The 115,343-nt window shown below is 35.8% G+C and carries 114 protein-coding genes, 2 tRNA genes, 1 other RNA gene, 3 pseudogenes and 1 other annotated feature (2 of these 121 only partly in view); of the genes and pseudogenes, 90 read left to right on the top strand and 30 right to left on the bottom strand.

Annotated elements, in window-relative coordinates; all coding sequences use genetic code 11:
* Positions 1–604: the 3' portion of an IS4-like element ISTeha5 family transposase gene (locus C7K42_RS10560; protein WP_014123848.1), read on the top strand. The gene continues 503 nt to the left of window position 1, outside the view; 604 of the gene's 1,107 nt are visible here — the last part of the coding sequence; its start codon lies beyond the left edge, outside the window; it ends in the stop codon at positions 602–604.
* A 151-nt stretch (positions 605–755) separates the two neighbouring features.
* Here the strand turns inward: C7K42_RS10560 and nrdD are convergent, their stop codons facing one another.
* A complete protein-coding gene (nrdD, locus tag C7K42_RS10555; protein WP_103099861.1) occupies positions 756–2,951 on the bottom strand; it encodes an anaerobic ribonucleoside-triphosphate reductase in 2,196 nt (731 codons plus the stop codon).
* Positions 2,952–3,227: 276 nt separating this feature from the next.
* Here nrdD and lplA point away from each other — a divergent pair, with 276 nt between their 5' ends.
* The gene (lplA, locus tag C7K42_RS10550; protein ID WP_014124111.1) at positions 3,228–4,241 is read left to right on the top strand and encodes a lipoate--protein ligase; all 1,014 of its coding nucleotides are present in this window, start codon (positions 3,228–3,230) and stop codon (positions 4,239–4,241) included.
* Between the two features lie 43 nt (positions 4,242–4,284).
* Complete coding sequence (locus C7K42_RS10545) at positions 4,285–5,133, top strand: aldo/keto reductase (protein ID WP_061840403.1); 849 nt, start codon at positions 4,285–4,287, stop codon at positions 5,131–5,133.
* Between the two features lie 75 nt (positions 5,134–5,208).
* Here the strand turns inward: C7K42_RS10545 and proS are convergent, their stop codons facing one another.
* Positions 5,209–6,645, bottom strand: coding sequence for a proline--tRNA ligase (proS, locus tag C7K42_RS10540; protein WP_103099862.1), 1,437 nt, complete (start codon positions 6,643–6,645; stop codon positions 5,209–5,211).
* Positions 6,646–6,983: 338 nt separating this feature from the next.
* Here proS and C7K42_RS10535 point away from each other — a divergent pair, with 338 nt between their 5' ends.
* From C7K42_RS10535 to recN, 27 genes are all read left to right on the top strand, one after another.
* Positions 6,984–7,667 (top strand): O-methyltransferase, encoded by a 684-nt coding sequence (locus C7K42_RS10535; protein WP_103099863.1) that lies wholly within the window; start codon positions 6,984–6,986, stop codon positions 7,665–7,667.
* Between the two features lie 136 nt (positions 7,668–7,803).
* The gene (locus C7K42_RS10530) at positions 7,804–9,162 is read left to right on the top strand and encodes an IS4 family transposase (protein ID WP_124175431.1); all 1,359 of its coding nucleotides are present in this window, start codon (positions 7,804–7,806) and stop codon (positions 9,160–9,162) included.
* Positions 9,163–9,323: 161 nt separating this feature from the next.
* Positions 9,324–9,397: transfer RNA gene (locus C7K42_RS10525), tRNA-Arg, on the top strand.
* A gap of 137 nt (positions 9,398–9,534) precedes the next feature.
* Positions 9,535–10,152, top strand: a complete 618-nt coding sequence (locus C7K42_RS10520; protein ID WP_050989748.1) for a GNAT family N-acetyltransferase — start codon at positions 9,535–9,537, stop codon at positions 10,150–10,152.
* 152 nt (positions 10,153–10,304) lie between these two features.
* Positions 10,305–10,378: a sequence feature (ribosomal protein L21 leader region), on the top strand.
* A gap of 19 nt (positions 10,379–10,397) precedes the next feature.
* On the top strand, positions 10,398–10,706 hold the full coding sequence (gene rplU / locus C7K42_RS10515; RefSeq protein ID WP_014124117.1) for a 50S ribosomal protein L21: 309 nt from the start codon (positions 10,398–10,400) through the stop codon (positions 10,704–10,706).
* 24 nt (positions 10,707–10,730) lie between these two features.
* On the top strand, positions 10,731–11,066 hold the full coding sequence (locus tag C7K42_RS10510) for a ribosomal-processing cysteine protease Prp (RefSeq protein ID WP_014124118.1): 336 nt from the start codon (positions 10,731–10,733) through the stop codon (positions 11,064–11,066).
* Positions 11,067–11,086: 20 nt separating this feature from the next.
* Entirely contained in the window at positions 11,087–11,380 is a 294-nt protein-coding gene (gene rpmA / locus C7K42_RS10505; RefSeq protein ID WP_061840401.1) for a 50S ribosomal protein L27, read from the top strand.
* Positions 11,381–11,463: 83 nt separating this feature from the next.
* Positions 11,464–12,015 carry a GNAT family N-acetyltransferase gene (locus C7K42_RS10500; protein ID WP_103099691.1) on the top strand — a complete coding sequence of 184 codons (552 nt, stop codon included), beginning with the start codon at positions 11,464–11,466 and terminating at the stop codon, positions 12,013–12,015.
* 189 nt (positions 12,016–12,204) lie between these two features.
* Positions 12,205–15,018 (top strand): sigma-54-dependent transcriptional regulator, encoded by a 2,814-nt coding sequence (locus tag C7K42_RS10495; RefSeq protein WP_234976206.1) that lies wholly within the window; start codon positions 12,205–12,207, stop codon positions 15,016–15,018.
* Positions 15,019–15,203: 185 nt separating this feature from the next.
* Positions 15,204–15,701: a mannose/fructose/sorbose PTS transporter subunit IIB gene (locus C7K42_RS10490; protein ID WP_014124122.1), complete on the top strand. Its 498-nt coding sequence runs from the start codon at positions 15,204–15,206 to the stop codon at positions 15,699–15,701.
* Between the two features lie 26 nt (positions 15,702–15,727).
* Positions 15,728–16,732 carry a mannose/fructose/sorbose PTS transporter subunit IIA gene (locus C7K42_RS10485; protein WP_014124123.1) on the top strand — a complete coding sequence of 335 codons (1,005 nt, stop codon included), beginning with the start codon at positions 15,728–15,730 and terminating at the stop codon, positions 16,730–16,732.
* 26 nt (positions 16,733–16,758) lie between these two features.
* Positions 16,759–17,574 (top strand): PTS mannose/fructose/sorbose transporter subunit IIC, encoded by an 816-nt coding sequence (locus tag C7K42_RS10480; protein ID WP_014124124.1) that lies wholly within the window; start codon positions 16,759–16,761, stop codon positions 17,572–17,574.
* A 25-nt stretch (positions 17,575–17,599) separates the two neighbouring features.
* Complete coding sequence (locus tag C7K42_RS10475; protein WP_103099690.1) at positions 17,600–18,517, top strand: PTS system mannose/fructose/sorbose family transporter subunit IID; 918 nt, start codon at positions 17,600–17,602, stop codon at positions 18,515–18,517.
* Positions 18,518–18,648: 131 nt separating this feature from the next.
* Positions 18,649–19,035: a DUF956 family protein gene (locus C7K42_RS10470; RefSeq protein ID WP_103083536.1), complete on the top strand. Its 387-nt coding sequence runs from the start codon at positions 18,649–18,651 to the stop codon at positions 19,033–19,035.
* Between the two features lie 260 nt (positions 19,036–19,295).
* On the top strand, positions 19,296–19,922 hold the full coding sequence (locus tag C7K42_RS10465) for an NfeD family protein (protein ID WP_103083535.1): 627 nt from the start codon (positions 19,296–19,298) through the stop codon (positions 19,920–19,922).
* 4 nt (positions 19,923–19,926) lie between these two features.
* Entirely contained in the window at positions 19,927–20,904 is a 978-nt protein-coding gene (gene floA, locus C7K42_RS10460) for a flotillin-like protein FloA (protein WP_014124128.1), read from the top strand.
* Positions 20,897–21,439 carry a hypothetical protein gene (locus C7K42_RS10455; protein WP_061840395.1) on the top strand — a complete coding sequence of 181 codons (543 nt, stop codon included), beginning with the start codon at positions 20,897–20,899 and terminating at the stop codon, positions 21,437–21,439. Before floA ends, C7K42_RS10455 begins: the two co-directional genes overlap by 8 nt.
* A 194-nt stretch (positions 21,440–21,633) precedes the next feature.
* Positions 21,634–22,698, top strand: a complete 1,065-nt coding sequence (locus C7K42_RS10450; RefSeq protein ID WP_103083534.1) for a M24 family metallopeptidase — start codon at positions 21,634–21,636, stop codon at positions 22,696–22,698.
* Between the two features lie 100 nt (positions 22,699–22,798).
* Positions 22,799–23,224, top strand: a complete 426-nt coding sequence (locus C7K42_RS10445) for an Asp23/Gls24 family envelope stress response protein (RefSeq protein ID WP_103083533.1) — start codon at positions 22,799–22,801, stop codon at positions 23,222–23,224.
* Positions 23,217–23,666 carry a transcription antitermination factor NusB gene (gene nusB, locus C7K42_RS10440; RefSeq protein ID WP_103083532.1) on the top strand — a complete coding sequence of 150 codons (450 nt, stop codon included), beginning with the start codon at positions 23,217–23,219 and terminating at the stop codon, positions 23,664–23,666. The genes C7K42_RS10445 and nusB overlap by 8 nt, the downstream gene beginning before the upstream one ends.
* Before the next feature lie 70 nt (positions 23,667–23,736).
* Positions 23,737–24,588: a bifunctional methylenetetrahydrofolate dehydrogenase/methenyltetrahydrofolate cyclohydrolase gene (locus C7K42_RS10435; RefSeq protein WP_103083531.1), complete on the top strand. Its 852-nt coding sequence runs from the start codon at positions 23,737–23,739 to the stop codon at positions 24,586–24,588.
* Between the two features lie 3 nt (positions 24,589–24,591).
* Complete coding sequence (xseA, locus tag C7K42_RS10430) at positions 24,592–25,938, top strand: exodeoxyribonuclease VII large subunit (RefSeq protein ID WP_103083530.1); 1,347 nt, start codon at positions 24,592–24,594, stop codon at positions 25,936–25,938.
* On the top strand, positions 25,919–26,140 hold the full coding sequence (locus tag C7K42_RS10425) for an exodeoxyribonuclease VII small subunit (protein ID WP_103083529.1): 222 nt from the start codon (positions 25,919–25,921) through the stop codon (positions 26,138–26,140). Before xseA ends, C7K42_RS10425 begins: the two co-directional genes overlap by 20 nt.
* Entirely contained in the window at positions 26,137–27,033 is an 897-nt protein-coding gene (locus C7K42_RS10420; RefSeq protein WP_103083528.1) for a polyprenyl synthetase family protein, read from the top strand. The genes C7K42_RS10425 and C7K42_RS10420 overlap by 4 nt, the downstream gene beginning before the upstream one ends.
* Positions 27,030–27,845 carry a TlyA family RNA methyltransferase gene (locus C7K42_RS10415; RefSeq protein ID WP_103097039.1) on the top strand — a complete coding sequence of 272 codons (816 nt, stop codon included), beginning with the start codon at positions 27,030–27,032 and terminating at the stop codon, positions 27,843–27,845. Before C7K42_RS10420 ends, C7K42_RS10415 begins: the two co-directional genes overlap by 4 nt.
* A gap of 160 nt (positions 27,846–28,005) precedes the next feature.
* Complete coding sequence (locus C7K42_RS10410) at positions 28,006–28,458, top strand: arginine repressor (protein ID WP_103097041.1); 453 nt, start codon at positions 28,006–28,008, stop codon at positions 28,456–28,458.
* Between the two features lie 13 nt (positions 28,459–28,471).
* Complete coding sequence (recN, locus tag C7K42_RS10405) at positions 28,472–30,154, top strand: DNA repair protein RecN (RefSeq protein WP_103099689.1); 1,683 nt, start codon at positions 28,472–28,474, stop codon at positions 30,152–30,154.
* Between the two features lie 52 nt (positions 30,155–30,206).
* Here the strand turns inward: recN and C7K42_RS10400 are convergent, their stop codons facing one another.
* Both C7K42_RS10400 and C7K42_RS10395 read right to left on the bottom strand, forming a co-directional pair.
* Positions 30,207–30,323 (bottom strand): DUF4044 domain-containing protein, encoded by a 117-nt coding sequence (locus tag C7K42_RS10400; protein ID WP_103097044.1) that lies wholly within the window; start codon positions 30,321–30,323, stop codon positions 30,207–30,209.
* Between the two features lie 76 nt (positions 30,324–30,399).
* Positions 30,400–31,356, bottom strand: coding sequence for a magnesium transporter CorA family protein (locus tag C7K42_RS10395; protein ID WP_103097046.1), 957 nt, complete (start codon positions 31,354–31,356; stop codon positions 30,400–30,402).
* Between the two features lie 114 nt (positions 31,357–31,470).
* On the opposite strand from C7K42_RS10395, the gene C7K42_RS10390 reads away from it, so the two are divergent.
* The 17 genes from C7K42_RS10390 (at position 31,471) to ileS (ending at position 49,608) form a co-directional block, all read left to right on the top strand.
* Positions 31,471–31,839 (top strand): DUF3397 domain-containing protein, encoded by a 369-nt coding sequence (locus C7K42_RS10390; RefSeq protein ID WP_061840393.1) that lies wholly within the window; start codon positions 31,471–31,473, stop codon positions 31,837–31,839.
* Positions 31,840–32,009: 170 nt separating this feature from the next.
* Complete coding sequence (gene mraZ, locus C7K42_RS10385) at positions 32,010–32,441, top strand: division/cell wall cluster transcriptional repressor MraZ (protein WP_014124143.1); 432 nt, start codon at positions 32,010–32,012, stop codon at positions 32,439–32,441.
* Positions 32,442–32,454: 13 nt separating this feature from the next.
* On the top strand, positions 32,455–33,408 hold the full coding sequence (gene rsmH / locus C7K42_RS10380) for a 16S rRNA (cytosine(1402)-N(4))-methyltransferase RsmH (protein ID WP_041591773.1): 954 nt from the start codon (positions 32,455–32,457) through the stop codon (positions 33,406–33,408).
* 5 nt (positions 33,409–33,413) lie between these two features.
* The gene (gene ftsL, locus C7K42_RS10375) at positions 33,414–33,821 is read left to right on the top strand and encodes a cell division protein FtsL (protein ID WP_014124145.1); all 408 of its coding nucleotides are present in this window, start codon (positions 33,414–33,416) and stop codon (positions 33,819–33,821) included.
* A complete protein-coding gene (locus C7K42_RS10370) occupies positions 33,822–36,032 on the top strand; it encodes a penicillin-binding transpeptidase domain-containing protein (protein ID WP_014124146.1) in 2,211 nt (736 codons plus the stop codon).
* Between the two features lie 49 nt (positions 36,033–36,081).
* Positions 36,082–37,047 (top strand): phospho-N-acetylmuramoyl-pentapeptide-transferase, encoded by a 966-nt coding sequence (gene mraY, locus C7K42_RS10365; protein ID WP_014124147.1) that lies wholly within the window; start codon positions 36,082–36,084, stop codon positions 37,045–37,047.
* Between the two features lie 38 nt (positions 37,048–37,085).
* Positions 37,086–38,465, top strand: a complete 1,380-nt coding sequence (gene murD / locus C7K42_RS10360; RefSeq protein WP_014124148.1) for a UDP-N-acetylmuramoyl-L-alanine--D-glutamate ligase — start codon at positions 37,086–37,088, stop codon at positions 38,463–38,465.
* Entirely contained in the window at positions 38,462–39,553 is a 1,092-nt protein-coding gene (gene murG / locus C7K42_RS10355; RefSeq protein WP_014124149.1) for an undecaprenyldiphospho-muramoylpentapeptide beta-N-acetylglucosaminyltransferase, read from the top strand. The genes murD and murG overlap by 4 nt, the downstream gene beginning before the upstream one ends.
* Before the next feature lie 117 nt (positions 39,554–39,670).
* Positions 39,671–40,588: a cell division protein FtsQ/DivIB gene (locus C7K42_RS10350; protein WP_014124150.1), complete on the top strand. Its 918-nt coding sequence runs from the start codon at positions 39,671–39,673 to the stop codon at positions 40,586–40,588.
* Positions 40,589–40,758: 170 nt separating this feature from the next.
* Positions 40,759–42,087, top strand: coding sequence for a cell division protein FtsA (gene ftsA / locus C7K42_RS10345; protein WP_103099688.1), 1,329 nt, complete (start codon positions 40,759–40,761; stop codon positions 42,085–42,087).
* Positions 42,088–42,110: 23 nt separating this feature from the next.
* Positions 42,111–43,346, top strand: coding sequence for a cell division protein FtsZ (gene ftsZ, locus C7K42_RS10340; protein WP_103091927.1), 1,236 nt, complete (start codon positions 42,111–42,113; stop codon positions 43,344–43,346).
* Between the two features lie 14 nt (positions 43,347–43,360).
* A complete protein-coding gene (locus C7K42_RS10335; protein ID WP_014124153.1) occupies positions 43,361–44,035 on the top strand; it encodes a YggS family pyridoxal phosphate-dependent enzyme in 675 nt (224 codons plus the stop codon).
* 14 nt (positions 44,036–44,049) lie between these two features.
* Complete coding sequence (locus tag C7K42_RS10330; protein ID WP_014124154.1) at positions 44,050–44,676, top strand: cell division protein SepF; 627 nt, start codon at positions 44,050–44,052, stop codon at positions 44,674–44,676.
* 18 nt (positions 44,677–44,694) lie between these two features.
* Positions 44,695–44,964, top strand: a complete 270-nt coding sequence (locus C7K42_RS10325) for a YggT family protein (protein ID WP_282957121.1) — start codon at positions 44,695–44,697, stop codon at positions 44,962–44,964.
* Between the two features lie 15 nt (positions 44,965–44,979).
* Positions 44,980–45,762: a YlmH family RNA-binding protein gene (locus tag C7K42_RS10320; protein ID WP_014124156.1), complete on the top strand. Its 783-nt coding sequence runs from the start codon at positions 44,980–44,982 to the stop codon at positions 45,760–45,762.
* Positions 45,763–45,781: 19 nt separating this feature from the next.
* Positions 45,782–46,543 carry a DivIVA domain-containing protein gene (locus tag C7K42_RS10315; protein ID WP_061840385.1) on the top strand — a complete coding sequence of 254 codons (762 nt, stop codon included), beginning with the start codon at positions 45,782–45,784 and terminating at the stop codon, positions 46,541–46,543.
* Positions 46,544–46,815: 272 nt separating this feature from the next.
* Positions 46,816–49,608 carry an isoleucine--tRNA ligase gene (gene ileS, locus C7K42_RS10310; RefSeq protein ID WP_103099687.1) on the top strand — a complete coding sequence of 931 codons (2,793 nt, stop codon included), beginning with the start codon at positions 46,816–46,818 and terminating at the stop codon, positions 49,606–49,608.
* Between the two features lie 77 nt (positions 49,609–49,685).
* Here the strand turns inward: ileS and zwf are convergent, their stop codons facing one another.
* The 3 genes from zwf to C7K42_RS10295 form a co-directional block, all read right to left on the bottom strand.
* Positions 49,686–51,206 carry a glucose-6-phosphate dehydrogenase gene (zwf, locus tag C7K42_RS10305; protein WP_041591774.1) on the bottom strand — a complete coding sequence of 507 codons (1,521 nt, stop codon included), beginning with the start codon at positions 51,204–51,206 and terminating at the stop codon, positions 49,686–49,688.
* Between the two features lie 39 nt (positions 51,207–51,245).
* Complete coding sequence (gene efaR / locus C7K42_RS10300) at positions 51,246–51,893, bottom strand: transcriptional regulator EfaR (protein WP_014124160.1); 648 nt, start codon at positions 51,891–51,893, stop codon at positions 51,246–51,248.
* 142 nt (positions 51,894–52,035) lie between these two features.
* Positions 52,036–53,271, bottom strand: a complete 1,236-nt coding sequence (locus C7K42_RS10295; protein WP_103083526.1) for an aminopeptidase — start codon at positions 53,269–53,271, stop codon at positions 52,036–52,038.
* 218 nt (positions 53,272–53,489) lie between these two features.
* On the opposite strand from C7K42_RS10295, the gene C7K42_RS10290 reads away from it, so the two are divergent.
* Entirely contained in the window at positions 53,490–54,080 is a 591-nt protein-coding gene (locus C7K42_RS10290; RefSeq protein WP_103099686.1) for a TetR/AcrR family transcriptional regulator, read from the top strand.
* A 44-nt stretch (positions 54,081–54,124) separates the two neighbouring features.
* Here the strand turns inward: C7K42_RS10290 and C7K42_RS10285 are convergent, their stop codons facing one another.
* Positions 54,125–54,577 (bottom strand): flavodoxin, encoded by a 453-nt coding sequence (locus C7K42_RS10285; RefSeq protein ID WP_014124163.1) that lies wholly within the window; start codon positions 54,575–54,577, stop codon positions 54,125–54,127.
* 179 nt (positions 54,578–54,756) lie between these two features.
* On the opposite strand from C7K42_RS10285, the gene map reads away from it, so the two are divergent.
* The 11 genes and pseudogenes from map to C7K42_RS10230 all read left to right on the top strand — a co-directional run bounded on the left by map (position 54,757) and on the right by C7K42_RS10230 (position 64,612).
* Positions 54,757–55,521 carry a type I methionyl aminopeptidase gene (map, locus tag C7K42_RS10280; RefSeq protein ID WP_103099685.1) on the top strand — a complete coding sequence of 255 codons (765 nt, stop codon included), beginning with the start codon at positions 54,757–54,759 and terminating at the stop codon, positions 55,519–55,521.
* 12 nt (positions 55,522–55,533) lie between these two features.
* Complete coding sequence (locus C7K42_RS10275) at positions 55,534–56,403, top strand: YihY/virulence factor BrkB family protein (RefSeq protein WP_061841352.1); 870 nt, start codon at positions 55,534–55,536, stop codon at positions 56,401–56,403.
* Between the two features lie 33 nt (positions 56,404–56,436).
* Entirely contained in the window at positions 56,437–57,573 is a 1,137-nt protein-coding gene (locus tag C7K42_RS10270; RefSeq protein ID WP_103099684.1) for a glycosyltransferase family 4 protein, read from the top strand.
* A 121-nt stretch (positions 57,574–57,694) separates the two neighbouring features.
* Entirely contained in the window at positions 57,695–58,129 is a 435-nt protein-coding gene (locus tag C7K42_RS10265; protein WP_014124167.1) for a CopY/TcrY family copper transport repressor, read from the top strand.
* A 21-nt stretch (positions 58,130–58,150) separates the two neighbouring features.
* The gene (gene copZ, locus C7K42_RS10260) at positions 58,151–58,360 is read left to right on the top strand and encodes a copper chaperone CopZ (RefSeq protein WP_014124168.1); all 210 of its coding nucleotides are present in this window, start codon (positions 58,151–58,153) and stop codon (positions 58,358–58,360) included.
* Between the two features lie 113 nt (positions 58,361–58,473).
* Complete coding sequence (locus C7K42_RS10255; protein WP_014124170.1) at positions 58,474–59,001, top strand: prevent-host-death protein; 528 nt, start codon at positions 58,474–58,476, stop codon at positions 58,999–59,001.
* A gap of 164 nt (positions 59,002–59,165) precedes the next feature.
* On the top strand, positions 59,166–60,344 hold the full coding sequence (locus C7K42_RS10250) for a pyridoxal phosphate-dependent aminotransferase (RefSeq protein WP_041591775.1): 1,179 nt from the start codon (positions 59,166–59,168) through the stop codon (positions 60,342–60,344).
* A gap of 278 nt (positions 60,345–60,622) precedes the next feature.
* Positions 60,623–60,961 (top strand): putative DNA-binding protein, encoded by a 339-nt coding sequence (locus tag C7K42_RS10245; protein WP_014124172.1) that lies wholly within the window; start codon positions 60,623–60,625, stop codon positions 60,959–60,961.
* A gap of 15 nt (positions 60,962–60,976) precedes the next feature.
* Positions 60,977–62,403 (top strand): annotated as a pseudogene (ffh, locus tag C7K42_RS10240) (signal recognition particle protein).
* Between the two features lie 95 nt (positions 62,404–62,498).
* Positions 62,499–62,720 carry a CsbD family protein gene (locus C7K42_RS10235; protein ID WP_014124174.1) on the top strand — a complete coding sequence of 74 codons (222 nt, stop codon included), beginning with the start codon at positions 62,499–62,501 and terminating at the stop codon, positions 62,718–62,720.
* A gap of 185 nt (positions 62,721–62,905) precedes the next feature.
* A complete protein-coding gene (locus tag C7K42_RS10230; protein ID WP_103099683.1) occupies positions 62,906–64,612 on the top strand; it encodes an ABC-ATPase domain-containing protein in 1,707 nt (568 codons plus the stop codon).
* A 104-nt stretch (positions 64,613–64,716) separates the two neighbouring features.
* On the opposite strand, the gene C7K42_RS10225 is transcribed toward C7K42_RS10230, so the two are convergent.
* Positions 64,717–65,313, bottom strand: a complete 597-nt coding sequence (locus tag C7K42_RS10225) for a flavodoxin family protein (protein ID WP_014124176.1) — start codon at positions 65,311–65,313, stop codon at positions 64,717–64,719.
* Between the two features lie 260 nt (positions 65,314–65,573).
* On the opposite strand from C7K42_RS10225, the gene rpsP reads away from it, so the two are divergent.
* The 3 genes from rpsP (at position 65,574) to C7K42_RS10210 (ending at position 66,622) form a co-directional block, all read left to right on the top strand.
* Positions 65,574–65,849 (top strand): 30S ribosomal protein S16, encoded by a 276-nt coding sequence (rpsP, locus tag C7K42_RS10220; RefSeq protein ID WP_014124177.1) that lies wholly within the window; start codon positions 65,574–65,576, stop codon positions 65,847–65,849.
* A gap of 11 nt (positions 65,850–65,860) precedes the next feature.
* Complete coding sequence (locus tag C7K42_RS10215; protein WP_061841346.1) at positions 65,861–66,109, top strand: KH domain-containing protein; 249 nt, start codon at positions 65,861–65,863, stop codon at positions 66,107–66,109.
* Between the two features lie 258 nt (positions 66,110–66,367).
* Positions 66,368–66,622: a hypothetical protein gene (locus tag C7K42_RS10210; RefSeq protein ID WP_014124179.1), complete on the top strand. Its 255-nt coding sequence runs from the start codon at positions 66,368–66,370 to the stop codon at positions 66,620–66,622.
* Between the two features lie 102 nt (positions 66,623–66,724).
* Here C7K42_RS10210 and C7K42_RS10205 read toward each other — a convergent pair whose 3' ends face one another.
* From C7K42_RS10205 to C7K42_RS10190, 4 genes are read right to left on the bottom strand one after another with little or no spacing between them, the layout of a single operon-like run.
* Positions 66,725–67,855: a sodium ion-translocating decarboxylase subunit beta gene (locus C7K42_RS10205; RefSeq protein ID WP_014124180.1), complete on the bottom strand. Its 1,131-nt coding sequence runs from the start codon at positions 67,853–67,855 to the stop codon at positions 66,725–66,727.
* A 22-nt stretch (positions 67,856–67,877) separates the two neighbouring features.
* Positions 67,878–68,255, bottom strand: coding sequence for a biotin/lipoyl-containing protein (locus C7K42_RS13320; protein WP_061841345.1), 378 nt, complete (start codon positions 68,253–68,255; stop codon positions 67,878–67,880).
* Positions 68,256–68,284: 29 nt separating this feature from the next.
* Positions 68,285–68,566, bottom strand: a complete 282-nt coding sequence (locus tag C7K42_RS10195; protein WP_014124182.1) for an OadG family protein — start codon at positions 68,564–68,566, stop codon at positions 68,285–68,287.
* A gap of 18 nt (positions 68,567–68,584) precedes the next feature.
* A complete protein-coding gene (locus C7K42_RS10190; RefSeq protein WP_014124183.1) occupies positions 68,585–69,988 on the bottom strand; it encodes an oxaloacetate decarboxylase subunit alpha in 1,404 nt (467 codons plus the stop codon).
* Positions 69,989–70,308: 320 nt separating this feature from the next.
* Between C7K42_RS10190 and C7K42_RS10185 the strand changes: the two genes are divergently transcribed.
* The 3 genes from C7K42_RS10185 (at position 70,309) to C7K42_RS10175 (ending at position 74,031) form a co-directional block, all read left to right on the top strand.
* Positions 70,309–71,610 (top strand): 2-hydroxycarboxylate transporter family protein, encoded by a 1,302-nt coding sequence (locus C7K42_RS10185; RefSeq protein WP_014124184.1) that lies wholly within the window; start codon positions 70,309–70,311, stop codon positions 71,608–71,610.
* Between the two features lie 226 nt (positions 71,611–71,836).
* Positions 71,837–72,292: an IS200/IS605 family transposase gene (tnpA, locus tag C7K42_RS10180; RefSeq protein WP_014124664.1), complete on the top strand. Its 456-nt coding sequence runs from the start codon at positions 71,837–71,839 to the stop codon at positions 72,290–72,292.
* A 437-nt stretch (positions 72,293–72,729) separates the two neighbouring features.
* Entirely contained in the window at positions 72,730–74,031 is a 1,302-nt protein-coding gene (locus C7K42_RS10175) for a 2-hydroxycarboxylate transporter family protein (protein ID WP_014124185.1), read from the top strand.
* A 53-nt stretch (positions 74,032–74,084) separates the two neighbouring features.
* On the opposite strand, the gene citG is transcribed toward C7K42_RS10175, so the two are convergent.
* A complete protein-coding gene (gene citG / locus C7K42_RS10170) occupies positions 74,085–74,948 on the bottom strand; it encodes a triphosphoribosyl-dephospho-CoA synthase CitG (RefSeq protein WP_014124186.1) in 864 nt (287 codons plus the stop codon).
* Positions 74,941–75,636 carry a GntR family transcriptional regulator gene (locus tag C7K42_RS10165; protein WP_014124187.1) on the bottom strand — a complete coding sequence of 232 codons (696 nt, stop codon included), beginning with the start codon at positions 75,634–75,636 and terminating at the stop codon, positions 74,941–74,943. Before C7K42_RS10165 ends, citG begins: the two co-directional genes overlap by 8 nt.
* A 476-nt stretch (positions 75,637–76,112) precedes the next feature.
* Between C7K42_RS10165 and citC the strand changes: the two genes are divergently transcribed.
* From citC to citX, 5 genes are read left to right on the top strand one after another with little or no spacing between them, the layout of a single operon-like run.
* A complete protein-coding gene (citC, locus tag C7K42_RS10160; protein WP_103097215.1) occupies positions 76,113–77,114 on the top strand; it encodes a [citrate (pro-3S)-lyase] ligase in 1,002 nt (333 codons plus the stop codon).
* A gap of 10 nt (positions 77,115–77,124) precedes the next feature.
* Positions 77,125–77,433 (top strand): citrate lyase acyl carrier protein, encoded by a 309-nt coding sequence (citD, locus tag C7K42_RS10155; protein ID WP_103097216.1) that lies wholly within the window; start codon positions 77,125–77,127, stop codon positions 77,431–77,433.
* Positions 77,421–78,308: an aldolase/citrate lyase family protein gene (locus tag C7K42_RS10150; protein ID WP_103097218.1), complete on the top strand. Its 888-nt coding sequence runs from the start codon at positions 77,421–77,423 to the stop codon at positions 78,306–78,308. The genes citD and C7K42_RS10150 overlap by 13 nt, the downstream gene beginning before the upstream one ends.
* Positions 78,309–78,310: 2 nt before the next feature.
* The gene (gene citF, locus C7K42_RS10145) at positions 78,311–79,843 is read left to right on the top strand and encodes a citrate lyase subunit alpha (protein ID WP_103097219.1); all 1,533 of its coding nucleotides are present in this window, start codon (positions 78,311–78,313) and stop codon (positions 79,841–79,843) included.
* Complete coding sequence (citX, locus tag C7K42_RS10140; protein WP_103097221.1) at positions 79,836–80,369, top strand: citrate lyase holo-[acyl-carrier protein] synthase; 534 nt, start codon at positions 79,836–79,838, stop codon at positions 80,367–80,369. The genes citF and citX overlap by 8 nt, the downstream gene beginning before the upstream one ends.
* Positions 80,370–80,663: 294 nt before the next feature.
* Here citX and C7K42_RS10135 read toward each other — a convergent pair whose 3' ends face one another.
* The 4 genes from C7K42_RS10135 to rimM form a co-directional block, all read right to left on the bottom strand.
* Positions 80,664–81,764, bottom strand: coding sequence for an SLC13 family permease (locus C7K42_RS10135; RefSeq protein ID WP_103097222.1), 1,101 nt, complete (start codon positions 81,762–81,764; stop codon positions 80,664–80,666).
* A 310-nt stretch (positions 81,765–82,074) separates the two neighbouring features.
* Positions 82,075–83,121, bottom strand: a complete 1,047-nt coding sequence (locus tag C7K42_RS10130; RefSeq protein WP_159459071.1) for an AbrB family transcriptional regulator — start codon at positions 83,119–83,121, stop codon at positions 82,075–82,077.
* A 43-nt stretch (positions 83,122–83,164) separates the two neighbouring features.
* Positions 83,165–83,902: a tRNA (guanosine(37)-N1)-methyltransferase TrmD gene (gene trmD / locus C7K42_RS10125; protein ID WP_103097467.1), complete on the bottom strand. Its 738-nt coding sequence runs from the start codon at positions 83,900–83,902 to the stop codon at positions 83,165–83,167.
* Complete coding sequence (gene rimM, locus C7K42_RS10120) at positions 83,892–84,416, bottom strand: ribosome maturation factor RimM (protein ID WP_103097464.1); 525 nt, start codon at positions 84,414–84,416, stop codon at positions 83,892–83,894. Before rimM ends, trmD begins: the two co-directional genes overlap by 11 nt.
* A gap of 139 nt (positions 84,417–84,555) precedes the next feature.
* On the opposite strand from rimM, the gene C7K42_RS10115 reads away from it, so the two are divergent.
* From C7K42_RS10115 to C7K42_RS10080, 8 genes are all read left to right on the top strand, one after another.
* Positions 84,556–84,990: a universal stress protein gene (locus C7K42_RS10115; RefSeq protein ID WP_103097463.1), complete on the top strand. Its 435-nt coding sequence runs from the start codon at positions 84,556–84,558 to the stop codon at positions 84,988–84,990.
* A gap of 162 nt (positions 84,991–85,152) precedes the next feature.
* Positions 85,153–85,422: an ACT domain-containing protein gene (locus C7K42_RS10110; RefSeq protein ID WP_103083818.1), complete on the top strand. Its 270-nt coding sequence runs from the start codon at positions 85,153–85,155 to the stop codon at positions 85,420–85,422.
* Positions 85,423–85,432: 10 nt separating this feature from the next.
* On the top strand, positions 85,433–86,782 hold the full coding sequence (locus C7K42_RS10105; RefSeq protein ID WP_103099657.1) for a PFL family protein: 1,350 nt from the start codon (positions 85,433–85,435) through the stop codon (positions 86,780–86,782).
* A gap of 17 nt (positions 86,783–86,799) precedes the next feature.
* The gene (locus C7K42_RS10100; protein ID WP_103091884.1) at positions 86,800–87,267 is read left to right on the top strand and encodes a GAF domain-containing protein; all 468 of its coding nucleotides are present in this window, start codon (positions 86,800–86,802) and stop codon (positions 87,265–87,267) included.
* A 303-nt stretch (positions 87,268–87,570) separates the two neighbouring features.
* Positions 87,571–87,936, top strand: a transfer-messenger RNA (tmRNA) gene (gene ssrA / locus C7K42_RS10095).
* A 144-nt stretch (positions 87,937–88,080) separates the two neighbouring features.
* On the top strand, positions 88,081–88,446 hold the full coding sequence (locus C7K42_RS10090) for a TIGR02328 family protein (RefSeq protein ID WP_014124201.1): 366 nt from the start codon (positions 88,081–88,083) through the stop codon (positions 88,444–88,446).
* A 323-nt stretch (positions 88,447–88,769) separates the two neighbouring features.
* Positions 88,770–89,492: a response regulator transcription factor gene (locus tag C7K42_RS10085; RefSeq protein WP_014124202.1), complete on the top strand. Its 723-nt coding sequence runs from the start codon at positions 88,770–88,772 to the stop codon at positions 89,490–89,492.
* Complete coding sequence (locus C7K42_RS10080) at positions 89,492–90,937, top strand: sensor histidine kinase (RefSeq protein WP_014124203.1); 1,446 nt, start codon at positions 89,492–89,494, stop codon at positions 90,935–90,937. The genes C7K42_RS10085 and C7K42_RS10080 overlap by 1 nt, the downstream gene beginning before the upstream one ends.
* 129 nt (positions 90,938–91,066) lie before the next feature.
* Here the strand turns inward: C7K42_RS10080 and C7K42_RS10075 are convergent, their stop codons facing one another.
* From C7K42_RS10075 to C7K42_RS10065, 3 genes are all read right to left on the bottom strand, one after another.
* Positions 91,067–91,555, bottom strand: a complete 489-nt coding sequence (locus C7K42_RS10075) for a hypothetical protein (RefSeq protein ID WP_014124204.1) — start codon at positions 91,553–91,555, stop codon at positions 91,067–91,069.
* On the bottom strand, positions 91,539–92,288 hold the full coding sequence (locus C7K42_RS10070; protein ID WP_061840079.1) for a hypothetical protein: 750 nt from the start codon (positions 92,286–92,288) through the stop codon (positions 91,539–91,541). The genes C7K42_RS10075 and C7K42_RS10070 overlap by 17 nt, the downstream gene beginning before the upstream one ends.
* A 153-nt stretch (positions 92,289–92,441) precedes the next feature.
* Complete coding sequence (locus C7K42_RS10065) at positions 92,442–94,553, bottom strand: LTA synthase family protein (RefSeq protein ID WP_041591777.1); 2,112 nt, start codon at positions 94,551–94,553, stop codon at positions 92,442–92,444.
* Positions 94,554–94,770: 217 nt separating this feature from the next.
* On the opposite strand from C7K42_RS10065, the gene C7K42_RS10060 reads away from it, so the two are divergent.
* From C7K42_RS10060 to C7K42_RS10040, 5 genes are all read left to right on the top strand, one after another.
* Positions 94,771–95,940, top strand: a complete 1,170-nt coding sequence (locus tag C7K42_RS10060; RefSeq protein WP_103099656.1) for a class I SAM-dependent rRNA methyltransferase — start codon at positions 94,771–94,773, stop codon at positions 95,938–95,940.
* 19 nt (positions 95,941–95,959) lie between these two features.
* Complete coding sequence (gene aroD, locus C7K42_RS10055; protein WP_103099658.1) at positions 95,960–96,757, top strand: type I 3-dehydroquinate dehydratase; 798 nt, start codon at positions 95,960–95,962, stop codon at positions 96,755–96,757.
* Positions 96,754–97,239 carry a Cys-tRNA(Pro) deacylase gene (ybaK, locus tag C7K42_RS10050; RefSeq protein WP_014124209.1) on the top strand — a complete coding sequence of 162 codons (486 nt, stop codon included), beginning with the start codon at positions 96,754–96,756 and terminating at the stop codon, positions 97,237–97,239. Before aroD ends, ybaK begins: the two co-directional genes overlap by 4 nt.
* A gap of 229 nt (positions 97,240–97,468) precedes the next feature.
* Positions 97,469–98,818, top strand: coding sequence for an NADP-specific glutamate dehydrogenase (gene gdhA, locus C7K42_RS10045; RefSeq protein WP_014124210.1), 1,350 nt, complete (start codon positions 97,469–97,471; stop codon positions 98,816–98,818).
* Between the two features lie 86 nt (positions 98,819–98,904).
* The gene (locus tag C7K42_RS10040; RefSeq protein WP_014124211.1) at positions 98,905–100,251 is read left to right on the top strand and encodes a glucose-6-phosphate isomerase; all 1,347 of its coding nucleotides are present in this window, start codon (positions 98,905–98,907) and stop codon (positions 100,249–100,251) included.
* A 150-nt stretch (positions 100,252–100,401) separates the two neighbouring features.
* Here the strand turns inward: C7K42_RS10040 and C7K42_RS12905 are convergent, their stop codons facing one another.
* From C7K42_RS12905 to C7K42_RS10015, 5 genes and pseudogenes are all read right to left on the bottom strand, one after another.
* Positions 100,402–100,560, bottom strand: coding sequence for a hypothetical protein (locus tag C7K42_RS12905; RefSeq protein WP_014124212.1), 159 nt, complete (start codon positions 100,558–100,560; stop codon positions 100,402–100,404).
* A 112-nt stretch (positions 100,561–100,672) separates the two neighbouring features.
* A pseudogene (locus tag C7K42_RS10035) lies at positions 100,673–101,188 on the bottom strand (TVP38/TMEM64 family protein); the annotation flags it as partial.
* A 159-nt stretch (positions 101,189–101,347) separates the two neighbouring features.
* The gene (locus C7K42_RS10030) at positions 101,348–102,454 is read right to left on the bottom strand and encodes an IS4-like element ISTeha5 family transposase (protein ID WP_014123848.1); all 1,107 of its coding nucleotides are present in this window, start codon (positions 102,452–102,454) and stop codon (positions 101,348–101,350) included.
* Between the two features lie 311 nt (positions 102,455–102,765).
* Positions 102,766–103,209 carry a threonine/serine exporter family protein gene (locus C7K42_RS10020; protein ID WP_014124214.1) on the bottom strand — a complete coding sequence of 148 codons (444 nt, stop codon included), beginning with the start codon at positions 103,207–103,209 and terminating at the stop codon, positions 102,766–102,768.
* Positions 103,206–103,967 (bottom strand): threonine/serine exporter family protein, encoded by a 762-nt coding sequence (locus C7K42_RS10015; RefSeq protein WP_014124215.1) that lies wholly within the window; start codon positions 103,965–103,967, stop codon positions 103,206–103,208. The genes C7K42_RS10020 and C7K42_RS10015 overlap by 4 nt, the downstream gene beginning before the upstream one ends.
* Before the next feature lie 322 nt (positions 103,968–104,289).
* On the opposite strand from C7K42_RS10015, the gene C7K42_RS10010 reads away from it, so the two are divergent.
* Complete coding sequence (locus C7K42_RS10010) at positions 104,290–104,871, top strand: TetR/AcrR family transcriptional regulator (protein WP_014124216.1); 582 nt, start codon at positions 104,290–104,292, stop codon at positions 104,869–104,871.
* A gap of 191 nt (positions 104,872–105,062) precedes the next feature.
* Here the strand turns inward: C7K42_RS10010 and C7K42_RS10005 are convergent.
* Both C7K42_RS10005 and C7K42_RS10000 read right to left on the bottom strand, forming a co-directional pair.
* Positions 105,063–105,150: transfer RNA gene (locus C7K42_RS10005), tRNA-Ser, on the bottom strand.
* A gap of 169 nt (positions 105,151–105,319) precedes the next feature.
* Positions 105,320–106,123: pseudogene (locus C7K42_RS10000) on the bottom strand (Cof-type HAD-IIB family hydrolase).
* A 254-nt stretch (positions 106,124–106,377) separates the two neighbouring features.
* Here C7K42_RS10000 and C7K42_RS09995 point away from each other — a divergent pair.
* Positions 106,378–107,814, top strand: a complete 1,437-nt coding sequence (locus tag C7K42_RS09995) for an NCS2 family permease (protein WP_014124284.1) — start codon at positions 106,378–106,380, stop codon at positions 107,812–107,814.
* Between the two features lie 131 nt (positions 107,815–107,945).
* Here C7K42_RS09995 and C7K42_RS09990 read toward each other — a convergent pair whose 3' ends face one another.
* A complete protein-coding gene (locus tag C7K42_RS09990) occupies positions 107,946–108,128 on the bottom strand; it encodes a YjzD family protein (protein ID WP_014124285.1) in 183 nt (60 codons plus the stop codon).
* A gap of 115 nt (positions 108,129–108,243) precedes the next feature.
* On the opposite strand from C7K42_RS09990, the gene dnaE reads away from it, so the two are divergent.
* The 5 genes from dnaE to rpmF form a co-directional block, all read left to right on the top strand.
* Complete coding sequence (gene dnaE / locus C7K42_RS09985; RefSeq protein WP_103083450.1) at positions 108,244–111,570, top strand: DNA polymerase III subunit alpha; 3,327 nt, start codon at positions 108,244–108,246, stop codon at positions 111,568–111,570.
* A 162-nt stretch (positions 111,571–111,732) separates the two neighbouring features.
* Entirely contained in the window at positions 111,733–112,695 is a 963-nt protein-coding gene (gene pfkA / locus C7K42_RS09980; RefSeq protein WP_014124287.1) for a 6-phosphofructokinase, read from the top strand.
* 62 nt (positions 112,696–112,757) lie between these two features.
* Entirely contained in the window at positions 112,758–114,524 is a 1,767-nt protein-coding gene (gene pyk, locus C7K42_RS09975) for a pyruvate kinase (RefSeq protein ID WP_014124288.1), read from the top strand.
* Between the two features lie 154 nt (positions 114,525–114,678).
* Positions 114,679–115,248: a YceD family protein gene (locus tag C7K42_RS09970; protein ID WP_014124289.1), complete on the top strand. Its 570-nt coding sequence runs from the start codon at positions 114,679–114,681 to the stop codon at positions 115,246–115,248.
* Between the two features lie 53 nt (positions 115,249–115,301).
* Positions 115,302–115,343, top strand: the 5' portion of a protein-coding gene (rpmF, locus tag C7K42_RS09965; protein WP_014124290.1) for a 50S ribosomal protein L32. Its footprint extends 141 nt past the window's final position; 42 of the gene's 183 nt are visible here — the first part of the coding sequence; its start codon is at positions 115,302–115,304; its stop codon lies beyond the right edge, outside the window.

Genomic DNA, 115,343 nt, shown 5'->3' with positions numbered 1-115,343 from the left:
AGTCACGAATGCGGTTGAACATGATGACAATCACTTAGAAGTTTTTGTCAATCAACCGGAAGCGACCTATATCTTTGACCGTGGTTATATTGATTACGAGCGACTGGATGAAATGGAAGCCGATGGCTATTTTTTCGTCACAAGAGTGAAGAAAAACACCAAAATCCATGTCAGAGAAACTTATGATACTTCTCAGAGTAAAAACATTTTGCGTGACCAAATGGTGGTGTTAGGTACGCAGGTTTATTTAACCTCCCCGTTTCGCTTAGTGACGATTCAGGATGAAAAGGGAAAACAATTACGTTTTGTCACTAACCGTTTTGATGTGACCGCCCAAGAAGTGGCCGACATGTACAAAGCTCGTTGGCAAATTGAACTATTTTTTAAGCACATCAAGCAACATATGACGATAAAAAAGCTATTTTCCCACAGTGAAAAAGGGGTAAGCAATCAAATCATTCTCGCCATGATTGCCAGTCTACTGACGTATTTACTCAAAGTGGAGACAGGAAGTAAGAAATCTCCTTTTCAAATCAAGCGTCTATTGAAACACTTGCTTTTTCAACCTTTTGAAGAATTATGGGTGTTGCTCGTTCCTACGTGACGAAATAGCATTTGTCGTTGTTGCAATAGTATTCAGATAAATAATGAAAATTTTTTTCTGGAAAAGTCATCCTTTGCGCAAGCATTTGATTTTTTTGTCATTTTTTAGAAAAAAGTTAAAATCTGAATATTCTGATCATATTAATGCACCACTAGTGATTTCCCATATGCTTTACACGAGAAGCGATTTCTTTATGACGTCCATGAACCATAGGACGAGCTTGTGGGTTGCCTAGATATCCGCATGTCCTTTTAACAACATCACAAGTTTTAGGATCATGATTTCCACATTGCGGGCATTCAAACCCTTTTTCTGTTGCTTTAAAATCACCTTCAAAACCACATTCATAACAATGATCGATAGGTGTATTAGTTCCTAAATAGCCAACACGATCGTAAGAATAATCCCAGACAGCCTCGAGTGCTTTTGGATTTTGCTGTAAAACAGGGTATTCGCAGTAATGAATAAAACCACCTGAGCAGTATTTTGGATAATCCTTTTCAAAATCTAATTTTTCAAATGGCGTAGGATCCTTACGAATATCATAATGAAAGCTGTTAGTATAATACTCTTTGTCTGTGATGTTTTTTACTGTGCCAAACTTTTCGGTATCTAAACGGCAAAAACGATCAGTTAAGCTCTCACTCGGTGTGCAATAGACGCTAAAGTGATACCCATATTCGTCTCCCCATTGGTCGGTATTATTTTTAAGCTTTTTGACAATGTCTAAGGTAAAGTTTTTAGCTTTTTCATTACTTTCCCAGTTTTGTCCATAAAAAGCTGATGCTACTTCATATAAACCGATATAACCAAGTGAAACAGTTGCACGTTTATTTTTGAATAGTTCATTTACCGATTCTTCGCGCCCTAGACGTTTACCAAAAGCGCCATACATATACAAAATAGGAGCATTTGCAGGATTTGCTTGTTTACAACGCTCTACCCGATAAACTAAAGCGTCCTTTGCAATACTTAAACGTTCATCTAAAATTTTCCAAAAATTTTCTATATCGCCTTCTGCTTGCATGGCTATACGCGGTAAGTTTATCGTAACTACGCCTAAATTCATACGTCCAACATTGACCTCTTCGCCTTGCTCATTTTCCCATCCCTGTAGGAAGGAACGACATCCCATAGGAACTTTAAAACTACCTGTTAATTTAACGATTTTGTCATAATTTAAAATATCTGGATACATTCTTTTCGTAGCACATTCTAAAGCTAGTTGTTTTATGTCATAATTAGGATCTTCAGGATTTAGGTTGGTCCCACTTTTGATACTAAAAATCAATTTAGGAAAGATCGCTGTGCGCTGCTCGCTACCTAAACCGTTGATTCTATTTTGCAAGATCGCCCGTTGGATTTCTCTAGCAAACCAATCTGTGCCCAAACCAAAGCCAACAGAAGTAAAAGGTGTTTGGCCATTTGAAGTAAATAAGGTATTGATTTCATATTCTAGACTTTGCATGGCGTCAAATATATCTTTTTTTGTTTTTTTCATGGCGAATTCTTTTTGTCGTGTCGGATCTTCAATCCAAATTTTTGCTTCCTTCAAATGTTTCTGATAATTCAATTTAGCAAAAGGGGCTAAAGTTTCATCTAAGCGATCGGCAGAACAACCACCGTATTGACTGGAAGCGACATTTGCAATAATTTGTGAAATTTGCGCTGTTGCCGTTTGAATAGACTTTGGTGGCTCAACTTCAGCATTTCCAATTTTAAAGCCATTGTTTAACATGCCTTTAAAGTCAATCAAACAGCAATTTGTCATCGGAGCATAAGGTTGATAATCTAGATCATGATAATGAATGTCCCCTTTTTGATGAGCATTTGCTACATGTGGAGGTAACATTTTAAGGCCGATTGATTTTCCAACAATACCAGCAGTTAGGTCTCTTTGTGTATTGAATACATCGCTATCTTTATTGGCATTTTCGTTGACTACCGTTTTTTCTTTGCCCATTAACTGATCAATACTAAAGTTGATATCAGTTGCTTGGCTACGTTTAAAATCTCTTTGCGTTCGATAGTTGATATATTCTTGAGCTAGTTCATATTCGTGGTTTTCTAAAAGTGTATGTTCAACGATATTTTGGATCTCGTAAATTTTAACATTTTGTTGAAAACGATAATTGATTTCACTAATTACTTGTTCTACGATTCGATTGATATGTTCATAATCGAGTGGAGATAAGTTACCTTCTAGGTGCTTTTTAGCTTTTAGCAATGCATCATAAATTTTTTGTGCGTTAAAATTAACTAAACGACCATCACGTTTGATTACTTTCATATCTGAAAGTTGAGAAGATAAAGAGATACTTTGCTCACTATTTCTTTTTGTCGTCATCAAATGGACCAACTCCTTTTTTGTATTCAACTATTATCATAATTTATTTATAAGAGAAAATCAACAATATATTGTATTTAAACAGTTGATAATAAATCATATGCACTATATATTGTATATGTAATTTGTGAAAGATCATTAAATAATAGCTTCGTGCTAGTACTTATGCTGACGTTTGAAAAATCACAAAGTAAATCAATTTGTAAAGTTATTTGTTCGTTGATAAACTAAAAACATGTTACAATAAGTAAGTGTATAAAAAGGAGGAAAAAGAAAATGATCTATGTGCCAAATGAAAACAACGACCCGCGAGTTAACTTAGCTATTGAAAATTACTTACTTGATAAAATGAAAACGGATGAGCCGATTCTTTTATTTTATATCAATGAACCCTCAATTATTATAGGTCGTAACCAAAACACTTTTGAAGAGATCAACCAGGACTATGTCGATGAACATGGGATTCATGTGGTAAGACGTCTTAGTGGAGGCGGTGCTGTTTACCATGATTTAGGTAATTTAAATTATAGTTTTATTACACCAGACGATGGCAACTCTTTTAGAAATTTTGCAAGATTTACTGAACCTGTAGTAAATGCACTTCATGATATGGGTGTTGAAGGGGCTCGTCTTAAAGGTCGTAATGATTTAGTGATTGATGATATGAAGTTTTCCGGTAATGCGATGTATTCAACTAATGGCAGAATGTACGCACATGGTACTTTAATGCTTGATAGTGATAAAAACGAAGTAACTAATGCTTTAAAGGTTCGTAAAGATAAAATTGAATCAAAAGGGATTAAGTCCATTCGATCACGAGTAACTAATATTAAGCCTTTCTTGCCTGAGGAAAATCAAGATATGACGACTGAAGAATTCAGAAACGAAATTTTATTGAAAATCTTTGGCGTAGACTCTGTGGATGAAGTGAATACTTATGAGCTGACAGAAGATGATTGGAAGAATATTAAAGAATATACCAACAAATATTATGGAAACTGGGACTGGAACTATGGACACTCACCTGAGTTTAACGTTGAACGTTACGAACGTTTTTCTATTGGTTCAATTGATATACGTTTAAATGTTAAAGAAGGTAAAATTGCAAATGCTAAGATCTATGGTGATTTCTTTGGACTAGGTGATATTAAGGATGTAGAAGAACAGCTGATTGGTACTAGATATGAAAGAGAAGATTTGAAAAAAGTAGTGGACACCATTGACGTTAAGAAATACTTTGGTGATATGGAAAATGAAGACTTATTTAATCTAATCTATTCAATTAAATAAGTTATAAACAACTGTGCGGCTTTAATGGAAAGGCGGAATGTAAATGTCTACTGTTAAGATCAATCAACAAGAACTTTTTCCCATCGGTCTAGGTACATGGCATATGGGAGAAGACCCAGCAAAAAAAGGGCAAGAGTTAGAAGCTTTAAAAACTGGCATAGAACATGGCGCTGTTGTCCTTGATACTGCAGAAATGTATGGAGATGGTGGCTCTGAACTTTTAGTAGGAGAAGCACTTCAATCTTTTAACCGCAAAGATCTATTTTTGATTTCAAAAGTGTATCCTTGGAACGCTTCTAAAAAACAATTGCCTGTCAGTTTAGATAACAGCTTAAAAAGATTGGGCACGGATTATTTGGATCTTTATTTACTTCATTGGACAGGAAATGTTCCTATTGAAGAAACAATTGAGGCACTGGAAGAAGCAAAAAAGGCAGGAAAAATCAAGGCCTGGGGCGTTTCTAATTTTGATGTAAAAGATCTAGAAAAAATGTATCAAAAGGAAAATAGTCAAAACTGCCAGGTAAACCAAGTCCTTTATAATTTGGGTGAAAGAGGAATCGAGTTTGATTTATTGCCTTTTATGCAAGAAAAGCAACTTCCTTTAATTGCCTATGCGCCCATGGCTGAAGGTGATCAATTAGGAGGGCAATTGACTTCTAATGCCAAGCTAAAAGAAATTGCGCAAAACCATCAAGCAACGGTTTTTCAAATGCTACTGGCTTGGAGTATAAGAAAAGGTCAAACACTAGCCATTCCGCAATCTAGTAATCCAGAACATGTTATCGAAAATATTGAAGCAGCCCAAATTCAGTTGACAGATGAAGAAATGAAACAATTGGATAAAGAATTTCCTAAACCAACTTCTAAGCAGATTTTGTCTATTATTTAAAAGGAGTCAAACAAAACAACATTAAAAAAGCGGAGTTCAGGCAATTTAGCTAGACTCCGCTTTTTGTATACAAAATTAGTATGCTCGAGCAATCCAAACAGTATGTTTTGCAGGTTTCCCACTCACAATGTCCTTCTCTTTTTTAACAGGCGCTTCAAAAGGAATGTTACGAGTCGTAAAGCCGGTCGCTTCTTTGATTGCTTCTTCTGTTTCTTCAGTACCATCCCAACCGACTAACACAAACCCGGCAGGCTTTCCTTCTTTTTGACAATTATCAATATGAATTTTTAACTCTTCTAAGGTATCAACATTGTAATATTCATTTTCTTTTATACGTTCTTGTGCTTTTTTCAATAAGCGTGGCGTCATAGCAGCAAGTTCTTCAGCTATAAAATTATTGATTTGTTCAAATGGAACTTTTTGTTTGTCCGCTACATCACGACTTTTGACCATTACATGGCTATTTTCAATGTCACGAGGTCCACATTCAATGCGGATACAAGCCCCCTTTAATTCCCATTCATTAAATTTATAGCCTGGTGTATTGTCACTATCATCCATACGTACACGATAGCCCGCTTCTTTTAGATCGCTGAAAATTTCATCTAGTTTTTCCATAACGCTAGGATTTTTCTTCCAAGGTCCTACTGGCATTAGAACAACTTGATTAGGTGCGACAGTAGGTGGCAAAACAAGCCCATTTTGATCGCCATGAGTCATAATCAAAGCACCAATAAGGCGTGTAGAAGCGCCCCAAGAAGTCGTATGAGCATAGACGTGTTGGTTTTCTTTATTTAAATAAGTGATATCAAAAGCCTCAGCGAAATTGGTTCCCATATAATGCGATGTACCGGCCTGCACAGCTTTGCCATCTTGCATCATCGCTTCGACAGAATAGGTATCAACAGCACCGGCAAAACGCTCAGAATCCGTTTTTTGCCCCTTATAAACTGGAATAGCTAAAAATTCTTCGCAAAGTCGAGCATATTCATCTAAGACATTCATCGTACGCTTATGGGCTTCTTCTTTGGTTGCATGTGCGGTGTGTCCCTCTTGCCATAAAAATTCGGACGTACGTAAAAATGGCAATGTTTTCTTTTCCCAACGAAAAACATTTGCCCATTGGTTAATTTCATAAGGAAGATCGCGATAGGAATTAATCCAATCAGAAAATGCGTTACCAATCGTTGTTTCTGAAGTTGGGCGTAGGCCTAAAGGTTCTTCTAATTTTTCATCACCTACTTCAGTGACCCATGGAATTTCAGGAGCAAAGCCTTCCACATGATCTGCTTCTTTCATAAAAAAGTTTTGTGGAATCAACATGGGGAAATAAGCGTTACGAATCCCTTCTTTTTTCAAAAATTTGTTGAATTCTTCTTGAATATGTTCCCATAGCTCATATCCATCAGGACGAAAAATGATAGAGCCTCTAACTGCGGAATAAGCCATCAGCTCAGATTGTTGTACTGTTTGTAAATACCATTCTGTAAAGTCGTTTGTTTGTTCTGCCATTGTTTTCCTCCTTGTAAAATAAAAAAACATCTCATCCTATAAAAAGGACGAAATGTGTGCATCTCGCGGTACCACCTTTATTGATCACTTTACGCGATCCAGCTTCAAAAGGATAAGGGCTTTAACCCATCTGTTCTTGGTAGGGTTCATAAAGACAGGGGCACCAAAGTTTCAGCCGAGCTTTGATTCTCTAAAAGCGTGCCTTTTATTACTAATCCAATTTCTGATTTAAGATTAATAGGAAACAAAGAAAAAAGCAAGGGAAAATTGAGAAAAGATTGCAGGTTTTTAAGGAAATACGTATAATAAAAAAATGAAAAATGCGAGGAGAGACAAATATGCAAAATGAAATGATGCATCGGCCGGTAGTTAAAACGGAACTAGTGGATTATATGCGCAGCCAGCAAAAATCATTAACAGGAAAATTAAATATAATAGAAAAAGATGCTAACAAGCGAGGCGTTCCTATTATTCCACATGAGACAGTCGTTTTTATGGAATTTTTATTAGGACAAATCAAACCACAGCAAGTTTTAGAAATTGGAACAGCGATCGGATTTTCAGCGAGTTTAATGGCCCAATATGTGGGAGGTAAAGGTCATGTTACGACAATTGACCGTTTTGATAAGATGATTGCAGAAGCCAAAGAAACTTTCCGCTTTTTAGAATTGGAAGATAAGATCACTTTACTTGAAGGACAAGCAGCCGATATTTTACCCACGCTAAAAGGAAGCTATGACTTTATTTTTATGGATAGTGCCAAATCTAAATATATCGAATTTTTACCTGACTGTCTCCGTTTGTTAAAAAAAGAGGGTGTTTTAATGGTCGATGATGTTTTTCAAGGAGGGACTATTCTACAATCTGAAAAAGAAATTCCCCGTGGTAAACGAGGAATCCATAAGAAATTAAATCAGTTTTTAGATACTGTGAACCAGCATCCAGATTTGGCCTCTTCTTTATTACCATTAGGCGATGGGGTGATGTTAATTACTAACTCAAGTTTCGCATACCCAAAATGATGATGTCCCTTTGATAGAACAACGCTGATAGTAAAATAATGGTTCGCTTGACTTTTGTTCAAAGGATACAAAAAGAACTCCTTTTGTTTTATAATGGATTTAACGACAAATCTAAAAACAAGGAGTTCTTGCTCTTATGATACACTTAAAAAACATCAAAAATCAATTACCAAATGAAATGAACGCAATTTTTTCTGAACTGAACGTCCTGAAATTTTTACGACAAACCTCTATTTGTAAGCAAAAAGGCTATTCTCCCGTCATTATTTTTACTTTTCTTTTCAGTTTAGTGTTTAAGGGCAAGACCTTGAACCAAGTCCTCAGCGGACGTGAAGCAGATCAATATATGAAGAAAGATACCGTTTACCGTTTGATGAACGATCCGCACAATAATTGGCGTAGCTTTCTGCTTCGTTTTAGTGCTTCTGTGATCGAAAAGATCCATCGATTAACAGATCCAAGTACCCATCTACGTACGCTTGTTTTGGATGACTCAACGTTCTATCGAAATCGAAGTCAGAAAGTGCCTGGTTTGGCGCGCCTTTGGGATCATGCTTTACAAAAGGGTTATAAAGGCTATCGCATGCTAACTTTAGGCTTTTCTGATGGGTACTCTTTTATTCCTATTGATTTTGGATTGCTTTCAGGTAAAAACCAAGTCAATCAAAAACAAGCGGAAAGTGATCAAAGAACGAGTGGGGCAAAACGCTTCAAAGAAGCCCAACGATCTATGCCTGATGTGGCCATTGAGATGGTGCAAAGAGCCCTTGATCAAGGCGTTTACGCCAGTCATGTGTTAATGGATAAATGGTTTACCTCTCCTAAAATGATCGATCGTTTGCATGATTTAGGCATCCATACCCTAGGTATGGCAAAAAATGGCAAAACCCAATATTTTTATCAAAGACGTTTATATAAATTAAGCGAACTCTACCAAAAGTCAATAAAGGAATACTGTCAAGAAGCCATCATTTCCTCTATTATTGTTCAGCCAAGCAGCGGGAAGACCCCCGTCAAAATCGTTTTTGTCAAAAATCGGAATAACCAAAGTGCTTGGTTAGCCCTTATGACAGATGACCTGACTTTGTCATCCCAAGAAATCGTGAAGACGTACTCGGTTCGCTGGGACATAGAAACGTTCTTTAAAGTTTCCAAATCTCTCCTTCATTTGTCACAAGAAACCCAAACGCGCAATTATCAAGCCTTGATTTGTCATACCACCATTGTGTTCACGCGCTACATCTTATTAAGTTGGCAACAACGCTGTGCCAATGACGAGCGGACCTTAGGCGGCTTATTTTATGAACTTGCTGACCAAATAAAAGAACTTGACTGGTCGGTGGCTTTATTAGAACTAATGGACATTTTGCAAGCAGTCAGTGAAAAAGCGAGTCATAAACTACAAGACTTCATTGAAAGTCAACTGCAGCTCTGGATCGATACGCTGCCCAATTATATCAAGGCTTATCTACCGAATTTGGTGTGCGAAACTTGAGTTACTAAGAAAGCAGATGAAGTGGTTCTTTAACTAAAACAATTTGAAAAATAAGTGGCGTTGCTATTTCGAAAAATATGCAAAAGAATTTGGAAAACATTAAAAAGTAATTGACATTAATAAAAGCTTTTCCTATAATTATCTTTGTTGTCAAAACCATTGTCACAGTAGCTCAGTAGGATAGAGCATTCGCCTTCTAAGCGAACGGTCGGGGGTTCGAATCCCTCCTGTGACGTTATTAATAAGCGGTAAGCCTTGATTTATAGGTGCTTATCGCTTTTTTTGTATCAAAAATGTGCCAAATTTTCTATAAATAATATTTATAATCAATGTGTTTTATGAGAAACTGAAGGAATCAAGGCAGGTGTGAAATTGGAAGACAATAATATCTTTATGTTATGTAAAAAATTTAATAAGTCAGCTTTTAAAGAACTGGATAAAAAGTATATTGTTAGAAATTTAAAGGAATCGGAAATAGAAATATGGAAAACAATTCACTTTGATACCTATGCAGATAAAAAAGATTATCGTTATATAGTAGATGAATATTATAATAATTATTTCTCTGACAGAAAAGATGAATTTTTAAATGCTTGTAAAGTTATCTGTGATGTAAATAATAATATCTTAGGAACTTGTTTTTTATGGAAAATTAGTGCAGGACTATGGTCAATTCAATGGTTTAAAGTGATTAACCAATATGCCAACAAAGGAGTTGGAAGGCAATTACTGTCTTATGTTTTAACTGAAGTTAAACTGGACTTTCCTATAATTTTACATACACATGCAGCTAGTTTTTCTGCTATAAAGTTATATGGTGACTTTGGTTTTGAATTTTTAACCGATAATTATATTGGTTCTAGAAAAAACGGTTTAAATGACTCGTTCGACTTAATAAGAAAGAATATAAAATTAAAAGAATTTCATTTTACTTCTCTTTCTGATTCAGAAAGAGAAGTGTTAGCTTCTTTTGATAGTGAAGACTTTTAAAGTATTTAGTATATAGTTAATAAAAGAAATACTAATATGTTTTATAGACAATACTAAGCTTTTTCAACTCGCGTTAGCCGTCTTTTTTCAACTTTTCATTGACGAATTCTTTGCTTTTTGATAAAGTAAGCATGTTGTAATTGTGGGCTTTCCTACAGCTACAACCGCTCTGAGCAAGTTTTAAGTGCTATGATAGCCGCTTGGGATGGCGAGTCTAAGTTTATTATTCAAGGAGGTGCACAGGTATGTACGCGATTATTAAAACAGGTGGAAAACAATATAAAGTTGAAGAAAACCAACCGATCTACATCGAAAAATTAGATGCTGAGGCTGGGGAAAAGGTGACCTTTGATGAAGTTGTTTTAGTTGGTGGCGATACGACAAAAGTTGGTAGTCCACTAGTTGAAGGAGCAAGTGTTGAAGGTACAGTTGATAAGCATGGCAAGCAAAAGAAAGTTGTCACTTATAAATACAAACCTAAGAAAAGTTCACACCGTAAACAAGGCCATCGTCAACCTTATACTAAGGTAACGATCAATGTAATCAATGCATAATTTAAGTATAAGCAGGAGCTTACAATGATTAAAGGTACTTTCAAGCGTGACAGTTCTGGAAGGATTACTTCCTATGAGATAACAGGTCATGCAAATGCAGGTGAATACGGATATGATATTGTGTGTGCAGCGGTTTCTGTTTTAGCAATTAGCACAGTTAATGGTATTGATTCATTAGCTGGTATTGAGCCGACTGTTCAGTCAGAGGAAGAAAATGGCGGTTATTTATACGTCGAAGTTCCTTCAGACAATACACAAGAACAATCCAACATTGTGCAGATATTATTAGAAAACTTATTGCTTGGTATGCAATCTGTTCAAGAGCAATATAATGACTATGTTCAATTAGAAACAACTTAATAATTTGGGAGGTGCATCGTATGTTGATGACAATGAATTTACAATTATTCGCACACAAAAAAGGTGGCGGTTCAACAGCTAACGGACGTGACTCTGAATCAAAACGTTTGGGTGCTAAACGTGCTGACGGTCAAACTGTTACTGGCGGATCAATCCTTTATCGCCAACGCGGAACAAGAATTTATCCAGGCGTTAACGTGGGTAAAGGCGGAGACGATACTTTGTTTGCAAAAATTGATGGTACTGTACGTTTTGAACGTTTAGGCCGCGAAAAAAAACGAGTTTCTGTTTATCCAGTTGCTCAAGAAGCGTAAATAAGGACAAAACAGCTTGATTTCTAAAAATGAAATCAGGCTGTTTTATTTTTTAGAGGATTTTATTATTAGGAGGTTTTATAATGAGGGATGATGTAATAACAATTAGAAAAGCGACAGCTGAGGATGCTAGTGAAATTCTAGCGATTTATGCACCTTATGTAGCAGAAACTACGATTTCATTTGAGCAGCAAGTTCTAGAAGTTGCAGAATTTGCTACACGTATTACTAAGACTTTGCCTGATTATCCTTATTATGTTGCTCAAGATAATAAACAAAATATTTTAGGTTATGCTTATGCGGATGCTTATAATTCACGTGTTTGTTATAATTTAACAGCAGAAATTAGTATATATGTAAAAAAAGATGTTGCACATAGAGGTGTGGGGACAACTTTATATGAAGTGTTGGAAGAACAATTAAAAAGGCAACATGTGGTTAATCTGTTATCAATTATTGCCGTGGGTAATCAACAAAGTGAGCAATTTCATATCAAACAAGGTTTTGAACAAGTTGGTTATTTTCCTCATGTAGGGTATAAATTTGACCGCTGGCTAGATGTGATTTGGATGCAAAAAACACTTCAGACAAATTTATGTTACCCAGGAGACTTTATCCCGTTTTCTGAATTTTAAGAGACAATTTGTTAAGTGTATAATAGGAAAAAAGCTTTTAAAGTAAAAATTAGTTATCTTTGTTTTTCAATTAATTTAGTAGCGAGGGATATATTTATTTACACTAATTGGTAATGATGAACAAAAGAAGGTATAATAAAAAAAGATGATGTGGAATTATTGTTTGGGTTTTGAAACGAGGTGAAAATCGTGAATAAAAGAATGGAAAAAATTTACCAATACATAGCACAAAAAAATAATTCTGGCACGAAAAGTGAGCCAACGGCAGTAACTACAAGTGAAATTGCTCAAGCATTGGCTATTCAAAGAAGCAATGCTAGTAAAGATTTAAATCAGTTGGTACGTGATGAGAAAATAATTAAAACAGACAGTCGGCCAGTTAAATATTTTTTAAATCAAGATATGTCTGAAGAAAAATATGTAAAAAGCTATAAACAAGAACGGGAACCTCGAAAAAAGCAACAACCACAACATGTTCAGTCATCATTTGTTTCAAGAGAGGATATTTTCTCCAATATTATTGGAATCAACGGTAGTATGAAAAATGCTGGTGAACAAGCAAAAGCAGCGATTTTATATCCTCCTAGAGGGTTGAATTGTTTGATTACAGGTCCAACAGGCTCGGGGAAAACCTACTTTGCTCATGCGATGTTTCAATTTGCTAAAGCTAATAATGTTATTGCTAGAAATAAAGAACTCATTGTTTTTAATTGTGCCGATTATGCCAATAATCCAGAACTTTTGATGAGCCATTTGTTTGGTTATGCCAAAGGCGCTTTTACGGGTGCAGATGAAGAGAAAACTGGCGTTATTGACCAGGCTGATCAAAGTATGCTTTTTCTAGATGAAATCCACCGTTTGCCGCCTGAAGGTCAAGAGATGATTTTCTATTTTATGGATCATGGAACTTATAGTCGTTTAGGTGAAACAGGCAAACATCATTCTGCTGAAGTTCGAATTATTGGTGCGACGACCGAAGATCCTAATTCTACGCTTTTGGATACCTTTGTTCGCCGAATACCGATAAACATTCAACTACCTTCTTTTGTATCACGTCCTGCTTTTGAAAAAGTTGATTTAGTCAAGGTAATGGTTTCTCATGAAGCACATCGTATTCAACGTATGATTTCATTAACTGAAGATGTGGTTAAAGCATTAATTGGTAGTGTTAGTTATGGGAATATCGGACAATTAAAATCAAATGTTCAACTTGTTTGTGCAAGAGGATTTTTGAATCATATGCATGAAGAACAAATTGATATTACTATTGAAGATGTGCCAGAAGGGATCCGTTCAGGGTTAATTTTGTTAGCTGATAATCGAGGGACATCGACGGAGCTTTCGCAAAACCTTGAATCAAAATTAGTTATCCAGCCCAATGAAGATAGTTTGAATATTCAAGCAGATTCTTATGAATTACCTTATAATTTATATGATATTATCGGAGATAAAGCAGAGTTATTAAAATCAGATGGCATCGATCAAGAAACCATTAATCATTTTATTTCAACCGATATCAATGTTCATTTAAAATCATTTTACAAAGACCACGGTTTTTCATTTTACGCAGATAATAAGTTAAGCGAGTTTGTTGATCGTAAAATTATTGAATTAACCAACCGGATTTATACGATGGTAACCGATCGTTTGGGAAATGATTTTCAATCTAATTTCGTTTACGCAATGAGCTTACATATCAGTTCTTTTCTTAAAAAACTGCAATTAGGTGAAAAGCGAGAAGTTAATGACAATATTAGAGAAATGGTTACTGCTTATCCGCAAGAGCTAGAACTAGCTCAAGAGATCCAACAATATATTGGGGAATGGTTTAATATTTTAATTCCTGAAAGCGAGATTTACTACTTGGCTGTTTTGCTGGTTTCTTTAAGAAGTGCTTCTCAAGTGGGAAGAATAGGTGTTGTTGTAGGAGCTCATGGGAATAGTGCAGCAACGAGTATGGTGGATGTGGTTAAACAATTATTAGATATTGAACAAGTAGCGGCAGTGGATATGCCCTTGGATATGCCCCCTAAGATTGCTTTAGAAAAACTAAAGCAAGCGGTGCTCTCTGTTCATGAAGGCAGTGGTGTCTTGTTATTGGTAGATATGGGCTCTTTAGTGACCTTTAATGAAAAAATTCAAAGAGACACAGGGGTGTTTGTTCGAACAATTGATATGGTAACAACACCGCTTGTATTAGAATCTGCTCGTAAAGCTTCTGTTTTTGGCACCAGTCTAGACGACCTTTATGAATCGTTAAAAAACTTTCACGGTTACAGTTTAGATTTGCTACCTACAACTTTAACAGAAAACCATCTACCTAAAGCAATCCTTGCCATTTGTGCTTCTGGCGAGGGGACGGCTGTTCATATAAAGAAAATGATTCAAGCAACGCTTAATAAAAAACAAATGACAGATATTGAGGTCCTTACTATTTCAGCTGTGGATTTAAATCAACAATTATCTAAAATTCAACAGCAGTATCAGGTGATTGCAACCACTGGAGTAGTCGATCCGCAATTGGCAGCTCCTTTTATTACATTGGAGAACTTTATTACACAAAATACCGATGAATTGATTGATAAATTATTGTTAAATAATCAGAAGCTAATTTCTGAAGAGCCGCTATCTTTTAACGAAGTGGAGACTAAAGATGTTTGCCTGAATTATTTAGAAAAAAACTTCACTTTTTTAAATCCGCAGAAATTAATCGCACCTTTATTGCAATTTACTGAAGAAATTATGGATAATTGGCAAATCCCTAGAAAAGAACAAGGTTTTTGTATTAATTTTCTTTTACATGCAGCGGGGATGGTCGAACGAGTAGTGCTACAACAACCTTTGACAGTATCTGAAGATGAGAAAGTGGGATTGCAAAATAATTCAGAATATGAAGCACTACATCTTCAAGTAACCTCATTGAGCAGAGTTTTAAATTTAAATTTCCCTGTGTCCGAAGAGTTTTACTTATTGGAGCTAATCAAACGGCAAGAAAAAGAGTAAATATGCTGAAAATACACTAAGAGATACACTAACGACACTGTATCTCTTAGTGTATTTTTTAATTTGTTTTAAAATCCTGTTATGTAAGTAGTGTATCTTTATTTTTTGGCACATAAATTGCTTCTAAATGAATGAAGGAGGTGTGGTAACTGATAAATCAATGAAATTAAGGAGGCGGTCAAAATTTGGATATCCGTTTAGCGCGTATAGACGACCGGTTAATTCATGGACAGGTCACTACATCATGGACTAAACGAACCGATATTAATCGTATTATCGTGGTCAGTGATACTGTTGCGTTTGACCATCTGAGCAAATTCCTTTTGCAACAAGCTGCACCACCGGGAATTAATGCTAACGTTGTTACTATAGCAAAAATGTTAGAGACATATAACAGCGAGTTGTTTCAGTCGCAAAAGGTTATGCTATTATTCACCAATCCGCAAGATGTAGAAAGATTAGTGCGCGGAGGAATCGTATTGAAATCATTAAATATCGGTGGGATGCGTTTTGAAAATGGGAAGCAGATGGTGACAAATTTTGTTTCGGTAGATGAAAAGGACCAAGCTTCTTTTCATTATCTGGCTAAACAAGGAATTGAATTGGAAGTTCGCAAAGTTCCAACTGATCGCAAAATTAATTTAGTTGATTTGTTGGATAAAAAAGAAAGAACAAAACAATAAAAAATTGTAAATTAGGGGGTAAAAAAATGGTAGGAATCATCCTAGCAAGTCACGGGGACTTCGCCGATGGTATTTTGGAGTCAGCGACCATGATTTTTGGCGAACAAGAAAATGTTGCTTCTTGTGTGTTAAAGCCAAGTGAAGGCCCAGATGATATAAAGAAAAAAATGGAAGACGCTATTCACTCATTTGATGATCAAGAAGAAATTCTTTTTTTGATTGATTTATGGGGCGGTACGCCATTTAACCAAGCGAATAGTTTGTTTGAAGAACACAAAGATAAATGGACGATCGTGGCAGGCATGAATTTACCGATGGTGATCGAAGCTTTTGCTTCTCGTCTTTCTATGGACTCTGCCCAACAAATTGCAACGGCTATCATCCCTAGCGCAACCGATGGGGTCAAAATAAAACCAGAAGAACTGGCACCAGCTGGAGGTAATGATCAAGCAGCGGACGATACGGGCGCACCAGAAGAACCTAAAGGCTCCTTACCTGAAGGAACAGTTGTTGGCGATGGTAAAATAGAATATGTATTAGCGCGTATTGACTCTCGTTTATTACATGGGCAAGTTGCGACAAACTGGGCCAAGGCAACAAATCCCAACCGGATTATTGTTGTTAGTGATGCTGTTGCGCAAGATAGCTTGCGTAAAAGTTTAATCGAACAAGCAGCGCCACCAGGAGTAAAAGCAAATGTTATTCCGATCGATAAAATGATCGAAGTAGATAAAGATCCACGCTTTGGTAAAACAAGAGCTTTATTGCTTTTTGAAAATCCTGAAGATATGCTAAGAACAATTGAAGGTGGTATGGATGTTCATGAGGTTAATATCGGTTCTATGGCTCACTCCAAAGGAAAAGTTGTCGTTAATAATGTTATTTCAATGGATGAAACAGACATTGAATCCTATGAACGTATGGAAGAATTGGGCGTGCAATTTGATGTACGTAAAGTACCAAGTGATTCAAGCGGGCGCCTGAATGATTTGCTTAAAAAAGCAAAAGCTGGCTTACAAAATGCCAAATAAAAAAGTAAAGAATTAGGAGGTTTATTATGTCAGATTTAAATGCAATTCAGATGTTATTGGTCGTAATTGTTGCATTTTTTGCTGGAATGGATGGGATTTTGGACCAATTTCAATTTCACCAACCATTAGTTGCATGTACCTTGATCGGACTTGTAACCGGTAATTTAGAAATTTGTGTTATGTTGGGCGGTTCGTTGCAAATGATTGCTTTAGGATGGGCAAACGTTGGTGCGGCTATAGCTCCGGATGCTGCATTGGCGTCAGTAGCTTCTGCTATTATCTTAGTTTTAGGTGGACAACAACAAGGTGGTATCTCAACTTCAATCGCTGTTGCCATTCCTTTAGCTGTAGCGGGTCTATTTTTGACAATGATCGTTCGTACACTTGCAGTTCCAGTTGTTCATGGGATGGACAAGGCAGCCGAATCAGGAAGTTATCGTAAAATTGAATGGCTGCATATATTAGCAGTTTGTATGCAAGGACTACGTATTGCAATTCCAGCAGGTGCTTTACTATTTATTCCTGCAACCACTGTTCGTCAATTTTTGGAATCAATGCCTGACTGGTTGACTGATGGTATGGAAATCGGCGGTGGCATGGTTGTAGCTGTTGGTTATGCAATGGTTATCAATATGATGTCTAGTCGTGAAGTATGGCCATTCTTCATCTTAGGTTTTGCCATTGCGGCTGTCACTGATTTAACCTTGATCGCAATTGGTGCCATTGGTATTGCTTTAGCACTTATTTATATCTCGCTTTCAAAACAAGGCGGATCTTCTGAAGGCGGCGGTGGAAACGGCGGCTCCGGCGATCCTCTTGGCGATATACTCAATGACTATTAAGACTGGTAAAAGGAGGAGATAACTCATGGCGGAAGAAAAAATTAAATTATCAAAAAGAGATCGATTAAACGTTGCATGGCGTAATACCTTTGCCCAAGGTTCATGGAACTATGAACGGATGCAAAATGGTGGCTTTGTTTATGCGATGATCCCGGCAATTAAGAAATTATATTCAAATAAAGAAGATCGTAAATTAGCGTTACAACGTCACTTGGAATTTTATAATACGCACCCATATTTAACTGCACCGGTACTTGGTGTAACTTTAGCGATGGAAGAAGAACGCGCTGGTGGCGCACCTATTGATGATGTTGCGATTCAAGGTGTGAAAGTCGGAATGATGGGGCCTTTAGCAGGGGTTGGAGATCCAGTATTTTGGTTTACTGTTCGACCAATGTTAGGTGCTTTAGGTGCTTCATTAGCAATTGGCGGTAATATTATGGGACCAATCATTTTTTTCGTAGCTTGGAACGTTATTCGTTGGGCTTTCTTATGGTACACACAAGAATTTGGTTATAAAGCAGGTTCAGCGATTACAGATGACTTGTCAGGTGGATTGCTACAAGATGTTACAAGAGGTGCTTCAATGTTAGGGATGTTTGTGTTGGCTTCGCTGGTAGAAAGATGGGTAAACATTGACTTTCAGCCAGTAGTTTCTCGGACACCTCTGCAAGAAGGAGCTTACGCTGACTGGGACAGTATCTCGATGTCCCCAGAAGGCTTACAGTCTGCTTTCCAACAAGTAGAAGAAGAAGGAAGAGCTTTATCGAGTACTGAAGTAACGACATTACAAGACAACTTAGACGAATTGATTCCTGGTCTAGCGGGTCTATTGTTGACTTTCTTGTGTATGTGGTTATTACGTAAAAATGTTTCACCAATTATCATCATTTTAGGACTCTTTGTTTTTGGTGTTGTTGGTCACGTAATTGGCTTGCTATAATATTTTATAAAAAAAGGGGGACAAAAACAGCATTCCAAAAGTTTTTGTTTTTGGGACAGTTCTGTTTTTGCCCTATCTTTTTGTACATAAAAATAATCCATGCTAAAATTACAAGTGAGGTGGAACTGTACATGGTACAATCATTAAACACAAAAATAGATTTAACAATGGACGCGACATCTTTTGTAGGGTTAGCTAAATATGGCCAAGTTTTAATCGGAGACAAGGCGTTTGAGTTTTATAATACAAAAAATGCACAGGATTACATTCAAATTCCCTGGGAAGAGGTGGACTATGTGGTCGCCAGTGTCTTATTTAAAGGGAAATGGATTCCGCGTTATGCTATAGAAACAAAAAAAGATGGGACATTTAATTTTGCTTCAAAAGACACCAAAAAAGTTTTACGCGCTATGCGACCTTATGTTGCTTATGATCATATGGTACAAGCCAACAGTTTTTTCAAAGTAATTAAAAGAGGATTGCTTTCTTTCCGAAAGAAAAAAAAGCGTTCAAAATGAATGAGAGTATTTTTTATTAGCTCATAAGGGAAATTTATTTTTCTTATGGGCTTTTTTTCTTAATAGTTAAAATAGTTCTCTGGAATTATTGATCAATACGATTTTACTATAAATAGTCTCAGCGTAAATATGGGAAAAAAACCGCGGCTCTTATTTAAACTTCTGGCAAAAATAGCAATACATCTTTGAAAAAACATGATATGATAAATATGTGAGTAGTTGTAGGAAATATGTAGATAAAGATAAAGGAGGCAAGAGTTATGGAAAGTTTGTTGCTCACGATCGGGTTTATTGGTTTAGCGTTAGCTGTATTAACACCGCTTACTAAAATTGCCTCTCTTGTGACACTTGCTAGTTTTACTGTTTACTTTTACGCTATCGGGGTAGAAAATTGGATTCCTCTTGTGTTATTTATTTTCGGATTACTTTTAATTGTTTTCGAGATTTTCATACCAGAATTTGGAATAACGGGCGTATTAGGTGCTATTTTACTAATAGCTGGTTTGTATTGGACAGTTGGCGATTTAATGCAGACGATTCGAGATTTGAGTATGGCCGTTATTATCACAACTGCTTTGGTAGTATATCTGGCAAAAAGAGGCTACTCCTTGACGAATGTGAATAAACTGGTCTTACAAACAGATTTGCCTGCTGGTAGTAAAACTAAGACAGGTGATCAGTCACCCAACCTTTATCCAGGCCTAACTGGAACAGCAAAAACACCATTAAGGCCTTCGGGAAAAGCAACGTTTGGTGAAGAGAATGGACCTTTGTTTGATGTTTTAAGTGCAGAAGAGTTTATTTCGATTGGAACGCCTATTGTTATTGAAAAAATTCAAGGGACAAAGATTTTAGTAAGAAGTCAAAAAATGAAGGATGGAGGATAAATTTATGAATGATTTACAATTTGGGGGCGGCTTTATCGGGATAGTGATTGCTGCTATTGTTATTGTTATTTTGCTGATCATTTTCTTGCGGTTTGTACCTGTTGGATTATGGGTTACAGCATACTTTTCAGGTGTGAAGGTTGGTATCGGTACTTTGATTGGCATGCGGTTGCGTCGGGTCAACCCGCATCGGATCATTCGTCCACTAATCAAAGCCACAAAAGCCGGATTGTCACTTTCAACGAATCAACTAGAAGCGCACTATTTAGCTGGTGGGAATGTAGACAGAGTGATCGATGCATTGATCGCTTCACAACGAGCAGAGATCGATCTGGAATTTGAAAAAGCGGCGGCGATTGATTTAGCAGGACGGGATGTTTTTGAAGCAGTTCAAGTTTCTGTAAATCCTAAAGTAATTGAAACACCTAAAGTGTCAGCTGTAGCTCAAAACGGGATTGAACTTATCGTAAAAGCTAAAGTAACCGTTCGTGCAAACATTGAACGTTTAGTTGGTGGTGCTGGCGAAGATACAATTATTGCTCGTGTGGGTGAAGGAATTGTTACTACTGTTGGTTCTTCTGAAAAGCACGAAGAGGTATTAGAAAATCCAGATTCTATGTCACAAACGGTCTTGAAAAAGGGGCTTGATTCAGGAACTGCTTTTGAAATCTTATCTATTGATATTGCAGATGTAGATGTAGGCCGTAATATTGGTGCGCAATTACAAACGGATCAATCTGAAGCCGATAAGAACATCGCGCAAGCAAAAGCTGAAGAACGTCGTTCCATGGCAATTGCTCAAGAACAAGAAATGCGTGCAGAAGTGGTACAAGCTGAATCCAAAGTTCCATTAGCGATGGCCGAAGCTTTACGTCAAGGAAATTTAGGTGTTATGGATTATTACAAACTGCAAAATGTCGAATCAGATACTGAAATGAGAAAGTCTATTTCAGGTCAAGCAGATCAGTCAGAAAATGAGTGATTCTATGTTTAATTTTTTGGATTCAATGATTCAGTTTCTCTTAGATAATCTTGGGTTAATTATTGTTTTGCTTTTGTTTGTGGTGAATCTGGGAAGGAAGCGAAATTCGAAAAAACAAAGAAAGCAAAATCATAGTGATAAAAAGGCTTCTTCTTCACAAGACGGTTCTAACAAAAGCAATAGGAAAGGAGCCACAAGTCAAATGAACAAAGAGTCACAACAAGCAAAACAAAAGAGGAATGCCAATAGACAGCGTAATCGGCAAACAGAAACTGTTAATCAAAAAAATGTAGCTAAAACGACACAACAAAAACCAGAACGAATTAGACAACAACGAGCAAATGTTGCACAAACTAGCCGTGATTCTTTGAATAAACGACAAACGATAAAATCAGCCAATCAGCTTAGTTCAAAAAAGCCTAGCACAAAGAAACAGTCAAAAAAGGCTTATCTTGGGAAAAAGAATTTAGTAAATGCTATGATCTACAAGGAAATATTAGATAAACCGCTAAGTTTACGAGATGAAAATAAATAAAAATAACCGAACTATGTTTGATGAGATTTATTGTCGAAAAATTACGACAAGCTTCTACTGGAGTGTTTAAATATCTCTATTCATAGTTCGGTTATTTCGTCTGTTTATCATTTATGGATAAATTTAACTCGTTTAACTTATTAGTGAAGTTTGCTATAATAAAAAAGAACTCACACGGAAAGAAGGAAATAAATATGTCACGGTTAGCTCGTTTGAAAGAAAAGATGAGTCAAGAAGAAATAGACGGCTTTTTAATTACTAGCCCGTATAATTTACGCTATTTTACAAACTTTACAGGAACTACAGGCTTAGCGCTTGTAACCAAAGAGCAAGCTTTTTTTGTTACAGATTTTAGATATACACAACAAGCTGCTAAACAAGCTCAAGGATTTGAGATCGTAAAAAATAGTGGTAATATTTTTGCTAAAGTAGCCGAACTTGTCGAAAAAAATGCAGTGCACACGCTTGCTTTTGAAGAAGATTATATCAGTTTTTCTGAATATAGCTTGTTAGAAGAGTTAATAACTGAAAGTTCATTAGTGCCCATTTCAGGACTTCTGGAAAGCTTAAGAGAAGTTAAAGACGACCAGGAAATTGCAAGGATTAAACAAGCCTGCAGTATTGCCGATCAAGCATTTGATCATATATTGAAAATGGTTCAACCGGGAATGACTGAAATTGAAATCGCGAATCAATTAGACTTTTTCATGCGCTCATTAGGTGCTAGCGGCGTTTCATTTGAAACGATCGTAGCTTCTGGAGTACGCTCTGCTATGCCTCACGGTGTGGCAAGTAATAAGACAATTGAACAAAGCGATATTATTACACTAGACTTTGGTTGTTATTATGAAGGCTATGTTTCTGATATGACCCGGACTTTTGCTATTGGTGATCCGGGAGAACAGTTAAAAGAAATTTATCAAATTGTATTAGACGCCCAATTGAAAGTAATTGAAGCAGCTAAGCCTGGTATAAGTGGTATCGAATTAGATGCTGTTGCTCGTGATTACATCGCCTCATTTGGTTATGGCGAAGCGTTTGGTCATTCAACAGGCCATGGTATTGGTTTAGATATTCATGAAGGCCCCAATGTTTCAATGCGAGCTGATAAAACATTTGTGCCTGGAAATGTTATTACCGATGAACCTGGTATTTATTTGCCAGATATTGGTGGCGTCAGAATTGAAGATGATTTATTAATTACTTCTACTGGAAATGAAATATTAACGCAATCGCCCAAAGAACTGATTATTTTATAAATTTTTCAAGTTTTGGCGTTTGAAAAGTTTTAGCATAGCTTATCTAGTAATTAAATGATAAACTAAAAATGAAAAGCAATCCTAAAATGGAGGAATCTAAATGGCTGATGAAAAGAATTTTGTTTTAGATGCAAATCAAGAACTAGGAGAAATTGTGATTGCTCCTGAGGTGATCGAAGTGGTCATCGGTATTGCTGCTTCAAAAGTTGAAGGCGTCTATCGTATGCAAGGCAATTTTGCTAATAATGTTACTGAATTCTTAGGACGATCTACTTATGGTAAAGGCGTCTATTTAACAATGGACGAAACTGGAATTAAAGTTGATATCTATACCTACATGAAATATGGTGTTTCTGTTCCTAAAGTAGCAATGGATATACAAAACCGAGTAAAACAACAAGTCTTGTTTATGACAGATGTAGAGCTTGCTGAAGTAAATATTCATATTGTTGCAGTTATTCCAGAAAAAACGGAACAGTTGGATTTAGACGATTTTTTTGAAAATGATGAGGAAGAAAATGAGTAAAGAACTATCAAGACATGAGATAAGGAAAAAAGCAGTGCAAGCTTTATTTCCATTAGATATAAATCAATCGTTAGCTAAAAAAGACGCAATTGATGCAGCACTAGAATTAGAAAACAGTGAAATCGTTGATAAAGCGCAAGAAAATTTTGTTCCGCCATATTTAGATCTTTTAGTTACAGGGGTTTGTGAAAAAAAAGCGGAACTTGATGAAAGAATAAAAAATCACTTACGTAAAGGATGGCGTCTTGAAAGGCTATCTAAAATGGATTTAGTCGTTTTACGCATTGCTTTATTTGAAATGTTGTATGTAGATGATACCCCTAATAGAGTAGCATTGAATGAAGCAATCGAATTAGCAAAAACTTTCAGTGATGAAAATTCGCACAAATTTGTCAACGGTATTTTATCGGCAGTAAATACGGAAATTGAGGCTAGCTTGTGATGCTAGCTTCTTTTATTTAAAAGTAAAGTTATGCTAGAATAAAAAAGATGATTTGAGGGAGTGAACGATAATGGCAACATTGATAAATGGTCGACAATTAGCAGATAGTATGCAAGAACAAATGCGTTTAGAAGTTGAAAAGTTAGGAAAACAAAATGCGTTTCCTGCTTTGGTTGTTTTTTTAGTTGGGGATGATCCTGCAAGTAAGACCTATATAAAAAATAAAGAAATTGCTGCGCAAAAGATCGGTATTCATACAAAACTGGAACATTACCCCTCAGATATCAGCGAAGAAAAATTATTGATTGAAATCAAAAAATATAATGATAACCCGCATTATCATGGAATCTTAGTACAACTACCCTTACCAGAACATATTGACGAGGAGAAAGTATTACTTAATATAGATCCTAAAAAAGATGTGGATGGTTTCCATCCTATAAATATGGGAAAGCTTCTATCTGGCAAAGCAGAAGCGATTCCTTGTACGCCTTATGGTATTATGAAGATGTTTGAATCATATGAAATCAAATTATCCGAGAAAAACGCTATTGTGATTGGACGTAGTAATATTGTTGGCAAACCAATGGCGCAATTACTTTTAGCTAAAAATGCGACGGTAACCATGGCACATTCTTATACTAAGAACTTAGCAGCATTAGCCAAGCAAGCAGATATCATTGTTTCGGCCGTGGGAAAAGGAAACTTTGTCACAAAAGAATTCGTTAGAAAAGGAGCCGTAGTCATTGATGTAGGCATGAATCGCGATGAAAATGGCAAGTTGATCGGTGATGTCAAATTTGACGAAGTCGAACCTATAGCTAGTTATATCACGCCAGTGCCTAAAGGTGTCGGTCCTATGACGATTACTATGTTAATGCAGCAAACAATTCAAGCTTGTAAACGTCAGGAGTTAAGTTAGATAATGGAGTATTTGACAGTCAGTGCACTTACTAAATATTTAAAAAGAAAATTTGATGCTGATCCATACTTGGAAAAGGTATTTTTGACAGGGGAAATCTCTAATTTTCGTTTACGTCCGAATCATCAATATTTTAGTATAAAAGATGATAAAGCGAAAATTTCGGCTGTGATGTTTAAAAATGCCTTTCGCAAATTAAACTTTCAACCTGAAGAAGGGATGAAAGTGATGGTTGTCGGCCGTCTTTCTATTTATGAAACAGCAGGAAACTATCAAATTTATATTGATCAAATGCAACCTGATGGTATTGGCGCTTTATACCAGGCCTATGAACAGTTGAAAAAAAAGTTAGAAGTTGAAGGGCTATTTCAATTGCCTAAAAAAACTTTGCCTAGATTTCCTAAGCGGATCGCTGTTTTGACTAGTCCTAGTGGAGCGGTTATCCGTGATATTATGACAACTGCTAAAAGAAGATATCCTATCGCTCAAATTGTTTTATTCCCAACGGTTGTTCAAGGAGAAAAAGCAGCGGACGATGTTGTAAAAAATTTACAACGCGTAAAAGAACAAGGAAACTTTAATACAGTGATTATCGGTCGCGGTGGTGGTTCGATTGAAGATTTATGGCCTTTTAATGAAGAGCGAGTGGCTAGAGCGATTGTAGCTTGCGATATCCCTGTCATTTCTTCTGTTGGTCATGAAACGGATACTACGATCGCCGATTTAGTTGCTGATGTTCGTGCGGCAACCCCAACAGCTGCGGCGGAACTTGCTGTGCCCGTTTTATCAGAAGAAATTTTACGTATTGAAGAAAAGCAGGCGCGCTTGCAACAGGCTTATATTCGACAAATTCAGCGCAAACAAGAGCGTTTCCAACGAATACAAAACTCATATATTTTTCGTCAGCCAGAACGCTTATATGAAGCACAGTCCATTAAGTTGGATCAACTTAACCAACGTATGCATCAAAGCTTACAGCGTCTGGTTTATGAAAAAGAGAAAAATTATACACAAATAGATTATCGGTTTAAGCAAGTAGCACCTCATACAAGGGTAAAAGAAGCAAATCAAGAGGTAGAATATTTAAAAGAACGCTTAAAAAATCGAGCACAGCAAATGATGACGATCAAACAACAGGCCTTTGAGCAGACCGTACAAGCGCTAGATTTATTAAGCCCGCTAAAAATCATGGGGCGAGGGTATAGTTATACAACTAAGGATACAAAAGTAGTAAAATCTGTTCACGAATTAGCCAAAAATGATCACTTGAATATTCATTATAAAGATGGTCGAGTACAAACAAAAGTGATTGAGATTGAGGAGGATGAAGATGGCAGAGGCAACATTTGAAGAGTCTTTGGAAGAATTGGAAAAAATTGTTAATCGTCTAGAACAAGGAGATGTACCTTTGGAAGAAGCTTTAGACGCTTTTCAAAAAGGAATGGCGTTGAGTAAACAATGTAAGGAGACTTTGTCTAAGGCGGAAAAAACTTTAACCAAAATGATGACTGAGGATGAAGAAGAAAAGCCCTTTGAAGAGGAAGAACAATGAGTGTTTTAACAAGTTGGCAAGAAAGCGAATTACCTAAAGTAGAAAAACAGTTGAAAGATTTTGTTCAAACACATGCTGAAAATGAACAGTTAAAAGAAAGTATGCTATATTCCATCAATGCCGGTGGTAAGAGAATACGTCCTTTATTAGTGTTAGCTACAGTTGAATTTTTTGGGCACGGTCTTACTAAGCAGGTATATCAAGTTGCTGCTGCATTAGAGATGGTTCATACCTATTCACTTATCCATGATGATTTACCTGCTATGGATGATGATGATCTACGTCGTGGTCAAGCAACCAACCATGTGATTTTTGGCGATGCTTTAGCTATTTTAGCTGGCGATTCCTTGTTAACTGGGGCTTTTGAACTGGTTGTTGAAACTAAATTGGCTTCGCATAAGAAAAATCATTTGTTGCAACTGTTGGCAAAATCAGCGGGAGCTCGTGGGATGGTTGCCGGTCAAGTTTATGATATCCAAAGTGAGCAACAAAGTTTATCTTTTTCTGAATTGACAGCTCTTCATCAGAAAAAAACAGGTGCTTTGATTCGTTTTGCTGTGGTTAGTGGTGGAATTTTAACTGATCAGGATGAAGAAGTTTTAAATCAATTAGATGATTTTGCCACTCATTTAGGTTTAGCTTTTCAGATAAGAGATGACTTGCTTGATGTATTAGCAACAACTGAACAGATGGGCAAAAAAACGCAAAAAGACGAACTAGCAGGAAAAAATACATATCCTGGATTATTAGGAATAGAACAAGCAAAAACAGCTTTGAGCACAGAACTAGAACAAGCATATGCTATACTGGAAAATTTGTCTTTAGATGGTTTCAACCCTGGTCTATTAGAGGAGATTATTCAGTTATTTGAATTAGAAAGAGGCAAGGAATGAAAAAAGAACGTGTAGATGTTTTGGCCTTCCAGCAAGGGCTTTTTGAAACTCGAGAACAAGCGAAAAGAGGCGTGATGGCTGGGACTGTTTATACGCAGAAAAATCAGCGTTTAGATAAAGCTGGCGAGAAAATTCCGCAAGATACTGTGCTTAAACTCATCGGTGAACAATTACCTTATGTTTCAAGAGGTGGTTTAAAGTTAGAAAGGGCATTAAAAGTATTTGATTTTCAAGTAAAAAACAAGATTTTACTTGATATTGGCGCCTCCACAGGTGGTTTTACCGACTGTGCATTACAAAATGGTGCGAAGTTAAGTTATGCTCTTGATGTCGGATATAATCAGCTAGCCTGGAAAATTAGACAAGATACACGTGTTGTTGTCATGGAAAGGACAAATTTCCGTTATTGCAAACCTTCTGATTTTACTTATGGGAAACCTGAAATAGCTACGATTGACGTGTCCTTTATTTCGTTAAAAAAAATTTTACCAGCTCTTCATCCAATCCTTACAGATGAAGGGGAAGTTATGGCACTAATTAAACCACAATTTGAAGCGGGAAGAACTTCTGTTGGAAAAAAAGGAATTATACATGACCCGCTTGTTCATCAAGAAGTGTTAGCGGATATCTTAAACTTTGCCTTGCAAAAAAACTACGATGTAGAAGCTATAGATTATTCGCCAGTTACAGGTGGTCAAGGAAATATTGAATTTATTGTTCATTTGAAAAAATCAGAACAATTGGGCATCAATCAATCAGATATAAGTATTAGTCAGTTAGTTGCTAAAGCTCATGATAAATTGGATAAATAAAAAAGAAACGTAATAAATGCGTTTCTTTTTTTATGGCTTTATTATTTGTTTTAGTAAGGATGCGCGTCTCTAGCTTTTCTTATGATGTAAAATGAGCTATGATAAATACGATTTAGAAAAAATTTTGAATAAAATAAATAATTTTATCAGGAGGAGCAAAATGCGAAAAGAAGAACGACAACAGCTGATCGTTGAACTACTGGAAGAAGAAAATATTCAAAAACAAGAAGAACTAGTTGCGGCTTTACAAGCACATAATGCTGAAGTTACACAAGCTACTGTATCAAGGGATATCAAAGAATTAAAATTGATTAAAGTTCCAGCAGCAAGTGGTGGCTATCGTTATAGTATTCCTGTAGAATCAGACGAGGACATGAATGAAAAATTAAATAAACTATTAAAGAATGCTTTTGTATCGATCGATCAAATGGATAAATTTGTTAGCTTGAAAACTTTGCCTGGTAATGCTTCGGCGATTGCGAATTTGATCGATAAATGTTTTGATGGAGCCTTATTTGCGATCTTAAATGATGACGATAACATTCTAATGATCGCTAAAACAATGCAAGATCGAGAGATTTTATTTCAGAGCTTACAAAAGTATGTTCAATAAAGGAGCATTTCATATGTTATTAGAGTTGTCCATTGAAAATTTTGCGATTATAAAACAGCTACATTTAACCTTTCATAAAGGGATGACTGCCTTAACTGGAGAAACCGGTGCTGGAAAGTCAATTATTATTGATGCAATGGGATTACTAGCAGGAGGAAGAGGATCGACAGACTACATTCGCCAAGGAAAACAAAAATGTGTGTTAGAAGGTTTATTTGAACTTCCTAAACATTCGTCTTTTAAAGTTTTACTTGATGATTTAGGTATTGATCAAAGAGATGAGCTGTTAATTATTCAACGAGATATAACGAGTTCTGGTAAAAGTATTTGTCGTGTGAATGGTAGAATTGTCACCTTAGGAAACTTAAAAAGGATTGGCGCTTATCTAGTAGATATTCAAGGACAAAATGAACATCAGGATTTATTGCAAGCTGAAAAACATTTACAGTTGGTAGATAGTTTTGGTTCACAGTCTTTTAAAGATCAACTAGCAGATTATCAAAAAAAGTATGATGCATACCGTGAGTTAGAAAAAAGAGTTCGAGCCATTCAAGAAAATGAGCAATCTTATATACAACGGATTGATATGCTGAATTTTCAGAAAAAAGAAATTGAAGAAGCAGGTTTACAAATAGATGAAGAAGAAAAGCTGGTTGAAGAGCGGGATAAATTAGCAAACTTTCAAAAGATTGTGGACGCTTTTGCTAAAAGTCATGAAATTTTAGCTGGCGAATCAGGAAACAGTTTAGATGGAATAGGCGAAGCAGCTCAAGAAATCCAAGAAGTCGCCTATTTAGATAAAGAGTATGAACAAATTAATGAAAATGTTCAGAACGCTTATTATTTGTTACAAGATGCTGCTGGTGAAGTTTCTAATATCCTTGATCAGATGGAGCTTGATGAGGGGCGTTTAGAAGAAGTGAATGCCCGTTTAGAGGTCATTCGACAGTTAAAACGTAAGTACGGCGAATCCATAGCTGCTGTTTTGTCTTATGATGAAAAAATTTCGGCAGAATTAGAGCAAGTGGATGTTACCGGTAATAAATTAGAGGAAATGCAAACAGCTCTAGACCAAAAACATCAGAATGTCTGGGAAATTGCTGAGAGTTTACATACGCAGCGAAAACAAATTGCACAAAAATTAGAAAAAGATATTTTACAAGAATTGTCAGATTTGTATCTTGAAAATACGCAATTTGAAGTGCGTTTTTTTGAGGAAAAGAAAGAATTAAACAGAAATGGCCTGGATCAATTAGAGTTTTATTTAACAACAAATCCTGGAGAACCTTTAAAACCCTTAGCTAAAGTTGCTTCAGGTGGGGAGCTGTCACGTATGCTACTGGCTTTAAAATCAATTTTTTCTAAAGCACAAGAAAAAACAAGTATTGTTTTTGATGAAGTAGATACAGGCGTTAGTGGGCGAGTCGCACAGGCGATTGCCGAAAAAATTAGCGGTATTGCCTATGGGTCTCAGGTACTTTGTATTACACATTTGCCACAAGTTGCAGCAGCGGGAGATTATCAATATTTGATCAGTAAAGAAGTTCAAAGTGGCCGGACAAAGACAACGGTTCAAGAGATTGATACAACAGAAAGAGTTCAAGAGATTGCTCGGATGCTTTCTGGTGCTGAAATCACTGATTTGACTATGGAAAATGCGAAAGAGATGCTAACACAAGCAGGAAAAATTGCATAAAAAACAGCTTCTTTTAACAGAAGCTGTTTTGTTGATTTTTAATACTTACTGATTACATCACAGCTGTTACGGCACTTATTACAATTGTACCAATTGTTGCAATCAGCATAATCCAAATGACTACCTTTGTGATTTTAGAAAAAGTACTTGTGGGCTTTTTATCTCGCATGTTTATTCATCCTTTTAATATTTTAATGATAGTTTACAACCTATATTCATAGAAGACAAGAAAAGAACATGAAAAACTATAAAAGATTCTTTTTCTTTAAAAACTTTATTGTAAACCAGCTAATGACAACTGTAACTAGTATGATGATCCAAAAAGCATAGGGGTTTTTAGCAATGGGTAATCTAACGTTCATACCATAAATTCCACCAATAATCGTTGGAATCGTCAGAACGATGGTTATCGAAGTTAATATTTTCATCACATTATTCAAATTATTGGAAACAACAGAAGAAAAGGTGTCATTCATATGGCTAGCAAATTTTAATTGAATATTTGCTGAAGTTAATGATTGTTGTGTTTCTACTATAATATCATGTAAATGGTGTTTAAATGCATGATTTTTGTGAAATAATTTTGTATTAACTAAAGCCGTTAAAGTTTTTAAGTTAGCTGATGTAGCTTCATCAAAAGAAACCAGACTTTTTTGAATATCCATAATTTGATATAATTGTTCGTTTTGGGTGGAAACTTTAATTTGTTTTTCTAAGTTATCTAAATGATCTTTGGTTTGTTTTAAATAGTCATTAAAAGAAAGAACTACTTGCCGCAAAATTTCTAATAAGATATTCATCTCTGGAACGTTATCATTGGGTTTAAACTGATGATTGACTACTGTTTGAAAAAAAGGTAATGGATAGTTACTTACTGTAATAATTCTGTTTTCAGGTGTTATGATTAAAGATAACGGAAAAGTTTCAAATTGTTGAAAACCTGAAGGGCTTTTTATCTCATAAGGAAATTGAAGAAGCAAGAGTGCTGCTTTTTTCATCTCTTGTTGATTTAAGCCTTCGCTACGTGAATTTTCTTCATCATCTAAAACAGCTGATAGATAGTCTTTAGGTAGGTTATATTTATTTGTCAAAGTACTGATTTCACGAGAGTTTGGGTCTTCAACATGGAGCCACAATGTTTTTTTATCGCTTGTATCTTGTCTAATTAAGTAGCTATCATGAAATGTATAATAATAAAGCATAAACTCCCTCCTTCATTTGCTTTAACAGCTAATTATATTTTACCAGAAATTTAAAAAACAATGAAATAGCTACTTCGTATATTAAGAAAACTATTTCTTAGAAAGGATGACAATATGTCTACATTTTCACCGATTTATTTATTTTGGTACATCTTCCCAGTCATTGTTTTATTTGCATCAAAGTTATGTATATCTGTTTTTTCGCTAAATAAACGTTTCCGTTTAAAAGCTACAGATATTGCTGTACCATTTTTACTTTTTGGGATACACCAACTGTCAACGCTTAGTTTTCAGTTTTCCATCTTCCCTTATTTTTTAATCACTCTGTTATTATTAGGAATTGCTTTGGCTATATTTCAAGCCTACTTTTTTGAAGAGATTGTGTATCGTCGATTTTTTAAAATGTACTGGCGTTCAGTATTTTTATTTGCACTGGTCCTATATATCATCTTGATTATTTTTAGTATCGTCCAATTTTTTTAGTTTTTCTAAATGAAAACTTTTAAAAGTCTTTTTAAAATCTCCTATTGTCAGTCTTATTCATTTGGTAAGAAAAAGTCAAAAAAGTTCTTTAGTAATTTTAGACAAAATGTGGTAGAAAGTGGGGGATTGTGGTAGACTGTGTTTATCAGGTGGTAATTGGGGGGATAAACATGCTAATGGGTGAATTTGAACACTCAATAGACACAAAAGGTCGTTTGATCGTTCCGTCCAAACTTCGTGAACAGCTAGGGGAAAAATTTGTTGTAACACGTGGTTTAGATGGTTGTCTATTTGGCTATCCTCAAACTGAATGGGAGAAACTTGAAGAAAAATTAGATCAAATGCCTCTTGCTAAAAAAGATGCAAGAAGTTTTGTTCGTTTCTTTTATTCTGCTGCCACTGAATGTGAAATTGATAAACAAGGCCGAATCAATATTCCCAATACATTGAGAAAGCATGCAAGTCTGGAAAAAAATTGTGTAATTATCGGCGTTTCAACTCGAATTGAAATTTGGGATAAAAAACGTTGGGATGATTTTTCTGAAGAAACAGAAGAAAATTTTGATGACATTGCTGAAACAATGATTGATTTTGGCTTATAGAAAGAGGAAATAGATGGTAATGTTTCAACATTTTACAGTGCTGAAAGAAGAAACTGTAGACAATTTGGTTATCGATCCTCATGGTACTTATGTCGATTGTACTTTAGGTGGAGCTGGCCATAGTCAATATTTATTGGAACAGTTAGCTTTAGATGGCCATCTATATGCTTTTGATCAAGATCAAAAAGCAATTGATTATGCTAAAAAACGTTTGGCTCATTATGTAGAAAATGGGCAGGTAACTTTTATAAAACGAAATTTTCGTTTTATAAAGGAAGAACTTGAAAAATTAAATGTGAATAAAGTTGATGGTTTTTTTTATGATTTAGGTGTTTCCTCGCCTCAATTAGATGAAGCCCAGCGCGGTTTTAGCTATCATCAAGAAGCACCGTTGGATATGCGGATGGATCAGAGTCAAACATTATCTGCTTATGAAGTCGTAAACGAATATGATTACCAACAATTAGTAAAAATATTCTTTCGATATGGTGAAGAACGTTTTTCTAAGCAAATTGCTCGTAAGATTGAGGCGACTCGTAAAAATCAACCAATTGAAACGACAACACAACTTGTAGATGTTATAAAAGAAGCGATTCCCGCTCCTGCAAGACGGAAAGGCGGACATCCAGCCAAAAGAGTGTTTCAGGCAATTCGCATTGCCGTTAATGATGAATTAGGCGCTATCGAAGAATCATTAGAACAGGCTATTGAGATTTTAGCTATAAATGGACGCATTGCAGTTATTACCTTCCATTCTTTGGAAGATCGTATTGCAAAAAATATATTTAAAGAGTATAGCCGAGCGAAAGAAACACCGCCTGGCCTTCCAGTCATTCCAGATGACTTTCAACCTATTTTGGCTTTAGTGAATCGTAAGCCAATTTTACCGACGGAAGAAGAAATTAAAAAGAATAATCGCTCACGTAGTGCAAAATTGCGTGTAGCTAAGAAAATAAAGGAGGAGTGAAATCAATGGCAGAATTAAAAGCACAAAATGCTTCTTATGAAATGGAAGATGAATTTTCACAAGAGCAGACAAATACTCAACCATCTGATACTCCTAACCGTCCTGATGTGGTGGTTGTTCCTTTATCGCCTACTCGTAAATTGGAAAAAATTTCCCGTTTGGAGAAATTTTTAGTCGCTATTTTAGTGACGGCTTTGATCGGCCTAGGCTTACTTACGATTAGTTTACGGACAACGATAAGTGAAGTAGAACAGGACGTGTCTTCCTTACAAGAAAATGTCAGTCAAGGCCAAGCGGAAGTGACACGTTTACAACAAGAAAAAAACGAATTAACAAAAAGTGAAAGAATTCAAAAAATTGCTGAAGATAAGGGACTATCGATTGATAGTGAACATTTAAGGAAAGTGAAATAAATGCGTATGATAGAAAAAATCCGGCAATACTTTAAAAAGAAAAATTTATCTACAAGGAACAATCGCAAAAAAGTAGGAATTATTCTCTTTGCTACGAGTATTGGGTTGTTCTTTTTATTTGTAGCTCGTTTGAGCTATATTGTAGTTGTAGGCGATGTTGCCGGAGAGTCATTAGAGACACAAACAAAAAATTTATATCAAGGATCAGAGGTCGTAAAAGCCAAGCGCGGAACGATTTATGACCGCAATGGAGAAGCTATTGCAGAAGATGCAACATCATATTCTTTGTATGCAGTACTGTCTAAAGCTTATACAAATGGTGATGAAAAACTGTACGCAGAAGAAAAGAATTTTGATAAACTAGCAGAGATCATCTCAGATGCGGTGGGCGATGTTGATAAAAAAGAAACATTGCAGGTATTAAAAGAAGGATCACAAGAAAATCAGTATCAAGTGGATATCCCTAATGCGAAAAGTATCAGTTTACAACAAAGGGAAAAAATTGAAAATGCGATGGATGAACAAAATATTGCTGGTTTATACTTTACCGAACATCCATCTCGTATTTATCCAAATGGTGTTTTTTCCTCTCATTTTATTGGATATGCAGATGTCCAAAATGATGAAGAGACCGACCAAGAAAGCTTAGTGGGCCGCATGGGTATTGAAGAAGATTATAACGATGTCTTAAAAGGGAAAGATGGAAAGATTATTTATCAAAAGGATAATTATCAGAACCCCTTGCCAGGCACAGTCGCTGAGTCACAGTCAGCTGTTGATGGCAAAGATATTTATACGACTTTAGATAATAGATTACAAAGTTATTTGGAAACATTAATGGACCAAGCTTGGAAAGACATTGATGCCCAAGATTTGACTGCTGTATTGATGGATGCTAAATCCGGCGAGATTGTTTCTATGTCACAGCGACCAACTTTTAATCCAGAAACGAAAAAAGGGATCAATGATGATGATTTTGTTTGGTCAAATTTATTTGTAGAAGATAACTACGAACCGGGTTCAACGATGAAAACCATGACCGTTGCAAGCGCAATTGACAATGGAGCGTTTGACCCTGAGGAAACTTATAAACCTGGGGAAACCAAGCTAGCTGATGCTACGATACGAGATTGGGACTATGAAAGAGGATCAAAGCCTAGTTTAACAATGCGACAAGCTTTGTCCTGGTCAAGTAATGTAGGTATGGTTAAACTAGAGCAAAGAATGAAAGATAGCTGGCAACGTTCATTACAAGAATTTGGTTTTGGCAGAAGTACACATTCGGGGCTTTCTGGCGAAAAGAGTGGTACTTTGCCTGAGGATAATGTTGTCAGTCATGCAATGACCGCTTTTGGACAAGCTATTGGTGTGACTCAATTTCAAATGTTACAGGCTTTTAGTTCGATTTCTAATGATGGCGCTATGTTAAAACCACAAGTGATTGATAAAATAGTGGACGAAACAAATGATGATGAAATAGTGAATCAACCTGAAGTTGTCGGTCACCCAATTTCTGAAAAGGCAGCTAAAGATGTACGAAAATATATGCGAGATACTGTAGAAAGTGAAGAGTATGGTACAGCTTATGATCAGTATAAAGTACCTAACGAGCATGTTTCTGCTAAAACAGGTACAGCACAAATTTCTCAAGATGGAAGCTACTTACAAGGGGATTATTTATATTCAGTCGTTTTAATGACACCTTCAGAAGATCCTCAATATGTTATGTATCTTACTATGAATCAACCAGAACAAGAAGATACTGAAGTGTTACCTAGTATTGCCAATCCATTGTTGGAACGGGCGATGGACCTTAATGAGGTTGATGAAAGTGAAGATAACCAAGAAACAAGTAGTGAAAGAGTACGAGTAGAAGATTATCGTAACCTAGAAGCAGATGCTGCAGCTAGTGACGTACAAAAGAAAGGTTTGACCCCAGTAGTTATTGGCGATGGTAATAAAGTAGTGCAACAATCTGTAGACAATGGCGAACGATTGATGTCTTCAGAAAAATTATTACTTTTAACCAATGATAAAACACCAATGATGCCTGATGTTAGTGGCTGGTCAAAAGCTGATCTTGTTAAGCTAGGAGATCTTTTAGATGTTGATGTAAGCTTTGAGGGTGAAGGCTATTGTGTTGAACAAAGTGTAGAACCTTATGCTGAAATTAGTGACAATAAGTTGCATTTTGACCTAGAAGAAGACTAATAACAAAGTAACGAAATAAAAGATAAATTGATATGAGGAGAGAAAAGATATGGATTGGACAAAAATGATTCTGCCACTTGCAAGCGGCTTTGCCATTACAGTCATCTTAATGCCGTTATTTATCGGCTATTTTCAGATGAAAAAATATGGACAGGAGATTCGCGAGGAAGGACCAAAATGGCATAATGTTAAAGCTGGTACTCCTACAATGGGCGGGGTCGTTTTTCTTGTTGGTTCAATCATTACAGCTATTTGGGTTGGCCTATGGCAAAAAGCAGTCACTCCTTCTTTTTCCATACTGCTTTTTGTTTTAATTTTATACGGACTATTAGGTTTTCTAGACGATTTTATCAAAGTATTTAAAAAAAGGAATATGGGACTAACCTCTCTACAAAAACTCATTGGACAAATTGCTGGCGCATTAATTTTTTATTTTGTCTTCTTGTATGAAGGCAACGCAAATGTTCTTAACTTTTTTGGCTTAGCTGTTCCTTTATCAATTTTTTACGGTTTATTTATTATGTTTTGGTTGGTCGGCTTTTCCAATGCGGTTAATTTAGCAGATGGTATTGATGGATTGGTTTCAGGTCTTGCCATTATTTCTTTTGCTAGCTACGCTGTGATCGCTTGGTATCAAAACCAAATAGACGTACTGATCATTTGTTTAAGCGTGGTCGGTGGGTTGATAGGATTTTTCTTATATAATCGAAAACCCGCAAAGATTTTTATGGGCGATGTAGGCTCACTAGCCTTAGGCGGACTATTAGCTGGTGTTTCGATTCTTTTACATCAAGAATGGACCTTACTTTTGATAGGTTTGGTTTATGTTATTGAAACAGCCAGTGTAATTTTACAAGTGATTAGTTTTAAATTGACAGGTAAACGAATTTTTAAAATGTCACCAATCCACCATCATTTTGAAATGAACGGCTGGTCTGAGTGGAAAATTGATGGTATATTTTGGTTAGTTGCCCTTATTTTTTCAATGATTACCTTATTTATTTGTATAAATTAATGGAAAAATAGGCAGTAGAGTTGCAGGAGATGAAAAATTTGAGAAAAATTACAACATATAAAAATAAAAAAATACTTGTTCTAGGATTAGCGAAAAGTGGTGTCAGTGCGGCCAAATTATTACACGATTTGGGCGCACTTGTTACCGTTAATGATGGAAAACCGTTTGAAGAAAATCCAGAAGCACAGGATTTATTAACTTTAGGTATCAAGGTGATTTGTGGAAGTCATCCCATTGAGTTGTTAGACGAAGACTTTTTTATGATGGTAAAAAATCCGGGTATTCCTTATAGTCATCCCTTAGTTAAAAAGGCTCAGGAAAAAGAAATTCCTATTATTACTGAAATTGAATTAGCCTATCAAATCTCAGAGGCTCCTACGATCGCTATAACTGGAACCAATGGAAAAACTACGACTACCACAATGATTGAACATATATTAAACGCTGGCATGGTAGATAATAAGGCACATCTAGCAGGCAACATAGGCTATCCAGCAAGTACAGTGGCAAAAGAAGCGAAAAAAGATGATTGTCTTGTTATGGAGGTTTCTAGCTTTCAACTAATGGGCGTAGAGCAATTTCATCCTAAGATTGCTGTTCTTACTAATCTATATGAAGCTCATCTTGATTATCATGGCAGTCGTGAAGCTTATGTTGCTGCTAAATGGAGAATTCAGCAAAATATGACCTCAGATGATTTTCTGATTTTAAATTGGAATCAAAAAGAAATTAGAGAATTGGCGCAACATACGAAGGCGACAGTTATTCCATTTTCTACGCAAGAAGCTGTTGAAGGTGCTTATTTACATGAAGGAGTGCTTTATTACAAAGATTCAGCCATTCTTTCAGCAAATGAGTTGGGCGTTGCCGGTACACATAATGTCGAAAATGCCTTAGCCTCAATCGCCGCAGCAGCTCTGTGGGGTGTTGACTATCAAGTAATCGCAGATACTTTACGTTCTTTTGCAGGGGTTAAACATCGAACACAGTATGTAGGTCAAATTAATGGTGTATCTTTTTATAACGATTCGAAAGCTACAAATATTTTAGCAACACAAACAGCTTTAAGCGGCTTTGATCCACATAAACTGATTTTATTATGTGGTGGTTTGGACCGTGGCAATGATTTTGAATCTTTAATCCCTTCATTAGAAGGTGTTAAGGCAGTTATCTTATTCGGACAGACAAAATATAAATTAGAAGATGCTGCGAAAAAAGCAGGTGTTTCAACAATTCGCTTTGTTGAAGATGCTGAAGAGGCTGTACCGTTAGCTTATGAGCTGAGTCAAAAAGAAGATACGATTTTACTATCTCCGGCTAATGCAAGTTGGGATCAATATCCTAATTTTGAAGTGCGCGGTGATCATTATATAGCAGCAGTTGATCAATTAAAGAAAGAGAAAAGGAGTCCTCAATGAAAATATTAGTTACAGGCGGAGGCACAGGCGGTCATATTTATCCTGGACTAGCTTTTATCAACTATGTAAAAAAAATTAGTTCAGACTCTTCCTTCTTGTATGTAGGTGCAAAACGAGGGATGGAGAACAAAATTTTACCGCAAACAGATATTCCTTTTCTAACTTTAGAAATTCAAGGCTTTAAACGCAAACTAACTTTTGAAAACTTTAAAACGATTCAATTGTTCTTAAAAAGTATTCGACAAGCCAAAAAAATAATCAAGGATTTTCAACCAGATGTGGTCATCGGAACAGGTGGCTATGTTTCAGGTGCTGTTGTTTATGCGGCTTCCAAATTAAATGTTCCTACAGTGGTTCATGAGCAAAATAGCGTGCCAGGAATTACCAATAAGTTTTTAGCTCGTTATGTTGATAAAGTGGGTATTGCCTTTAAAGATGCAGCGCAATATTTTCCTAAAGATAAAACCGTTCTAGTAGGAAATCCTAGAGCACAGGAAATTGTTGGAATACAGCGTTCGGACTTGTTACGCGATTTTGATCTTGACCCAGAAAAGAAGACACTTTTAGTGTTTGGAGGTAGCCAAGGCGCATTAAAGATCAACCAAGCCATAGTAGCTGCAATTCCTGAATTTGCTAAAAAAGACTATCAAATTCTTTATGCTTCCGGAGAACGCTACTACGAAGAAATTAATGAAACAATTGGCATGACTAAAGATGCTTTTACCAATATTAGTATAAAGCCCTATATAAAAAATATGACAGAAGTAATGGCTAATTGTGAGTTATTAGTTGGTCGTGCCGGGGCAACTTCAATTGCTGAATTTACGGGTTTAGGTTTACCTGCTGTTTTAATCCCGAGTCCTTATGTAACTAATGATCACCAAGCAAAAAATGCAATGAGTTTAGTCAATAATGGGGCCGCTAAAATGATTAAAGACGACCAATTGACAGCTGAGAACTTAGTCGCTACCGTAGATGAAATTATGGAAGATGATACACTTTTACAACAAATGGCAGCAGAATCAAAAAAACAAGGGATACCAGATGCAGCGCAACGTTTATATCAATTGGTGCAGTCAATTATTTAAAATAAAGAAAATCTAGCAAAGGAGGCGAACACTATCAGTAAAAGAGACAAGCGTGATCGTAATTCTTCAAAAGAAGTCGATAATCAAGATGAATTAACTCCTTGGCAAAAAGAACACTTGCATTATTTAAAAGAACGAGGCAATGAAGAAAAAAATTCAAAAACAAGCGAAACTAATCAAGAAACAAACTTAGAAAATCCTAAAACAGTAGAAGAAGATCCGTCGACAAAAACAAATTTTGAAGAAGCCGGAAAAAAAGAACGTGTTTCTTTTGCTGATCGACTTCCTAAGTTAAAGAGTTATCGGAATAAAAAATTACATAAACGTTTAATTACGATCGTAACGATTTTTGCCGTACCACTTCTGCTTACTCTTTACTATGTTTCGCCACTGAATAGTTTAGCTAAGGTTGAAGTAGCAGGAAATCAAAATGTTGCTTCAAAAGAAATCATTGCTTCTTCAGGTTTACAGCTGAATCAAAATCTGTGGAGTCAATATTTTGATCGAGATCAATTTACTAGAAGGTTAATTCATAACTTTCCGAGGATAAAAGACGCTAAAATCAGTTTTTCTTCATTAAATCAATTCAAAATTAATGTAACCGAACATCAAGAGGTTTCGTTATTGGCTAAAGATGGTAAATACTTTCCTATTTTAGAAAATGGACAAACTGTTCAAGAACCCCAGGAAAAAGCGGATAAAGAAAAGGTCATATTGGAAGATTTTAAAGAGCAAGATCACATTATGGCAACGATCCAAAATTATTATGAGCTACCAAAAGAAATACAGAGTGGTGTTTCCCAAATTAATTATACGCCGACTGAAGATAATGATGAATTAATCACTATTTTCATGAACGATGGCAACCGCGTGATCCTTAATGTCTCGAATATGGATCAACAGATGGAATACTATCCACAGGTTGCAGAGGAAATGGATGAAAAAGGTATAATTGATATGGAAGTGGGTATTTTTGCACGTCCTTATGATGAAAAAAATGAAGAAGATGACAAAGAACAAGAAGCTTCAGAATAAAAAATATAATTTTTCCTATAAATATCTGAATATTTTTCATTAACTTCTTTCTCAAAACGCTTGAACTATGGTAAAATTAGTGACAGTGAATATAAGGAGATTTTATAAAAATAAATATGAACGTTATTTGTTCTCGATAGTAGGTAAAAAAGTAGGAGGGAATCCCATCCATGGCAAAAACTGGAATGTATGTTGGCCTAGATATCGGTACAACTTCAGTTAAAGTTGTTGTAGCTGAATATATAGAAGGCCAAATGAACATTATTGGTGTAGGAAATGCAAAATCAGAAGGGATCAATCGCGGTATTGTGATTGATATTGATAAAACAGTTCAAGCAATTCAGCGAGCAATTGCTCAAGCAGAGGAGAATGCCGGAATACAAATCCGTAATGTCTGTGTTGGTTTGCCTGCCAATCTTTTAGAAGTTGAAAATTGTCAAGGTATGATCGCTGTTAATAATGAGTCAAAAGAAATTACAGATGAAGATGTGCGTAATGTAGCTTCAGCAGCGCTTGTCCGTTCTATCCCTCCTGAAAGACAAATTATTACGATCTTGCCACAAGACTTTACAGTTGATGGCTTTGAAGGAATCAAAGATCCTAGAGGCATGATTGGCGTACGTTTAGAGATGAATGGCTTGATTTTTACTGGCCCCAAAACAGTGATTCATAATGTTCGCAAATGTGTAGAAGAAGCAGGTTTATATATAAATGAAATGGTTATTACACCATTAGCACTAACCAGTTCGATTCTTTCAGATGGTGAACAAGATTTTGGCACGACGGTTATTGATCTCGGTGGTGGAAAGACTACAGCTGCTGTCATGCATGATAAACAATTAAAATTTACTTATGTGGATCAAGAGGGCGGAGAATTTGTCACAAAAGACATTTCTACCGTGTTGAATACATCGTTTAACAATGCTGAAGCACTGAAAATCAATTACGGAGATGCTTATCCTGAAAGAACTTCTACCAGTGAGGAATTTCCGGTAGATATTATCGGACAAGCAGAACCGGTAAATGTTGATGAACGTTATTTATCTGAAATTATCGAAGCTCGTATTGAACAGATCTTTATAAAAGCAAAAGATGCTCTTGATGAAATCGAAGCCCTAGAATTACCAGGTGGGGTCATTTTATCTGGGGGTGCAGCAAGTCTTCCAGGAGTGGTCGATCTGGCGCAAGAGATATTTGGTGTTAATGTAAAACTACATGTACCAAATCATATGGGGCTTCGAAACCCAGTTTTTACAAATGTTATCAGTATCCTGGAATATGCTGCTGAACTTGGAGAAGTTTACCAATTAACTAAAAGTGCAGTAACGGGTGAAACAACTCAAGTTGAGCAAAGTTCGCAAACTTATACCAGAGAAGCGGTTTACGAACAACCGACATATGAACCAGAAGAACCAGATTATCAAGAAGCAGATGAAGCAGAAGAAAAAGAAGGACTTGGCGATAAAGTCAAAAACTTTTTCTCGAATATTTTTGAATAACAAGCGCGAAAGGGAGATAGATTATGGAATTTTCAATGGATAATAACGTCAATGAGGGCGCAGTGATCAAAGTGATCGGCGTTGGCGGCGGTGGCGGCAACGCGGTAAATCGAATGATTGAAGAAAATGTTAAAGGTGTTGAATTTATTGCTGTCAACACAGATGTACAAGCTTTAAAAAATTCAAAAGCAGAGACCGTTATTCAATTAGGGCCAAAATTTACGCAAGGTTTAGGCGCTGGTTCCCAGCCTGAAGTTGGAGAAAAATCAGCTGAAGAAAGTGAAGATGCTATTCGCGAAGCCTTAGGCGGAGCGGATATGATTTTTATTACTGCTGGTATGGGAGGCGGCACAGGTACCGGAGCTGCTCCGATTGTAGCAGGTATTGCTAAAGAATTAGATGCTTTGACAGTCGGTGTTGTAACCCGGCCATTTACTTTTGAAGGACCTAAACGTGGTCATTTTGCGGCAGAAGGTATTGCAAAATTAAAAGAAAATGTAGATACTTTACTAATTATTTCAAATAATCGTTTGTTAGAAGTTGTTGATAAAAAGACGCCAATGCTTGAAGCTTTCCGTGAAGCAGACAATGTTTTACGTCAAGGTGTTCAAGGAATTTCTGATTTAATTACTGCTCCTGGCTATGTCAATCTAGACTTTGCCGACGTAAAAACAGTAATGAAAAGCCAAGGAACAGCACTTATGGGCATTGGTATTGCCAGTGGTGAAGAACGTGTTGTAGAAGCTACTAAAAAAGCTATTTCTTCTCCGCTATTAGAAACATCGATTGACGGAGCAGAACAAGTTTTACTTAATATCACAGGCGGTTTGGATATGACTTTATTTGAAGCACAAGATGCTTCTGATATTGTTGCTGGTGCTTCCACCGGTGATGTGAATATTATTTTAGGAACTTCTATCAGTGAAGATCTAGAAGATGAAATTCGTGTGACTGTCATTGCAACAGGCATCGACCCTACAAAAAGCGAAAAAAAGCCCGGACGCGCTTCTAGACAAAACCAAAATCAAGCAAGCGAGAAAAGACCAATTTTTGACATGGATCAAGCACAACCTAAGCAAAAAGAAGAAAATGATTTTTCTGATTGGGATATTCGAAAAGAAGAAAATGTTCGTCCCAAGATCGATGATACTCAATATGAAGAAATCGAAAAAAAAGATTTTGATACTTTCAGACGAGAAACATCAAAATCAGATGATGACGAGTTAGATACACCACCATTTTTCCGTCGTAAAAGATAAAGGGGGAAGAGCACATGATTTCTGATAACTTGCGTAAGGTTAAGCAAGAGATGCAGGATTCCTGTGCTCTTGTTTCACGTTTGCGCTCAGATGTTACATTGGTGGGTGTGACAAAGTCTGTAGATCTTGGTCAAACCATAGAATTAGCTAAACAGGGTGTGGACCATTTAGCTGAAAACCGAGTAGACCAATTTTTAAGCAAAAAGGAAAAGATGCGTGATTTTACTAATCTTTCCTGGCATTTTGTTGGTAATTTGCAACGTAGAAAGGTGAAATCAGTCATAAATGAGATTGACTTTTTTCATGCTTTGGATAGTATAAAACTAGCCAATGAAATCCAAAAAAGAGCAGAAAAGACAATTTATTGTTTTGTAGAGGTTAATGTGAGTGGTGAGTCGTCAAAACAAGGCGTTACTTCTGAAAACTTGCTGGATTTTATTGAACAGTTAAAAACGCTTGATAAAATAAAAGTTGTCGGCTTAATGACGATGGCTCCGCTAAATTCAAGTAAAAAAGAACAACATGAAATTTTTGCTAAGTTGAAAAAGTTACAAGAAACAATTCAAAAAAAGAATTTATCTTTTGCACCTTGTACCCAAACAAGTATGGGAATGAGTAATGATTTTTCAGTTGCAATTCAAGAAGGGGCAACATTTATCAGAGTGGGTACAGCTTTATTCAAGGATTAGGAGGAGGGCGTGCTATGTCATTTATGGAGAAAGTTTCAAACTTTTTCGGTTTGGAAGATGAAGAGTATACAAACAGTTATCAAACAGGGCAAAATAAATCAGTACCACCACGGCAAAGTAGTGCTGCACCGGTTAACAAAACGGTAAAGAGTCAGCCTAAAAAACCACAGCCACAAGCTTCTAACGGGCCGGCTGTTCGAAAACCAGTACAAACAAAATCACAACCTAAAAAACAAATGCAAGCAAATTCACCTACGACAAAAACTAGCAATAATGAGCAAAGTCCTAAACAACAAGCACCTAATCGATCCGATAACAATGTTGTGGCGATGAAAGCAAACCAAGTAAAGCAAACGCAAAAAAGTCAATCAGGTAAGATTATGATTATCGAACCTAGGGCTTACTCGGAAGCAATGACGATTGCTAAACATGTTATTGGTGGTGAATCGGTTCTAGTTAACTTTCGCTTGATTGAAGAGCAGCAAGCTCGTCGTATTGTTGATTTCTTAACAGGCACTGTGTACGCTGAAGATGGAGATATCAAACGGGTGGCCGATGAAATATTTTTGTGTACACCAAAAGAAGTTGAAATTGATGGTACAGCACAATCATTAGTCGAAAGTAATTTGTTTGATTTATAGCCTGGAGGAGGAAATAACATCGTAATTTATCGATTAGTCAGTTTAATAAATGATATTGCATATTTGTATACAATTTTACTTGTAGTATATGCACTTTTATCTTGGTTTCCAGGTGGTTATGATTCTGCCATTGGTCGCTTCCTACGTAAAATATGTGAACCATATTTGAGTTTATTTGACCATTTAAATTTATCACTTGGTCCTGTCAATTTTAATATAGCTTTTGCTATTATTGTTCTTCAACTGGCTGTACAAGCACTATCTCTTATTATTGGATCGATCTTTTAACGGGGAGGGAAAGTAATGGATGCAAACGTATATCAGCATTTTAGAAGCGAAGAACGCCCGTTTATTGATACCGTAGAAGATTGGATCGAACAAGTAAATATGCAGTATGCTCCAGTACTGACCGAGTTTTTGGATCCTCGACAAGCATTTATTCTAGAAACGCTTGTAAGGCAAGAATCAGAACTGAAATTTCGGTTTTTTGGAGGATATGAAGAGGCAGAAAGAAGTCGCTGTTTAATTTTTCCTAATTACTATGAACCCAGCCAAGAAGATTTTGAAATTGATTTATTTAATGTTCATTATCCTAAGAAATTTACTGTGTTGAGTCACGGAAAAATATTAGGGAGTTTGGTTGGTACAGGTATTCGAAGAGAATTTCTGGGAGATATTATATCAGATGGGGAAAATTGGCAAGTCTTTATTGCTAAAGAAATTAGCAGTTATGTTCAATTACAATTAAGCAAAATAGGCAATGTAAAAGTTCGGTTAGAAGAGCTATCTTATGTAGATATTTTAATACCCAAAGATGGATGGACCAATGAAAATACAACTGTAAGCTCTTTGCGCTTGGATAATGTAATCTCAACGGTATTTAATATCTCAAGGCAACGTGCAAAGCAGTTAACTGAAACAGGAAAAGTGAAAGTAAACTGGGCGCCAACGCAACGGCCAGATTTTGTATTGGATCTTTTAGATATTGTATCTATACGAGGTTTTGGTCGTTTGCAGATTCAAGTGATAGAAGGTACAACCAAAAAAGGGAAAATCCGCTTGGATCTAGGCGTTTTACGTAAATAAAATAAAGAGGTGTATAAAAATGGCATTAACTCCATTAGATATTCAAAATAAAAACTTTCAAACAAAAATGAGAGGTTACGAAAAAGATGAAGTCGACGACTTTTTGGATATTATCGTCAAGGACTATGAAGAAGTCGTACAAAGAAATCGAGAATTAGAAAAATCATTGAAACACTCAGAAGAAAAACTAGAATATTTCAATGAATTAAAAGATGCGTTGAATCAATCGATTGTTGTCGCTCAAGATACAGCAGACAAAGTGAAAAAAAGCGCGAATAAAGAATCTGAAGTAGTCGTTACTTCCGCTCAAAATAAAGCAGACGAATTAGTAGCCAATGCAGAAAAACAAGCAAATCAATTAACTGAAGCGGCACAAGAAAAAGCAAAAGAAATTCTAAGCGACGCAACACAAAAAGCTCGTGAATTGACTACAGAAACCAACGACTTGAAAAAGAAAACCAGGGTCTTTCATAATAATCTATCTCTGATGCTTGAAACGCAGTTAGAACAAGTAAAAAGCCCTGAATGGGATGAGATTCTTGCGCCATTTTCAAGTTATGTACAAGATAGTCATGAAGTTTTTCGTGAAATATTGGCAGAAGAACTTGACAAGGAAAATGATTCTGAAGTAAACTCAGAACAAGTAGATACTGAGCAACCTTCTTCAGAAGAACAAGACACACAAGATGAACAAGAAGATGTGTCGGTTGTGGAATCGAGCAATCGAGTTGTTCCAGTTTCCACAGAAGATCATGAAGATACAGAAGAATACGGTCGATAATAAGTAGAACAGCAAAACAGTTTGTATTTTTTAAAGCGAGTCGGTGATAGTGAAAGTCCGATAAACTCTGCATTTTGTTAGATCATCTACAAATCTTATTCCTGAACTAAAAATTAGGGGATAACGGGTAATCTCGTTAAAGATTCTAGAGGAAAATAGCAATATTTTTAAACTTTGGGTGGTACCACGACACGTTCGTCCCTTTTGGGCGAGCGTTTTTTTGTCGTACAATTTTATTTGCTAAAATAACCATAAAGGAGAATGATACTATAATGAAAATGAAAGATACACTTCATTTAGGAAAGACCAAATTTCCAATGCGCGGCAATCTACCTAACCGTGAAGGAAATTGGCAACAAGAATGGGAAGAAAACAATATTTACGAAAGACGACAAAAAATAAACGAAGGCAAGCCTACTTTTGTTTTACACGATGGCCCGCCTTTTGCCAATGGAAATATTCATATTGGTCATGCGTTAAATAAAATCAGTAAGGATATTATCATCCGAGCAAAATCTATGTCAGATTACCGGGCACCTTATGTTCCTGGTTGGGATACACATGGGCTTCCTGTCGAGCAAGTACTGGCGAATAAAGGCATTAAAAGAAAAGAAATGACTACTGCCGAGTATCGGAAAAAATGTTATGAATATGCGATGACACAAGTTGATAAACAGCGTGATGATTTCAAACGTTTAGGAGTACAAGGAGAGTGGGAAGCCCCTTATCTAACATTAGCTCCTAGCTATGAAGCAGCTGAAATTCGTGTCTTTGGTAAGATGGCCGAAAAAGGTTATATTTATAAAGGAATGAAGCCAATTTATTGGTCTCCTTCAAGTGAGTCATCTTTAGCAGAAGCAGAAATCGAGTATAAAGATATCAAATCACCTTCGATATATGTTAGTTTTCAAATAGTAGATGGTAAAGATCTTTTAGATGAAAATACATCCTTTATTATTTGGACAACAACACCTTGGACAATTCCATCTAACTTAGCAATTACGGTTCATCCAGATTTTAATTATGTACAAGTCAATGCAGATGGTAATAAGTATGTGGTTGCTAAGGACTTATTAGATGAAGTACAAGAAGTTTTGGGTTGGGATAATGTAGAAATACTACAAGCATTTAAAGGACAGCAGTTGGAAAATATGACAGCCCAACATCCTTTTTACGATCGTACTTCTTTACTTATTTTAGGAGATCATGTCACTTTAGATTCTGGTACAGGTTTGGTTCATACTTCACCTGGTCATGGGGAAGATGACTATTATGTAGCTAAGAAGTACGGACTTCCAGTTCTCTCACCGGTTGATAGCCGAGGGGTATTTACCGAAGAAGCACCAGGTTTTGAAGGAATTTTTTATGATAAAGCAAATCCCATGGTAACTGATTTATTAAAAGAAAAGGGTGCTTTATTAAATCTTGACTTTTATGTCCACAGTTATCCTCATGATTGGCGCACAAAAAAACCAGTTATCTTTAGGGCAACGCCGCAGTGGTTTGCTTCGATTGATCAATTCCGACAAAATATTTTAGATGAAATTGAGAAAGTTGACTGGATTATCCCATGGGGAGAATCACGTTTGTATAATATGATCCGCGACCGAGGTGACTGGGTTATCTCAAGACAACGTGCTTGGGGCGTGCCACTACCTATATTCTATGCGGAAAATGAAGAAGCGATTATTACCCCAGAAACGGTTGAACATGTAGCACAATTATTTGAAAAATATGGTTCTAATGTTTGGTTTGAACGTGAGGCCAAAGACTTATTGCCAGAAGGTTTTACCCACCCAGGTTCGCCTAATGGAGCGTTTACTAAAGAAACAGATATTATGGACGTTTGGTTTGATTCTGGTTCTTCTCATGCAGGTGTGTTACGTCAAAGAGATGAATTGACCTTCCCAGCTGATATGTATTTAGAAGGTTCGGATCAATATCGTGGTTGGTTCAACTCCAGTATCACTACTAGTGTGGCCGTTAGTGGTAAAGCACCCTACAAATCGGTGTTATCCCAAGGATTTACTCTAGACGGCGAGGGCCGCAAAATGAGTAAGTCGCTAGGAAATACCATTGTTCCGGATAAAGTGATTAAACAAATGGGTGCTGATATTTTACGTTTATGGGTTAGCAGTGTTGATTATGAATCTGATGTTAGAGTTTCTATGGATATCTTAAAACAAGTATCAGAAGTCTATCGTAAGATTAGAAATACGATAAGATTTTTATTAGCTAATACGAGTGATTTTGATCCAAAAACAAATAGTGTAGAATTTGTTGATTTACGTTCAGTCGATAAATATATGATGGTTCGTTTAAATGAAGTAATTAAAGAAGTACGAGATAATGGTTATGAAAAATATGACTTTTTGCACGTTTATCGTACGATTTTGAATTTCATTACGGTTGATCTATCTTCATTTTATTTGGATTTTGCTAAAGATGTCGTTTATATTGAAGAAGAAGATAGTTATTCACGTCGTTGTATGCAAACTGTATTTTACCAAGCAACAGTAGCTATTGCTAAATTGTTAGCACCAATTATTCCGCATACAGCCGAAGAAATTTGGTCCTATGTTAAAGAAGAGGAAGAGTATGTTCAATTGACAGATTTTCCTGCTTATCAAATTTATCCTAATCAAGAGGAGCTAATGGACATTTGGACTGCATTCATGAGCTTCCGTGATAAAGTATTAAAAGCATTAGAAATTGCTAGAGATGAAAAACTGATCGGTAAATCAATGGAAGCCAAAGTAACAATTTATCCAAATGAGCAGGTAAAATCGATGTTAACAGCTACAGATGCTAATATTGCTCAATTATTGATTGTTTCTCCTGACTTCTTTGAAGTTGAAGAAGCTGGTAAAAAAGTACCTGAAGATGCTGTAGTATTTGATGATGTGGCTATTTTAGTTGAAAAAGCAGACGGACCAGTTTGCGAACGTTGTCGTCAAGTAAGAACCAGTGTAGGAGAAAATGAAAACTTCCCAACTATGTGTAGCCATTGTGCTGCTATCGTAGAAGATGAACATCCTGAAGCAGTTCAAACAAGTTTTGAATAGCACTTAGAAAAATAAAGGCTTTATAAAACAAAAATTTCCGGGCAAGATCTTGTCCGGAAATTTTTTGTTTAGCTATGTTATTTTAACAAACCACGTTGACGATACCATTCATCAGGTTCCCAGATCCAATGTCGGTTATCTTTTTCAAGTAATTGATAGGCTTCTTTAGGGCCCATTGTACCGGCTGGATAGCCAGGAGGGGTTTGTTGATCTTTATCCCAAGTTTGGCGGATACGATCGACAATTCGCCAAGATTGCGCAACTTCATCCCAGTGAGTGAAGTTTGTACCGTCACCATTTAAAACATCAAGCAATAGCTTTTCATAAGCTTCTGGTGTGTTTTCGATAATATCGGCGCTATTACGATGTTCTAATTTTACTGGTTCTGTTTGAAAACCCTGGCCAATTTCCTTACCATTCATGGTTAAGGAAAAGCCTTCAGTAGGTTGAATGTAAATCGTCAAAACATTGGAATCTAATTGTTTTTGTTCGTGAGGACCGGTAATAGAATTTTTGAAAACATTCACTGGAACTTGTTTAAAGACGATATTTATACGTGTTCCTTTTTCTGTTAAATGTTTTCCCGTACGGACATAAAAAGGTACGCCTGACCAGCGGAAATTATCTATTAAAAATTTCCCAGCAACAAAGGTTTCCGTTAAAGAACTTTCATCGACATTCTCCTCATCCCGATAGCCTTTAAAATGTCGGTCCTCAATTTCACCTTCAGTATACTGTCCTCGAACAAAGTTGTTTCTTACTTCATCTTCTGAATACATACGAATAGAATCTAAAGCTTTAATTTTTTCTGCTCGTATGCCCTTTTCAGAAAAAGCAACGGGTGGTTCCATAGCAAGTAGTGACAACATTTGTAAAATATGGTTTTGTACCATATCTTTTAATGCACCGCTTTTGTCATAATAACCTGCGCGTTCTTCAACGCCTACTTCTTCAGCCAGACTGATTTGAATATTATCGATATACCGATTATTCCAAATAGATTCAAAGATCAAGTTCGCAAAACGAATTGCTGAAATATTTTGGATCATTTCTTTACCTAAATAGTGATCGATTCGGTAAATTTCATCTTCTGCAAAGACTTGGTTAATTTCTTCATTTAATTCAAAAGCAGATTGGTAATCATTACCAAAAGGTTTTTCAATAATCACCCGATGGTAACCGTTTGTATTCATCATTCCTTGAGATTTTAAGTGGGAGACAATGGTACCGAAAAAATTGGGTGACATCGCTAGATAAAAAATCCGATTGCCTTGGATATGATATTTTTCATCCAATTGATCACTTAATTCTTTCAATACATCATAGTGACTTGTATCTTTAACATTATGTGACTGATAATAAAAATGAGAAGCAAAATCTTGTGCTTCTTTATCTGATGGTTCAAAACTTGCGATTGAATCTTTAATTACTTGATGGTAAGTTTCATCACTCCATGGGCGACGTGCGGTTCCGATAACTGCAAAATCATCGTTTAAGTCTCCTTTTTGATATAAACGGAATAAAGAAGGATATAATTTACGCCTTGCCAAATCGCCAGTTCCGCCGAATATAGTCATCAATACATTTTTTGTTTCCATTTTTTGCACTTCCTCTAATAAAATTAACCAGAGTCGTTCTTAAATTTTATCAACAAATATGGTGCTTGCTGCTTTATAACTAACTTGAACGCTTTTAGCTTGCATTTTTATAGTGATCGGTCCTTCATAAGCAGCAACGTCGGTAATCGTGTATTCTTCATTAATACTTACATTAATATCGACTAGATAATCTAACAGTTCACGTTCGTCCAGGACGCGCGCGATTCGTACTTTTGTTCCTACTGGATAATCAGTAAGCTTTTCTCGCTTTTTCTCATGAACCAATTGGTTTTCTTTAGGGATCATTCCGCCATGTGGACAATGTTTTGGATGTTCTAAGTATTCGTTTAAATGATGAGCGAGCGTTTCAGAGGTTACATGTTCTAGTACCTCTGCATCGTCATGAACTTCATTCCAACTATACTTCAAATGCTCAACTAAAAAGACTTCCCAAAGACGATGACGGCGAACGAGCGAACTAGCTTTTTCTAATCCCTTGTCTGTCAGTTGGACGCCTTGGTAGGGGGTGTGTTCTACTAGGTTTTCTTTTACCAGTTTATTGATCATTTCACTGACAGAAGCTGCTGATACATCAAGTCCTGAAACAATTTGTTTGTTATTGATTTTTGATTGATCATCACCAAGTTCTAAAATTAATTTGAGGTAATCTTCCCTATTTGGGGTCATTTTTTTCATCCCTTCTGTATGAAGTTGATTTTAACAAATATTGATCGCTTTTACTACGTAAAATACTTGTATCTCTTGGAAAAACGAAAATTTTATAAAAAAAGCAAAAACGAAACATCTCCGTTTTTGCCGGTGGTCCTTATTAAGCCCAATCGCCATTACGAAAAACGGGGACAACTGTACCGTCTGCTTTGATGCCATCGATCGACATTTGATTGGAACCTACCATAAAGTCAACATGTGTTTGGCTTAAGTTTAAACCACGTTCTTTAAGTTCTTCATCGCTCATTTCAGTCCCATCTTGAAGATTGAAGGCATAGGCAGAGCCTAATGCTAAGTGGTTAGAGGCATTTTCGTCAAATAAAGTATTGAAAAAGATGATTCCTGATTGTGAAATAGGTGAAGGATCAGGAACTAAAGCTACTTCTCCAAGAGATTTAGCTCCTTCATCTGTTTCTAACAAGTTTTCCAAGACATCTTGCCCTTTTTCCGCAGAAAAATCAATGACTTTACCATCTTTAAAAGTAAATTTCATGCCTGAGATGATAGAACCTGCATAACTTAATGGTTTTGTACTTGAAATAAAACCGTCAATACGTCGACTATCAGGGGCCGTAAACACTTCTTCAGTTGGCATATTTGCAATAAATTTTTCACCCCTAGCGTTGAAACTGCCAGCGCCTTCCCATAGATGATTTTTTGGAAGTCCAATAGTTAAATCGGTTCCGGGGGCTTTATAATGAAGCGTGTCAAATTGTTGTTCATTTAATTCATTAGCTTTTGCTTCTAAAGCGTCGTCGTGTTTTTTCCAAGCAGCTACCGGGTCTTCATGATCTACTCGCGCGGTTTTAAATATTTCATTCCATAAGGCATCTACAGCTTGTTCTTTTGTCAGATCTGGAAATACCTTTTGGGCCCAGTTTTCACCTGCGGCGGCAACAACTGTCCAACTAACCTGATTTGATTGAGTTGCTTTGCGTAATTTAGCTAAACCTTTACCAGCGGCTTTTTGATAAGCTGCAACTCGCTTTCTATCAACATCAGCTAATGCACCAGGGTCAGAAGAGATAACAGAGATACGACTAGCACCTTTTCTTATCCATTCATCTGCCTGATCAATTTTATATTGAGGAAAGTTTTCAATTCGATCAAAGGAAGCATGTGCTAAAAATTCTTTTTGAATGATTTCATCTGACCACTCAACAATTACTTCAGCAGCCTTCAATTCATAGGCTTTTTTGGTAATCAGTCTTGCTAGCGGCGCTTGTTCAACATTGATTTGTAAAACAACTGTGTGAGACTGTTTTACATTAACACCCATTTCTACAATTAATTGCGCATATTTATCTAAATTTTCTTTAAATTTTGCGGAATTCATCTTTTATTCCTCCTTTATAATACTTTAATATAATAACATTAAGATATTATAGAAACAAATTATCGTCTTAATAAGATAAGTATAAATGTCTTATTTTATTGGATTTAACAGTTTTTTTAAAAGAAAAGTAACATGTAATTTTGAATTATTGGAAAAAAAATGGTAGAATGAATAAAATGATAAATAACAGTACTCGTCATTTAAGGAGGCAGAAACAAATGGCAAGAAAGAAAACGATCACAAGAGACCAGATCTTAAAAGCGGCTTATGAAGTTGTTGCAAAAGAAGGCTTCGCCAGATTTACTGCACGAAATATCGCAGCCAAAATGAAGTGCTCCACTCAACCGATTTATCTAGAATTTAAAAACATGGAAGGCTTAAAGCAAGCATTACTCAAAGAAATTTTCGACTACCTTTCTGCTGAGGTCCTTCCAAAAGAACACTCCGAGAATAAATTAGTCGACTTAGGTTTTAACTACATTGAGTTTGCCACTAAAGAAAAGAAGTTGTATAAAGCTTTATATTTAGAGGAAGGTTTAGGCGATAAATCCATTCAGAAGTTTTCTTTTGATTATTTTGTCAATCTGGTTCAACAAATTCCAGAATATAAAAATTTGCCGGAAGATAAGCTTTCTGCTTTATACGCAGGTTTTTGGATTGTAGTGACAGGACTTGCTGCTCTAACTGCTGCCAATATTATGAAACCAACGAATGAAGAAATTAAAATCTTATTAACAGAAACAATTAAAAATCTAACAACCAATAATGATGAATTAAATCAAGCTTTTTCAAGCTTTAAATTTCATTAAAACAAAAGCAAGGACATTCATTCTAAAGAATGCTCTTGCTTTTTTTATATCATTGCTTGCTGTGTTGTAACTAATTCGGAAGCAAAAGCTTTCAATTGTTGAATATCTTCTTCTTCTGCGGCTAAATCAACTTTGATTTTTTCAGTGCCTTTTTTAGCACCAGCGGTTAAAAAGGCTTCTTCAAAGCTATCTACTGCTGTAGCATAGTTTTCGTAAAAAGTGTCCCCCGAACCGCATACACCAAATACTTTACCTTGTAAATCTAATTGTAGTAAGTCTTCATAAAGATCTAGCATCTCTTCTGGGATTGTGCCTTCGTCATAAGTGTAAGCTGCAATAATACAAATATCAGCTTCTTTAAATTCTTCAGCGTCAATTTGAGTACATTCGTCAATATCTACTTCGATATTTAAGTTTTCTAAAGCTTCACAGACAATATCAGCAATCACTTCTGTGTTTCCTGTTAAACTACCATAAATAATTTTTGCTGAAGTCATATGTTTCCTCCTAATTATCGCAAGCGAAAATGTATATTTATTTTATACCTATTATTTTATTATTATAGCAAATAAAACATCTTAAGTGAAATATCTCTTTGCGTTTCATTCCTTTGAATTTGGAAAAAAAGAAGCGCGTGTGGTAAAATAAGTAAGATTTCAATAAAGGAGACAAAAATATGATTACGCTAAAATCAAATAGAGAAATTGATAGTATGGATGAATCTGGGGCCTTACTAGCGGATGTACATAAACAACTTCGGTCATTTATTAAGCCGGGTATAACTAGCTGGGATATCGAAGAATTTGCGCGAGATTACATTGAAAGCCACGGTGGAATTGCGGCACAAATTGGCTTTGAAGGATTTGAGTACGCTACCTGTACAAGTATTAATGATGAGATTTGTCATGGTTTTCCGCGGAAGAAAGCTTTAAAAGAGGGCGATTTAATAAAAGTTGACATGTGCGTTGATTTAAAAGGTGCCGTGTCTGATTCATGTTGGGCATATGTGGTTGGAAAACCTTCAGAAAAAGTAAAAAAATTAATGGAAGTTACTAAAAAAGCCTTATACCTTGGTATTGAACAAGCACAAGTGGGCAATCGTATTGGTGATATTGGTCATGCTATTCAAACATATGCTGAAGGAGAAGGCTTTAGTGTGGTACGTGATTTTGTTGGCCATGGTATAGGTCCTACAATTCATGAAGAACCAACGATTCCACACTATGGTAAAAAGGGCAAAGGACTTCGCTTAAAAGAAGGTATGGTCATTACAATTGAACCTATGATTAATACTGGAACTTGGGAAATGAAAATGGACTCAAATGGTTGGACCGCATATACACAAGATGGCGGGTTAAGTTGTCAATATGAACATAGTTTAGCGCTTACTAAAGAAGGCCCACGTATCTTGACCTCACAAGGTGAAGAAGGCAGTTACTAAAAGGAGAAGGCGATGAGTAAAAACGAAGTTGGTAACGATCAGAAGAACATTTCGAGATTTTTTAGTATTGCAAAAGAAAGAGTTAAGATATCCGAATTTACCACTTATTCAATTGTAGTGGCTTATTATTTGTTATTATCTCTTTTTCCATTATTAATTACTGTGGGAAATATTCTCCCCTTTTTAAGCATTGATCCTAGTTTCGTATTGCCATATATTCAAGAAATTATGCCAAGTACAATTTACCAATTTTTAGGTCCTGCGATCAAAGACTTACTTACCCAAAGCTCAGGTGGATTATTGTCTATTTCGGCAATTACCACAATTTGGTCTGCAAGTAAAAGTATCAACGCTTTACAAAAAGCAATGAACAAAAGTTTAGGTGTCGAACAACGTACAGGTATTGTTGCGAGAATTCTTTCTGTACTCGTTTTGATTCTTTTCTTGTTTGCAATGGTTGCTTTATCACTTATTATTGGTGCAGGGCAAGTGCTGTTGGATGCTATACAACCGATTTTTGCAATCCCTGATTCGTTTGTAAATATATTCCAAACGGTGAAATGGCCGCTTACTTTTGTTGCTTTATTCTTACTAATGGCGATTATTTATTGGATGATACCTAATGTTAAGATGAAACTACGTTCAGTTCTTCCTGGGGCAATTTTTGCGACAATTGGTTGGTTATTGTTGTCACAAGTATTTGGTTTATATGCTAGGTATTTTGCGACCACAGTAAGTGGTTATCAAATTATCGGAAGTTTTGTTGTTTTGATGTTATGGCTAAATTTTGCAGCTATGATCATTATTTTAGGTAGTGTGTTGAATGCTTCGATGGAAGAGTTTTATAATGGCGAATTGAAAGAAAGTGACAAGATTTTCTGAAGTAAAAAAGATGAATGAAAGCGAGAAAAACGAATGGGTTTCACGTTTCAATTTATATTAAAATTATTTGCGACAATGTTTTTATCAATTATCTTAACGCCATTGCTTAAATTATTGTCTTTTAAAATCGGCGCTGTCGACCGTCCTGGTGAACGTCGTATTAATGAGAAAACAATGCCCACAGCAGGTGGATTAAGTATTTTTATTTCATTTGTTGTGGCTATTGTGTGGGAATTTAATGATATGTTAGATGCAAAGCAGATTTGGCCAATGCTAATTGCTGCTTTTATTATCATTTTAACAGGTTTAGCTGATGATATCTTTGAGATAACACCAATGCAAAAAACATTAGGGATTATTGTCGCTTCTTTGGTGATTTATTTTATTGGAGATATCACTATCGATACGATTTCAATTCCTTTTTTGGGATCCTTTCAATTGGGTTGGTTGAGTTTGCCTATGACACTTATTTGGATACTGGCGATTACCAACGCCGTAAATTTAATTGACGGTTTAGATGGTTTGGCTTGTGGTGTAGCAGTGATTGCTTTAGTAACCATTGGTCTAATTAGTTATTTCTTTTTGCCAACCAACGGTGTTCCACTTGCGATTATGATTTTTTCTCTAGTAGCTGCGATCGCCGGCTTTTTTCCTTATAACTTTCACCCGGCAACGGTATTTTTAGGAGACACAGGGGCTTTGTTTTTAGGATTCATGATTTCTGTTTTTTCTTTGCAAGGGTTAAAAAATGCGACATTTATTTCGGTTTTAACTCCTATGTTTATTTTGGGCGTTCCTATTACGGATACCGTTTATGCAATGTTACGTCGTTATTTTAATAAAAAGCCGATTTCATCAGCTGATAAAATGCATTTACATCATCGCTTGCTTTCTTTAGGATTTACTCATTGTGGTGCGGTACTTACGATTTATGCTTTGGCTATGGTGTTTGCCCTGATTGCACTATTAATGAATTATGCTAGTACTTGGGCAATTATATTACTTGTAATCAGTACATTATTTGGTCTAGAATTATTCATTGAACTAATTGGTTTAGTAGGTGAAAATCGACAGCCATTAATGCACACATTGAAATTTGTAGGTAATCGTAGACACCGCCAACAAATATTAAATAAGACAAAACATAAAAATAAACATGAGAAAAAATAAAAATTGGGAGTTGGTTTATTAGACTTCCAATTTTTTTATATAGAATAATTGTGGAAAAATTAATCCTTTGACAAATTTTGATTACAGATGTAAACTTGTTAAGTAAGAGAGGAGCAGACTTATGAACACATTGGTAGAACCTATTAAAATCAGCGATTCCGAATGGGAAGTTATGCGCGTTATTTGGACTAAGGGAAGTGCTGATGCAAAAACGATCAATGATTTGTTAAGCAGCTCCAAAGGTTGGAAGCTAGCGACGACAAAAACATTATTAGGTAGACTTGTTAAAAAAGATATTTTACAGACCGAACAGCTAGGTAAAAAATTTGTCTATACTGCAAAAGTTACTGAAGAAGAGACTGTTCGTAGTGCGACAGAAAATATTTTTTCACATATATGTGCTAAAAAGGTAGGAAGCACAATTGCTGATATGATTTCAGAGGCAGAATTGACGCAAGAAGATATTGACAATATCCAAGATATTTTATCGGAAAAAATGGCAGTAGCAGATATTGCTTGTAATTGTATTCCTGGGCAATGTATCTGTAAAGAATAAATAAAGAAAGGAAGCTAAAGTATGAAGCAGAAGTTTTCTATCGAAGGAATGAGTTGTGGTCATTGTGTTGCACGCGTTGAAAATGCGGTTAATGAACTACCGGGCATTCAAAAAGTAAAGATACATTTGAAAAGAAGTAATGGTACAGTTAAATTTGATGAAGGACAAGTTAATAGTGAGCAGATTGCAGAAAAAATTAACGATACTGGATATAAAGCTAAAGCAGTTTAAGGTTAAAAAATGAAGGATGTGAATCAGCATTCTTCATTTTTTATTACTTGAAACTGTAAACCTCCCAACTGCCTATGCTATAATAAATTTGATGAAAAAAGGAGGGCAGTGCAATGGAATTAAAAAAGCTTGAAGTGCCAACTTCTTCTATTACAGAAGTAAAACGCTCACCTATGGAGGTATTTGAACAAGCCAAACAAGCAGGTACTGCTGTGTATGTATTTAATAGAGAAAAAGTAGCGGGAGTCATGCTCACACAAAATCAATATGAAACTTTATTACAAGAGTTAGATGCGTTACGCAGTGAGACAAAAGATTTTTCAAGCACACCGCAAGAGCACTTTGTTGATACAGGTTTAGAAGAATTATATCAACGCTTACAGAACAGTTTAATGACAGCTTCCAGTATTTCAGCAAAAACGTTAGATGAGCGTATGGTTTCCAATGGTTTTATTACTAGGAAAACTGGGTTTGGCGGTGTAACAGATATGATCAATGAGCTAAGACAGTCTGGAAAAATTGTCTATCAATTGCGACAAAAATCAAATGATCAAAATGTTGTTGCTGAAATTATGGGTAAACAGGATAAAAGCGAGCACTTATCTGATCACTTAATAGTGGACAAAATTTATATAAAATAAAATGAGTGTAGAGACTGAAAGAAGTAAAATTGTAAATTTCTATTTCGGCCTCTTTTTTTTAAAAAGAAAAATGAGAAATTTTTGAATTTTCTACGTTTTTAGTCTAAATTATGATAGGATAACAACAACTAGAATTACAAGTTTATGTTAAAGGAATGATAAAAATGGCAGACGTTTCTCAAAGATTTAATCCACGTTTAGATCAAATCGCGGTTTCTATGATCCGTCAATTTGATGAACGTGTTTCAACGATACCCAATATTTTGAAATTAACATTAGGTGAACCAGATTTTAATACGCCTGAGCATGTTAAAGAGGCAGGAATTAACGCAATAAAAGAAAATTACAGTCACTATACAGGGATGTCTGGTGTTGCCCAGCTTAGAAAAGCAGCTGCTCGGTTTGTTCATGACAAATATAATTTATCCTATGATTTTCAATCAGAAGTACTAGTTAGTGTTGGTGTGACAGAAGGAATCGCTGCAAGCTTAATAAGTGTCTTAGAAGCTGGTGATAAGGTGATTGTACCTTCTCCAATTTTTCCCGGCTATGAACCTATTATTACCTTAACAGGAGCCCAGCCTATTTATATTGACACAAGCGTGAACGATTTTATTCTTTCACCTGAAGTGTTAGAAGAAACATTACAAAAATACGGAGATGAAATCAAAGCGATTGTGTTAAATTATCCAAGCAATCCAACCGGTGTGACTTATTCTCGTGGAGAAGTTAAAGCTATAGCTGATGTATTGAGAAAGTATTCAGTTTTTGTCATTAGTGATGAGGTATATAGTGAATTAACTTATGAAGGAGAACATGTATCCATTGCCGAATATCTCCGTGAACAAACGATTTTACTTAATGGTTTGTCTAAATCCCATGCGATGACTGGCTGGCGTTTAGGTTTGATTTTTGCGCCGGAAGAATTGACGAAACAAATTATAAAAACCCATCAATATTTGGTTACTTCGGCAGTCACTTCGGCACAGTTAGCCGCTGTGAATGCGCTGACCGACGGATTTGATGATGCTTTACCTATGAAAGAAGAATATCGCAAACGTCGTGACTTTGTTTATGGAGAGTTACATCGTTTAGGTTATGAAGTAGCTAAACCGACCGGTGCTTTTTATATTTTTGCAAAAATTCCAGAAGGTTATATAAAAAACTCGATGGAATTTTGTGTAGACTTGGCTGAAAAAGAAAGCTTAGCAATTATTCCTGGTGCTGCTTTTGGCGTAGGTGGAGAGGGTTACGTACGGTTGAGTTACGCAGCTAGTATGCAAGATTTAGAAGAAGCGATGAAACGGATTGAACATTATATGCAAAACAATAAAGTTGCGTAGTGGATAAAAGTAGAATCGAACAATTTGGTGTTTGCCTTGAGTAAATCTAAATTGTTTGATTTTTTTCTTTTTTTAAGCAAAAGGATTGTTAAAAAATATATCTTTATTTTAGGAATGGATAAAAGGACTATTGCAATAGTACATAAAATGGTATAATAGTAGGCGGCTTGGTTAGAAAGAGAAACTTATTTTTAGAGGAATAGATGAATGGTTTTCTCAGAAAAATATATCTGTTTCAACCTTGAGGTAATAGCGATAATTAGGCGGAGATGAATAAAATGGAAATTGAAAAAACAAATCGTATGAATACACTTTTTGAATTCTACGCCACATTGTTAACAAAAAAACAAATGAATTATATGGAGTTATATTACGCAGATGATTTTTCTTTAGGAGAAATTGCCGAAGAATTTAACGTGAGCCGTCAGGCTGTGTATGATAATATAAAACGAACGGAAAAAATTTTAGAAGACTACGAATATAAACTATCAATGTATTCAGATTATAGAATTCGAAGTGAGCTGTTGGATCAGCTAACTGATTATATAAAACAAAATTATCCGGCAGATGAAACTTTGACAAATTTAGTAAAAGATATTCAAGAAATCGATGAATAAAGGAAGGAACAATATATGGCATTTGAAAATTTAACAGACCGCCTGCAGCAAGCGATGAAAAAGCTGCGGAAAAAAGGAAAAATTTCGGAGTCTGATGTAAAAGAAATGATGCGGGAAATCCGCTTAGCTTTACTAGAAGCCGATGTTAACTTACAAGTAGTTAAAGACTTTACTAAAAATGTTCGTGAACGTGCGGTGGGTGCAGAAGTATTAGAAAGCTTGTCGCCTGCTCAACAAATCGTGAAAATCGTTGATGAAGAGCTGACGAAAACACTTGGCTCTGAAGCGGTAGGGCTTAATAAAGCCCCGAAGATACCTACTGTTATCATGATGGCTGGTTTACAAGGTGCTGGGAAAACTACATTTGCCGGTAAACTAGCCAATCATTTGATAAAAAATGAAAACGCGCGTCCTATGATGATCGCAGGTGACGTTTATCGTCCGGCAGCTGTAGATCAATTGAAAGTATTAGGTCAACAATTAGACGTACCAGTATTTGAAATGGGAACTGAAGAAAGCCCGGTAGAAATCGTTAGACAAGGGATGGAATTGGCTCATGAAAAGAAAAACGACTATGTACTTATTGATACGGCCGGACGTTTGCATGTTGATGAGGCGTTAATGGAAGAATTACAAGACATTAAAGACATTGCGCAACCTAATGAAATTTTACTGGTTGTTGATGCCATGACAGGACAAGATGCCGTTAATGTTGCTGAAAGTTTTAATGAACAATTAGGTATTTCAGGAGTTGTTATTACAAAACTAGATGGTGACACACGTGGGGGTGCGGCGCTATCGATTCGCTCTGTCACTGGCGCGCCAATTAAGTTCACCGGAATAGGTGAAAAATTAACTGATATGGAAGTCTTTCACCCTGACCGGATGTCTAGTCGAATATTAGGCATGGGCGACATGTTGACGCTGATTGAAAAAGCGCAACAAGATTATGATGAACAAAGAGCCGAAGAGATGGCTGAAAAAATGCGAGAAAATACATTTGATTTCAATGACTTTATTGAACAAATGGACCAGCTATCCAATATGGGCTCGATGGAAGATATCATGAAAATGATCCCAGGGATGAATCAAATGCCGGGAATAGATAATGTGCAATTTGATCCTAAGGATATGGAACGTAAAAAGGCGATGGTTTATTCTATGACGCCTGCTGAACGTGAAGATCCTGATCTGTTGAATCCAAGTCGTAGACGACGAATCGCTGCTGGCTCAGGAAATAGCGTAATCGAGGTCAACCGTATGATCAAACAGTTTAAAGAGTCTCGTAAGATGATGCAGCAAATGTCTAAAGGAAACATGGATAGTATTCCGGGCATGGATCAGATGCTCGGCGGCGGTGTTAAGGGAAAAATTGGCAAAATGGCAATGAACCGCTCAATGAAAAAAATAAGAAGAAGAAAAAGAAGAAAAAAAAGAAATAGAAGTATTTTAATGTTTTAAGAAATGCTGACACCTTTTTGTTTGTCGTGTTTAATAAAGCATGATATTATAACAGTATCAGAAAGGAGACGATGTGATGAGTACAAATAAAGATGATTTAAAAGGGAAATTCACCGAGGCAAAAGGAAAAGTAACAGGTGATAGTACTGAAGAACTAAAAGGAAAAGCACAACAAGGTCTCGGTAAAGCAAAAGACAAAGCACAAGAAGCTGCTGATAAAGCAGCAGACAAAGTAAATGAGCAAGTTGATGAAAAAAAAGATGAATCACAAGATAATGATTCTGGAAATAACGAATAATAGAGCAGAGATAACGAAATAGTCAATGGCTATTTCGTTATTTTTTAAGTTTCTACCTTTGTATTATCAAATGTTTAGATTTGACGTTGGAAAATATTCAAATTATAATACGCCCCGTTAGATCATATATATAATATTTTTAAACAATAGTTAAATTGATGCAAATGTCAAAGGAGCTTTTCTAAATGAAAAAAGCAACAGAATTTGAAAGATTATTAAAATCACTAGATGGGCAAAAATATGGTGCATACAAACGCACGCAAGGTAGGTATCAGTTCGATAACTATCAACTGTCTATTGATCATGTTCAAGTTGATCCCTATGCCCCACCAACCAAAGCACGAATAATTATTGATCGAAGTGTTCTTGATATCCCTGATGAATGGCTTGACTCAAAATATAAAAAAATTGCTGTTTCAGATTTTTTGACAAGAAACTTTTTTAAAAAATTACAGCCTTTCAATCGAGCAGTTAAAGGAGCCGGAACCAACGGAAAAGTTTTTATAGATCGTTGTGAGCAGGAAATTTTAGAAAGAACGTCGGTCTCCATTAATGACGAGTCAATAGAAGTTCGTTTTGAAGTCGGTTTACCTGCTGCTGGCAGAACAATTTTAGGAAAATCAGCGGCACACATTTTTAATAAAGTCCTGCCACAAGTTGTCAAACAGGCACTGTTTTACCGCAATCTAGATCAGAAAGCACTAAAGAAACAAGTGACATTGATGTTAGATCAAGTATATATTAGAGAAGAATTAGCTCGTAAAAGATTAGTAGCTTTTGTGGGAAATGATTCTATTTTGCCACGGCAAAGTGGTGTTTCTGATAGACCGCTAAAAGATGCGATTTTATTTACGAGTCCTGAAAATTTTGCGATTACCTTGGATCTACCCAGTGGACAAACTGTTACAGGGATGGGAATTCCAGAAGGTGTGACTTTGATTGTGGGAGGAGGCTTCCACGGGAAGTCTACGCTCTTACAAGCTTTGGAACGTGGTGTATATCATCATATTGCCGGTGATGGCAGAGAAATGGTGATCACACGTCAAGATGCTGTTAAAGTACGGGCTGAAGATGGTCGGAATATTGAAAAAGTAAACATTAGTGCTTTTATTAATAATTTACCAGCTAAAAAAGATACGACACAGTTCACCTCGGACAATGCTAGTGGCAGTACTTCTCAAGCGGCTAATGTAATGGAAGCTTTGGAAGCTCAGTCTTCTTTATTGTTAATTGATGAAGACACTTCTGCTACCAATTTTATGATTCGCGACGGTAGGATGCAGCAATTAGTTGCACCAAATAAAGAACCTATTACGCCATTTACCGATAAAGTCAGTCCCCTATATGATACATTAGGTGTATCTACCATACTTATTGTGGGTGGTTCAGGGGACTATTTTGAAGAAGCCGATCAAATTCTTATGATGGATGAATATCATCTTAAAGATGTGACAAAAACAGCCAAAGATATTGCAAATTCTGCTGGATATCAAAGGGAAAAACTGACCGATAGTCAATTTGGCGAGACACCAGTAAGAATTCCATTAAAATCTAGTTTTTCTAAGAAGGGAAAAGATGCCCGCCTAAAATCACAAGGGCAACATGCTATTTTATACGGACGTGAACCGATTGATATTTCTGGCTTAGAACAGCTTGTTGATGACAGTCAAGCCAACTGTATAGCAATGATGATTGATTTTTTCCAAAAAGAATTACTCAATGAGCAAGTGACACTTACTCAGGCAGTGGATCAAGTTTATGACTATATTGATCGTTTTGGATTAGATGCGATTTCTCCTTATGGTGGACATCCTGGGAATTTGGCTTTAGCTCGTAAGCAAGAACTTTGTGCTGCAATTAATCGTTATCGTGGATTGAAAATAAAAAGTTAATTGAAGTAAAGTTTTGATATGATAATTATAACAATTTTAAAATGAAAAAAACTTTGGTCAGATTTAAAAATCGACCAAAGCTTTTTTTGTAAAAACTATTTTGTTTATCCGTTGACTCTGCTAGCGATATCTACGACATTGCGAGCTTGCTTTTTCACAGCGGCTTCAACATCTTCTATCATGTTGCCATTGTCATCTACAGTCACTGAAGTTCCATAAGGGTTACCTCCTGCAGTGGTATATTCAGGTTGAGTATAACCAGGTGCTGCAATAATAGCTCCCCAGTGCATCATTTGAATATAAAGAGATAGAAGTGTAGCTTCTTGTCCACCATGAGCATTGTGAGCTGAAGTCATACCTGTTACAACTTTATTTGCAGTTTCACCAGTTGCCCATATTCCGCCTTGTGTATCGATAAATTGTTTCATTTGTGCAGCCATTACACCAAAACGAGAAGGAACGCTAAAGATAAGGCCGTCTGCCCATTTGATATCTTCTGAAGTTACTTCTGGGACATCTTGTGTTGCATCATAGTGAGTTCTCCAAGCAGGATTTGCATCTATTGCAAAATCGGGCGCTAATTCAGGTGCTCTAACTAAACGAGCCTCAGTACCTATGCTTTCTACTGCTTCTTTTGCCCATTGTGCTAATTGATAGTTTGTACCTGTGGAACTGTAATAAATAATTGAAATTTTTGTCATAAAAACATTCTCCTTTAAATTTGCTCGTAATTTTACTTACAATTAATAAGTTAAAACAAAAGAATAAAAATGTCAATTTATTTACTTATTTTTTGTAAGTTATTTTACAAATATTATCTTATAAAAAGTTAGCGTGTTTTGCAAAGAAAATGCATGGAGATTTTATATAAAAAAATTAGTCTGTAAAGAAAAAACTCTTTACACTATATGCAAAAGCTGTTAAACTACACTTTGTGATCAAAATTAATGGAGGTGTAAAATTGGCAGTAAAAATTCGTTTAAAACGTATGGGAGATAATAAACGCCCAACTTATCGTATTGTAGTAGCAGACTCACGTTCACCACGTGATGGTCGTTTTATTGAAACTGTGGGCACTTATAACCCATTGAGAGAACCAAGCGAAGTGAAAATTGAAGAAGATGCTGTATTGAATTGGTTAGCCAAAGGCGCTCAACCATCTGATACTGTTCGTAATATCCTTTCTAAAGAAGGAATTATGAAAAAGCATCATGACGCAAAAAACGCTAAGAAATAAGGTGACTAACTATGACAGATTTGACCGATTTGGTCTTAACGATCGTTCGTCCCTTAGTTACCCAGCCTGATCAAGTGTCAGTCGAAATTGATGAAACTGATAAATTTTTCGAGTATAATTTATCGGTTGCGCCAGTTGATGTTGGACGAATCATTGGTAAACAAGGACGTATCGCAAAAGCAATTCGAATCATTGTTTACAGTGTGAAAACTGACGATCGTAAAAAAGTACGATTGAACATTTTAGATGGCAAAGAGTAATAAAGGCAAAAATCATCACTCGATGGTTTTTGCTTTTTATTTATAAAAAAATAATACATAGAAAAAGATGATAGCACAGGAAAATGAGAAACCCATGTTGAATGAGTAGCGATAGCTCAAAGAAATAGGAGAAATGGCTATTTAGTGTTTTGTTAGTTATTTGAAATTGAATATATAAAGTTAGCTATTTAAATACGGCTAAAGGTGGATGTTTTTTGTGTGAATGTATATCATAATAAGTAGAGAGGAGGCGTCTGTATGGAGACACTTATTGCTTTTGCTATTGGACTTTTTCTTCTAGCGTGGACTATGCGAGCAAGAAGCTGTTTTTCACGTTTTATAGCACTTGTGCTTTTTATTTTTTTACTTTGGGTTTATCGGATCGAAGTTGCTAATGTAGTGGACCAAATCGGCAATATTTTTAATGTAGACAATATTTCGGAACGGTTTTACCATTTTCTAATGACCATGTGGCAAAGACTGATTCAATGGTTTGGCCAGCTGATTCAGTAAAAAATTAAACTCAATTATTTTAAACTTTAAATTTAATCAAAAAACTGCTAGTAAAGTTATTTTACTAGCAGTTTTTTAGTAAATATTATTTTAAATGCGCTTTTATCCAAAGAAGGACAATAAGACACCTGCAGTAACAGCAGAGCCGATGACACCAGCAACGTTAGGACTCATCGCATGCATTAAAAGATAATTATTTGGATTATTTTTAATTCCTTCTTTTTGCACAACACGAGCAGCCATTGGAACGGCCGAAACTCCGGCTGCGCCAATCAAAGGATTAATTTGTCCGTTGGTCATCTTATACATAATTTTTCCTATCAACACACCAGAAACAGTTCCCACTGCAAAGGCAATCAAGCCTAATATGGTAATGACAATTGTTGACCATGTTAAAAAGGTTTCTCCTGTAGCTTTTGCTCCTACTGAAACGCCGAGAATGATTGTAACAATGTACATAAAGGAATTCTGTAAGGTTTCAGATAATTTAGGAACTTGACCACTTTCTCGGATAATATTACCCAACATCAACATCCCAACCAAGGTTGTGGCCGACGGGATAAGTAAACTAACAAAAAGTGTGGTAATAATTGGAAATAAGATCTTTTCTTTTTTGGATACGGTACGCAGTTGTTCCATTTTAACTTTACGTTCTTTTTCAGTCGTGAGTAAGTTCATAAGAGGCGGTTGTATAATAGGAACTAAAGCCATATAAGAATAAGCAGCTAAGGCAATCGCAGGCAAAATATGGTCGGCTAGTTGACTTGTTACATAGATCGCTGTCGGTCCATCGGCACCCCCGATAATTCCAATAGAAGCTGCTTCTTCTGGGGACATCCCTACGACAATAGCTAAAAAGAAGGCGCTAAAAATACCAAATTGTGCTGCACCACCTAAAAGTAATGTCTTAGGATTTGCTAAAAGCGGGCCAAAGTCCGTTGATGCACCTAAGCATAAAAATATCAATGGAGGGTATATTCCTAGATCAATTCCTTGATAAAGATAATATAAAAGACCTCCTGATTCACCATTGGCTGGTTCATCCATTAATCCACTTAATGGCAGATTAACCAACAGTATACCAAAAGCAATCGGTATTAATAAATATGGTTCATACCCTTTTCGAACAGCTAAGTATAAGAAAATAAGGGAGATGATAATCATAATCAATTCCTTATAAGTCATACTAAGTATTCCTGAGCTTTGAACCAATTCGTTTACTATATCTAACATAGACTTGGTACCTCCTCAGAAATTATAGTTCAAATAAAACATCGTCTGCTTCAACAGCTTGACCTTCAGTTACGTTAATTGCTGAAATGGTACCGTCTGCAGGTGCGACAATTTCATTTTCCATTTTCATTGCTTCTAAGACAATGACTGTTTCGCCTTCTTTTACGGCTTGTCCAGCTTTTGCTTGTACTTTGTAAATATTTCCAGGCATTGGGGCAGTCACACTTTCTCCTCCTGATGTTGCTGTAGGGGCAGGAGAAGCTTGCGTTTGTTCTTGTGATTGTTGTGGCTGACTTTGCGTTTGGACTGCTTCTTTTGGTTCGCTTCGCTCGTTTTCGCTAATTTCTTCTATTGTTACTCTATATAATTTACCATCGATTTCTACTTCGTAGTTATTCATTTTCATTCCTCCATTTAATGATGATTTGTTTAATTTCTATCTCTTTTAAATTTATCAACTACTAAACTCATAATAAGTGCTACTTTTTCAGGTGGGATTGTTTCTTGTCTAGCAGTTTCTACTGGACTTTTTTCTTGACTTGCAGAAAGATCTTCTTGATTATTTGCTGGAAGGGGTTGATTATTATTTTCTTTGTCAACTAAATTTTTTACGATGGTTAAAATTCCCCATAAACCGATTAATACAGTAAATACAGCAGCCATAGCTACTATCATTAGCATTAGTCCATCGATTATTGTAAAGTTTGCCATTCTGACACCCTCTCTTTATTATATCTGCGTTACTTTAATTTTTGTAATGTCATCTTCTTTACCGTCCGCTGGTTTATTAGAGTATTTATTTTTTAGATAAGTTAAACCAACTTGCGAGAACAAAGCATAAGTTAATACATCTTCTTCAGTTTTAGCTAAATCGCCTAACTCAGCAGCCAATGATTCCATTTCTGGTTCTAAATGATCCGCTGGACGATCTGTCATGACTGTTTCATCGCCGATGATATTTTTTCGTACAGTTTCATCTACAGGAGCAGGAGATTGCCCATATTCGCCCCGAAGATAACTTTTAATTTCATTTGGCACCATTTTGTAACGTTCTTTAGCAATCACATTAAATACCGCTTGTGTACCGACCATTTGACTCATTGGTGTAACTAATGGCGGATAGCCCAGATCCTTACGTACAGCGGGAACTTCTTTTAATACCTCATCATATTTATCTGTTGCGTTGGCTTGTTTCAATTGAGAGTAAAGGTTGGATAACATGCCGCCAGGTACTTGGTAAAATAAAGCTTTAGGTTCTACATCCATCATCTTGTAATCAAAGATTCCTTCATCGATATATTTTTGTTTGATGGGTTTAAAATATTCTGCTACTTCTTCCATTGCATCTAAATCAACATTTAAGTTGTAACCATATTCTTTTAAGACATAGGCCATGGTTTCGGAAGCAGGTTGGCTTGTTCCACTTGCAAATGGTGAAATAGCTGTATCGATAATATCTGCGCCGGCTTCAACTGAAGCTAAATAAGTCATTTCAGAAGTTCCGCTAGTAGCGTGTGTGTGAATTTCAATCGGAATATCTGTTACTTTTTTCAGCTCAGTGACTAATTCTTTAGCGACTTCTGGTGTCATAATGCCAGCCATGTCTTTGACACAAATAGAATCAGCGCCCATATCAACTAATTCTTGGGCAAGTTTACTATAATATTCCACTGTATGAACAGTGCTGATAGTGTAACACATCACTAGCTGAGCATGTTTATTCGCTTTTTTGACTGCTTTAAGTGAAGTCTTCAAATTTCTAGTATCATTCAATGCATCAAAAATTCGAAAAATATCTATGCCGGCTTCAGCTGCATTGGCGACAAAACTTTCAACAACATCGTCAGCATAATTACGGTAACCTAGCAAGTTTTGTCCTCTTAACAACATTTGAAGCTTAGTATTTTTCGCTCTTTTCCGAATTTCACGCAATCTTTGCCAAGGATCTTCGTTTAAAAAACGAATAGCAGCATCATAAGTAGCGCCGCCCCAACATTCTAGAGATGTATAGCCAGCTTGGTCTAGTTTTTCAACAATGGGTAACATATCTTCTGTTGACATTCTGGTTGCCATTAAACTTTGATGAGCATCTCTTAGTACAGTTTCCATGAAATTAATGGTTTTATTACTCATTTTTTTCTTTACCTCCATTTTATTTTTATCTTGCTTAAATTACTAACGCATATAAGTTCATTCTACGGGATAATGAAACTCAGTCAACCAACATCATCGAAAAAAACACTTTAAATACATTGCTATTTATGTTTGTTTTATAGCTATATAGTTTAATAGGGAATTTGGAATCTTTTATGAATAGGATAAAATACTTTTAATGTTTTTTAAGTGTACTTTTGCTAAAAAATTATTGAAACCGGTTGTTGTGTATTTTATGATAATTTGAGTGGTTTAGCGCTGTAGCTAACATTTTTTATTAAATAAAAGGAGAGAAGGCTATGAGTAGTGAAGAGAAGAAAGGGGTAAAACTATATGGTGCCCCCTGGTATTTAACGGTTATTGTCTGTTTAATTATCCTTGGAACCATGTTTATGGGAGGACTAGGGACGGATATGCCGAGTACCTTTGCTTTAATGCTGGCAATTGGTATTCCTTTGTATGAAATCGGTCAACGGTTGCCCATCTGGAACAAGTATATTGGTGGAGGAATTCTTCTAGCATTTATAGGGATGTCTGTTATTGGTACCTATAATTTAATCCCAACGGAATATATTACATCGATTGATAATTTTACTGGTGAAACGAACTTTCTAACGTTTTATATCACTGTATTGATTACTGGTTCTGTGTTGTCACTAGAAAGAAATATATTGTTAAAAAGTTTTGCGGGTTATTTTCCGGCTATACTAGGTGGATTTGCAGGAGCTATCCTACTGGCTATTGTCGGTGGTATGTTTTTTGGTATTAGTCCAGGTGAACTTGTTACTCATTATGCGCTTCCTATAATGGGCGGCGGTAACGGTGGCGGTGCGATTCCTTTATCGGAAATTTATGCGGATATTACAGGAGAAGGAAGCGAAGTTTATTATAGTTTCGCCATTATTATTCTAACGATCGGGAATATTTTTGCGATTTTTATAGCCGCTTTATTGAACAAACTCGGACAAGCATTTCCTAAATTAACTGGAGATGGAAAAACGTTGATTCGTGGCGCTGAAGAATCTGATATTTCAGATAAAACGTACACACCAACCCTTGCCGATGTTGCCTCTGGCTTATTACTTGGTTTAGGCTCTTACTCAGTGGGGCTTTTGTTTAGTAATGTTTTATTGCCGGAAATTTTCGGGTTCCCTATCCATGAGCTAGCTTACATGGTTATTTTCGTAGTCATTCTTTGTGCCTTTGGTATTGTTCCTGAAAATGTACGTATGGGTGCTAAACGTCTGCAGACCTTCTTTACCAAACATTTAACGTTATTGATCATGGTAGGTGTGGGTGCTGATTTAGATTTGAATGAATTGCTTTCAGCCATTACTTTCTCCAATATCGTTGTTTCTTTATTTGTTATCATTGGTGCAGTTGTTGGTGCTGGGCTCGTTGGTTATCTGGTTGGATTTTATCCAATTGATACAGCTGTTACCGCTGGTTTATGTATGGCCAATCGTGGCGGTTCCGGAGACTTAGCGGTATTAGGGGCTGCTAATCGTATGGATTTAATTGCTTACGCCCAGTTATCTAGTCGTCTAGGTGGCGCGATTATATTGGTACTCGCCAGTGTCTTATTCTCCATTTTATTATAGTTGATTAGATTAAAGTTATCTATGTTAATCGTTTTTGAACAATTTTTTTAAATTGTTCAAAAACGATTTTTTTAAGTCTTTAGACCGGGTTGAGCTCGCGTAGCGTGCGAAACAAAAAACCACCCGCTATGCGGGTGGAAAGGAAAAAGTTATACTAAAAAAATCTCTTCACTAGCGTTACAATGTAGTTGTTCAGGCTACATGGTAATGAAAGGAAGAGATTCAGTTGGCTAACAAAGCAAATAGTTTAGCCCATACAAAATGGTTATGCAAATACCATATTGTATTCACCCCCAAGTATAGAAGAAAAATTGTTTATAATCAATACAGAGCAAGTCTACAAGAGATTATCAAAAGATTGTGCAGTTATAAAGGTGTAGAAATCCTAGAAGGACATATGATGCCCGATCATGTTCACTTGCTCGTAAGTATACCACCGAAGATAAGTATTTCTAGCTTTATGGGGTATTTAAAAGGAAAAAGCGCCATGATGATGTTTGATAAACATGCCAATTTGAAGTACAAATTTGGGAATCGTCATTTTTGGGCAGAAGGTTATTATGTGAGCACAGTGGGTCTTAATGAGGCAACCATCAAGAAATATATTCAAGAGCAAGAAAAACATGATATGGCCTTAGATAAACTAAGTGTTCGAGAATATGCAGACCCTTTTAAGGGTTAGAGAGTGATAAAAACACCTCTTGAGAGGTAGCAAAAGCGACAAAACCAGTGTGGCTTGAACAAAGTGAAAGCCAGCGCCTTGAGACGCTGGCTAGTATTGGGGGCTTATAGCCCCAGAGCAAACCACCCTTTTGAAGGGTGGTTATGATTATTAAACTATTCTTTAACCTATCTGTTGACCTAACCATAGGGAAGTAAGCTATTTCTAAAAATGAGATCTCTCCATGAACCCATAAAATTAATGATATTTAAAGTGATAAATTGTTCTTTAAGTGTATTTTTCAAGATAAAGATTGAAAACGATTTCCCGATACACTATTATAAGTTTGTATTTAAGTAATATTAATGAATAAGTTTATTTTTTTATTCTATAGAAAGTGAGGTATGGGAGTGGTTTTATGGTAACAATCGTTTAACAAAATAAGGAGAGTGAATTTTATGGTTAATAATGGAAAAAAAGGGTTTAAATTATATGGTGCTCCCTGGTATTTAACGCTAATCGTCTGTTTAATTATCCTTGGAACCATGTATATGGGAGGGATAGGCACCGATATGCCGAGCACCTTTGCTTTGATGTTGGCAATCGGGATTCCTTTAAATGAAATTGGCAAGCGATTACCCATCTGGAATAAATATATTGGTGGAGGAATTCTGCTAGCTTTTCTAGGATCATCTGTGATTGGTACTTATAATTTGATTCCATCAGAATATGTCACTTCAATTGACAATTTTACTAGTGAAATAAATTTCCTAACGTTTTATATTGTTGTTTTGATTACTGGTTCTGTCTTATCATTAGAAAGAAATATTTTGTTACGAAGTTTTGCCGGCTATTTTCCTGCTATCCTTGGAGGGTTTGCGGGAGCCATCTTACTAGCTATTGTCGGTGGCATGTTTTTTGGAATTAGTCCAGGTGAATTGGTTACTCACTATACGCTTCCTATCATGGGCGGTGGAAATGGCGGCGGTGCGATTCCTTTATCCGAAATTTATGCGGATATTACAGGTGAAGGAAGTGATGTCTACTACAGTTTTGCTATTATTATCTTAACGGTTGGAAATATCTTTGCGATCTTTGCAGCTGCTTTATTAAATAAACTGGGACAGGCTTTTCCGAAGTTAACGGGTGACGGAAAAACTTTAATTCGCGGAACTGAAGAAGCGGACATTGCAGATGAAGAGTATACACCAACTTTAGCTGATGTTGCTTCTGGATTAATGCTTGGACTAGGAGCTTATGTTGTAGGTCTTTTATTCAGTAGCGTATTATTACCGGAAATTTTTGGTTTCCCCATCCATGAGTTAGCTTATATGGTTATTTTCGTGGTAATCCTCTGTGGATTCGGTGTTGTTCCTAAAAATGTACGCATGGGTGCGAAACGTTTGCAAACTTTCTTCACCAAACACTTAACGTTATTAATTATGGTAGGTGTAGGTGTTGATTTAGATTTGAATGAATTACTTGCAGCGATCACTTTCTCTAATATTATCGTTTCTTTGTTTATTATTATTGGTGCAGTTGTCGGATCTGGTTTTGTTGGTTATTTGGTTGGATTTTATCCAATCGATACAGCTGTCACCGCTGGTTTATGTATGGCTAACCGAGGAGGCTCTGGTGATTTGGCAGTATTAGGTGCTGCTAACCGGATGGACTTAATTGCTTACGCACAATTGTCTAGTCGTTTAGGCGGTGCGATTATCTTAGTGCTTGCGAGTGTTCTATTCTCTATTCTGTTGTAATACACAAATAAAGCTTCAAAAGGTTTGTCTTATGAGAACCTTTTGAAGCTTTATTAAATAACATTTTCTAAAAAGCCAAAATAAATGCCTAAACTTAATAAATCAGCTGCGCCACCTGGGCTTAGATGGGTCTCTATTAGCTGTTTGTTGAATTTTTCTAAGGCTTTTTTTAAAGCAATGTTGTCTAATTCAGCTTGATGAATGATTAAACTATCTTGTTTGACCTGTTGCCAACCATCGATGCCGCCCCGATGTAAAAGGTTACTATCTTCTATCTGACTCATTACTAAAATCAAACTACGTAACAGGAATGTTTCGGTGTCTTCTGATGCGTTATGCTGGCGCAAAAAAGGTAATAATACATTTGTTAGAGCGGGATATCCTTGCATCGCTTCGCCACGTATGCCTAATGTCCCAGTTTCAATATATAATTTTTCGCCATGCGTTAGTTGCTTTTTTTGTGTCACTTGATAAAAGTCCTGCTGAGCTAAATCTTGGGTCATTTGTGCAACTAAATTTAAGACAGCCCGACTATCTTCGGACGAAAAAGGCAGCGAATGAGTTTTCATATAAAAACCTGTGGCTCCTAATAAAACAGCTAAAGAAAAGTTAGCGCCTTTATGTGTGTTTATACCATTTGTAGCTAGTAACATATCTTTTTCGGCTTGTATCCCTGCTTTACGTAAATTATGAAAAAGATCAGTTAAATCAGCATTGTGTTGCAATCCTAATTGAAAGTACTCTTGAAAGTGAGGCGCTAAGCTTTCGATACTGTTGATAAATGTAAAAAAGTCCATGTCATTGTGAGCCCCATTGTCAAAACGATCTACAAGACCAGGTTTTGGTGAAATAGCTACTTCGTAATAAAGAGACTTTGTTGCAAAACGAGCGATTTGTGTTGTTAATGAGTTATTCAATCTTTCTTCTTTCCATTTCTTTTAGGATAAATTGCAACGAACGGTCAATATGTTCATGTGTAATCAAGGTGATCTGTTCTACATCTTGATTTTTCATTCCGCGATAAATAAGCCAGTGTTCGTTTAACGCTAAACTTCTTCTAGCTGAAGCGCGAATAGAAATATCACGGAAGTAGACAAGATAAGTTTGTAAATTCGTCACAATTTCTTTTAAACGTAACATTTGGCTTTTTTCATAAATAAATTCGTTAAAATCAGAAAAGTTTTGTAGAAGATTATCTACCTGGTCTGTTTTATTGTAATACTCACCGCGCTCTAGTAATTGTTCTAGTTCAGCAAAATCATGTTCATCCATTCGCTCCATTGCTCTGATTGTTGCTAGGGTGTCTAGGGCTTTACGTATATCGTAAATTTCATAAGCATCTTTGATACTGATCCCTTTGACGACAATGCCAATGCGAGGGACATGTTCGACTAGCTGTTCTTTTACCAGTTTTTGTAATGCAAAACGGATAGGGGTCCGACTGAAATTTAGTTCCTCTGATAGTTCTTTTTCATTGATTCTTTTCCCAGCTGGAATATCACCTAAAATAATTGTTTTACGCAAAGCTTCATAAACGGCGATTTTTAAAGGCTTATTTTGTGTTAGGTCAAGGTTACATTTTATTGCACTGACAATAGGACCCACCGTTATTCCTCCTCGAATTTTAAGTATTTCACTTAAAAGTGCTTTTTCCTTATTTTACCATAAAATAAAGTGTTGGGATAATAACTTCCTTTTATTAGTTTAAAGACAATTAGAGCTAATGAAATTTTTATATATTTTACTTATTTAACGCTTTTTAGGGCTAAGAACACGAAAAGAACAATTTTATTGCCCGTTTTGCCTACACATTTTGCAAACTTTTCCTATAATGGAGATGTGAGTAATTTTAGAGAGGAGCTTTCTATGCAGCGTTTAAATTAATCGTTATGTAAAGCACAAATCTTGTTTTGTTACTATAGCTTTCCTATAATCGCTTGATATCGTAAGGCTAAGCTTGCCGTTAGAATTTGGTTGAAATAAAAAGGTGCAATCTTTATAAAAATTAGTAAGAATATATTGCAGCTGTTAACAATTTTATTTTATTCCCAAATGTACATGTTCAAAAGGGGATGAAGGTAATGAATAATAAGTATATAAGTAAACGTATCTGGTTGGATAAAGATAAAAGAGGACTCGAAGATTGGCGTAATCTTATGGAAAAAGCAGGTCTTCAAACAGGAGAAACACTTGATTATACAGTAGGTATCTATGACGATAAAAGATTAATTGCCACAGGCTCTTTTGCTGAAAACATTATTAAGTGTGTGGCTGTCTGTAAGGACTATCAAGCAGAAAACCTACTAACACAAGTCTTAACAGCTTTGATCGAAAAAATGAACGAAAATGGATACTATCATTACTTTTTATATACTAAACCAGAAAAAGAAAACGTTTTTCGCTCATTAGGCTTTAAAAAAATTGTCACTAATGATGATGTCTTGTTTATGGAACAAGGTCCTGATGATTTTTCGTCTTATCTACAGCATTTGCAAGACAATAAAAAAGCAGGACAAGGCGCAGGAATCGTAATGAATGCTAACCCTTTTACTAAAGGACACCAGTATTTAGTTGAATATGCCGCCCAAAAAAATGACCAAGTTTATGTATTTGTTTTGTCAGAAGATCATTCTGAATTTTCCACAAAAGATAGAGTGAAAATGGTCGAAGCAGGCGTCAGTCATTTAAGTAATGTAACGGTCTTTCCTACAAGAAAATATCTTGTGTCGCAAGCGACTTTTCCGGCTTACTTTTTAAAAGATAAGGCCGAATTAACGGTAGCTAGGACACAAGCTAGACTAGATGCACAAATTTTTAAAGAAAAGATTGCGCCGGTCTTAGAGATAAATGTGCGTTATGTAGGAGAAGAACCCTATTCTAAGGTAACTGAGGTGTATAACAAAGCGATGAAAGAAGTTTTTAGTGATGATTTAACTTTAGTTATTTTGCCTAGAAAAGAGGTTAATGGCTCAGTCATTTCAGCAACCAAAGTTCGCAAAGCAATAGCAGAACAAAATGAAACGTTACTCTTAGATTTTTTGCCCAAAACGACGTATGATTATTTAGAAAAAAATTTTAGATGAGGTGAAAAAAGTGAAAGTTTTACAAAATGCAGTAAGTGGAACAATGGAGTCTAGTGATATTCAAATTACTATTCAACCTGTTGATACAACTGAAATTCAAATCGATTTGGATAGCAGTGTTGAAAAACAATTCGGTCGTAAAATCCGTCAAGTGATTACAGATACCTTAGAAAATTTAGAGATTCAAGGTGTTAAAGTTACGGCAGTAGATAAAGGTGCATTAGATTGTACTATTCAAGCACGTACGATTACAGCTGCTCATCGTGCGGCTAAACAAGAGCAATATGATTGGAAGGAGATTGACTCATGGAACGTTTAAGAAGAACGATGATGTTTGTCCCGGGCCAAAATGCGGCAATGTTAAGAGATGCGCCATTGTACGGGGCAGATTCAATTATGTTTGATTTAGAAGACGCTGTTTCATTGCCTGAAAAAGATTCCGCTCGTACTTTGGTTCATAACGCTTTGCGTACATTTGATTATAGTCAAGTAGAAACTGTCGTTAGAATTAATGCTTTAGATGCTGGTGGTGATCTTGACGTTGAAGCTATGATATTAGCAGGCATTAACGTGATTCGTTTACCTAAAACTGAAACAGCCCAAGATATTGTTGACGTTGAAAAAGTGATTACAGAAGTAGAAAAGCAAAATAATATCAAAGTAGGTACAACGAAAATGATGGCCGCTATCGAATCAGCAGAAGGTGTGTTAAATGCCCCTGATATTGCTAAAAGTTCTGATCGGCTGATTGGTATTGCCTTAGGGGCGGAAGATTATGTAACCAACCTAAAAACAGAACGTTATCCAGATGGGAAAGAGCTATTTTTTGCACGTAGCATGATTTTACATGGTGCTAGAGCTGCAGGTATTGCTGCAATTGATACAGTATATTCTAATGTTGAAAATCCTAAAGGACTTGAAAGTGAAGTACGACAAATTAAACAACTTGGTTTTGATGGGAAATCAGTGATCAACCCGCGTCAAATTCCAATCGTCAATAAAATCTATGCACCAAAAGAAGACGAAGTACAAAATGCTAAAGAAATCATCTGGGGGCTTCGTGAAGCTCAAGAAAAAGGTTCAGGCGTTGTTTCAGTTAACGGTAAAATGGTCGATAAACCAGTTGTTGAACGCGCAGAACGTGTGATTGCTTTAGCTATTGCTGCAAATATGATTAAAGAGGAGGATATTTAGTTATGGTAGTAAATAATGTTGGTAAAGATATTCCTCAAGAATATGCGGATAAATTTGGTGTTTATGAAGGAGAACTTGCTCATATCAGTGAATATCAAGAAGCAAGCCGTAACACAAAACCAGCAAAACCAAATGATGAAAAATTATTAAAAAGTATTCGAGAAGCCATTAAAAAAACCGGTGTAAAAGATGGCATGACGATTTCTTTTCACCATCATTTCCGTGAAGGCGATTATGTAATGAATATGGTTTTAGAAGAAATTGCAAAAATGGGCATTAAAGACATTTCAATTGCGCCAAGTTCAATTGCGAATGTGCATGAACCATTAATTGATCATATTAAAAATGGTGTGGTAACAAATGTTACTTCTTCTGGCTTGCGTGATAAAGTGGGTGCAGCTATCTCAGAAGGTATTATGGAAAATCCGGTAGTTATTCGTTCGCATGGAGGTAGAGCGCGAGCTATTGCTGCTGGCGATATTCATATTGACGTAGCCTTTTTAGGGGTGCCAAGTGCCGATGAATATGGCAATGCTAACGGCACAAAGGGAAAAGCTACTTGTGGATCATTAGGTTATGCCATGATCGACGCCAAATATGCAGATCAAGTTGTAGCTATTACTGATACTTTAGCTGATTATCCGAATACACCGATTAGTATTCCGCAAACAGATGTTGATTATGTAGTAGAGGTAGATGCGATTGGCGATCCAGAGGGGATTGCTAAAGGGGCAACACGTTTTACTAAGAATCCGAAAGAATTAATCATTGCAGAAAATGCAGCCAAAGTGATTACAAACTCTCCTTACTTTAAACAAGACTTTTCTTTCCAAACAGGTACTGGTGGCTCTGCATTAGCGGTAACGCGCTACATTCGTCAAAAAATGATTGAAAAGGATATTACGGCAAGCTTTGCATTGGGTGGTATCACGAATGCGATGGTTGATTTATTAAAAGAAGGCTTAGTGGAAAAGATCATTGATGTACAAGACTTTGACCATCCATCAGCTATTTCACTTGATGAAAATGATAATCATTACGAAATTGATGCGAACATGTATGCTTCACCATTGAGTAAAGGTGCAGTGATTAATAAATTAGATACAGCTGTTTTATCGGCTTTGGAAGTTGATACAAACTTTAATGTCAATGTAATCACTGGTTCAGACGGCGTTCTTCGTGGCGCTTCGGGTGGTCACTCAGATACGAGTGCTGCTTGTAATATGAGCTTGGTTATTTCACCTTTAGTTAGAGGTAGAATACCAACATTTGTTGATGAAGTAAATACAGTCGTTACGCCAGGTGATAGTGTAGACGTGATTGTGACAGAAGTAGGTATTGCGATCAACCCAAATCGTCAAGATTTAATTGAGCACTTTAAAGACCTAGATGTACCGCAATTTACTATTCAAGAGCTTAAAGATCAAGCTTATAGTATTGTTGGTCAACCTGATCCGATTGAATATGGAGATAAGACGGTTGCTTTGATTGAGTATCGTGATGGTACTTTAATCGACGCGGTGAAAAATGTCTGAGCAAGTGTTTACTGGTCCTAGCGTTTCGCTAGTCGAAATGCTCGATGCTCGTGAGATGCGCGCTAGTCGGCAGGAAGAGTTTTTAAAGCAACATTCTGAAGCTACGCTTTTGCTAGCGACGATGAATATTCCAGGAGAAGTAAAAAATTCGGCGATATTGAGTCGAGTTTTTTCACAGATGGTCGCACAAATCAAACAAGAGTTATCTTCTTATTCTATTGTTACAAGCGCTGAGTATAATCTTAAAACAGGATCTGAGTTTTATTTAGTAGCAGATATCACACCGGCAACTTTAAAGAAAAAAATGGTTGGTCTGGAAGAAAATGATGCTTACGGGCGATTATTTGATTTGGATATCCACTATTTAGAAAATGGTTTACAAAGTTTGAGCCGTCAAGACATCGGAATTTCTCCAAGAACTTGTTTAATTTGTCAAAAAAACGCCAAAGAATGCGGTCGAGAGCGCCGTCATTTGATTGAAGAAATGCAAGTAAAAATTGCAGAAATTATCGGTAAAGAAGAATAAATAGAGTCAACAATAAAGCAGCGCGTGCCTTTTTGTCACGCGGTGCTTTATTTTATGAATAATATGATTGATAGCCACTCTTATTTGAAAGCTATTGTACCGATGAATAAGGATAAGCACATAAGATCAGCAAACCTATGTGCTAAACGAGCAATAGGCACATAAAAACTTACGTTCTTATCTTGTTTTAACCCCGCTAGTTTGTGGGACTTATGTGCTAAGCGAGCAATAAGACCATAAGAATTGCAAAACGATGAGCTATTAGTCATAAAAAAATACTTATTTTTTTGTACTTCAAACAATAAATGAGATGACTATTGTTAATAACGTTAAATAAATAATATTAATCAGATAAAAATTGCGAGTAAACAACTTACGATCATTTGGAATTTGGATACGAACAATTTTATAACCAATCAAATTGGCCAAAGAAGCAATCAATGTACCTAAGCCGCCAATATTGACCCCTAAAAGAATCGACTGGTGGTACTTAGTAAAAGGTGCTAGCAAGATGGCTGCAGGAACGTTAGAAATTACTTGCGAAGCTAAAATACCATCTAATAATGTATTCACTGGACTAGTGAATGTTCTTTGTAACCAGTTAATCAATTCCTCCGATTGACTGAGATTTCCTACAATAATGAAAAAGAAGGCAAAAGTACAAAGCAAGCGATAATCGACTTTTTGGAAAAGTTGAGGCTGCCAAAATAAGATAATGATAGCAACGATGATAAAGGCTATAAGATAAGAAATTATACTAAAAACACCAGCGATCATCACGATCATTAAAAGCCCATAAATAAGTGCTTTTTGATGATCAAATGGATTGCTAGTTATTATTAAGCTGAGAGGTTCTTTCGGTATAAATTGGATAGATACCATGAGTAATACCAATGATAAAACAGCTAATAGGCCAGTTGAATAGAAAAATTCCAGTAAAGGAATATTATAATATGAATATAAAAATAAGTTTTGCGGATTGCCAAATGGGAAAAAACTACTTCCTAAGTTTGCTGCGACAATGATATAAACACTACCCAACAATACGGATTGACGGTTAGCAAGCGCCTTTGTCATTCGTAGATAGATAGGTAATAAAGTTAATATCGCTACATCATTAGTTAAAAACATTGAACTAAAAAAGCTTAACAATACAATATATCGGATCAGCTGTCGGAAAGTCAGACTTTTTTTAACTAAGATCTGACCGAAATAGCTCAAAATTCCAGTAGCGTCTAATCCGCTAATGACTAACATTAAGCCACCTAGTGTTGCAATGACTTTGAAATTAATATCTTGAATAGAAAAACGACCTAAAGTCACAGCGATAATTGCCAACAAAAATGAAATACTAAAAAGAAGATCGTTGCGGAAAAAATCAAACAAACGTTTCATTTATAAGCTCCTTGTAAATTTCCTAGTAAAACTATTCTAGCACTCTTTTCTTTAAGGTAAAGAAGGAGTAAAAATAAATGGTAAATTTTATGAATTTTATCCCAAAAAAGAAATCGAGGGGAAATGTGATTTTTCCAGATTTTCAATTGTCTGAGAAAACGCGTCTTGGAAAAGCATTGGCAAGACAAAGGTTTAACTTATCAGAAAGACAAAAAAGGAAGCTTATGGATTATGGACCCAAATGGTATTAAAATAAAATTTGAAATCGCGTCGATTATGCACGAATAACTTCAAATAATAAGAGAAGAGACTATAAAAAAAAGCTAACAAGTTGATAGAGTAAAGGCATGATTCCTACTGCATGAATTAGGCGAGCAATTTGAATCATGGCAACACTGTTCATATTGACACCATAGTCCGCTGAAATCAAGGCAATATCTGTAGCCCCAGCAGGACATGAAGCAAACAAAGCTGAAGTAAAGTCCAACCAACCTTTGCGTTTGTTTATTTGGGCATATAGATAACTGATGAAGAGGTAAATAATAATTAAAAGGGCAGCTGGAATAATGAAAGTCTCTAAAGACGCTGCGATTTCACGGGTAAAACTAGAACCTACCATTGAACCAGCTAAAATTTGAGCGAACTGTCGGATTTGGATAGGAAAGGCACTAATGTTGGTACGTAATTTAAACAATGAAGAAAATAGCAAAGACAAACTAAGTGTTCCAGCGGGGAAACCTAAAATATAACCCAGCAAGCCCCCAAATATTCCAACGAGCATAACGGTTAAAAACTGTTTTATATTTAAAGCTTGCTTCTTTGTAGCTGTTACTGTTTCTTCTTTTGTTGTTTCTTGAGATTTTTCGCTAGTAAAAAGTTGAATCCAAGCAGGAAAAAGCAATAAGACACCTATACTACGTACTAATTGCATAATGGCAACCACATGAATTTCAGAATCGAAATCTGCGGCGATTAAAGTGGTGTCCATTAAGCCGCCTGGGGTAGTTGCTAAAAGTCCAGTTAAGATATTCCAATCAAAAATGTAGGAAAAAACAATTCCGAATATAAATGTATTGATTGTTAAAAGGACTAAAAGAAGAAGCGTTGGCTTTATAACATGTTTTAAATGAATGACATCAGAACGAGTCAATTTTTGACCGATAAAAATTCCCGCAACGATTTGAGCGATGACCTTGGCCTCTTGAGGAAAGTAAGCTTTATTTGTGATTATAGAAAAAAGCATGACAGCTAGCATACTTCCAATCATAAATGGCGCGGGAAAATTTAATTTTCGTCCAAGCTTTGCGCCTATAAGTGCGACAATAAAAGTAAAAAAGATGGAGATGTCAAAAGACATCAGAATAACCTCCATTAATAAAAATTAGTTTATGACAGTTACATTATTGCTTGTCTTGTTTAATTTCTTGCAAAAGTTTTTTCATTTCATCGGTTAGTTCAATTTTTTCGAGCATATCTGGTCTGCGTTGCCATGTACGTCGCAGCGCTTCTTTTAATTGCCAAGATTCAATTAATTTGTGATTTCCATTTTTTAAAACTTCAGGCACTTCCATGTCGTTGAACACAGCAGGGCGTGTATATTGAGGATGTTCTAGTAAGCCAGTTGAATGGGAATCAGTTTTTGCCGATACTTCATTTCCTAATACTTCTGGCAACAAACGTACCGTTGCATCGATCATTACCATTGCGCCTAATTCGCCTCCAGTTAGCACATAGTCTCCGATAGACACTTCATCTGTTACTAAAGAGCGTATACGTTCATCGTAGCCTTCGTAATGACCACAGATAAATACTAAATGTTCCTCCTGAGAAAAATCTTCCGCCATTTTTTGGTTAAAGGGAGTACCTGCCGGATCTAGTAATACAATACGTTTTTTAGTTTCCGAACTCGCTTTTTTTATGGCTTGTAAATTATCATAAATCGGTTGTACTTTTAAAAGCATACCAGCACCGCCACCATAAGGATAATCATCCACAGTATGGTGTTTATTATCTGAATAATCTCGAAAATTTGAAATATTCATCTCTAGTTGTCCATTTTCTTGTGCTTTACCTAAAATTGATTCGTTCATAGGTCCTTCAAACATTTTAGGAAACAACGTTAATACATCAATCCTCATCATCTAACAGCCCTTCTGGAATTTCTACATAAACTTTTTGATTGTCTAGGTCGATTTTTTTTACGACAGAGGTAATAAATGGAATCAAGGCGTCAGCTTTATTCTTTCTTTGCACCACCCAGACATCATTTGCACCAGGCGAAAGAATTTCTTTTACCTGTCCTAATTTTTCTCCATTTTCTTCATAAACATCTAAACCAATGATTTCATAATAATAATATTCGGCTTCGTCTAATGTTGTAAGTTCAGTTTTAGGCACCATCAATATACCCTCTCGAAAACCTTCAACATCGTTAATGGAAGGGTAGCCTTCAAAAGATAATAAGTCAAAACTTTTATGTTTTCGATGACTAGCTACGGTTAATTCGATAGGTTCTTTGCTTTTTACAAAAACAGTTAATTTTGCACCTTTTTGATAACGCTCTTGTGGAGCATCGGTTTGTGAAAGCACACGAACTTCTCCTTTAATTCCTTGTGTGTTTACAATTTTTCCCACTTCTAGATATTCAACCAATATATTCCCTCGTTTCTTGTATAGTCTCATTTATTTTAGCACGCTTAGAAAGCGAAAGCTAGATTTGCTGGTTTATGTAAGAAAATACTATGGTATTTTTTTCGTTCATGATATAATAAAAGAAAAGGAGGCGCTTACAATGCTAGAAGCGTATAAAAGAATATTAGTTGCTCTTGATGGATCTAGTCAATCGGAAAAAGCTTTTAAAGAAGCAATCGAAATTGCCAAACGAAATAATGCTACTGTTTTTTTAGCTCGGATTATTAATGATGTTGAATTGACAACCAGCGCTTATGCCTTTTCTCGTCTGTTAAAAGATGAAAAACAAAACATTGAAGAAGATATGGATGATAAAGTAAAAACTGCGCAACAAGCTGGTGTAAACAATATCGAAAGAATCGTTGAAATTGGTTCGCCTAAAGAAATGATTGGTATGGATTTACCACAAGAATATGCGATTGATTTGATTGTTATTGGTTCAACAGGTAAAGGGGCGATTGCACAGGCTTTAGTAGGAGCAACGACTTCTTTTGTTGTAAACCATGCGCCTTGTAATGTGATGGTTATCAAATAATTTTAATAAGTTAAAAAGCAGTTAAGGTATAACTTGTAAAAAGTACCTTAATTGCTTTTTTGTATCTAATAAAGTATTAAAAAGATGTTTTTCTATGGTAAAATGTCTTCTAGAAAATTCAGCTATGCTATAATAAAAAGAAAATTAAAAAGGGGAATGACAATGCGTGCAGTTTTGACTGTGATCGGTAAAGATAAAGTGGGTATCGTGGCAGGTGTAAGCCAGAGTTTAGCGATATTAAATATAAATATTGTTGATATGACACAAACAATTATGCAAGATTATTTTACGATGATGATGATTTTAGATATGGATAAGCAAACTAGCTTTGACTATATACGACAAGAGCTAGATAAAACGGGGCAACAATTAGGCGTAAAAATTAGTATTCAAAATGAAGAAATTTTTAACACTATGCATAAGTTAGGTTAGGAGATAGGATATGGAAAGCAACCAAATATTTGAAACTATCCGTATGATAGAAGAAGATAATTTAGATATTCGAACAATTACTATGGGCATCTCATTGTTAGATTGTATTGATCCTGATATTGATACAGCTTGCAGTAAGATTTATCAAAAAATTACCACTTGTGCTAAAGATTTAGTCAAAGTAGGTGATCAAATTGCTACAGAATACGGGATTCCTATTATTAATAAACGGATTTCAGTTACGCCAATTGCAAGTATTGCTTCAGCTACAAAAGCAACAAGTGTAGATTGTGTGAAATTTGCTAAGGCATTGGATCAAGCAGCTAAAGCAGTGGATGTAAATTTCATTGGAGGGTATACTGCATTAGTAGAAAAAGGTTTTCAAGGAACGGATTTAGCACTGATTGAATCGATTCCTCAGGCTTTGGCAGAAACAGATTATGTGTGTTCTTCTGTAAATATTGGTTCAACAAAAGCTGGAATTAATATGGACGCGGTAAAACGCATGGGTACTGTGATTAAGCAAACTGCAGAAAAATCAGATTTAGGTTGTGCTAAACTTGTAGTATTTGCTAATGCTGTAGAAGATAATCCATTTATGGCTGGTGCTTTTCATGGTTTCGGAGAAGCTGATAAGGTAATTAACGTAGGAGTTAGCGGGCCTGGTGTTATGAAAAGAGCACTAGAAAAAGTTAAAGGAGAATCTTTTGATGTTATCGCTGAGACTGTCAAAAAGACAGCCTTTAAAATCACAAGAATGGGACAGTTAGTGGGTAAAGAAACTTCCAACCGTTTAGGTATTCCTTTTGGTATCGTTGACCTTTCTTTAGCACCGACACCGGCCGTAGGTGATAGTGTCGCTCAAATTTTAGAAGAGATGGGATTAGAATCAGTTGGAACCCATGGAACCACAGCGGCATTAGCTTTATTAAATGACGCTGTTAAAAAAGGTGGCGTTATGGCTTGTAACCATGTAGGAGGCTTATCAGGAGCTTTTATTCCGGTATCAGAAGACGCAGGGATGATTCAAGCAGTTGAAAGCGGCTCGTTAAATTTAGAAAAACTAGAGGCGATGACAGCGATCTGTTCAGTTGGCCTAGATATGATTGCAATCCCTGGTAAAACACCAGCTGATACGATCAGTGCAATGGTCGCAGACGAAGCAGCTATTGGTGTAGTGAACCATAAAACAACGGCAGTACGTATCATTCCAGCTAAAGATAAAGATGTGGGCGATCATATTGAATTTGGGGGCTTACTAGGCTCAGCACCCGTGATGAAAACCAATGATGCAAGCTCTTCTGAATTTGTCCAACGTGGAGGCCGGATACCTGCACCTTTGCATTCATTTAAAAATTAAAATGGAGAGAGTTATTTATGTGGAATAAAGAAGAAAAACAAAAAACCTATGAAATGATGATTTCACAGCAAAGTGAATTGATCAAAGATGAAAAAAATTGGTTAGCCACTTTATCTAATGCATCAGCTTTGTTAAATATGAGCTTACCAAACACTGTATTTGCAGGATTTTATTTATTTGATGAAAATGAATTGATATTGGGGCCATTTCAAGGAAATGTCTCTTGTACACGAATCCAAATGGGAAAGGGTGTTTGTGGTGAAGCTGCTGATACAAATCAGACAGTGATCGTAGGAAATGTAAAAGAGCATAAAAATTATATCGCATGTGATTCCGCGGCGCTTTCAGAAATTGTTGTGCCGATGGTTAAAGATGAGCGATTGATTGGTGTTCTTGATATTGATAGTAAAGAAATAAATGATTACGATCAAACCGATAAAAAATATCTTGAAGATTATTGTAAACAATTACTAAAAGTATTTTAAAGCAAATAAAAAGACTTGACGCTATTTTGCCAAGTCTTTCAAAAGGTATTTCGAGCGGCTATTCAATAATTACTAACCAGAGAATTGACGATATAACCAATCGAATGGTGCAAAGAAAATATCTTCCATATACTCGTCCCCCTCTGTTAAATAGAATAACATAAGTACCGATTACAGGTTCATTAGTTTTTATTACAAATTAAATAAGTTATATTTCACACATGTCATATTTGATGAGCGAATTGTTTGAAATAGTTTCGGTATATGTTATACTAATTATTGGTAGAAATACCCCTTAATTAAGGGGACGTTACGGATTCGACAGGCATAGATTGAGCTTGAATTGCGCTTTGTAGGTTGCGTCTACGTAAAAACGCTCAGTTAAATATAACTGCTAAAAATAATAACAACTCTTACGCTTTAGCTGCGTAAAACCAGCTAGCGTAGATCCTCTCGGCATCGCCCATGTGCTCGAATAAGGGTCTCAAATTTAAGTGGGATACGCATTAACTTTCCGTCTGGAAGTTAATGAAGAGCTCATCAGACTAGCTTTATAAGCGGTTTGTCACTCGACGGCTTATAAAGCGAAATTAATCGAGATGACTATGAGCGTAGATATTCAAGAGGCAATATGTCTGGACGCGGGTTCAACTCCCGCCGTCTCCATTTGGAGATTAATCAATGCTTCTGATTGCTGATTTTTCAGCTTTCAGAAGCATTTTTTCTTGTTAGTTTTTTTATGATAGAATCTTTATACGAGAAAATTATCTGTAATAATTTATAAATCAATGTATGTTAAGTGAGGTTAAAGTAATGCGCTTATGGCATGAAGAATTGGTACCATTATTACCTAGACAACAACTATTGGGGCAACACAGAGAATGTTGCGCCTTACGTGGAAAAGGGTGGGGGAAAAACCATGCGACGGTAAATTATGTTTTCAATCATTCGCCTTATAAGTTGTATCAATACCATGTTTTGGTTATGGAAGAAATCTTAAAAAGAGGATATAAACCAAACGAGCAATGGTTTGATCCTTTATACCGGGGTCAAACTTGTCCAAAATACGAAAGCATAAAAAGTTTAAAGTTGGAAAAACCGATTTATGAGGAACACGATGTTTTATATCTCCAGGATTGTTTGGATAATCTAAAAGAAAAAGGAATAGACCTAACGTAAATAAATAGATAAATATAGATAAAAATTCTTTGTTTTTTGTCGATTTTTGAATGAAAAGCTTCAAATAATTAAATGTCTATAAGGTGTCATAAAAGGTTTCCTCAATTTACAGCTAATTTAAAAAATTATATAAGACGTTGTAACAAAATTACAAAGGTTTCTCAAAGAAAGTGATAATTTATTGGTCCGTTATTTTAATTTAAGTTATACTAGTAAAAGAATGAGAAATGAACAATTATTAGTATCTTATTTAAAATGACTAGAATGTTGTGATTTGTCATAAAAATAAAATCACAAAAGATCAATAAACAAGAGGTGGCAACATGAATGTATTAATGATCGAAGATAATGAATCTGTTTGTGAAATGATGCAGATGTTTTTTGTAAATGAAGGGTGGGAAGTGACTTTTAAATATGATGGACAAACCGGAATTGATGCTTTTTTAGAGAATCCACAAAATTGGGATATGATTATACTAGATTTAAATTTGCCTGAGGTAGATGGCATGGTTGTAGCTCGTAAAATTCGCGAAGTTTCTAGTACGGTACCATTAGTGATGCTAACGGCTAGAGATTCAGAAAGTGACCAAGTGATTGGTCTTGAAATTGGCGCTGATGATTACGTAACTAAACCTTTTAGCCCGCTGACTTTAATTGCACGAATAAAGGCGCTGCATCGTCGTAGTGATTTAAGAAGTACCGCAACAACTAAAGAGGTTTCGAAAAATGATACGGAATTTGATGTAAAAACAGCACATTTTCAAATGAATACAAAAACAAGAGAAGCTTATTTAAATGGCGCAGAGATTGTTGATCTAACGCCTAAAGAATTTGATTTGCTTTACACATTAGCAAATAAGCCGCGACAAGTATTTTCCCGCGAAAAATTACTTGAGTTAGTGTGGGATTATCAATACTTTGGTGATGAACGAACAGTAGACGCTCATATCAAAAAGTTACGGCAAAAGATTGAAAAAATTGGACCACAAGTTATTCAAACGGTTTGGGGCGTTGGCTATAAGTTTGATGATTCGGGTGTTGAATAATGCGTTATTTATACCAACAGTTGCTAGCTTTCTGGATTGTGATCTTAGTGACGCTGGTAACACTAGGGATTACTTTTACCCAGATGACTAAACAAACCATCGAAGAGAACAATTACCATCAACTTTTTGGTTATGCTGATGCGGTTGTAGAAGAAATCAATGACAATATGCCGGCCAATTCATTGGAGACAGCGATTCAAAACTCATTGAATCGTTCAGAGGCGATGTTAAACCAACAAAATGTCCATTTTACTTTTATTACTGATTCTAAAGAAGTGCTCTATCCAACTAGACCAGAAAAGCAGATTTCATTTCCCTTTAATAATTTTTGGAAGCAACTTCATGCAGGACAGCAACAACAAGTAACAGCCAGTAAGAATATTTATGGGGAAGAAGAAGCGACTTCTTATGCGATGATTCCCTTTAATTTAGATAATGACTTTTATGGTGCGCTGATTGTGACGCAATCGGCTCAAAATGTAAAAAATTCAGTGACAGAATTTACCAATAATTTACTAAAAGGATTTGTCTTATCTGTCATTGTTGCTTTGGTGATTAGCTTTTTATACGCTAAATTTCTGGTAAGGCGAATCAACCGGATGAAGGAAGCAACAAAAGAAATCGCTAATGGAAACTTTGATAACAAATTACCTTCACGTCATCGCGATGAGTTTGATGAATTGGCTGAGGACTTCAATAAAATGACGGATTCTTTAAAAGAATCACAAGAAGAAATCGATCGGCAAGAAGAGCGACGTAGACAGTTTATGTCAGATGCTTCCCATGAGATGCGCACACCATTAACTACAATTAATGGTTTATTGGAAGGACTGCAATACCAAGCGATTCCAGAAGATCAAAAGGATAATGCCATTCGTTTAATGAAAAATGAAACCAATCGTTTAATTCGTTTAGTCAGTGAAAACCTAGATTATGAAAAAATCCGAACAAACCAAATTTCTATTGTAGTGAAGAAATTTGACGGAACACAAGCATTACAAACGATATTAGTACAAATGGAGAAAAAAGCCGAAGAAGCCAATGATCAACTGATTTTAGAAACAAGTGAATCAGTTCCAATTTTTGCTGACTATGATCGGTTTGTTCAAATTATTGTTAATATTATTCAAAATGCTATTCAGTTTACTGAAGATGGCGAAATTCGTATTAAGATTGAAAAGGGTTATTTAGAGACGATTGTCACGATTACCGATACTGGGATTGGTATGACTGAAGACCAAGTAAATAATATCTGGGAACGTTATTATAAAATTGATCCTTCTAGAAAAAATAAAAAATTTGGAGAATCAGGTTTGGGATTGCCAATCGTACAACAATTGGTAAACATGCATAAAGGAACAATCGAGGTTCACAGTAAGCCAAATAAAGGAACTAGCTTTGTTATCACTTTCCCTGATACTGATCCGGATAAAGAAGTCGAATAAGAAAATGCAATAAAAAATAAAACAGCCGAACTATACTTAGTGAGATTTTCTGGTTATCGTGAATTTACGACTAAAACCAGCTGGAAGCTTGGAGTAATCTCTTCATATAGTTCGGCTATTTGTTTTTATTTAAAGAATTTCGTCAATATTTATGGAGTGGAGTAGTTGCTCATTTTTACTAAATAGTAATATGCGTAATGAGTACTTTTGGACAAGTTGATGACAAAAACCTAAAAGCCATTGCATTTGTCCAACAGTCATTTGATCAAAACAGTCATGAAGGTAAATAATCGAATTTTCTTTTAACAACAAGTGTACAAATTGTAATTTGATTTTATCAATTTGAGAAAGTTCGTTTTTCTGCTTGGTAAATAACCTGGGATTAATCTCAGCTAATTTGACATAGGATAAAAGTTTTGGACGTTTGGTTTTTTCTACACCTAGAAGAATATTTTCTTTTAATGATAAATAAGGTAGTTGCTGCCAATCTCCTGTAACTTCACCAATAGTGGGCTGTGTTCGTTTGTTTTTTTGCTCTAAAAATTTCTTTTTGTAAACGTCGGTTGTTACAAGATAAAAGCCAGCAGCTAATTGTTCTACATTAGTTATTTGTTCCAAATTTATGCCTCCAAAAGTAATGAACGCCTATTGCACCGATTTGAGTTGGAAAGACTAAGAAAATAAAATTTCGCATGGTTTGACCAAGTGATATAAAAAGAATTTTTGTCCATTCCTTACTAGACAATAAAATTGTCTGAATCAGTGCCTGATTTGTACGTGGAAAACGTACGACTAAATTGTCTAGATTGTCTTGTCCAAACTGTTCAGTGATTGTATTTGTACCATGGACCATTTCAATTATTTTCAAATGTTGATTTAAAATAATTCCTACAAAAAAATGTTGAAGAAGCATTATCATAGCTGCAAAAATTAAAAAAAAGATGAATAAAGGGAAAATCATTTCTAATAAATTAAAATAAACCCAAGAGAGTGTTCTGTTACCTGAGTTTTTCCAAATCAGGTATTCTTTTTCCTTGATTATTTGACAAATAAAAAAATAAATGAAAAATAGCGCAGTAAAAAAAATAAGGGCTGCTTTTTTTACAAAATCATAATAACGTCCGATAGTTTCAGTAGGTTCTTGTATATATCCTAAGATGCTTTGTTTTTCTAATGAATAGCCAGAAGAACTCAATAAGTCTTCCATATGACTATAAATGAAAGGTAATGAAATTTTTAAACTATCAATAATAAATAATAAAAAAAAGGAAATGACTAAAAAAATTACATAAAAAGCAGTCATACGTCGATGATATTTTAGACTAGCTAAAGCAATTTTTGAAAAAGACATAATTCTCACCTTCTTGATTTTAGTATATAAAATGAGTTTGAAAAAAATATGAATAACTTATAGTAAAAAAAAGAAATCCGAGATCAATCATTGATCTCGGATTTCTTTAGTTGTATCTTACTCATTATTTTCGTTATTGTTTTCTTCTTCTAATTATTCCTTAGCTTCTGGATGATACTCTTGATAGGATTTTGATTCATATTCATCCTCAGTAGATTCATCGCCATTTTCTGAATAGATACTGGTAGATTCATCGCCTAAATCTTCCTCTTTTTTAAGCAATCGCTTATCAATATCTTTGTAATCATAATCATTAGGATCAATTGGATTAAGCCCGCTTCCAGAGTGGAAACGAAGTAAATCACCTTGTGTTACCTTATCGGAAGTTTCAAGCTGTTTATTGACCGCATCTTGTAATTCCTTAACTGTTGCTTGTTGTTCTTCTGTAGGTGATTCAATTGGCTCTCCACTTTCGTTATCATATAATGTACCTGAATAATTTGTATAATCAGGGGATACGAAGGAGCCGTCTCGCATAGCTGCTACTTCTTGGTGTTCGTCAGACAACAGATCTTGTCCCATTTGAATATAATTTTTGGTATCTACTCCCAATAAATGTAAGAGTGTAGGCATCGCGTCTACTTCACCGCCATAGGTATGATCAACGCCACCTTTATCTTGTCCAGGAACATGAATCATGTAAGGAACGCGTTGCATTTGAGCATTGTCATAATTATCCCATTCACTACTATCTTTACCTAATAATTCTGCTAGGTTTTCGTTACGTCCATCAGAAATTCCATAGTGATCTCCGTATAAAACAATGACGGAATTATCGTATAAACCAGATTCTTTCAAGTAATCGAAGAACTCTTCCACAGCTGTATCCAAATAGTTCGCCGTCGCAAAATAACCATTGATTGTGTTATCTGGTGTATCAGCAAGTGGGAAACCAGCTTCATCATTTGTAAACTCAGAATAAGGATAATGATTTGATACAGCGATAAACTTGGAATAAAACGGTTGTTGCAAGTGTTCAAGATATTGGGCAGATTGTTCGAAAAATGGTTTGTCATGTAAGCCATATTGGAATGAATTCTCATCATTGACATCATAATAATTTGCGTCAAAGAAATAATCATAACCAAAGTGTTTGTAAACTTCATTACGATTCCAAAAGTTTCCTTCATTTCCATGGAAGACAGCAGAATCATAATCTTTTGTTTGTTTTAAGATATTTGGTGCTGATTCAAAAGTATTTTTTCCACCGAATTGCGTGAAAAACGATCCTTGGTTTAAACCAAACAGTGAGTTATCCATTAATGTTTCTGCATCACTAGTTTTTCCAGCCGCAACTTGATGGAAGAAGTTATCAAAACTAAAGGTACTATCATCATGGAATAAGCTATTAATAAAGGGCATTACTTCGTGTTTTTCGCCATTTTCATCTTCTAGTTCATAATCAACTAAAAATTGTTGCACACTTTCTAAATGAATATAGATAACATTTTTGCCTTCTGCCATGCCATAATATTCGTCATTAGGCTCAGCATAGTGATCATCAACATAATCTTCAACTTCATCCATATCGTTAGGGCTAGCTTCTGCTCGAACTTGTGTTGTCTGATAAGTTTGAACAGCGTCGTAAGCTGTATAAGCGTTAATACCAAGATATTTTACTAGATAATCACGAGAGAAAGTACGGGTTAATAGACCTGAACGATCTGTTTCTGCTAAAAATAGATTTCCTGAAAAAACCATTACAGCTAGGGCTGTGACAGCTAAAGCTGTTCTAGCTCGGATGGGGCGATCGTCTAACTTGATTTTTTTCATAACAAGTGCGATTGCGATGATAACAAAATCAATAAAGTAGAAGATATCACTTACTTTTAGCAGCTCTAATGTGCTACCTGCCAATCCTCCAGCAACTTTACCGGCACCTAAAATGGTATTAATAGTAATAAAGTCAGTAAATTCACGATAATAAGCGACATTTGCAAAAAGTAATACTGTCACCAAGAAATAAATAAAAAGCATGGTAAAATACGATGCCTTGGTTCTTCTTACATATAAAGCAATGGATAATAGAAATAGCGTTGTTGCTATTGGATTAATGAGCAGAATAAAATACTGGATCGGGCTGTCGACACCTAAATTAAATTCCGTAAAATAGGCAAAGATATTTTTAGCCCAAAGTAGTATTGTTAATAGGCCAAAAAAGCCTAATCTTGTATTTAGAAGATTTGGTATTTTTACATTCTTCAAAAGTTTGTTCCTCACTTTCTGACCTGGGTCATGAAAAATTTTTCTACTGTTTTCATTCATCAATAATATTTTACTAAGCCCCGGTTTGACTGTCAATAAAATTAGGTTTGTGTAGGGCAAATTAAGTTTTTCTTATCAATTCTTTCGTGAAAGACAAAAATTGTAGGATTTGATATACTTAATTGGTAAGCAATGAATAAGATGAACAGGTGAATATATGGAAATTAAGATCACGCAACAAGCAGCAAAACGTGTACAAAATGGCTATCCCTTATTACAAGAAGATGATTTATTGGATCAAATACAAGAAAATCAATGGGTCGATTTTGTTAATAAAGAAGGAAAACGCATTGCAAAAGGATATCTTGGCGTACAAAATAATGGTGTAGGCTGGAGTTTAACTACAAAAAATTGGCCGCTTAACCATGCGTTTTTTGTTGAATTATTTTTTCAGGCAAAAGAAAAACGTCGCGCTTTTTATCGGGACAAAAAAACCGATGCCTTTCGACTCCTTAACAGTGCAGGAGATGGCCTAGGTGGGATGACGGTAGATAAATATGGTGATTTTGCCGTAGTTTCTTGGTATAATCGTACTTTATATCATAAGCAAGAAGAAATTATTTCTGCTTTTAAAGAAGTTTTTCCCGAAATAGAGGGAATCTATGAAAAGTTGCGTTTTCAAACAGATCAACCCTATTCAAACCTGCTTGCAGGAATAAAAGCTCCTGAACCGTTACATATTAAAGAAAACAATGTAAATTATGTGGTATATTTAAATGAAGGATTAATGACTGGAATCTTTTTAGATCAGCGAGAAGTTAGAGCTTTACTTGCTTCAGGCTTTGTTAGAAACAAAGATGTTTTAAATATGTTTAGCTATACAGGCGCATTTTCTGTCGCCGCTGCTGTGGGTGAAGCTAAAAGTACCACCAGTGTTGATCTAGCAAAGCGCAGTTTGAAAAAAACAAAAGAACAGTTTAATGTAAATCAAATTGATCTTGAGCAACAAATGATTCATGTAATGGATACTTTTGATTATTTTAAGTACGCCAAGAAAAAAGGTTTAAGCTTTGATTGTATTATTTTGGACCCACCGAGTTTTGCTAGAAATAAGAAAAAAGTATTCCGGGTAGCTAAAGACTATGGGAGCTTAGTTGAAGATAGTGTAGAAATTTTAAATAGGCAAGGAATGATTATTGCTTCAACCAATGCAGGCAATGTTTCTTCTAAAAAATTCCAAACAATGATTGAAAAAGCTTTGCAAGAGAAAAATGTTACTTACAAATTAATTAAAAAATTTCATCTGCCTAAAGACTATGTTATTCACTCGTCTTTTCCTGAAGGAGATTATTTAAAAGTTTATTTTTATCAAATTGAAAAAAGTTAATAGAAATGAGGGAGTTTTTTTGTTAGAGATAAAAAGTACAAAGATAGGCAACGGTCGTCCTAAAATGTGTGTACCTATTACGGGAAAAACTACAGAAGAAATAGCGGAACAAGCAAATCGTGTAAAACACTCAGTCGCTGAGATCGTAGAATGGCGTGCTGATCTTTTTCATGAAAGTGAAGAGATTGATGATATGATAGATACTTTAGAAATGATTGCAGGGATTCTTCCAGAAAAAATTCTGTTATATACCTTTCGTTCTGTTGAAGAAGGTGGAAGCCGGCCAGTCTCTTTAAAAATGTACCATGATTTGTGTTTGTCAGCAGCTAGCACACAAAAAGTTGACTTAATGGATATAGAATTTGGAAAAGTTGAGTATTTAGGACGTAAGTTTGTGCAAGATTTAAAAATTCAAGGAACTAAAATCATGATGAGTAGCCATGATTATGACCAAACACCAGAAGATGCGACGATGATTTATCGTGTTGGCGTTATGAATCAATTTGGCGCCGATATTGGAAAAATCGCTGCCATGCCTCATAATTTGCAAGACGTATTAAGAATGATGAATCTTGTTTCAAGAGTTCGAGCTTTTAATGAATTACCTATTGCAACCATTTCTATGTCAGATTTAGGGAAAGTCTCAAGGATCACAGGAGAGATTACAGGTTCTGTTCTTACTTTTGGTTCATTGGATGAAGCGCAAAGCTCAGCACCTGGCCAAATTCCTATTGATGAATTGCAATTTGTGTTAGAAACATTAAGTGTAAAAGAAAAATTTAGTACAAGCGATAATGATGAGAGGGAAGTTCATTGAGTAAGAAGAAAAAAGACAAGACGAACGCTATTCGCCTTGTTGAACAACAAAATATTTCTTATCAAGAATATGAATATGCTTGGAATGAGGCGCAGTTGAGTGCTGATCATGTAGCTGATGAGTTAGATGAAAATATTTCTCAAATTTTTAAAACTTTAGTCGTTGTAGGAAATAAAACCGGCACACTTGTTGCTGTGGTTCCTGGAGATAGAGAATTAGATTTAAAAAAGATTGCAAAAGTCAGTCAGAATAAAAAAGTTGAAATGTTACATTTAAAAGACTTAGAAAAGACAACTGGTTATATCAGAGGTGGTTGTTCGCCTATAGGGATGAAAAAGAAATTTCCTACTTATATTGACATAACAGCCAAAGATTTTGCTTCAATTTTAGTTTCAGCAGGAAAACGGGGGCTGCAGATCGAACTTGCGCCAGAAGATTTAGCAAATTTGGTAAATGGTGAATTTGCTGATATTACAGTATAAAATATGCAATGATAGAATAGTACAGAAATAAGACAATAGTAGAGTAGCTATGTGATAAGTATTTATAAAATTGGCTACTTGGGCTATTGTCTTTTTTTAATAAGTAAAGCGCATTAAGTTCATGATATTTTTTGGATTTTTCGGAAAAATTATTTGAAAATTACAAAAAAAAGGTGCGCATAAAAAATTTTTCTGATAAAATAGCAGGAAATACGGAGGAGGTATTTTTATGACAAAAATCAATGATGCAATAACCGCAGTACAAGAAACGGTCCATAATAAAGATCCACATCAGACAGAATTTTTACAAGCAGTGGATGAATTTTTATCTACTGTAAAACCCTTTTTAGAAAAAAATCCTGAATATGTGGAAAAAAATTTATTAGCGATATTGACTGAACCTGAACGTATTTTACAATTTCGTGTGCCTTGGCAAGACGATCAGGGAAATTGGCGCGTTAATCGTGGCTATCGTATTCAATTTAATTCGGCATTAGGGCCTTATAAGGGCGGACTTAGATTCCATCCTAGCGTTAACTTAAGTATTTTAAAATTCTTAGGTTTTGAACAAATCTTTAAAAACAGTTTGACCGGTTTACCTATTGGCGGCGGCAAAGGTGGGAGTGATTTTGATCCAAAAGGAAAATCAGATGATGAAATTATGCGTTTTTGCCAAAGCTTTATGACAGAATTATCCAAACATATTGGACCAAATTTGGATATTCCAGCCGGTGATATTGGTGTTGGTGCTCGTGAGATCGGGTATTTATACGGTACTTATAAACGTTTAAAACAATATGACACCGGGGTATTGACAGGTAAGCCACTAGATTTTTGGGGTAGCAAAGGGCGCACTGAAGCGACCGGGTATGGCGTTGTCTATTTTGTTAAACATCTTTTAGCGGATAAAAACGAAAATTTTAAAGGCAAAACTGCAGCAGTTTCTGGAAGTGGAAATGTGGCAATCTATGCGATTGAAAAATTACAACAATTAGGCGCTAAGCCAGTGACTTGTTCCGATTCTAATGGATATATTTACGATAAAGAAGGTATTGACTTAGATTTATTAAAACAGGTCAAAGAAGTTGATCGTGATCGTTTAACTGCTTATACTAAAAAACGCCCGCAGGCTCAATATTATGAAGCTGGCAATGTGTGGGAGTTAAAAATACCTTATGATCTTGCTTTTCCGTGTGCTACGCAAAATGAAATTGATAAAGAAAATGCAGAAGTTATCGTGGAAAATGGCGCTAAGATTGTAGCAGAAGGGGCGAATATGCCTTGTGTAATGGAAGCTAGCGAATATTTTATTGACAAAGGTATCTCTTATTGCCCTGGAAAAGCAGCAAATGCTGGAGGGGTTGCAGTTTCTGCTTTAGAAATGAGTCAAAACTCACAACGTTTGCAGTGGGAAAAAAATGACGTGGACAAGCAGTTAAATACGATTATGAAGAAGATCTATGAAAGTACTCGTGATGCTGCCCAAGAGTATGGTTCAGAAAATAACTTTATGCTTGGTGCCAACATTGCAGGATTTGATCGAGTGGCTAAGGCAATGACTGAGCAAGGTCTTGTATGATGGAATAATTACTTGAAAAACAATAATAAAAAAAGTATAGTAGTAGTGTATACATTACTACTTTACTTTTTTAAGGAGGAGGCAACATGGGACATATTTCATTTGATTATTCAAAGGTAACACCATTTGTTAGTGAACATGAACTTGACTATATGCAAAATCAAGTAACCGCTGCAGATACAGCGTTAAGAAACGGAACAGGTGCTGGAAATGATTTCTTAGGCTGGATCGACTTGCCGGAAAACTACGATAAAGAAGAATTCTCTCGTGTTAAAAAAGCAGCAGAGAAAATTAAATCAGATTCTGATGTATTAGTTGTGATTGGTATTGGAGGCTCTTATTTAGGAGCACGCGCAGCTATTGAGTTTTTACAACACTCATTTTATAATGCGTTACCAAAAGAACAACGAAAGACACCACAAGTGGTTTTTGCGGGTAATTCCATTTCTTCTACCTATCTTGCAGATCTGATTGAAATGATCGGTGATCGTGATTTTTCTGTAAATGTTATTTCAAAATCTGGTACAACTACCGAACCAGCCATCGCATTCCGAGTATTTAAAGAATTACTGATTAATAAGTATGGTGAAAAAGAAGCCAATAAACGAATTTATGCGACAACAGATCGTCAAAAAGGTGCTGTAAAAGAAGAAGCTGACGCGCAAGGCTGGGAAACTTTTGTCATTCCAGACGACGTAGGTGGACGTTTTACTGTATTAACACCTGTTGGTTTATTGCCTATTGCTGTTAGTGGCGCAGATATCGACGCTTTAATGCAAGGTGCGGTTGATGCTCGTAAAGCGTATATGGATCCAGACTTGAAGAAAAATGAAGCTTACCAATACGCTGCTTTGCGTAATATTTTGCACCGTAAAGATAAAGCTATTGAAATTTTGGTCAACTATGAACCAGGAATGCAATATTTCTCTGAATGGTGGAAACAATTATACGGTGAATCAGAAGGAAAAGATCAAAAAGGAATTTATCCATCAAGTGCGAACTTTTCAACAGATCTTCACTCTGTGGGCCAAACGATTCAAGATGGCACACGCAATGTATTTGAAACTGTTGTAAAAGTAGAAAATCCACGTAAAAGTGTTTCTATTCCAAAACAAGAATCCGATTTAGATGGATTAGGTTACTTACAGGGAAAAGAAATTGACTTTGTAAATACCAAAGCATTTGAAGGAACATTACTAGCACATACGGATGGCAATGTTCCAAATCTATTATTGAAAATTCCAGAAATGGATGAGTATACATTAGGATATACCATGTATTTCTTTGAAATTGCTGTAGGAATCTCAGGTTACTTAAATGGCGTAAATCCGTTTGACCAACCGGGAGTAGAAGAGTATAAAAATAATATGTTTGCCTTATTAGGTAAACCAGGTTATGAAGACTTGGCAGGTAAATTAAATGAACGGCTATAAATCAGTATTTGTAGTCTGTAGGAAGAAAAAAGGCGCTCATTTTGAGCGTCTTTTTTTGCATACAAAAAAGCTGTTAGCAGTAAAAGTGCTCATTACTACTAACAGCTTCAGCAAGAAGAAACAGTTGAATTCATTTGAGAGATCCTTTCTCTAGACGTTGGCTTTTTCAGCATTTAAGTTTTTAATTGCGTGTTCGATGGTTACACCGTAAGCGACATGTTGTTCATCTTTTGAATCAATTGCCATAAATTGGTTTGTGTTTGTATCAAAAGCGATACGATAAGCTAAATCTTCTTTTTTAAATGTCATTTATACATCCCTCCTTAAAATTTTTTATAACAACAACCTTTCGTACTATAACATAATTACAAAGTATGACCAAAAATTTTGTTTGACACTTAAACTATGACCTCAAATTTTTTTATAATAGAAATTGGATGATGTGTTCACTGCCATATAATAAAACGAGACTATATGCAAAGACAGAAGCAGGTTTTGCTAATAAAATAATCCAGGTAAACTTTTTAAAAGAAATTTTAGTTAAACTTGCCATTAAGCACAAAGCATCATCTGGAGCTATAGGGAAAAATATAGCTAAAGTAAAAAGACGATCAAAACGTTTTTGGTTATCTAGCCAATGAATATATTTATAGTAAGTTTTTTCATTTACTAAGCGCAAAACAAGGGGCCTTCCATATTGGCGTCCTAACCAAAAGAGTATCAGAGAACCGATACAAATTCCTATATAATTGTATAAAAAACCCTCTAATGGTCCAAAAAGTAAAACACCGGCAGCTAGAGAAATTCCACCAGGTATAATTGGAATGACCACTTGTAAAATTTGGATCAAAACAAATATCAAAGGAGCCCAAAATGTTTTTTGGCTTACAAATTCCTGTAGACTTTGTAAATCGTCGAAAATTCCTAGATGGTAAAAATCACTAGTGGTGCATTAATATGATCAGAATATTCAGATTTTAACTTTTTTCTAAAAAATGACAAAAAAATCAAATGCTTGCGCAAAGGATGACTTTTCCAGAAAAAAATTTTCATTATTTATCTGAATACTATTGCAACAACGACAAATGCTATTTCGTCACGTAGGAACGAGCAACACCCATAATTCTTCAAAAGGTTGAAAAAGCAAGTGTTTCAATAGACGCTTGATTTGAAAAGGAGATTTCTTACTTCCTGTCTCCACTTTGAGTAAATACGTCAGTAGACTGGCAATCATGGCGAGAATGATTTGATTGCTTACCCCTTTTTCACTGTGGGAAAATAGCTTTTTTATCGTCATATGTTGCTTGATGTGCTTAAAAAATAGTTCAATTTGCCAACGAGCTTTGTACATGTCGGCCACTTCTTGGGCGGTCACATCAAAACGGTTAGTGACAAAACGTAATTGTTTTCCCTTTTCATCCTGAATCGTCACTAAGCGAAACGGGGAGGTTAAATAAACCTGCGTACCTAACACCACCATTTGGTCACGCAAAATGTTTTTACTCTGAGAAGTATCATAAGTTTCTCTGACATGGATTTTGGTGTTTTTCTTCACTCTTGTGACGAAAAAATAGCCATCGGCTTCCATTTCATCCAGTCGCTCGTAATCAATATAACCACGGTCAAAGATATAGGTCGCTTCCGGTTGATTGACAAAAACTTCTAAGTGATTGTCATCATGTTCAACCGCATTCGTGACTTCAAACTGATCCGGATACAAGTGTTCTTTATCCATAAAACAAAGTTTTAAGTGAAGCTTGATCCCCGCTTTGGTTGAGCGAAAGTCCGCCCAAGGATATCGAGTGGTATTTAACGGAAAGGTAGAAGAATCCACGAGATAGAGCGCATTTCGTTTAGTCACCGGTGTTTTTGACCGTGCTTTTTCCAGTAACTGTGCGAAAATCGCCCACAAAATTTCGTCATCCATCTGGGCGAGCTCACGGGAAAGCTGCGAATGGCTGATGGCATCTAACGCCATGGTCTGTTGTAGATCAGGGGAAACAAATGCCGTATCCATTTCACGTAAACTTTCACACTCATGATCGATGCCATAGAGAAACACCTTCAAAAAGTGTTCAAAAGCAAATTTTTTATGATACTTGTCGGCTTGAGAAATTTTCTCACGAATAGAAAAAGGTAATTTTTTGAAATTTATGTTCGAAAACCATTTATTAAAAGCTGAAATTGTTTTATACTTATCCATATTAAGTTCCTTTGTATTGGTCTTGGATAAGTCATCCAAGCTCAGTATAAAGGATTTTTTTATGAATGAAAATAGTGTGAAACATAAAGAGCTAATTTAAAATGTTTCATGCACCACTAGTGGGTAAAAATATACTGTTAAAAAGATTAAAGCAAAAAAGCCACATAAAGAAATGAAGTTGATTAGTCTTCTTGATGTTGTAATACTCAATATATGCCACCTCTGTTTTCTACCACTCTAATTATAATTATAATCAGAATTATAAAAAAAGCATGCAACTAGCGACCGATTTCAAAAAAATTAGTATTTTGTTAAACCCTTCTAAAACGCAACCATTTATTAATAATTTGTTCTACCAAACTAGTTACCATCAAGCCTCCCGCAATACTTATAGCCGTAGTTGTTACAACCATTAATTTTTGAAAACCAGCGTTGGGGTCTTCCAAAGCGAAAGCCCGAACCGCTTCATAAGAAGGTCCGCCGGGAACTAAGGGGATTAGACCTGGAATATAGAAAATGATCATAGGCATTTTCTTTTTCTTTGAGAAAAAGATACTTAAACAACCAATAATAAATGCTGCGGCAAAATTAGGAAAAGCGATGTTATGAAATAATTGATTTAAATAAAAATATATCATCCAGCCTACAGCACCAGTAAAGCCACTAGCTAAAAGTGCACGACGCGGGATATTTGCTATAAAGCCAAATGCTACACTACTAAAAAAACTAAAAGAAAAATGAAGCAAAAAAGTCATGTTAGAATTCCTCCAAAAATAGACAGCACACAAGCAATGCCAATAGCAATTGCTGCAGCTACAATAATAGCTTCAGTACCACGAACAAGTCCACTAACAAGATGTCCGGCTAAAGTATCTCGTAAGGAAGCTGTAATTGCAACCCCGGGTACTAAGGGCATAACCGCGCCAATACACATGTAATCAAAACTAACGGCAAGATTTGTTTGCGTAAAGGCAAAAGCCAGTAAACCGATGACCAATGAAGCCAAGAAAGTATCAAAAAAACGTAAGTCGAAACTTTGTTTAATGAGATGTTTTGCAGAATAACCGACCCCACCTATCAATAGCGTAGGGATGAAGTTTAACCAACTGCCGCCAAACAAAATCATTAAAAACGCACTTAAAAACGCTGCACTGAGAATTTGTATCGACAGTGGAAACTCAGGAGTATTTTTATCAATTTTTTTGAGTTGCTGATAGAGTGTTGTTAAATTGACGCTTTTTTCAGCGAACTCTCTGGATAATTGGTTTACAGCTTCAACTTTTTCTAAATTAATATTTCGTTCACCTACATTTTCAATCTGGGTAGAGTGACTACTTTTCAATCCCATGAAAATACCAGTAGCTGTAACATAACTTTTACTATCAGGTTCATTTGCATTTTCAGCAATACGGTTCATCGTATCTTCTACACGATAAACCTCAGAACCACTCTCCATCATGATTTTTCCAGCTAATAAACAAGTATCTATTAATAAATTTTTGGTTTTTTCCATACTTATTCTCCTTGTCTAACAAATCAACAATAATACTTATAAAAAATACAAAAACCTCTTCCATCATTCTATCTGTTTGCCTAGGGACTTACAAGAAAGATTTTAGTGATTAAACAAGGAAGCTCATACTACTTATGTTAAATAAGTCTGTTGATTGAAATAAAAAAGGTAAGTAAAAGAAAAATGTGAATTTTACTGTAACAATAGTTGATTATACACAAATAACCGTTTTTATAAAACGTATATAAATCCCTTTAAAAAATTGTATTTGTCGGTTAAAATAACAGTATACGGGCGTAAAGAAAAAGAAGGGGGCTATGTTATGCGACATAAAGTATATACAAGAGAACATATTTTAAAAGCTGCTTATGAGCTGATTGAAAAGGATGGGTTTAGTAACTTTACAGCACGAAATGTGGCAAACCAAATGGGTGTGTCTACGCAGCCGATTTACTTAGAATTTGATAATATGGAAGATTTAAAGCAGACCTTGATCAAAGAAATCTTTGACGATCTGACAAAAAAGGTTTTTAGTGTGGAACATACTGGAGATAAAGTAATAGATATTAGTATTAATTATATTGATTTTGCACAAAAGAACCCGCGTTTATTTATGGCGATGTACCTTGATGAAAAAGGTGGCGGTAAAGCGATGTATGATCTTTCTTATCATTTTATCAAGGAAACACTTCTGCAGGAAAAAGAATATCAGAACTTATCTGAAGAATATATTGAAGCTCTTTTTCACGGTACATGGATTACGATTACCGGGCTAGCTACCTTGATGTTGTCAAAAGTTATTGTCCCGTCACGCCAACAAACGATTACTATTATAGAAAACAGTGTAAATGTTATTTTAGAAAGTAATTATGAAGATATTAATTTAAGTGGCGGAAAGAAGTAAAAAAACTAACAACCCATCTTTTTGCTTAGATAAAGGCCGAATGTATGCGCTTTAATTGCTGGCATGACCTTATCTAAGCTTTTTTATTTTTGAAAAAAAGAAATCATTTAAGTTTAACGTAGTCAAAAACGGGGTCAATAAATAAAAACAAGGCAGAAACGCTATTTTATCAACGTTTCTGCCCTGAGGGAAGGAGAGTACGGGATTTGAACCCGTGCACCGCTTTTATACGGCTCGCTGGATTTCGAGTCCAGTGCATTACCGCTCTGCCAACTCTCCGTGTCCGCAAATAGTATTTTCTCATTTTTTGCTAAAAATGCAAGGGGAATTTTTTTATTTTCTAGTAAAAATCCAATAAAATTTACAAACAAAAAAGGCACCAGAATTATTTGTTAACATAAATCGTTAGAAATCAGTCACTAGTGATCCTGGTACATTTTTGTAAGAGCTAAATAGCTAATAATTCTTCTAAATAATCAACCATACCTTCTTCATCATTCGTTTTAGTGGTAACGTCATTAGCTACACTTTTTAGTTGCTCTGTCCCATTTTTCATCGCAACGCCCCAGCCAGCATAATCAAGAAGTTCCACATCGTTATGTTCATCGCCAAATGCAATGATATCTTTTTGGTTTACTTGCATTGCTTCGGCTACTACGGAGATGGCCATTGCTTTTTGTACACCTTTTGGCACTACTTCTAAAATTGTAGCAGCTCCGCCCCAAGTTTTCACGTCAATTTCGTTAGGAAACTGTTTTGTTAAAGCTTCAGTTACAAAATTTGCAAATTCATTTTTGGTTTTAAGCATTACAGAAGTAGGGTTTGTTTTTAATTGAGGAAATAAGTTCGCTTCAGTTGCAATATCTGTAGCAAAAAAGTCCTTTTGAAAATTTTCTAGTTTATCAATAAAAAAAGTTTGACGATTTTCGGCAGCCACAAAGTCTAGATGTAAATCTTCTCTTTGCTCTAATATTTCAAAGGCAATTTCGCGAGGAACAGAATATTCCTTTTCATAGGACTACTTTTCCTTCGGTTTATGAATTAAGCTTCCGTTAAAATTAACCATAGGCGAGTCTAAATGTAATTGTTGATAATAATGAGCACTCATACGGTAAGGTCGGCCTGTGGCAATACTAACAATATGACCTTTATCTCGAGCTTTTTGTAAAACTTGAACTGTTCTTGCAGAAATCAGTGAAGCGCTATTTAACGTTGTTCCATCTAAATCAAGGGCGATTAATTTCTTTGACATAAAGTTCTCCCTTACTAATAATTTTTTTCTAGTTTACCATAAATACGCTTTTTTACAAGTGAACGTTAACAAATGTATCCTTTTCATCGAGTGAAACACGAATATTTATCGCTCGTAGATTTATTTTTGTTAAGAAATCATTGAATTGCTGAGAGAAGCTATTTATAATCAATAATTGTTCAAGGTAAAAACAGAATTTACGAGGTGTTCGCATTTTTATTGGACATGATAATTTTTAAGGAGTGAAAGAGGGAATGGAGAAGTTTTTCAAGTTAAAAGAAAATGGGACCAATGTTTCAACAGAACTCATGGCGGGAGTAACAACATTTTTTGCTATGAGTTATATTTTATTTGTAAATCCTACAATATTATCAGCGGCAGGCATGCCATTTCAGGCGGTATTTTTGGCTACTATCGTTGCTGCAATTATTGGAACTTTAGTCATGGGGTTATTTGCTAATGTACCTTACGCCCAAGCTCCTGGGATGGGTTTAAATGCTTTTTTTACTTATACAGTGGTTTTTGGTTTAGGGTATAGTTGGCAACAAGCTTTAGCGATGGTATTTATTTGTGGTTTAATTAATATCTTTATTACAGTAACAAAAATTCGTAAATTAATCATTCGGGCTATCCCTGAGACTATGCAACATGCAATTGGCGGTGGAATCGGAATTTTCGTGGCTTATTCTGGCTTAAAAAACGCTAATTTACTCACTTTTTCAGCTGACTCTGACTCGATTATTGACGCTACAGTAGAAAATGGCGAGATAATGAGCGCCGATATTAATGGAGGTATTGTTCCTGCATTATCAAATTTTGATAATGCACCTATGCTTTTAGCTTTGATTGGTTTAGTTTTAATGACGATTTTAGTCGTGGCCAATGTTCGTGCAGCAGTATTGATTGGAATTGTTAGTACGACTATTATTGGGATCTTTATGGGAGTCGTTGATTTAAGTACTATTGATTGGCAAGCGAATTCCCTAACGCAGTCAATCAATGAGTTAGGGACAACATTTGGCGCAGCTTTTGGACAAGAGGGGATGCAATCATTATTTAATGATTCAGCTAAAATCCCACAGGTAATTATGACCATCATTGCTTTTAGTTTATCTGATACCTTTGACACAATCGGTACATTTATAGGAACAGGTCGACGTACGGGCATTTTTTCAAAAGAAGATGAAGATGCTTTAGAAGATAGTAAAGGGATGAATACTAAGATGGATCGTGCGCTATTTGCAGATGCGGTAGCTACTTCGATTGGTTCTGTTTTTGGCACTTCAAATACCACAACTTTTGTTGAATCGGCAGCTGGAATTGGTGCTGGTGGAAGAACCGGATTAACTTCTGTTACTGTAGCGGTTATGTTTGGATTGAGTAGTCTATTTTCTCCATTAATAGCACTTGTTCCTGCCCAAGCAACGGCTCCTGCTTTAGTGCTAGTAGGAATTATGATGCTTTCTTCTTTTAAAGATATTGATTGGACTCGTTTAGAAGATGCAGTGCCTGCTTTTTTTGCCTCAATATTTATGGGGTTGTGTTATAGTATTTCTTACGGTATTGCAGCCGGATTTATTTTTTATACGATTGTAAAAATTATTAAAGGTAAAACACAAGAAGTTTCTCCTATCTTATGGGTCATTGATCTATTGTTTATCTTAAATTTTATTATTTTAGCTTTACTTTAAAATTTGGAAATGAGAAGTCTTGAAAGATTCTTTATTTCTCATAAAGTAGCGCAAGTATTTAAAATCAGAAACAACTGCTTGAAAAGAATAAAAAACCCGTTACAATAAAAAGAGTAACGGGTTTTTAGTGATTAATGTGTTTGTTTTTTATTAGGATAAGCGATTGATCCTATAGCTATAACGATGATACCGACGATGACAGAACAAATTGTCGTCAAGGTAAAATCATAGTTTGTGCTGGTTAGCGCACTGCCCAAAAAACCAACAACCTGTCCTAAAATTAAAGACCAAATAATTGTGATAAGGTAGCGCATTGCTACACCTTCTTTCAATACTTACATATTCGGTTTCAGTTTATCATAATTTAAAAACTTGTAAAGTGAAAACATTTCAACTTTACGCTTCTACTACATAATTTTTAAGGGAGACATGAAATTGAGCGCTTCACATTTAACAGCATTGTCATCTTACTCTTTATTACAAAGTACGATCAAAATTCCCCAATATGTTCAATTAGCGAAAAAAATGGGCTATAAGTATCTAGGAATTACAGATAGGAATAATCTTTATGGTGCTTTAGCCTTTGTAAAGGCTTGTCAAAGGGAACAAATACATCCGGTGATCGGATTGTTACTTGAATATTACTCCCAACAAACTCAAAAAGAGCATGAAATCTTTTTATTTGCAAAAAATAACCAAGGATACAAAAAGCTTATGCACTTATCAAGCCAAAAAATGAGCGGGACACAAGTTTTATTAGAAGGATCTTCCTTAACCGACTTATTCGCTATTTTACCTGTTGAAAATGAATTAACTGAATTACGTTTTGAAGACGAAAAAATAGCTAAAAATAGAGTGTCTGCGTTGCAAGCAACCATTGGAAAAGATCAGCTCTTTTATGGTGTTGCTTATCAAGAAGCTTTAGCAGATGAAATGAATGAATGGATGCAACAGCAAGGAGTACAAGCGGCTGCTTATCAATTGATAGATTCACTTTATCCAGAGGAAGCTTTTTCAGTAAAAGTCATGCATCATATTAAAGAAGGGGAACAAATAGAAAATCTCCAACAAGAGATGCAAGGAGTTACTGCTTTTAAAAGTTTAGAAGCAGCCGAAAAAAAAGCAGCTTGGTATGAAACAAACGCACCTCAAGCTTTGCAAAACACTGAAATGATTGCAAAAAACTGTCAGGCACAAATTCCTTTACACCAAAAATTATTGCCCCATTATCCTATAAAAGATCATAAAAGTGCTAGTCAGTATTTAAAAGAGCTGTGTGAAACAAAACTTCCTCAACGTGTTGCAAAAGTTGATGCACGTTATCAAGAACGCTTGGATTATGAGCTTTCAGTTATCCACAGAATGGGTTTTGATGATTATTTTCTGATTGTTTGGGATGTTATGGACTTTTTACATGAAAATAAAATTGTAACTGGCGCAGGACGCGGCTCAGCAGCTGGTTCTTTAACTGCTTATGTCTTGTCCATTACAGATGTGGATCCAATTAAGTATGATTTATTGTTCGAACGTTTTCTAAATCCTGAACGTAATACAATGCCAGATATTGACTTAGATATACCTGATAATAAAAGAGGAGAGGTTTTACAATATGTAAGGCAAAAGTACGGACAAAACCATGCTGCGCAAATTGCTACTTTTGGCACAATGGCTGCTAAGATGGTTTTACGTGATATTTGTAGAGTCTTTGGTCTATCTCAAAGCGAAGCAAATCGTTGGTCTAATGCCATTCCTAAGCAAATGAAAATTACTCTAGAAGAGGCCTATGTTCAGTCAAAAGCACTGCGAGAATTAGCCAATATGAATGAACGGAATAAACAGTTATTTCAAGCAGCTAAGACACTGGAAGGACTACCGCGTCATGTCTCAACTCATGCGGCAGGGGTAGTGATCAGTGATCAAGACTTATTAGATTTAGTTCCCTTACAAGAAGGCTCTGAAGGTATTTGGTTAACCCAATTTACTATGAATGATGTAGAAGAAACTGGACTGTTAAAAATTGACTTTTTAGGCTTACGTAATTTATCGATCATTGCTGACGCCTTGCAAAGTATTCAAAAAATGACTAAACAGAATATTAGTCAAAAAGACATTCCTTTAGATGATAAAAAAACGTTACGCTTGTTTCAAAAAGGAGATACTACAGGGGTGTTTCAATTTGAGTCCGCAGGTATTCGCAATGTTTTACGGCGTTTGATTCCTGAAACAATCGAAGATGTCGCAGCAGTGAACGCATTATATCGGCCAGGTCCAATGCAAAATATTGATACCTTTATTAAAAGAAAACATGGACAAGAAAAAATCGATTACCTAGATTCAAGTCTAGCGCCTATATTAGAAAATACTTACGGTGTTATCGTTTATCAGGAACAAATTATGCAAATTGCTTCGCAAATGGCTGGGTTTACTTTAGGTCAGGCTGATATTTTGCGGCGAGCGATCAGTAAAAAGAAAAAAAGTGTTTTAGATAAGCAGCGCCGCTATTTTATTGAAGGCGCACAAAATAAGGGATTTAGCAAAGAGAAAGCGAATCAAATTTATGACTATATTGAACGTTTTGCGGATTATGGTTTTAATCGTTCGCATGCTTTTGCCTATTCTTTTGTCGCTTTTCAAATGGCTTATTTGAAAGTTCATTACCCGGCGCCTTTTTATAAAGCCTTGCTACGTTCAGTCTTGCATACGCCTAAGAAGTTAAAAGAATATCTTAGCGACGCTAAAAATGCTGGTGTCAAAGTTTTAAATCCTTCGATCAATCAAAGTGCGTATTCCTTTTATTTGAACTCTTTACAAGAAATTCGTTTTGGTTTAGGAAGTATTAAAGGCATTCGTCGTGATTTTATTTATGACATTCTTGCAGAAAGAAGAGAAAACGGAAATTACGCCTCGTTAAATCAGTTTCTAACTCGGATGAATCAATATAATAGTAAGTGGTTGAAAGAAGAAAATATCCGTCCTTTAATAGCTATAGGAGCATTTGATGAGTTAGAAGAAAATCGCCGACAAGCAATTTCTCAATTAGAAGGTAAAATCCAAAATGTAGTATACAGTGGAGGTAGCCTTGATTTATTAGATATGATGGCTTTAAAAAATGAAGCACTTACTGATTTCAGTCTGGAGGAAAAATTAAATTTAGAAGAACAGTATTTAGGAATTTATCTATCTGGACATCCTGTAGAACAATTTGAGAAAATCAAACAAAGAAAAAAAGTAATCGATATTTCTGAATTTGTCGAAAATACCATTGTCAATTTGTTGATCTATGGTACTGAAGTTAGAGAAATTCGAACAAAAAAAGGTGAACAAATGGCCTTTCTAGAAGGAAACGACCCAACGGATGAAACTTCTGTAACGATCTTTCCGCGCTTGTATCGTAAAGTTAGGAATCAGCTGGTAGAAAATCAGGTCTATTATATTGAAGGTAAAGTGGAAAAAAATAAATATAACGATCAACTTCAAGTAATTGCTAATCAAGTGGTTGCAGCTAAAACATTAGCTGATACGATTGCTGATAAAACAGCTTATTTGAAGATACCGGCAGCAGCGGATCAAAAACAACTTGTCGCTAGCTTGTATGCTGTGATTAAACAATTTAGGGGCAATGTCCCTGTCATCATTTACTACGAAAAAACCGGAGAAACTCGCTTATTACCGGAAAAAAATTGGGTGACTTATACAAAAGATTTGCAGAATTCTTTAGAAGAGATTATAGGCTCAGGAAATGTTGTATTTAAATAATTTTCTGGAATGTTTTCATTAAATATTTTCATAAATCACGTTTTTTTCTTGTTTTACCAAGACATTTACTTTAATTAATGATAGAATATTAAACGAATTGAAGGTTTTAAAAGCAATCATTTGGATTTGCTATATTATACTATTAATGAGGTGAAGTAGAATATGAAGCGCATTGGAATTTTAACCAGCGGCGGAGACGCACCTGGTATGAATGCGGCGATTCGTGCGATTACACGTAAAGCGATTTTTAGCGGAATGGAAGTTTACGGAATCAATTATGGTTTTGCTGGATTGGTAGCTGGAGATATCCGTCGTTTAGAAATAGCTGATGTTGGAGATAAAATTCAACGTGGAGGAACCTTCCTTTATTCAGCACGTTATCCTGAATTCGCGACAGAAGAAGGACAGTTAAAAGGTATAGAACAGTTAAATAAATTTGGCATTGAAGGCTTAGTTGTCATCGGTGGCGATGGCTCTTATCATGGAGCGCTTGCTTTGACAAGACACGGTTATCCAGCAGTTGGTATTCCTGGTACCATTGATAATGATATTCCTGGTACCGATTTTACTATTGGTTTTGATACAGCTACTAATACTATACTAGATTCATTGGACCGTATCAGAGACACAGCGACTTCTCATGTACGCACATTTATTATTGAAGTTATGGGAAGAGATGCAGGCGATATTGCTTTATGGGCAGGAGTAGCTGGAGGCGCTGACGAGATTATTATCCCTGAACATGATTTTCATATGGATAAAGTTGCAAAACGTATTCAAGAAGGTCGCGATCGTGGCAAAAAACATTGTTTAATTGTTGTAGCTGAAGGTGTAATGGGCGCTAATGAATTTGCTGAAAAATTAAAAGACTATGGCGATTTTCATACAAGAGTCTCTATTCTTGGCCACGTTGCCCGTGGTGGTTCACCAAGTGCTAGAGATCGTGTGTTGGCTAGTAAGTTCGGTGGTTTTGCAGTTGAGCTTTTACAAGAAGGTAAAGGTGGTCGCTGTGTTGGCTTGCTTGATAATAAGGTCGTTTCATCAGATATTGTTGATACACTAGAAAATGGCAAGCATCAACCTGATCTTTCCCTTTATGATTTGAACCAAGAATTGTCATTCTGATATTTTCTTTTGATGAGATAAATTAGACATACTATTTTAAATAAATAAGGAGTATATTATTAATGAAAAAAACAAAAATCGTAAGTACCTTAGGACCTGCTAGTAATTCGGTAGATACGATCGCAAAATTGATTGAAGCTGGAGCGAACGTTTTTCGTTTTAACTTTTCTCATGGTGATCACGATGAGCATTTAGATCGCATGGATAAAGTGCATCAAGCAGTTGAAAGAACTGGAATAGACGTAGGGATTCTTTTGGATACAAAAGGTGCTGAAATCCGGACAACAGCTCAAGCTACTGAAACAGGTAAGATCCCTTTTGAGATCGGCGATAGAGTACGTATTGCAATGGATGCGGAATTAGAAGGTACAAAAGACAAAATTTCTGTTACTTATGAAGGTCTTTTTGATGATGTTCATGAAGGTGGACACGTGTTATTTGATGATGGTCTAATTGACATGCTTATTTTAGAAAAAGATGAAAGCAATCGGGAACTAGTTACTGAAGTGCAAAACCCTGGGATTTTGGGTTCACGTAAAGGCGTGAATGCGCCAGGTGTTTCTATCAGCTTACCTGGAATCACTGATAAAGATGCTGATGATATTCGTTTTGGCTTGCAGCATAATATTAACTATATTGCAGCAAGTTTTGTACGTAAAGCACAAGACGTATTAGATATTCGGGAGATTTTAGAAGAAACAGGAATGACTCATGTTCAAATCTTTCCTAAGATTGAATCTCAAGAAGGTATTGATAATATTGATGAAATACTGAAAGTTTCCGACGGTATTATGGTTGCCCGAGGCGACATGGGTGTTGAAATTCCTTCTGAATTAGTCCCTATGGCGCAAAAAAATATTATTAAAAAATGTAATGCTGCAGGTAAATCAGTTATTACAGCAACACAAATGTTAGAATCTATGCAAGAAAATCCACGTCCGACCCGTGCAGAAGCTTCTGACGTTGCTAACGCTGTTTTTGACGGAACAGACGCAACTATGCTTTCTGGCGAATCAGCTAATGGAAGCTATCCAGTTGAAGCTGTTACCACTATGGCTCGTATTGATGTAGAAGCAGAAAAATCAATGTTACAACTTGGTTCTTACCAAATTAACCAATTTGATAAAACGGATGTTACGGAAACAATTGGTCTTTCTGTAGCACGTGCTGCCAAGAATTTGGGTGTTAAATGTATCGTAGCTGCGACTGAATCTGGTCATACAGCTAAGATGATTTCAAAATATCGTCCAGATGCAGATATTTTGGCTGTAACTTTTGATGACCATACTAAACGCGGTCTGATGTTAAACTGGGGCGTTTATCCAACAGTTACAGAAAAGCCTGAAACAACGGATGATATGTTTGAATTAGCAACAAAGAAAACCTTGGAATTAGGTTTTGCTAAAGAAGGCGATTCGATTTTGATTACTGCTGGTGTACCTGTGGGCGAACGTGGTACAACAAACGTTATGAAGATCCAAATGATTGGCTCAAAATTAATTGAAGCCCAAGGCGTTGGCGATCATTCAGTAGTTGCTAATACTGTTGTAGCTAAGAATGCTGAAGAAGCTGTGGCTAAAGCTAAAGATGGAATGGTTCTAGTTGTACCATCAACAGATAAAGAATACATGCCAGCTATTGAAAAAGCAGCTGCTTTAGTTGTAGAAGAAAGTGGTTTGACTTCACATGCGGCAGTTGTTGGTGTAACCCAAGACTTACCTGTCATTGTGGGTGCTAAAGATGCTTTGAATATTATTAATGATGGTGAATTAGTAACAATTGATTCTCGTCGTGGCATTGTTTACCGTGGAGAAACGATGGCAGTTTAATTAAAATAGAACTGTTTAGTTATGATTAGTAAGTAAATAGCGGCTAAAAAGAGCAATATTTACTTCCATTTTAGAGTTTACAGGTGACGAATATTTCGTTGACAAAGATAATTTCCGTCTGTATAATAGCTCTTGTTGCTTAGGGGTGAAATAAATGAAATGGTCTTTAGCAGAATTAAGAAAAAACCAAGAAACACCGCTGCAGTTTAATGAAACACTTGACCTTAAAAATGAATTGATGACTCGAGACAAACAAATTTTAGACCTTGCACCTGTACAGGTTGAGGGTTTGGTTGTGGTAGAAAAAGAAGATTATATTTTACATTATATAGTTACAACAACTATCACTTTGCCTTCGTCTCGTTCACTTGAGCCTGTAGAATTACCAATGAATTTTTCGGTAGATGAAGTGTTTATGACACCAGAGCAGTATGCACAACTAGATGAAACAGTATCAGTTGAAGAGATATTGCTGTTAGAAAACCAGCAATTGGACTTAAGTGATTCGGTTGCTGATAATATATTACTTGAAATTCCCGTGCAAGTGCTCACTGAAGAAGAAAGAAAATATGGCACAATGCCTTCGGGCGATGATTGGGCTGTAATTTCAGAAGAAGAGTACAATAAACAAAAAGAAGCGGAAAAAGAAAAAAGTACAGATCCTCGTCTTGCAGATTTATCTTCATTATTAGAAGATTTAAAAGAAGATGACACAGATGATTAATTACCTCAAGCAAACTTTGAATAGATAGATCACACTACAAGGAGGTGTAGTAAATGGCAGTACCAGCTAGAAAAACTTCGAAGTCAAAAAAAGCG

The sequence above is a fragment of the Tetragenococcus halophilus subsp. halophilus DSM 20339 genome, assembly GCF_003841405.1.
In the GTDB taxonomy this organism is placed as follows: Bacteria; Bacillota; Bacilli; order Lactobacillales; family Enterococcaceae; genus Tetragenococcus; species Tetragenococcus halophilus.
This window is presented reverse-complemented; position numbering and strand designations above follow the sequence as displayed.

Excerpts from the sequence above, each read along its gene's own strand:
- C7K42_RS10215 (WP_061841346.1), top strand. The coding sequence starts at position 65,861 with ATGACAGATTTGACCGATTTGGTCTTAACGATCGTTCGTCCCTTAGTT.
- C7K42_RS13320 (WP_061841345.1), bottom strand. The coding sequence starts at position 68,255 with ATGAATAACTACGAAGTAGAAATCGATGGTAAATTATATAGAGTAACA.
- rpmA (WP_061840401.1), top strand. The coding sequence starts at position 11,087 with ATGTTGATGACAATGAATTTACAATTATTCGCACACAAAAAAGGTGGC.
- C7K42_RS09970 (WP_014124289.1), top strand. The coding sequence starts at position 114,679 with ATGAAATGGTCTTTAGCAGAATTAAGAAAAAACCAAGAAACACCGCTG.
- C7K42_RS10295 (WP_103083526.1), bottom strand. The coding sequence starts at position 53,271 with ATGAATTCCGCAAAATTTAAAGAAAATTTAGATAAATATGCGCAATTA.
- C7K42_RS10425 (WP_103083529.1), top strand. The coding sequence starts at position 25,919 with ATGGCAGAGGCAACATTTGAAGAGTCTTTGGAAGAATTGGAAAAAATT.
- C7K42_RS10255 (WP_014124170.1), top strand. The coding sequence starts at position 58,474 with ATGGAATTAAAAAAGCTTGAAGTGCCAACTTCTTCTATTACAGAAGTA.
- C7K42_RS09990 (WP_014124285.1), bottom strand. The coding sequence starts at position 108,128 with ATGCGCTACCTTATCACAATTATTTGGTCTTTAATTTTAGGACAGGTT.
- C7K42_RS10420 (WP_103083528.1), top strand. The coding sequence starts at position 26,137 with ATGAGTGTTTTAACAAGTTGGCAAGAAAGCGAATTACCTAAAGTAGAA.
- C7K42_RS10210 (WP_014124179.1), top strand. The coding sequence starts at position 66,368 with ATGGAGACACTTATTGCTTTTGCTATTGGACTTTTTCTTCTAGCGTGG.
- C7K42_RS12905 (WP_014124212.1), bottom strand. The coding sequence starts at position 100,560 with ATGACATTTAAAAAAGAAGATTTAGCTTATCGTATCGCTTTTGATACA.
- C7K42_RS10370 (WP_014124146.1), top strand. The coding sequence starts at position 33,822 with ATGCGTATGATAGAAAAAATCCGGCAATACTTTAAAAAGAAAAATTTA.
- C7K42_RS10470 (WP_103083536.1), top strand. The coding sequence starts at position 18,649 with ATGGTACAATCATTAAACACAAAAATAGATTTAACAATGGACGCGACA.
- C7K42_RS10090 (WP_014124201.1), top strand. The coding sequence starts at position 88,081 with ATGCGCTTATGGCATGAAGAATTGGTACCATTATTACCTAGACAACAA.
- C7K42_RS10395 (WP_103097046.1), bottom strand. The coding sequence starts at position 31,356 with ATGCTTTATTATTATACATTTCATGATAGCTACTTAATTAGACAAGAT.
- C7K42_RS10510 (WP_014124118.1), top strand. The coding sequence starts at position 10,731 with ATGATTAAAGGTACTTTCAAGCGTGACAGTTCTGGAAGGATTACTTCC.
- murG (WP_014124149.1), top strand. The coding sequence starts at position 38,462 with ATGAAAATATTAGTTACAGGCGGAGGCACAGGCGGTCATATTTATCCT.
- C7K42_RS10270 (WP_103099684.1), top strand. The coding sequence starts at position 56,437 with ATGGGTTTCACGTTTCAATTTATATTAAAATTATTTGCGACAATGTTT.
- citX (WP_103097221.1), top strand. The coding sequence starts at position 79,836 with ATGTCTGAGCAAGTGTTTACTGGTCCTAGCGTTTCGCTAGTCGAAATG.
- C7K42_RS10250 (WP_041591775.1), top strand. The coding sequence starts at position 59,166 with ATGGCAGACGTTTCTCAAAGATTTAATCCACGTTTAGATCAAATCGCG.
- floA (WP_014124128.1), top strand. The coding sequence starts at position 19,927 with ATGAATGATTTACAATTTGGGGGCGGCTTTATCGGGATAGTGATTGCT.
- rsmH (WP_041591773.1), top strand. The coding sequence starts at position 32,455 with ATGGTAATGTTTCAACATTTTACAGTGCTGAAAGAAGAAACTGTAGAC.
- nrdD (WP_103099861.1), bottom strand. The coding sequence starts at position 2,951 with ATGACGACAAAAAGAAATAGTGAGCAAAGTATCTCTTTATCTTCTCAA.
- C7K42_RS10110 (WP_103083818.1), top strand. The coding sequence starts at position 85,153 with ATGCGTGCAGTTTTGACTGTGATCGGTAAAGATAAAGTGGGTATCGTG.
- C7K42_RS10105 (WP_103099657.1), top strand. The coding sequence starts at position 85,433 with ATGGAAAGCAACCAAATATTTGAAACTATCCGTATGATAGAAGAAGAT.
- C7K42_RS10015 (WP_014124215.1), bottom strand. The coding sequence starts at position 103,967 with ATGGAAAAAACCAAAAATTTATTAATAGATACTTGTTTATTAGCTGGA.
- C7K42_RS10070 (WP_061840079.1), bottom strand. The coding sequence starts at position 92,288 with ATGTCTTTTTCAAAAATTGCTTTAGCTAGTCTAAAATATCATCGACGT.
- C7K42_RS10480 (WP_014124124.1), top strand. The coding sequence starts at position 16,759 with ATGTCAGATTTAAATGCAATTCAGATGTTATTGGTCGTAATTGTTGCA.
- C7K42_RS10390 (WP_061840393.1), top strand. The coding sequence starts at position 31,471 with ATGTCTACATTTTCACCGATTTATTTATTTTGGTACATCTTCCCAGTC.
- C7K42_RS10235 (WP_014124174.1), top strand. The coding sequence starts at position 62,499 with ATGAGTACAAATAAAGATGATTTAAAAGGGAAATTCACCGAGGCAAAA.
- C7K42_RS10020 (WP_014124214.1), bottom strand. The coding sequence starts at position 103,209 with ATGACTTTTTTGCTTCATTTTTCTTTTAGTTTTTTTAGTAGTGTAGCA.
- C7K42_RS10335 (WP_014124153.1), top strand. The coding sequence starts at position 43,361 with ATGATTTCTGATAACTTGCGTAAGGTTAAGCAAGAGATGCAGGATTCC.
- C7K42_RS10485 (WP_014124123.1), top strand. The coding sequence starts at position 15,728 with ATGGTAGGAATCATCCTAGCAAGTCACGGGGACTTCGCCGATGGTATT.
- pyk (WP_014124288.1), top strand. The coding sequence starts at position 112,758 with ATGAAAAAAACAAAAATCGTAAGTACCTTAGGACCTGCTAGTAATTCG.
- C7K42_RS10500 (WP_103099691.1), top strand. The coding sequence starts at position 11,464 with ATGAGGGATGATGTAATAACAATTAGAAAAGCGACAGCTGAGGATGCT.
- C7K42_RS10230 (WP_103099683.1), top strand. The coding sequence starts at position 62,906 with ATGAAAAAAGCAACAGAATTTGAAAGATTATTAAAATCACTAGATGGG.
- C7K42_RS10530 (WP_124175431.1), top strand. The coding sequence starts at position 7,804 with ATGATACACTTAAAAAACATCAAAAATCAATTACCAAATGAAATGAAC.
- citF (WP_103097219.1), top strand. The coding sequence starts at position 78,311 with ATGGTAGTAAATAATGTTGGTAAAGATATTCCTCAAGAATATGCGGAT.
- C7K42_RS10285 (WP_014124163.1), bottom strand. The coding sequence starts at position 54,577 with ATGACTTCAGCAAAAATTATTTATGGTAGTTTAACAGGAAACACAGAA.
- C7K42_RS10115 (WP_103097463.1), top strand. The coding sequence starts at position 84,556 with ATGCTAGAAGCGTATAAAAGAATATTAGTTGCTCTTGATGGATCTAGT.
- C7K42_RS10100 (WP_103091884.1), top strand. The coding sequence starts at position 86,800 with ATGTGGAATAAAGAAGAAAAACAAAAAACCTATGAAATGATGATTTCA.
- C7K42_RS10315 (WP_061840385.1), top strand. The coding sequence starts at position 45,782 with ATGGCATTAACTCCATTAGATATTCAAAATAAAAACTTTCAAACAAAA.
- C7K42_RS10465 (WP_103083535.1), top strand. The coding sequence starts at position 19,296 with ATGGAAAGTTTGTTGCTCACGATCGGGTTTATTGGTTTAGCGTTAGCT.
- C7K42_RS10060 (WP_103099656.1), top strand. The coding sequence starts at position 94,771 with ATGGAAATTAAGATCACGCAACAAGCAGCAAAACGTGTACAAAATGGC.
- mraY (WP_014124147.1), top strand. The coding sequence starts at position 36,082 with ATGGATTGGACAAAAATGATTCTGCCACTTGCAAGCGGCTTTGCCATT.
- C7K42_RS10030 (WP_014123848.1), bottom strand. The coding sequence starts at position 102,454 with ATGGATAAGTATAAAACAATTTCAGCTTTTAATAAATGGTTTTCGAAC.
- ftsA (WP_103099688.1), top strand. The coding sequence starts at position 40,759 with ATGGCAAAAACTGGAATGTATGTTGGCCTAGATATCGGTACAACTTCA.
- C7K42_RS10445 (WP_103083533.1), top strand. The coding sequence starts at position 22,799 with ATGGCTGATGAAAAGAATTTTGTTTTAGATGCAAATCAAGAACTAGGA.
- C7K42_RS10130 (WP_159459071.1), bottom strand. The coding sequence starts at position 83,121 with ATGTCTTTTGACATCTCCATCTTTTTTACTTTTATTGTCGCACTTATA.
- ftsZ (WP_103091927.1), top strand. The coding sequence starts at position 42,111 with ATGGAATTTTCAATGGATAATAACGTCAATGAGGGCGCAGTGATCAAA.
- C7K42_RS10245 (WP_014124172.1), top strand. The coding sequence starts at position 60,623 with ATGGAAATTGAAAAAACAAATCGTATGAATACACTTTTTGAATTCTAC.
- recN (WP_103099689.1), top strand. The coding sequence starts at position 28,472 with ATGTTATTAGAGTTGTCCATTGAAAATTTTGCGATTATAAAACAGCTA.
- rplU (WP_014124117.1), top strand. The coding sequence starts at position 10,398 with ATGTACGCGATTATTAAAACAGGTGGAAAACAATATAAAGTTGAAGAA.
- C7K42_RS10290 (WP_103099686.1), top strand. The coding sequence starts at position 53,490 with ATGGCAAGAAAGAAAACGATCACAAGAGACCAGATCTTAAAAGCGGCT.
- pfkA (WP_014124287.1), top strand. The coding sequence starts at position 111,733 with ATGAAGCGCATTGGAATTTTAACCAGCGGCGGAGACGCACCTGGTATG.
- C7K42_RS10150 (WP_103097218.1), top strand. The coding sequence starts at position 77,421 with ATGGAACGTTTAAGAAGAACGATGATGTTTGTCCCGGGCCAAAATGCG.
- C7K42_RS10185 (WP_014124184.1), top strand. The coding sequence starts at position 70,309 with ATGAGTAGTGAAGAGAAGAAAGGGGTAAAACTATATGGTGCCCCCTGG.
- dnaE (WP_103083450.1), top strand. The coding sequence starts at position 108,244 with ATGAAATTGAGCGCTTCACATTTAACAGCATTGTCATCTTACTCTTTA.
- C7K42_RS10195 (WP_014124182.1), bottom strand. The coding sequence starts at position 68,566 with ATGGCAAACTTTACAATAATCGATGGACTAATGCTAATGATAGTAGCT.
- C7K42_RS10040 (WP_014124211.1), top strand. The coding sequence starts at position 98,905 with ATGGGACATATTTCATTTGATTATTCAAAGGTAACACCATTTGTTAGT.
- C7K42_RS10085 (WP_014124202.1), top strand. The coding sequence starts at position 88,770 with ATGAATGTATTAATGATCGAAGATAATGAATCTGTTTGTGAAATGATG.
- nusB (WP_103083532.1), top strand. The coding sequence starts at position 23,217 with ATGAGTAAAGAACTATCAAGACATGAGATAAGGAAAAAAGCAGTGCAA.
- C7K42_RS10080 (WP_014124203.1), top strand. The coding sequence starts at position 89,492 with ATGCGTTATTTATACCAACAGTTGCTAGCTTTCTGGATTGTGATCTTA.
- trmD (WP_103097467.1), bottom strand. The coding sequence starts at position 83,902 with ATGAGGATTGATGTATTAACGTTGTTTCCTAAAATGTTTGAAGGACCT.
- C7K42_RS10330 (WP_014124154.1), top strand. The coding sequence starts at position 44,050 with ATGTCATTTATGGAGAAAGTTTCAAACTTTTTCGGTTTGGAAGATGAA.
- C7K42_RS10410 (WP_103097041.1), top strand. The coding sequence starts at position 28,006 with ATGCGAAAAGAAGAACGACAACAGCTGATCGTTGAACTACTGGAAGAA.
- C7K42_RS10535 (WP_103099863.1), top strand. The coding sequence starts at position 6,984 with ATGCAAAATGAAATGATGCATCGGCCGGTAGTTAAAACGGAACTAGTG.
- ftsL (WP_014124145.1), top strand. The coding sequence starts at position 33,414 with ATGGCAGAATTAAAAGCACAAAATGCTTCTTATGAAATGGAAGATGAA.
- efaR (WP_014124160.1), bottom strand. The coding sequence starts at position 51,893 with ATGACCCCAAATAGGGAAGATTACCTCAAATTAATTTTAGAACTTGGT.
- xseA (WP_103083530.1), top strand. The coding sequence starts at position 24,592 with ATGGAGTATTTGACAGTCAGTGCACTTACTAAATATTTAAAAAGAAAA.
- gdhA (WP_014124210.1), top strand. The coding sequence starts at position 97,469 with ATGACAAAAATCAATGATGCAATAACCGCAGTACAAGAAACGGTCCAT.
- C7K42_RS10545 (WP_061840403.1), top strand. The coding sequence starts at position 4,285 with ATGTCTACTGTTAAGATCAATCAACAAGAACTTTTTCCCATCGGTCTA.
- map (WP_103099685.1), top strand. The coding sequence starts at position 54,757 with ATGATTACGCTAAAATCAAATAGAGAAATTGATAGTATGGATGAATCT.
- C7K42_RS10175 (WP_014124185.1), top strand. The coding sequence starts at position 72,730 with ATGGTTAATAATGGAAAAAAAGGGTTTAAATTATATGGTGCTCCCTGG.
- copZ (WP_014124168.1), top strand. The coding sequence starts at position 58,151 with ATGAAGCAGAAGTTTTCTATCGAAGGAATGAGTTGTGGTCATTGTGTT.
- C7K42_RS10225 (WP_014124176.1), bottom strand. The coding sequence starts at position 65,313 with ATGACAAAAATTTCAATTATTTATTACAGTTCCACAGGTACAAACTAT.
- C7K42_RS10450 (WP_103083534.1), top strand. The coding sequence starts at position 21,634 with ATGTCACGGTTAGCTCGTTTGAAAGAAAAGATGAGTCAAGAAGAAATA.
- mraZ (WP_014124143.1), top strand. The coding sequence starts at position 32,010 with ATGCTAATGGGTGAATTTGAACACTCAATAGACACAAAAGGTCGTTTG.
- C7K42_RS10010 (WP_014124216.1), top strand. The coding sequence starts at position 104,290 with ATGCGACATAAAGTATATACAAGAGAACATATTTTAAAAGCTGCTTAT.
- C7K42_RS10320 (WP_014124156.1), top strand. The coding sequence starts at position 44,980 with ATGGATGCAAACGTATATCAGCATTTTAGAAGCGAAGAACGCCCGTTT.
- zwf (WP_041591774.1), bottom strand. The coding sequence starts at position 51,206 with ATGGAAACAAAAAATGTATTGATGACTATATTCGGCGGAACTGGCGAT.
- C7K42_RS10265 (WP_014124167.1), top strand. The coding sequence starts at position 57,695 with ATGAACACATTGGTAGAACCTATTAAAATCAGCGATTCCGAATGGGAA.
- C7K42_RS10275 (WP_061841352.1), top strand. The coding sequence starts at position 55,534 with ATGAGTAAAAACGAAGTTGGTAACGATCAGAAGAACATTTCGAGATTT.
- C7K42_RS10415 (WP_103097039.1), top strand. The coding sequence starts at position 27,030 with ATGAAAAAAGAACGTGTAGATGTTTTGGCCTTCCAGCAAGGGCTTTTT.
- C7K42_RS10455 (WP_061840395.1), top strand. The coding sequence starts at position 20,897 with ATGAGTGATTCTATGTTTAATTTTTTGGATTCAATGATTCAGTTTCTC.
- C7K42_RS10205 (WP_014124180.1), bottom strand. The coding sequence starts at position 67,855 with ATGTTAGATATAGTAAACGAATTGGTTCAAAGCTCAGGAATACTTAGT.
- ileS (WP_103099687.1), top strand. The coding sequence starts at position 46,816 with ATGAAAATGAAAGATACACTTCATTTAGGAAAGACCAAATTTCCAATG.
- C7K42_RS10190 (WP_014124183.1), bottom strand. The coding sequence starts at position 69,988 with ATGAGTAATAAAACCATTAATTTCATGGAAACTGTACTAAGAGATGCT.
- citC (WP_103097215.1), top strand. The coding sequence starts at position 76,113 with ATGAATAATAAGTATATAAGTAAACGTATCTGGTTGGATAAAGATAAA.
- C7K42_RS10435 (WP_103083531.1), top strand. The coding sequence starts at position 23,737 with ATGGCAACATTGATAAATGGTCGACAATTAGCAGATAGTATGCAAGAA.
- C7K42_RS10400 (WP_103097044.1), bottom strand. The coding sequence starts at position 30,323 with ATGCGAGATAAAAAGCCCACAAGTACTTTTTCTAAAATCACAAAGGTA.
- proS (WP_103099862.1), bottom strand. The coding sequence starts at position 6,645 with ATGGCAGAACAAACAAACGACTTTACAGAATGGTATTTACAAACAGTA.
- C7K42_RS10475 (WP_103099690.1), top strand. The coding sequence starts at position 17,600 with ATGGCGGAAGAAAAAATTAAATTATCAAAAAGAGATCGATTAAACGTT.
- C7K42_RS09995 (WP_014124284.1), top strand. The coding sequence starts at position 106,378 with ATGGAGAAGTTTTTCAAGTTAAAAGAAAATGGGACCAATGTTTCAACA.
- lplA (WP_014124111.1), top strand. The coding sequence starts at position 3,228 with ATGATCTATGTGCCAAATGAAAACAACGACCCGCGAGTTAACTTAGCT.
- C7K42_RS10135 (WP_103097222.1), bottom strand. The coding sequence starts at position 81,764 with ATGAAACGTTTGTTTGATTTTTTCCGCAACGATCTTCTTTTTAGTATT.